Below are 115,343 nucleotides of genomic sequence, written 5' to 3'. Positions count from 1 at the left end.
TTCCGGCCCAGGAGTGTTACCCATGCTTCGCACTCGCCAACTCGCCGGCGCCATCGCCGCCACGTTGCTGTTCAGCAGCGCCGCCGTCGCCACCGACTTCAGTCAAGTCATCGTGTTTGGCGACAGCCTCAGTGACAACGGCAATATTTCGCTCGCCACGGCGCCCGGTATCCAGCCGCCCTTGCGCTTCACCACCAATCCGGGCCACGTGGCGATCGAATACATCGCCAGCCAGCTGGGCCAGACACTCAGCCCCTCGCTGACCGGCGGCTCCGACTACGCCTGGGGCGGCGCCGGTGTACTCACCAACTCACCCGGCACGCCGGCGGTGGTGCCTACCCTGACCAGCCAGGTCAATGCCTATCTCGCCGGCGGCAAGGTCAACGGCAGCGCGCTGTATTCGATCTGGGGTGGTGCCAACGACATCTTCTATGCCGCCACCTCGGCCGGTGCCGCCGCCACGGCGCAGCAGCTGATCACTCAGAACGTCGCAGCGCAGATCGCGCAGTTGCAGGCCGCTGGATACAGCGCTGCCCAGATCCAGGCGCTCACCCCGCAGATCACCCAGCAGGTGACGGCGGCGGTGACCCAGCAGGTGCAGGCAGCTGCCGGCGTCTCCTCCCTGATGACCGCCGATCAGGCGCAGGCAGCCGTCGGCGCCGCCGCGCAGCAGGAGGTCAAGTTGATCGGTCAGCTGCAGAGCGCCGGGGCGAAGAACATCCTGGTCTTCAACCTGCCCAATATCGGACTGACGCCGGAAGCCACCGAGCAGGGCGCTTCTGCCGCCGCATCACTGACCGGCCTCAGCCTGATCTACAACGGCCAGCTCAATAACGGTCTGGGCCAACTGGGCAAGGGCATCATCCCGATCAACGCCTATGCGCTGCTGTCCGAAGCGATCGCCAATCCGCAGGCCTTCGGTTTCACCAATGCCACCACACCGGCGTGTGGCGTCGGCTCCAGCTCGGTGCAGTGCGGACCGCAGGGTTCGGGCCTGCCGTACACCTACGCGCCCGGCACGAACCTGAGCTACGTGTTTGCCGATGGCGTGCATCCGACCACCGGCGCCGACATGATGCTCACCCAGTACGTGCTGTCGGTGATCCAGGCCCCGGCACAGATTTCGCTGCTCGGCGAGACGGCGCTGACGGACAGCACCGCGCAGACGCATGCCATCCGCAAGCAGATGCTGGCGGACAGCACCGGCGCCGAGACCCGTACGTTCGTCAATATCGATTACGGCGATCAGCGTTTCGATGCGAACAACGGCTCACCCAAGACCAACAGCAACAATTTCAACTTGACGCTGGGTGCGGATATACACGCCACCGACCACGTCTCTGCGGGCGTCGCATTCGGTGTCAGTCAGAACAATGCCGATTTTTCCGGCGGCGGTGGTTACAAGCTGCAAGACCTGAGCGGACTCGGTTACATCACCTATCAGGCTGGCGGCGGCTACGTCGGCGGTTATGCCAATTTCGGCCACTCCGGATTCACCAATATCCAGCGCGACATCACGCTCGGTGCCATGCAGCGCAGTGAGAGCGGCAAAACCGATGGTTCGCACCTGGGCGGCGGCGCCACGGGTGGCTGGTGGTTTGATTTCGGCAGCTTGCGCACCGGCCCGTTTGCCAACCTCGAGTGGCAGACCATCAAGGTCGACGGTTACAACGAAAGCGGCAACGACAGCACCGCAATGTGGTTCGGGCGGCAGCAGCGCGATGCGTTGATCGGCACCCTCGGCTGGCGCCTGCAGGGCAGTTGGCAGGTTGCCAATCTGTTGCTTTCGCCGTACGCCGAACTGGGCTGGAACCACGACAGCAAAGCTCAGCCAGACTCGGTCAGCGCCGGCCTGAACAGCATGAACGGCACATTCGAGCTGACCGGATTCACCCCCGACAAAAGCTGGGGTACCGCTGATCTTGGCGTGTCCGCCCAGCTCACGCCCAACGTGACCAGCTGGATCGGTTACAGCGGTCGCTTCAGCGACAACAGCCAGAAGTACAACAGCATCAACGCGGGCTTCAAGATCGGTTTCTGACCCGGCGCTGGTCGCTACAACAAAAAGGCCGTCCGCTTGCGCGGACGGCCTTTTCATATCCGTTTTCAGATGACTTACTTGTTCTTGCCGTTCGTGGCCAGGCTGAGAATGTCCTGTGCCTGCTTGTGCAGCTTCGCCGCCGCATCGTCGTCCAGCGTCTGCACGTCATTGCCGACCTCATGCTGCTTCAGCACCAACGTACCGTCATCGCTCCAACCGGCACGGTCGATCGAGCTGGGTTTCGCACCGCTGCTGGCCATGGTCTGCTGCACGATCGCCCACACCTTGCCATCCTTGTAGGCGTAATCGGTGCTGGTGAAGCCCTTGTCGCCATAGTCGACCAGTTCGCGAATGAACTGGATCTGGCCCGCCTGGCGGAACAACTGCCAGCCGCGCGAGGCATTCGCCTCGAGCTTGGTGCCATGCGTGACCTTCATCGCACCCAGCTGTTTCTGATCCGCGGTGAACGCGGCGAGCACCTTCTCGCCCGGCGTCTGCTCGGCTACCAGCTCGATCGCCACGCCAGTATTCTTGCTGCCCTTGGCCAGCACCGGCGCCTGCATCGGCATCACATAGTGACGCTCGCCGTCGGTCAGGGAGACCTGCACGATGTAGAGGTCATCCGGCTTCACTTGGGCCGGATTGAAGGTCAGCTGGAACGGCTGCGGGAACGTTCCTGCCGGAGACGTCTTGCTCGCCAGCGGCGCGGTGCCCGCGGCGGTCGCCGTCACGTCGATCAGGTTGACCACCAGCTGGGCATTGGCCGACGGCTGGCTGGCCCCACGCAACGAAATCGTGCCGCTCACTTCGCTGGGAGCCTTGGTGGACGCTGCCGTACCCGTCGAGGCGGAGGAAGCCGCGCCCTTATCCGTCGGCTGCGACGGGGAAGCAGGATTATTGCAGCCGGCCAAGGCCAGGGCTGCAACCGACATCAGCGACAAAACCGTCTTGCGCATGGGAAAACCTCATCAACGTGAAAGCAAGCACGAAAGCTGTCAGGCGCCTGTGCGCCGCGGCTTTACGCGGGGGAAGCTGTTAAGAATAGCCCAAAAATGCCGTCGCTGAAAAATCAACCCAACCAATGACCTGCCATGCGCAGGCGTACGCAACTTCCTGCACGACCGTCCGCCGTCCGGACTTTTGCTGATCGCCACCGATCAGACCGGCGGCGTCAATCGCGCCGCAGGGCACGATACGCGATATCGCGCCGGCAAAAGGCACCGGCGTAATGGATCTGCTTGACCGCGGCATAGGCCTGCTCGCGGGCCGCCGTGATGTCCCGGCCCAGCGCGCATACCGTCAGCACGCGTCCGCCCGCCGTGACGGCACGACCCTGGCCATCGAGCCGGGTGCCGGCATGGAAGACCTTGGCATCGCTGTGGGTGACTGCATCGAGACCCTCGATCACGTCACCGCTGCGCACCTTGCCCGGGTAACCGCCGGCAGCCATCACCACGCCAATCGCCGGGCGCACGTCCCAACGGGCTTGGGCGTGTGCCAGCCGGCCGTCCAGCGCGGCATCGATCAGTTCGACCAGATCGGACTTCAGCCTCAGCATGATCGGCTGGGTTTCCGGATCACCGAAGCGCACGTTGAACTCGATCACCTTTGGATTGCCCTGCTTGTCGATCATCAGGCCGGCATAGAGGAAACCGATGAACGGCGCACCCTCGCTGGCCATGCCATGCAGGGTCGGTTCGATCACTTGCTCGAGGATGCGCTGTTCGACCTCGGGCGTGACCACCGGAGCCGGCGAATACGCGCCCATGCCGCCGGTGTTGGGACCCAGATCGCCCTCGTCGCGGCGCTTGTGATCCTGGCTCGAGGCCATCGGCAGCGCATGACTGCCGTCGCTCATCACGATGTAGCTGGCCTCCTCGCCATCGAGGAATTCCTCGATCACCACCCGCGCCGAGGCATCGCCGAAACTGTGCGCGCCGAGCATGTCGTGCAACGCCAGCTCGGCATCGGCCAGGGTCAGCGCGACCACCACGCCCTTGCCGGCGGCGAGACCGTCGGCCTTGATCACGATCGGTGCGCCGTGCTGGCGCACATAGGCCAGCGCCGGATTCAACTCGGTGAACACGGCATAGCGCGCGGTTGGGATGTTGTGCCGCTGCAGGAAGTCCTTGGCGAAGGCCTTGGAACCTTCCAGCTGCGCGGCGATCGCGCGCGGACCGAAGATACGCAGACCGGCACCACGGAAACGGTCGACCACGCCGGCCACCAGCGGTACCTCGGGGCCGACCACGGTCAGCCCGATCTTCTCGCGCTTGGCCAGCTGCAGCAGGCCATCGAGATCGTCCATCGCGACATCGACATTACGCACACCCGGTTCATGCGCGGTGCCGGCATTGCCGGGCGCCACGATCACCTCGTCGACCTGCGACGACTGCTTGAGCTTCCACGCCAGCGCGTGTTCGCGCCCGCCGCTGCCGATCACCAGAACCTTCATGCCTGCACTCCGAGTACCACCCATGCGCCAAGCAGCGCAGGCGCGCATTGTAGCGGCAGCACTGGAACAGCATCTGAGCAATGCGCAACCGGTGCTACTGCAACGTTTCAGGCGTGATGCTGCAGCAGCTCCAACAGCGCCGCCCGCGGCAATTTGCCGGTCTCATTGCGCGGCAACGCGGCCACCAGGCGCAACGGACGCGGCAGGAACAGCGGATCGATCGCGCAACGCAGTGCATCAAGGATCGCGTGCTCGTCCAGCTCCGGTGCCACCACCAATGCCGCGATGCGATGCACACCAAGCGCATCGGCGCCATCGAGCTGAAACACCACGCCGTCTTGCACGCCCGGTATCGCCAGCAGGCGGCGATTGAGGTCACCGAGCGAGGCGCGCTTGCCGGCGATCTCCAGCATGTCGGCATGCCGGCCGCGCAGGCGGAAGCGATGCCCACCATCGGACAGGCTGACGATATCGGCCAGAGTAATGGATCCGTCCAGTTGCGGCGCCTCGATCGCGGTGCCGTCCGGTTGCGGATGCAGGGCGACGCCGTCATACAGCAACCAGTCCTCGTCCACGGTGGGACGACGGCTGGCGAAGACACAGGTTTCGGTAGAGCCGAACACTTCCAGCAACGGTGCGCCGAAGCAATGCTCGGCGGCCTGCGCCAGCTCGACCGCCAGCGGCGCGGTAGCCGATACCATCGCCGCGATCGAAGGCAGCTCGATACCGGATTCCACCAGCGCGCGCAGATGCACCGGGGTGGTCACCAGCACGCGCGGCATCGGCATCTCGGCCAGCGCAGCGGCCACGTCGGCCGGGAAGAATGGGCGACCAGCATGCACGCCGACGTCGCCGAGCAGCGGCAGCAGTACCGACATTTCCATGCCGTACATGTGCTGCGGCGGCACCGTGGTGACCACCGTGAACTGTGTTCCGACGATGGCCTGCAACATGCTCAGGTTGCCGAGGTTGCTGGCATGGAAGCTGCGCCAGGTCTTTCCGTTCGCACTGGGTTTGCCGGTGGAGCCGGAGGTGTAGCCGATCGCCACCAGCTGGTCGGCTGGAATCATCGGCCATACCTCATCCGGCACGAGCGCCGGCACTGCTTCGAGCGGTGGCAGCCGGCGGTAGCCGCACGGTGCCGGGTCGAGCGCCTGCTCGCCCAGCGCATAGCTGCCCGGGTGCGCCGCCATCACTTCGTCGACGGCCTGCTGCGCGCGCGAGGATGGCAACAGGTTGGTCTGGCCACGCAGCACGATCGCGCAGAATGCCACCAGAAACGCGTACCGATCCTCGCAGAGGTTCACTGCAGCTGCGGCCGTGGGGAGTTCGGCAGCCACGGCGTGCACATGCGCGAGAAACTGCGCGGCACTCACCGCCTTGCCATCGCGCCATGCCAGCACCCGTGCGGAGTCGATCGCATTCAGCAACGGCAGCCGCTGCGGCGCTTCCCGCTGATAGGTGTCGTAAACGATAGCCACTCGCTGTCTCCCTGACGTTCCGATTCGTTGTACCCGGGGAGCAGCATTGCGCCTGCCGGTGAACGGCGGCGTGAATGTCGAAGTCTGTCGTCCCGCTACGGTTCAGCTGTCGCATGACGACTGCCGACCCGACGCGCCCCTGGACGCTTATGCCCGAATGATAGCGCCCGACAAGGCATCGCGGATCACCGTGGGGCTGGTTTGTCCGCCCAGCGGCGCATCCAGCACGCCATCCAGCGCATCGCCAAAATAATCCACCACGGTCTGCGCCGAACGCGCCGGCAACCGACCATGCGGATTTGCGCTGGTCGAAACCAGCGCGCCACCGAATGTCCGGCACAAGGCGCCAGCGGGTTCATGCGAGGTGACCCGCAGCGCAATGCCGGCATGCTCGCCGGCGACCCATGCCGGCACGGCGGCCGAGCGCGGGAAGATCCAGGTGTGGGGGCCAGGCCAGCTTGAGCGCACCTGCCGCATGATCGCGGCAGGCACGGCCGCAAGGTCGATATAGTGCTCGACCTGCTCGAACGCCGCCGCAATCAGCAGCACGCCCTGGTTTGGCGGACGTTGCTTGAGCGCGAATAACCGCTCGAACGCAACCCGGTCGTGCGGATCGCAGCCGAGCCCGAACACCGCCTCGGTCGGATAGGCCAACACGCCGCCGTCGCGCAGCAACATGGCGGCGCCGTCGAGCTCGGCGGGGGTGAAGCGCCGCAGCACTCAGGCCTCGACTTTCTCTGCCACGGCTTTCTTCGTCGCCGCTTTTTTGGTGGCCGTTTTCTTGGTCGCCGTCTTCTTGGCGGCTTTCTTCTTCGTCGAGGCCTTCTTCACGGCGGTCTTCTTCGCCGCCGGTGCAGCCTTCTTCACAGCCGCTTTCTTGGTCGCCGTCTTCTTCGCAGCGGTCTTCTTGCCGAAGCGGCCCTTGCGCACCGGTGCAGCGGCGAGCAGTTCGAGACACTGCTTCTCGGTCAGCTCCTTCGGCTCCTGCTCCTTCGGAATGCGCGCGTTCTTCTCGCCATCGGTGATGTACGCGCCATAGCGGCCGTTGAGTACCTGCACACCGTTGCCGAAATCGAGGATCAGGCGGTTCGCCAGCATCTCCAGCTTTTCGGCCACGATCTGCAACGCGCGCGGCAGCTCGATCGTGTACGGGTCGTCCTCGGGTTTCATCGAGGCATAGGTGCTGCCCTGTTTCACGAACGGGCCGAAGCGGCCGATCGCCACGCTGACTTCATCGCCGTTTTCCGCCTGGCCAAGCTGGCGCGGCAACTTGAACAGCTCCAGCGCCTCGGCCAGGGTGATCGTGTGCATGCTCTGGCCGGGACGCAGTGAGGCGAAGGTCGGCTTGTCCTCGTCGTCCTTGGTGCCGATCGCGGCATACGGCCCGAACCGGCCCAGCCGCACCGACACCGGCTTGCCGGTTTTCGGGTCGCTGCCGAGTTCGCGCGCGCCGGTGGCCTCGTTGCGATCGACCGACTCGGTTTTCTCGTCCACCTGCTGCTTGAACGGCAGCCAGAAGCGCTCCATCAGCGGCACCCAGGCTTCCTCGCCACGACTGACCGCGTCGAGTTCGTCTTCCATCTTCGCGGTGAAGTCGTAGTCGACGTAGCGGGTGAAATGCGCGGTGAGGAAATTGCTGACCGCGCGGCCGACGTCGCTGGGCTTGAAGCGGCGACTGTCGAGAAAAACGTATTCACGGTTCTGCAGCACCTGGATGATGCTGGCATAGGTCGACGGGCGGCCGATGCCGTGTTCTTCCAGCGCCTTGACCAGGCTCGCCTCGGAATAGCGCGGCGGTGGCTCGGTGAAATGCTGGTCCGCGGCGATTTCGTGCAACGGCACCTGCTCGCCCACTACCATCCGCGGCAGGCGACGGCCTTCGTCGTCGTCCTCTTCGGTTTTCTGGTCTCGACCTTCCTCGTACACAGCGAGAAAGCCCGGATCGATCACGGTGGTGCCGCTGGCACGGAACGATGCGTCGCCGCCGGTCACATCGCGCAATGCAAATTCCACGGAGACGGTATTCAGCGTGGCGTGGATCATCTGGCACGCGACCGTGCGCTTCCAGATCAGCTCGTATAGCTTGCGTTGGTCGTCGTTGAGGAAGGCGGCCACCGCTTTCGGCGTGTACATCGCGGAAGTCGGGCGGATCGCCTCATGCGCTTCCTGCGCGTTCTTCGACTTGGTCTTGTAGACCTGCGGCGCGTCCGGCAGCGCATGGGCGCCGAAATCGCGCACGATCAACTGGCGCAGCTCGGCCAGTGCATCGTCACCGAGCATGGTGGAGTCGGTACGCATGTAGGTGATCAGGCCGACGTTGCCCTCGTCACCGAGCGCCACACCCTCATACAGACCCTGCGCCACTTTCATCGTGCGGCTGGTGGTGAAGCCAAGCTTGCGCGCGGCCTCCTGCTGCAGGGTCGAGGTGGTGAACGGGGCGGCCGGGCGGCGCTTGCGCTCCTTGGAGCCGACGTCGCTGACCGTGAGGCGACCGTGTGCGGCCTGTTTCAGCGCAGCGCGCGCCGCCTGCGCATCGGTCTCGTTGGTGAGGTCAAACTGCTCGAATTTCTTGCCGTTGAGCTTGCTGAGGCGTGCCGTGAAATCGCCATCGGCGTGCTTCAGCTGTGCCTCGATCGTCCAGTATTCGCGCGCCTTGAACGCCTCGATCTCCTCCTCGCGCTCGACGATCATGCGCAATGCCGGTGACTGCACGCGGCCGGCGGACAGTCCACGCTGCACCTTGCGCCACAGCACCGGCGACAGGTTGAAGCCGACCAGGTAGTCCAGTGCGCGCCGTGCCTGCTGCGCGTCGACCAGGTCGTGCGAGAGCTGGCGTGGCGCGGCCACTGCGGCCTTGATCGCCTTCGGCGTGATTTCGGAGAACACCACGCGGTGCAGCTGCTTGCCCTTGGTGAGGCCGCGCTCCTTCAGGATCTCGCTGATGTGCCAGCTGATCGCCTCGCCTTCGCGATCCAAGTCGGTCGCAAGATAGATGTCGTCGGCCAGCTTGGCCGCCTTGGCGATCGCATCGACGTGTTTCTCGTTGCGCTCGATCACCTCGTAAGCCATGGTGAAACCGTGTTCGGTGTCGACCGCGCCCTCCTTCGGCTTCAGGTCACGCACGTGACCGTAGGAGGCAAGGACCTGAAAATCCTTGCCGAGGTATTTGTTGATCGTCTTGGCCTTGGCCGGTGATTCGACGATGAGCAGGTTTTTTGCCATGAAGCTGGATTTCCGAAAGCGAACCACCGGCGCTTGCGGCGCCGGACATATATATAGTTGAAACCATGCCGTGCCAGCGGCTGTCAAGCCCGAACGGCCTTGCGACACGACCTCAGTCATGCCGCGCAAGCGCTCAGGCGGCGGTCGATCCGCTTGGCAAGCGCTGGTAACGATTGCCCGGCAGACTTTCGATCCGGCCCTCCAGCTCCAGTATCAGCAGCATCGAAGACAACGTCGCGGCAGATTGCCCGGTATGTTGCACAAGTTCGTCCAACGTCGCCGATTCATGGCCTATTTTGAGGAATAATTGCCGATATTCGGGATTTTCAAGCTGCTGGAACGAATCATCCATGGAGTCCTTCCCGGTTGACGACTTTGCCGCCTCGCCACCGGCTTCCTCTCCCAACCGGACAGCCAGCTCGGCGCCGAGCATGCGCGCTACCGGCGCCAATGTCTCGATAATCTCGCTGGCACTCTCGACCAGTCGCGCGCCATCACGAATCAACCGGTGGCACCCGCGAGCGAGCGGATTATGGATGGAACCGGGCAACGCGAACACCTCGCGCCCCTGTTCGCCGGCCAGCCGGGCAGTGATCAGCGAGCCGGATTGCAACCCGGCCTCGATCACCAGCGTGCCCAGCGCAAGACCGGCAATCAGCCGATTGCGCCGCGGGAAATGGTCGGCCCGCGCCGGCGTGCCGGGTGGAAACTCGCTGACCAGCGCGCCGTGCGTGGCGATCCGCCGTGCCAGCCCGTGATGCTTGCGCGGATATACCCGGTCCGGCCCCGTACCGATCACCGCCAGTGTCGCCGCACCGGCATCCAGCGCCGCCGCATGCGCCGCACCATCGATACCGTCGGCCATGCCGCTGGTGATCACGAAGCCGGCCTGCGTCAGCGCGCGGGCAAATGCGCGGGCATGCGCCAATCCCGCCGTACTGGCGTTGCGCGCACCGACAATGGCCACTTGCGGATGCAGCAGAAGACTGGCGTCACCCGCCACGAACAACACGGCTGGCGGCTGCGGAATATGTTCCAGTTGCGGCGGAAAATCCGCCTCGGTACAACACAGCAGATGATGGCCTGGCTCGGCCAGCCATGCCAGATCGGCCGCGAGCCGCGCTTCGTCCGGTTGCGCCAGCCATGCCTGTGCCGGTTCTCCCAGCGATGCGGAGTCGCGCCGCAATTGCCCCAGCACCACCAGGATGTCGCCAGCGGCTACGCTTAGCCGTTCGCGCAGGCCGCCGGGGCCCAGCCCCGGCGTCCGCAGGGCAATCAACCACGCGCGCAAATCATCCATGACGTTCATGCACTGCAGTTTAAGCAACACCCGCAAACAGAAACGGCGCGGTGGTGGCCGCGCCGTACTGTAGGAAAGTATCGCTACCGGCTGGCCGGACTATTCCGGTGCGCGCAGACGAGCTCCGATGTGTATCGGCCGTAGACCGTCCATCACCAGGCCGTAGCTGACCCGATCGAAAGTGCGGAACACCATCACATGACCGACGTACTCGTCCGGCAACGTGACCGTCTTGCCCATGCTGCGACGCCAGCTGTTGCTCGCCACGTCGTCGTGGATGGTTTCGCCCGGCTCGTAGATGGAGAACGTCTGGCCGTTGTCGACCCCATCCCTGGCACCAATCGACAGTGCCACCACCTGGCGCGGGCCCGCTGCGTCCATCGCGTCGGCGAACCCAACCACCTTGGCACCGGTCGGCACGGACTTCGGCGGATGTGGGTAGTAGTACGGGTCGTACGGCGTGTCATCGACCGGCATGATGCGGTCGCCACTGCGGATTTCCAGCGTCGAATCGAGCAGCAGCAGGGTTGACGGGTCGCCCATGCGCAGTGTTTCGGCGGTACCAATGACGCTGACCTCGACACCGAGGTCGTCACCCCGGCCGTAATGCCCGTCATTGCGGGTGTTCTCGTCCCATGGCGCATTGACCATCGCCGCATTGCTGTCGAGCTCATGGCCAACCAGATCAGCACTGCCGGGATCGTTCTGATCGAAACCACGGAACACGTGGCTCGGCCGCACGATTGCCCAGCGCTGACCGGGCGCACCCTGCAGGCCGCGCACGTATATGTTCTGGCCGACCGTACCGCGCAGGCGTGCCTCCTCTAGGCCAACCACATACGGCGCCGAGCTGACGGCATTGGAATCCATCACCCGCATGTCCTTGAGGAACATCTTCAGCTCGGCCAGCGGAATCGCCGGCACGGCATCACCTTCACGATGCACGCTCGGCTGCATGCGCAGACGCGGCCCGTTGATGAAAGACAAGTTGAGCACGTCGCCGGGATAGATCAGATGCGGATTGCGCACCTGCGGATTGGCCTGCCAGATCTCCGGCCACAGCCACGGCTTGGACAGGAACTTGGCGGAGATATCCCACAAGGTATCGCCCCGACGTACGGTATAGCTGTCGGGATGATTGGCTCGCAGCTGCGCGCCGGCCGCATAAACGGCCACGGTGACCAGCATGCCGGCCACCAACACGAATAGCTTTCTGATCATTGGTGGGAATCCCCCTTCCCCAGAGCTCGGTCGAGTGTAACCGAATGGTTAACGTGCGCAACAGGTTTCAATTGGCAAAAATCGTCTGCGCTCGGATGTTTGCCGACGTACAATAAGGCACATTCTAGATCGCGTCCGGGGGTGGTTTTTACCAAATCGCCCGCACTTTCGGCGCCGAGGCAAAATCCATGTCGATACTTTCCATCCTTGAATTTCCCGACCCGCGCCTGCGCACTCGCGCCGAGCCGGTGCGCGTGTTCGACACCAAACTGAAACAGTTCGTCGCCGACATGTTCGAAACCATGTACGCCGCCAATGGCGTCGGGCTGGCGGCGACCCAGGTCAACGTGCACCAGCGCGTGCTGGTTGCCGACATGAGCGACGACCGCAAGCATCCGCTGGCGCTGATCAATGCGCAGATCCTCGAAAAGGACGGCTCGCAGGTCTACCAGGAAGGCTGCCTGTCCTTCCCCGGCCTGTACGCCGATGTCACCCGCGCCCTGCAGGTGAAGGTGAAAGCGCAGGATGTGGATGGGAAGGAAATCATCGTCGAGGCCGAGGGCCCGCTGGCGGTATGCATCCAGCACGAGCTGGATCACCTGGACGGCAAGGTGTTCGTCGACTACCTGTCGCCACTGAAGCGCGCCCTGCTGTTGAAGCGGCTGGACAAGCAGCGCAAGCAGGCGGCGAGTGCTTGAATAGTCCAGGCCTGCGGCTGGTCTTCGCCGGCACCCCGGAGTTTTCCGTTCCCTGCCTCGAAGCCTGCCGCGCCAGCGGTGCCGAGGTGGTGGCCGTCTATACCCAGCCCGACCGACCGGCCGGTCGTGGCCGCAAGCTCACCCCGAGCCCGGTCAAGCAGGCCGCGCTGGCTGCCGGCATCGCGGTCGAACAACCCGAGTCGCTGAAGTCCGCCGAGGCTCAACAGACGCTGGCAGCGTATCGACCCGACCTGCTGGTGGTGGTCGCCTACGGCCTGATCCTGCCGCGCAAGGTGTTGGCAATCCCGCGCCTGGGCTGCTGGAACGTGCACGCCAGTCTCCTGCCGCGCTGGCGCGGCGCGGCGCCGATCCAGAGGGCGATTCTTGCCGGCGACAGCGAAAGTGGCATCGACCTGATGCAGATGGAAGCGGGCCTGGATACCGGCCCGCTCCTGCTGGAGCGGCGCACACCGATATCCAGCGAAGATACCGGCGGTTCGCTGCATGATCGTCTGTCCGCGCTGGGTGCTGATGTGCTGGCTGAAGGCCTGCTGCGGACACTGGCCGGTGAGGCGCTGACCGCCACTCCACAGCCAGAGGAAGGTGTGCTGTACGCCCACAAGCTGGACAAGGCCGAAGCGCGACTCGATTTCAGCCGTCCGGCGCTGGAACTGGAACGTCAGGTGCGTGCCTTCGACCCATGGCCGGTCGCCGAAGGCGAGATCGCTGGCGAGCCGTTGCGGATCTGGGCCGCACAGGCAATCGAACGCGATCACCACACCGCGCCGGGCCAAGTGATCGCCGCCGGCCGCGATGGCATCGACCTCGCCTGTGGCCACGGCGCGTTGCGCGTCGTCGCGTTGCAGCGCGCTGGCGGCAAGCGCATCGGCGCGCTCGACTACCTCAACGCGCGCCCCGAGCTGCGCCAGTTCCGATGAAACCAGTTCCAATGAAGCATGTTCCGATGAAATACCCCCGATGAAGACCGATACTCGCGCGCTGGCCGCCAAGGGCCTCGCTGAAATCGCCCTGCGCGGCGCCTCATTGCGCGACGTGATGGAGCGCACGGCGCCGCGTCTGGCCGATCCGCGCGACCGCGCGCTGCTGATGGCCCTGCTCAGCGAAGGTGCACGGTGGTGGCTGCGCTTCGACGCCGCGATCGATGGCCTTCTGGAAAAATCCCTGCGACACAAGGATCCGGCGATCCACGCCCTGCTCGTGCTGGGCCTGGTGCAGCTGGAAATCCTCGAAATGCAGGACTATGCGGCGGTAGCAGCCACCGTCGAGGCGGTGCGCGCACTGCAGCGACCGCAGCTGGCTGGACTGGTGAATGCCGTGCTGCGCCGCTGGCAACGCGAGCGCGAGACCCTGATTGCCCAGCTCGATGCCAAACCGCAGACCCGCCATGCACATCCGGCGTGGCTGGCCGCGGCACTGCAGCGCGACTGGCCCGAACAGGCCGAGGCGGTGATGACCGCCGACAACCGCGAACCTCCGCTGATGCTGCGGGTCAATCGGCAGCGCAGCAACCGCGAGGCACTGATCGGACAACTGCAGACTGCCGGATATGCGACCAGTGCGCATCCCTGGCTGAGCGACGCCCTGGTGTTGCCACACAGCACGGATGTCACCCGCCTGCCCGGTTTCGAGGATGGTCTGTTTGCCGTACAGGATGGCTCCGCGCAGGTGGCTGCGGACCTGGCCGACCTGCGGGATGGATTGCGCGTGCTTGATGCCTGCGCCGCGCCTGGCGGCAAGGCCTGCCATCTGCTGGAACGTGCCAACGTTGACCTGACCGCGCTGGAGTTCGATCCCAAGCGTGCCGAGCGGATCCGTCAGAACCTCATGCGGCTGCGACTGAATGCCAAGCTGGTGATCGGGGACGCCGGTGCAACGGCCGGCTGGTGGAAGGGACAGGCGTTCGATCGCATCCTGATCGATGCGCCGTGCTCGGCCACCGGCGTGTTGCGCCGACGACCGGACGTGCGCCTGCATCGGCGCGAGAGCGACATCGCTGCCATGCACGCGCAGCAACGCCGGATCCTCTCCGCGCTATGGCCGCTGCTGGCTCCAGGCGGACGGCTGGTCTACATCACCTGCTCGGTATTGCGTGCGGAAAATGAGGTGATCGTCAGCGAACTGCTGGCGACCCAGCCGGATGCGCAGGCCGTGGCCTTCACGCTGCCGGTGGGCCACGCCGCGTCCGTGGGCTGGCAGATCCTGCCCGGTGATGGCGACCTCGACGGTATGTATTACGCGGTACTGCAGAAGCGTCCCTGAGCCCACCCCTGGCCCGGCACAGCCCTCGATCATGCCTGCCCAGTGACTTCGGCAGCCGGGCTATGCTTGGCGGCATTGACCACCAGTTGACGAAGAAGAGTCGACCCGTGAAGCCCTGCGTACCTCTGTCCCATGCTCGCCCACTGTGGTTGAACAGTGCACGCCAAGAGCTGCTGCTGTTCGGCGTGTTCGCGCTGCTGCTGCTTGGCCTCGGCATCGGCTTGCGCGATCCGTGGCCCTCCGACGAGCCGCGCTTTGCCCTGGTCGCACACTGGATGGTCGAACATGGCCAGTGGCTGTTCCCGCACCGCGGCCATGAGCTTTATCCGGACAAGCCGCCGGTGTTCATGTGGCTGCAGGCGCTGGCCTACCTGCTCACCGGATCCTGGCGGGTGGCGTTCCTGCTGCCCTCACTGGTCGCCGCACTGGGCTCGCTAGCCCTCGTCTACGACCTCGCCCGGCGGCTGTGGAACCACCGCAGCGCCCTGCTCGCCGCAGCCACGCTGCTGGTGACCATCCACTTCAGCTATCAGATGCGCAACGCGCAGATCGATCCACTGCTGCTGGGCTGGATCACCCTGGCCAACTACGGCCTGCTGCGCCACCTGCTGCTGGGGCCGTCGTGGCGCTGGTTCGCCATCGGTTGTTTCTTCGCCGGCGTAGGCGTGGCGACCAAGGGCGTCGGCGTGCTGGCGCTGCTGATGCTGATTCCCTACCTGTTCGCCCGCCGTGGCCAATGGCGTCAACTGGCACTCCCGCACGGCGGCTGGCGCTGGGTCGGCGGACTGGCGCTGTTCCTAGTGCCGATCCTGGCGTGGTTGCTGCCGATGCTGCTGGTCGCGCGCGCCGACGGCGATCCGCAGCATGCCGAATATGTGCAGAACATCCTGTTCGGGCAGACCGTGCATCGCTACGCGACACCGACCGGGCATATCCATTCACCGTTCTATTTCCTCGGCATCATCGTAGTCGACTGGCTGCCGCTGTCGCTGCTGCTGCCGTGGGCGCTGCCGGCCTGGTGGCGCCGATTGAAACGGCGCGACGCGCGTTTCCTGCTGCCGGTGGGCTGGATCGTGCTGGTCCTGCTGTTCTTCTCGTTCAGCCCGGGCAAGCGCGATGTCTACATCCTGCCGGCGCTGCCGATGACCGCACTGGCACTGGCGCCGTTGCTGCCGGGCCTGTTGCGCAAGCATGGCGTGCGCGTTGCGGTGTTTGCCCTGACTCTGCTGCTGGCGACGGCAATGACCGTCGCCGCGACACTGGCCCTGCATGCGCACCCGAAATGGGCCGCCCAGCTGGAACAAAGCCTGGATCCGCAGATCTGGTGGCTCTTCTTGAGCATCGGACTGGCCGGCCTTGTCATCGTTGCGTTCACGCGGGTGCGCCGCGCACCCCTGGGCTGGTTGCTGTTCGCCTTCATCCTGTGGGGGCTATATGGCCTGTGGGGCTACCCGATGCTCAACGGCGACCGCTCGGCGCGCGACGTGATGCTGCATGCACGAGCCATCGCCGGACCTGATGCGACGCTCGGCCTGCTCGCCTGGAAGGAGCAGAACCTGCTGATGGCGCAGGGACCGGTCGCCGAATTCGGCTTCCTGAAACCCTGGTCGCAGCAGTATGCCGACGCTGTGGCCTGGCTGCAGCAGGATCCGGCGCATCGCTGGATCTTCAGCCTGGACGAGGCAATGGGTTCGTGTGTGGACCGCCATCACGCGATCCATGTCGGCCACGCCAACCGGCGCGACTGGTGGTTGTTCAGGGCCGACGCGGTGATACCCGGCTGCGGGCCGGTGACAAGCGACGCCCAGGACGACGATTCACTCTGACTTCGCAGCACGGCTGCCAGACTTCGTTCACAGTGGCGAGCTTAACCTTTCGGTACAATCTCAGATAACGCACACCATCGCAGCCCTACTGGCCCGGCAGCATGGTCAGAAAGGGAGTTCTCGTATTGGCTAGACAGCTTCATGGCGTGCGCGCAGATCCGGTTTCATGGCGAATCTGGACGCTCTCCGTACTGGTAGCCGCCATGCCGGCCTGCTTCGCCGTGCCTTGGCGCTTCAAGACCTTGCCGATGGCCGTGCTGTTCGTGGTCGGCATCGTCCTGCTGCTCACCCGCCGGGACATCCGCCTCAGCTACCGTGTTGCCTGGTCGGTCGCGGCCGTGTGTGCGCTACGCCTGCTATACGACATCGGCAATTTTCTGGGACACCGGCTCGATTGGATCACGCTCGATCTGCCGGCGCAGACATTGTTGTTCCTGGCAGTCGCGGCCGTATTCGCGCTACCACTGCGCGAGCGTGTGATCGCGATCGGCTTCAGCCTCACCACCCTGCTACTCGGCGTGACCTGCATGGTTCAGCGTTATGCGCAGGCGGTCGACCGACCGGCCGGCCTGAACGGCGGCGACTGGGCGGCGATTGAATTTGCGATGTTCCTGCTGGTGCTGGTACTGCTGTCGATGCTGCAGGCGCTGCGCGCGGGCACGAACCGCGGTGATCGCTGGCTGCATATCGTGGCCGTACTGATCGGTCTGTATGGCGCGGTACTGACCCAGAGCCGCGGTCCCTTGCTGGCTTTCGCCCCGATCTACCTTGGCCTGATGCTGTGGTATGCGATGCGAACGCACCTGTGGCGGCGCATGCTCGTGCTGTTCGCGGTGACTGTGATTGCCATGCTGGCCGTCACCGCCACGCTGCATCGGGAAATGATCAACCGGCTGGCCGATGTACCCCAGGAAATCGCCACCTATGGGCCCGACGACACTTCCGGTGCCGTGCGCGAACGGCTGGAGATGTGGCACACGGCATGGCAGGCGTTCCTCGAACATCCGCTGGCTGGCATCGGCCTGGACCAGTTCGGCGTCTATGTCCGTGCGCAGGCAGCGGTTGGCAACGCCAGTCCGGCGATCGCCAGATACGTGCACCCGCACAGTGAATATTTCGAATCGCTGGCCGCGGGCGGCTTGCCCGCGTTGCTGGCGCTGCTGCTGTTCCTTGGCGTTCCGCTGGGATTTTTTGCCCGGCATGTCAACCATTCGCAGGAGCCGGTCGCTGCATCCGCCGTCGCTGGACTGATGGTGATCGGCATGTACGCTCTATGTGCGTTCAGCGACAATGTGTTTTATCGGGCGATGCCGCAATCGCTGTATCTGTTTCTCGTGTTGGGTCTGGCCGTAAGCATCGGCCGGCAGCTACACCACACATCACCTCGCTGACTGTCGATCTTCCATGGCCCGTATCAATTTGCTCGCTTGGGACAATCAGCGCGGACTCAGCCACGACATCCGGCTGTTGTCCGAAGTGCTGGGCGCGCTCGGCCACCAGGTCCACGTAACCACGCTCGGTCCGCATCGACAGGACGGCCGCTGGAAAAGCGTGCCGATGTACCTGCGCATGCTGTGGCGGTGGCTGCGCAGCGGCGGACGGCAGACGAAACTGTTCGACGTGAATATCGCACTGGAACACGTGCGCCCCTGCTATTTCGGGCTGGCCCGGCTGAATCTGCTGGTGCCGAATCCGGAGTGGTTGTCGCCGCACAGTCAACGTTACCTGCCGCGCTTCGACGCGATCCTGTGCAAGACGCGTTACGCCGTCGACCTGTTCAGCGCACGCGGCTGCCGCGCGATCCACATCGGCTTCCGCAGCACTGACTGCCTGGACCGGAGCGTTCCGCGCCAGGCTGCCTTTCTGCATCTGGCCGGGGCCAGTCGGATGAAGGGAACACAGCGCCTTCTCGCGCTGTGGCGGCGTCATCCGGAATGGCCAAAACTGCTGTTGCTGCAATCGCCAAAGACGGCACTCCCCGCTGCCGAGCCGAGCCCTGCCAATATCGAGCACCGGGTGGGCTATCTGAACGACATCCGTGAAATCCGGCATCTGCAGAACGCGCACCGGTTCCATCTGTGCCTGTCGGAAACCGAAGGCTGGGGCCACTACATCGTCGAGGCGATGAGCTGCGCGGCGGTAGTGGTCACCTGTGACGCGCCGCCGATGAACGAACTGGTTACCGCCGAACGCGGCATGCTGGTGAGTACCGACGGGGCCCTTCCGTTCAACCTGACGACCCGCTATCGGTTCGACGAGGCGGCACTCGAAGCCACCGTCGAGCGCCTGATGCGGATGCCCGAGTCGGCACAGTCCGTGCTCGGCGAGCAGGCACGCACCTGGTTCACATCGAATGAAGCAGCCTTCGCCGCCCGACTGGACACCGCTCTCCGTCAGCTGCTCTGAGTCGCCGCGTGGTCGCGCCGTGCGAGACGGAGATCCACCGGTGCTTCCGCGAATTCGGCCAGATGTTGATCGAGACCAAGCTCGCAACGGATCAACTGGCGCGCCCGCGTATCGTCCACGATCAGGTCGTTCGGATTGCCGACGACGTGCTTGCGGGTGTGATGGTAAAGATGCGTCGCCTGTGCGCTGAAACGAAGATCACGCCGGAGCAGGCCTGCGTGGAAGGCGCGCGCCGCCAGCTCGGTATCTTCGCGGCCCCAGCCGGTCATCGCCTCGTTGAAGCCATTGACGCGCAACAGGTCGTCGCGCCAGAACGCCATGTTGCAGCTCTTGATGCCGCGCCGCTTGGTACCCGGCTTGGCATACCAGCGTGCCAGCGCCGGCAGGCGCAAGGTGTGCCGACGCCGCTCGATGCCGCGACTGAAAAAGCCCGGCATGATCAGCCCCTGCTCCAGCATCCGCCGGGTCAACCCGGCATCGGTCAGTACCCGCGAACCTTGTGCGAAACAGCCGTAACGTGCGAACGCGCGGTGGTCGGCGATGAAGTGCCGTTCGGCCACCATGTCGCCATCAAGCAGGATGATGTAATCGCCCTGCGCGGCGGCGATCGCACGATTGCGCGCACGGCTCATGCGCGCGCCGTCGTCCGGCTGCCACAGATGCACCAACCGCACTGGATAATCCTTCGCCATGCGCTCAAGCAGTTCGCGTGTGGCCGGTTGTGAACCGTCATCGGTAACGATCACCTCGTAGGGCAGCTCACTCTGCGCCACCAGTGCATGCAGCACCATCTCCAGCGCCGCAGGCCAGTTGTAGGTGATCACCGCGACGCTGATACGCATCGCCGCGTCCCCGTTCCTTGCGATGGCAGTCTCAGCCACGCGATTTCCAGCCGCGCCGGAGAATGTTCAAGGCGCGCTCCCATTTGCGCCACGGCGACACCTTCCGCATCATCACCAGCCTGACGTAACGCTTGGTTTCGCTCCACGGCGGTTGCGGCTTGGTCAGGAATTCCAGCTTGCTGAACTCGATGCACTCCGGGCCCATGCCGATCTTGGCGGCGTAGTGCTGGATCAGCGCACTGGAAGTCATCTTGTTGATGTATTCGATCCGAGCCGACTGGTTCGACCACCAGCCGTTCTTGCCGTGGATGCGATAGCGCACGCAGCCGGTCGGCAGGTAGTACTTGTGGGCACCCAGCACGCTGCAGCCGAACACCAGGCAATTGTCGGCCGACAGTCGCCAGGTGCGCTGGAACGACTCGGGCAGATCCAGCGCCTGTCGCGCCCATGACGCACGCATCGACAACGCAGAAGTCGGCGCTCCATACCACTGGGTCAGCACGTAGGTGCTGATCGCGGTATAGCCGAGATCGACCTCGCTGCTGTGAAAACTCATCACCCGGTCCTGCTGGTCGAACAGCTGCAGGTCGGAAAACACGAAATCGATATCCGCGCGCGCGTCATACAGCGCACCGAGGCGGCCCAGATAGCTTGGCTCCCAGCAATCGTCGGAGTCGAGGAAGCTGATCACATCCGCATGCGCTGCGTTCACGCCACGCTGAAACGCACTGAGCTGACCGCCATTGATGCCGCTGATCAGGGTGACGCGCTCGTCCGCGCCATAGCGCTCGCGCAACAGCACGTCCGAGCCATCGGTGGAACCGTCGTCGACCACGATGACCTGCAGCGCCTTGCGGCTCTGCGCCAGCGCACTCTCCACCGCCTCCAGCACGAAATCGCGATAGTTGTAGCTGGTGATGACCACTGCGAACGTCGTCGCCTGCATGCCCGCGCAGCGATCAGAACTGGCCGTCATCGGATCATCCTCAAGTTCTTTCGGCAGCGGCGGCTCTGCCAGAACGTCTTCGCCCACGTTATCACTCATTCGCGCACTCCCCCCGAGAAGGCTGCTGCTTGATATGACAACGTACTCCTTCCGCTAGTTGCCGGCAGCTGATGCCACACCACCATCATATCGAATCCGGCTGGCGTATCCGCCGTCACGGATCATCATCGGCCACGCCACGCGCCAGTAAACGGCAGCGCAAGGCATCCCAGGGGATCGGCTAGAATCCGCCGCATGCCCACCCTCCCGCTGACCCTCGCCGTCATCACCCACAACGAGGCCGAGAACATCGCACGCTGTCTGGACAGCGTGCCGTTCGCGGCCGAAAAACTGGTGGTCGACAGCGGCAGCGACGACGATACGGTGGCGGTCGCACAAGCGCACGGCGCACGGGTGGTGCATCAGGACTGGCTCGGCTTCGGCCCGCAACGCAATTTCGCCACTACGCAATGCGCGTACGACTGGATCCTGGTGCTGGACGCGGATGAATACCTCACGCCGGAACTCGCCGCCGAGTTGCAGGAGCGCCTGACGGAGCTGATGGCCAGCACCGCGCCCGCCGCGTATCTGCGTCGCAGCACGATCTACATGGGTCAGCCGATGCGCTGGTATCGCCCGGCGGTTGGCGAGCGGATGGCGCGGCTATATCACCGTGGCCGCGCGCGCTGGAGCGATGCGCGTGTGCATGAATCGCTGCGCTTCGACGGCATCGCGCCGACACTGCGGGCGCCATTCAACCACGTCAACAACCCGACCTTGCCACACAAGCAGCTGAAAGTTCTGCGCTATGCCGAACTGAAATGCCGCGACTGGCGCGACAAGGGCAAGCCGGTGCGGATGTGGCAGGCGCCGTTCGTGTTTGTGCTGGCCTTCCTCAAGGACTACCTGTTCCGGCTGGCTTTCCTGGATGGCTGGCGCGGCTTCATGATCGCGCAGACCGCGGCCAGCTATGCGCTGTACAAGCGCATGCGCTACTACGAAATGATCAACAATCCGGAGTCGGTGGCGCAGGCGGCCCACATCCTCACCCAGCACGGCATCGATCGCTGATGAACAGCAAAAAACATTATTTGCTGTACGGATCGGAGCGCTACGCGCTGGCAATCCTGCGCCCGTTGCAGGAAGCGATCCGCGCACGCGGCGACGAGGCGGGGTGGTTCTTCGACGGCCCCGGTGCGGAGGATCTGCTCGCCGGCGAGCGCCTGCTCACGGTGGACGAAGTACGCCGCTGGAAGCCGATCGCCGTGATCACCTCCAGCAACGCGGTACCGCACTTCTTTCCCGGCGTGAAGGTCGAGACCTTCCACGGTTTCGATGCCGGCAAGCCGCGGCACATCTATGTCCGTGGCTTCTTCGACCTGTACTGCACCACCGGGCCGCGCGACACCGCCAAGTTCAAGGAAATCGCGGACCGCGTCGGTCACTTCGCGGTGACCGAGACCGGCTTTCCCAAGCTCGATCCCTACATGAAGGAAATCACCGGACCGCTGCCGGATGTGCGCAAGCCGCCGGTGATCCTCTATCACTCGACGTTCTCGCCTTCGTGGAGCGCCGCCGAGACGCTGTATGAGGAAGTGAAACGGCTATCGCGTGACGGTCGCTGGCGCTGGATCGTCACCTTCCACCCGAAGATGAACCCCGAAACCACCGCCAAGTTCAAGGCACTGCAGAACGAATACCTCACCTTTGCCGAGAACGACAACATCCTCGAACTGTTCCCGCAGGTGGACATGATGTGCTCGGACACCTCGTCCGCGCTCAACGAGTTCCTGCTCACCGGCAAGCCGGTGGTGACGTTCAAGAACCGCCGCCCCGGACCGCAACTGATCGACATCGACGAGGCGGCGCAGTTCGAACCGGCGATCGAGCGTGCGCTGGCACGACCGCCGGAGTTGCTCAAGGCGATCCGCGACTATGCCGATGCGATCCACCCGTATCGCGACGGTCGCTCCAGCGAACGCGTGCTGGATGCGATCGATGCGTTCATCGCCAGCGGTGCGAAGAACCGCCGGCGCAAACCGCGCAACCTGTGGCGCAAGCTGAAGATCCGCCGTCGTATCGGTTATTGGGGACCGGCCTGAGCACGCAAGGCGCTGTCATGGCGTTGCCAGTCCGCGGCGCAGGCTAGAATCCCCTCAAATCCGCCAAGAGCGAGCCACGTGTCAATCAGCGCCTATAGTCGTTCCGAACACCTGCGGGCCGTGTGGCCTTGGCTGCCGCTGTGGACCCTGGTGGCCTTGCTGGCGATCTTTTCGCATGGCCCGATGCCGCTGTATTCCACCCGAACGCTGGCGGTGGCGTGGGAGATGTGGACGCACGGTCACTGGCTGGTACCGCATATCAACGGTCAGCCCTACAGCGAAAAGGCCCCATTGCTGTTCTGGCTGATCCATGTCGGCTGGTTCGTATTCGGCGTGAACGATGTCTGGCCGCGCGTGCTCGAAGTGCTGATCGGCGGTACCCAGCTGGTGCTGGTCTCGATGCTGGCGCGGCGGCTGTTTCCAAGCCGGCCATGGATGACCAAGGCAGCGCCATGGATGTTGCTGGCGCTGGGCTACGCCTTCCTGTTCGGCCTGCAGATCATGTACGACGTGTTGCTGGCGGTATGGACGCTGGCCGCGTTGCTGTGCCTGACTCCGAAATTGCATCGGGCCGAGCCACGCTGGCTGCTGTTCGGCTTGTGCATCGGCCTGGGCCTGCTGACCAAGGGCCCGGTGATGTTGCTGCACATCGTGTTCCCGTGGCTGCTCGGGCCATGGTGGAACGACTGGGCGCGCCAGCATCGCGCACGCTGGTATGGCGCTGGCGTGCTGTCGATCCTGCTCGGCGGCGCGATGCTGCTGGCGTGGGCGCTGCCGGCCGGATTCTCCGGCGGCGAGGCGTATCGGCAGCGGCTGTTCTTCACCCAGACCGCCGGGCGCGTGGTCAACAAATTGGCGCAAGGCAAGGATCTGCAGAACCATGCGGAACCGATCTGGTTTTACCTGCTCGGCTTGCCGTTGCTGCTGTTCCCGTTCAGCGGCTGGCCGCGGGTGTGGCTGGCTCTGGCCAGCCTGCGCCGACCGCTGGAACCAGGCCTGCGCTTTGCCTTGTGCTGGCTGCTGCCCAGCCTGATCGTGCTCTCGCTGATCAGCGGCAAGCAGTTGTATTACCCGCTGCCGGAATTCGGCGGCATCGTGTTGTTGATGGCCGGCGCGATCGCGGTGCTGCGCGAACGCCGCCCTGCGCTGGCCGACAATGGCTGGTACGGCACCTGGCCGCTGGGCGTGGGCGGTATCGTGTTCGGGCTGTTGCTGTTTGCGCTGCCACTGCTGGTCGCCGGCAATTATCTGCATGGTGAATGGCCGGATGCCGCCGCGCCCTACAGTCGCTACTTCGGCGCGGTGTTCGTAATACTCGGCGCGTTGCTGCTGCTGCGCGGGCGTGGCGAATTGCGCCGGCTGGCGGTCGCCGGCCTGGTCGGTGTACTCAGCCTCAATACCCTGTTCACGCTGACCCTGTGGTCGCGCTGGGACTTGCACCCGACGGCCCGTTTGCTCGGTGTCGCCGGGCAGGCACAGCACCCGATCGGCTACCTGGGCAACTACGAGGGCGAGTTCCATTTCGAAGGGCGGCTGACCCAGCCGATCAGCGAGCTGTTCGGGGATCAGGCCATGCTGGATTTCGCCCGCAACCACCCGGATGGCCTGATCGTGGAGCACCCGGCGAAACTCGACGCCAGCGCCCTGCGCTATGCCCTGCTGGTGCAGCCGTTCCGCTCGTCGTGGCTGGTGGTATGGCCAGCCGTCTCGCTGGCCGACCTGCGCACGGGCGTCACCCCGCCGGAGCCACCCCAGCCAACCCTGGTCTATCCGGCCGACGCCTGGCGTTACAGCACGCAGCCATGAATGCTCCACTGATCGCCAGCCTGCGCCAGCAGTGCGGCGGTCCGCGCGACGGCGCGCTGCTGCGCTTTTCGCTGGGCAACGCCTTGCTGGGCGACGGTGCGGTCGATGCCGCGATCGATGAACTGCGCCGCGCCCTGGAGTTCGATCCCACCTACTCGGCAGCGTGGAAGCTGCTCGGCAAGGCCTGCCTCGAAGCCGGCCAGATACAGGCCGCCGCCAGCGCGTGGCGCAGCGGCATCGGCGCCGCTGTCCAGCGTGGTGACAAGCAGGCCGAAAAGGAAATGACTGTGTTCCTGCGCCGGCTGGAAAAACCTTAGCCGTAATTGCGCGCGATCCGTAGGAGCGACTTCAGTCGCGATGCTTTTCCTTCATGCCAAAGCGTATCGTGACTGAAGTCGCTCCTACCCATTCTCACGGTCATACGGACTGATCAGGCCATCGGCCGAATAGCGCTTGTACTGCCACTGGTATTGCGCAAAGGCCCACTCGACGCAGTCCTGCACACCCTGGTTCAGCGCGGCGCAGGCGATGGCTGGATCGGCATCGGCCAGCCGCTCCGGCGCCGGGAGTATCTGGATGCGATAACCGGCTCCGCGCGGCAGGCGCTCGGCAAACGCAAACAGGACGGTCGCGCCAGTGCGTGCGGCCAGCCGTGGCAGCAACACCATGGTCAGTGCCTGGCGGCCGAAGAAGGGTGCGAACGCACCTTCGCCGGCACGCGGCTTCTGGTCCGGCAGGATGCCGACCGTGCCACCGGCCGCCAACCGCTTGTACAAGGTGCGCACTCCGGCGCCATCGGCACGCACCTGCTCCGGCGCCAGCGCGCCGCGCACCTTGCGCAGCAGCTGCTCGACCGCAGCGATCCGCGGCGGCCGATACAGAATCGCCATCGGCGTCTTGCGGCACAGCCAGTAATTCAGCAACTCCCAACAGCCCAGGTGTGGCGCCGCGATGATCACGCCCTTGCCGGCAGCGAGCGCCGCATCCAGCAGCGCCTCGCCACGCACTTCGCGCACCAGCGCCAGCGCGCGCTCGGCACCGGTACCCCAGACCTTGACGATCTCGCTGATTGACTTGCCGCTTTCGCTCACCACTTCGCGCAGCAGGGCCGTCTGCGCCGCGTCATCCAGCGACGGCCGCACGATGCGCAGATTAACCGCGGTGTTCTGCACCATGCGCCCACGCTGCCACAGCAGCAATCGGCCCAGGCCGCTGCCTATGGCGTGCAGCGCACGCAGGGGCAGCAGCGCCAGCAGGCGCAGCAGCAGATAGAGGAGGTAGATGTCGGCACGCATCCGCACAGTTTACGGGAGCCTGCCCGCTGCACCGAGATCACGGCAGCAACCGGCTATCTTTCGCCGGCTCCAACTGCACCGTAAGCTAGCCACTTCATCACTTGGCGGCCCGCCATGATTGCCCTGATCCAGCGTGTCCTTTCCGCTCGTGTCGATGTCGGCGAGGCAACCGTCGGCGCGATCGGCCCTGGCCTGCTGGCTTTGGTCGCCGTGCAGCCGGACGACGGCGAGGCGCAAGCCAAGCGCATGCTGGAACGTCTGCTCGGCTATCGCGTGTTCGCCGACGATCACGGCAAGATGAATCGCTCGCTGACCGATACCGGCGGCGGCCTGTTGCTGGTCAGCCAGTTCACCCTCGCGGCGGACACCCGTTCCGGCATGCGCCCCAGTTTCACCTCTGCCGCGCCGCCGGAGCATGGCCGACACTGGTTCGATCGACTGCTGGAACTGGCGCGCATCGCGTATCCGGGGGTGGAAACCGGCCGCTTCGGTGCCCATATGAAGATCCAGCTGGTAAACGATGGCCCGGTAACTTTCTGGCTCGACACCGGTTGAGCAGGCATACACGAACCACCCGCGGCGCGCAGTCAGCAAAAACACTGCAAGGTCGCGATTTGGCGTGATTTTTGCGTGCCCTGTTTGAACTTTTTCTCACTTGAAAACTGGTCAAAAAAGCAGCACATCGCTATAATGTCCGGTTCTTGAACCCCGCGGTGGTCGGTTAATTAATGAACAGCAAAGCTCCCCACGAGCAACAGTCCGAAATCAAGGCGCTTATCTCCAAGGGTCTGGAGCAGGGCTACCTGACCTACGCCGAGATCAACGACCACCTGCCCGACGACATCGTCGATCCGGAGCAGATCGAAGACATCATGGCGGTGCTCAAGGGCGTCGGCATTGAAGTGCACGACGCCGCGCCGGACGCCGACCCGCTGGCCGACAAGGCCGGCAGCAGCACCGACGACGAAGCCGCCGCCGAAGAAGCCGTGGCGCTGCTGTCCGCCGTCGACGCGGAAGTCGGCCGTACCACCGACCCGGTGCGCATGTACATGCGCGAGATGGGCACGGTCGAGCTGCTGACCCGCGAGGGCGAAATCGCCATCGCCAAGCGCATCGAGGAAGGCCTCGGCCAGGTGCAGACCGCGCTGGCCAGCTTCCCGCTGACGATCGAACTGCTGCTCGAGGAATATGACCAACACCTGGACGGCAAGCGCCGCCTCAGCGAAATCCTGGCCGGCTTCCTCGACCTGGAAGAAGCTGCCGACCTCGCCCGCAAGGAAAAGGAAGCCGCCGCGCTGCTGCTGCCGGAACCGGATCCCAGCGACGAGACCGAAGCCGACGACGACGAGACCGCCACCGAGGATGAGGAAGAAGCCGGTCCGACCGGTCCCGACCCGGAAGAGGTCAAGCGCCGCATGGAGCTGCTGCGTGACTACTACGGCAAGTTCCAGAAAGCCGCGCCGAAAGCCGCCAGCATCCTCGACAAGAAGATCGTCAAGCTGCGCGACCAGATGGCCGAGGAGTTCCTCAAGCTCAAGCTGCCGTCCGCGCTGATCGATGGTTTCGTACGCAAGCTGCGCGAAGTGGTCAACGACATCCGTCACCACGAGCGCGTGCTGATGGACATCTTCGTCAAGCAGGTGAAGATGCCGAAAGCCGAGTTCATCAAGACCTTCCCCAGCAACGAGGGCAACCTCGAGTGGGCGGCCGAACTGGGCCGCAAGCGCCAGAAGTGGTCGCCGAACATCAAGACCCACAAGGAAGCGATCGACGCCGAGCAGGAAAAGCTCGCCACCATCGAGCGCAAGCTGTTCCTGCCGCTGATCGACATCAAGGACATCAACCGCGCCATGGCCAGTGGCGAGGCGAAGGCCCGTCGCGCCAAGAAGGAAATGGTCGAGGCGAACCTGCGCCTGGTGATCTCGATCGCCAAGAAGTACACCAACCGCGGCCTGCAGTTCCTCGACCTGATCCAGGAAGGCAACATCGGCCTGATGAAGGCGGTCGACAAGTTCGAATACCGTCGCGGCTACAAGTTCTCGACCTACGCCACCTGGTGGATCCGCCAGGCGATCACCCGCTCGATCGCCGACCAGGCGCGCACCATCCGCATCCCGGTGCACATGATCGAGACGATCAACAAGCTCAACCGCATTTCCCGCCAGATGCTCCAGCAGTTCGGCCGCGAGGCCACGCCGGAAGAACTGGCCAAGGAAATGGAGATGCCCGAGGACAAGATCCGCAAGGTGTTGAAGATCGCCAAGGAACCGATCTCGATGGAGACCCCGATCGGCGACGACGAGGACTCGCATCTGGGTGACTTCATCGAAGACGGCAACGCCAGCTCGCCGGTCGATTCGGCCACCGAGACCGGCCTGATGGAAACCGTGCGCGACGTGCTCGCCGGGCTGACCCCGCGCGAAGCCAAGGTGCTGCGCATGCGCTTCGGCATCGACATGAACACCGATCACACGCTGGAAGAAGTCGGCAAGCAGTTCGACGTCACCCGCGAGCGGATCCGCCAGATCGAAGCCAAAGCACTGCGCAAGCTGCGTCATCCGAGCCGCTCCGAACAGTTGCGTTCGTTCCTCGACGTCGATTGATCCGGGTCACATCGGTATCAACATCAAAGGCCGCAAACGCGGCCTTTGATGTTTTCGGGGATCAACCAGACGGAAAATGTCGTACTGGCCTGCACGTGTGGTTTGGCGGCAATGCTTGGTACCATGTGCACTCGGGCCTATAGCTCAACGGTTAGAGCAGGGGACTCATCGAAAGGTGCCGCCATGCAGGAATGCGTGGACGGGAACGGGATGAATTCAGGGAAACCTCAGCGGCGCACATGCGGCCGGTGGCAACCCTGAGCCAAGCCGGCGGTACACCGCCGGAAGGTGCAGAGACTACCTGAGGGCTTCAGCGCCCTTGATCACAGGCTCGAGCGTCCCGCACCCCACCCGCCACAAGCGGAGGGTGAAGAGATAGTCCGCGCCGGAGGGAAACCTTCGGAATACGCGAATCCCTTGGTTCCAGGTTCGAATCCTGGTGGGCCCATTCCTCAACTTCCACCTTAAGCACTTTTGCGCATTTCATTTAAGTTTGCGCGGTTGCGCAAACTTAAATGAACACCCAAGAAAGTTTGCTCGTCTCCAATACCTTGGCATGGCCCAAATGATCCGGCTTGGTTTCAGATCGAAATGGGATAGCCGGCGTGCACTCTGACAAAAGCTGTCCAGATGGGCTATTAGCAGTTGATCAGCCGGGAACGTATTGGTCAGCGCCGTTCGTCGGCCGCCGACATCGTAGTGGCGCCGAGTTCGATAGCGTGACGTTTCTCGTGAACAGTCAGTTCTGCGCGCTCCGCACCACCGTCTGCGCGGCATTCGTCACTCATTTTCTCGGATGCGTGTGGACTGCTGCCGGCTCCGTGGACACCATGAGAGCGCAAGGCGCTAGGGATTGTTCCCCGGCGAAAACAGCCCCCGTTCACTGCGTAACTCGAACCTGTCCCCCGACCATATGGGAGCACTCTCGATGGATACGACGCCACGAGAGAGCGAATACGTGTAGGTAGGGTGCCCGCGGTACTTAGGGGACCGACACGTGATGCGGTAGGCGTCACCTCCGGGCTGGGCGACGCTTTGGCAGGACAGACCGTGGTACTTCCACTGCTTCATCGGCATGGCTTTCGGAATGACGATCTCCAGCCCGCTAGTCATACAGTAAAAGGCTTCATTACCGCAATCTTCGTAACTAACGCCAAAATCACTATCCATAGAGCCAATGCGTGCGCGCACCTTACGTTGCATATCCACCCAACCTTTCGCGACATCGATGACGATGGCTAGGTTGTTGGGTCCAACGGTCCCATCATAAATATAGCCCCTAGCCTGCTCGACACCGTGCGCCGCCGGGATCAGACCGGAAACCAAGGTGACAACCACTGCGACAAGTGCGACAACGCGTTGCATGGTTTATTTACTCCCATAATAAAGCTTGTCAGCGGCTTCATTGTATTCATCCTGATGGAGGGCGTTCCAGCCCTTCATATTGCCGTAGTAAACATTTTTTAAGGCGCTTTCTTTCGGAAGTGTATGGATCCCTTCATGCACAAAGGTTCGCTCCAGATCGGTCGCGATGTTTGCCGTACCACCGTTACGGTCGGACGTCACCGCATTCTTGAAAATCATGGTCTCTGGCGTGTAGTTAAGGTAGTAATTGCTGGTTGCTGCCAGACCGCCGCCCAGCGTCTGCGCCCGTGCAGAGGCAGATACCGGACCCGTGTCCACTCTGGCGTTGACTAACCCGCTTGCCACATCGCCGGCTCTGGCCTGAAAGGACACACCCTTCACGGTGACCGTTGTCGTGACACCGGGGTGTGAGTTCAGACGGTTGACCGCGTTGGTGTAAGCCTTTTTCACAGCCTGGATCTGTTTGGCGGAAAGCCCTCCTTTGTTACCGTCCAACTGGCAGCTATAGAGCCCTCTCACCGATGGCGTGCAGGTGGTGCCATCGGGGTCGATGTTGAGGATGGGGTTGTCGTTGACGTAGGCGAATCGGTTGAAGTCGAACGGGTTGCCGGCAGTGGGAGTCTTCGGATCGACACTCAGAAAACGCCCCATCGATGGGTCGTAATATCGGTGCTGCATGTAAACCAACGCCGTGTCGGGATCATTCACATGCCCCGTATACCCCGGCCCGCTCGGCGGCATGCCCATCACTTGGGTACCATACGGCGCGTAGTGGTACGTCGCCGTAATGCTGCCACTGGTACTGGCCTCCGCCAACGGCGTGCCCAGCGGATCGGAATACACGCCCCTGCGTCCGCTTGACCAGCGAGAGGCATCCCCAAAAAGAACCCGGCGGCATCCAGCCGCCAGGTAACACACATGGCCAACTTCAATGCTTGAAAGTCAGGGTGCAGGCGGTGCCTTGGCGAAGGCACGCCATGCGATCAGCAGGTTGGTGGCGTTCACCGAACCCAGACCCGAGGCAAAGCTCCAGCCCGGCTGGGCACTGAACGCCTTGTTGGACGGGGTATAGCTGGTGGGGTTGGCGTCGCTGGTGGTGAGGCCGACATTGACCGACAGGGTGTCGAAACCCGTGTTTTGGACAACGAAGGAGTTGTAGTAATAGCAATTCGGCGTCGCGAACGTCTGACTGGCGTACACACCTGTACCCGTCTGACTGATACAGGCGGTGGAAATCGAACCGCGGGTGACATTGTGGAACACGCAGCCACTCGTACCGGTGGCACCATTGTCGGCATTGCAGGTGCTCAGGCTCGCCGAGTTCGGCTGTGACGCGGTGCCGTATTCGTTGGCCGCCAGCGCATACAGCGTCGGTGCTGCATTGCCCTGATCCTGGGGCAGGCCACGCGCCGCCAGACCCTGATCGATCAACGCCTGGATGCCGGCGAACATCGGTGCAGACAGCGACGTGCCGCTGATGAGGCCGACGCTGGCGCCGCTCGGATCCGGATTTGTTGGCGTGCCGGGGCTGAAATCCGGGGTGCACACGTAGCCCGCCGAGCACACCGCCACGAAGGTGTCATTGCCAAACGAGCCAGCGAACAACGCCACGTCAGGAACGTCACGCGACTGGTCCGCTGCCGCGTTGTAGACCTGACTTTGCCAGGTCGGCTTGCGGTCGACCGACGACGGGCCACCGCTGGCGGCTGCGGAGCTTTCCCAGTAGTACTCGTAGTAGGCCAAGGGGGTCAGCAAGGCGGGCGGGTGGAGGTAATAACGCACGGCGTCATTGCAGAAGCCGATCACCTTGGCGTAGCCCAGCGACTTGGCGGCCACACCATTGCCGCACGAATTGTTCCACGGAATCTCCGGTACATAGGAGAGCGCCGAGCCACCGACGACGCTCGGCGTGGCTGCGAAGTACTTGCTGGTGGTGCCATCGATGATGTCGGCCAGGTCGGTACCGCCGACGGCGGTGTCGTTCGGCGAAGTCGCGAGCGCGTTGGCATCGACCGCGGTATTGCCTTGCTGGCCGTTGATCGTGGAGAAGTCGAATATCGAGCCGAAGCTCGGGTTGGAGCCGGAGTCGCCGGTGGCGACGAACACCGAAATACCCTCGACGTCGGCTTGCGCCCACATCTGGTCGATCGCCGTCTTGCTGGCGCTGTCGGTGAAGTATTCGCCATATTGATAGCTGGCACTGATGATGTCGGGACGGCCGCTCGTTTCGTTGACCAGATTGGTCGCCGCGATGAATACACCGCCAAAGAAATTGCTGGTTGCGTAGTAGTAGTTGCCGTTCTCGGCGTAGAAGTCCGAGCAGGAAGCCACCTGAATGTTCGCGCCCGGCGCCATCGCCGTCGACCATTCCGCATCCAGCACGGGTTCGTCATTGTCCAATTGGCCGCCGTATACCACGTCCGGGTCATAGCAATTGGTGGCGCCGCTGCTAGGCGCCGGCTGGAACTGGCTGAAGGTACCGCCGTATTTCGCCAGGTTGAAGGTGCTGACGAAATTGGCCCAGTCCGCCGGCACCATGTCGGAACCTTCGACCACCGCGATGGTGACGCCCTTGCCCGTCACGCCATTGGCGCGGATGGTGGGGATGCCGTACATGGTCGCCAAATCGTTCGGCACCAGGGCACGGAGGGTGCCTTGCGGGTTGGCTCCCGGATAACTCACGCTGATCGCCTGGCCCTTGCCGCCAGCGTTGCTGGAAGCCTTCGGCTGGCTGAGCACCAGGGATTTCCTGGTAGCGTCCCACTTGGCACCCTTGATCGGCGTGCTCATCGGCTGCGGATGGAAGTCATTGAGACCCATCACACCGGCCACCACATCCTTCAACGCCAGTGGAATGCTGATGTCGCCGGCGTTGGCGATGTGCTGTTCCTTGGCGGTGCCGCCGTTGTCGAGGTTGTAGATATTTTCCTGGGTATGGAACGCCGCCCTCAGCTGACCGACGGTGCCGCTGAAATCGATCTGGGTCTTGTTCGGATACACGTTGTTGACGGTGAAGCCCTGCGACTTCAGCCACAACGTGACCGCTGCGACGTCGCTGTCCATCACGCCATAGGCTGCACCGAACTGCTCCGGGGTCAGCCACTGGTGAAAGCTGGACGACTTCGGGTTGTGCTGGTCGGCGATCAGGCTGGTCAGCGCGGCCCGCCGCGCGGCGCTCGGCTTGAGCACCAGCTGCAGGTGGTTCATCTTGAATGAATCAGCCAGTGGCTTGCCCGGTACGGTCGTCTCAACGAACTTGAGGTGCGTCTTCGCCAGCGGGGACACCAGCTGGTTGTTGATCGTCTGGGTGATGCGCGGCGCCTCGCCGGTTGCCGATGCAAAATTGTTCGCTGCTACCGGCTGCGCCAAGGCCGGTGCACCGGCGAGCGCTGCGGCGATGGCGGCGCTGAGAATCAAATGCCCTTGCTTCATGGTGGATATAACCCCTTTGCATAGTTGGTCGAAAAGTTGATGGCGATGGAGCCCGTGGCTTCCATCAACCATCAGCTTGCAAGCGTGGTTTCATTACGGCGCCGGTGGCGGTGCTGCTGGAGCGCCCACGAAGGCACGCCAGGCGATCAGCAGGTTGGTGGCATTCACCGAACCCAGACCGGCCGCAAAGCTCCAGCCCGGCTGGGCACTGAACGCCTTGTTCGACGGGGTATAGCTGGTGGGATTGGCGTCGCTGGTGGTGAGGCCGACATTGACCGTCACCGTATCGGCACTTCCTGCCGTGCCCACGTAAAGGAAGGAGTTGTAGTAATAGCAATTCGGCGTCACGAACGATTGCGCAGCGTACGCACCCGTACCCGTCTGGCTGATACAGGCGCTGGACATCGAACCGCGGGTGACATTGTGGAACACGCAGCCGCTCGTGCCGGTGGCGCCGTTGTTGGCGTTGCAGGTGCTCAGGCTCGCCGCATTCGGTTGCGACGCGGTGCCGTATTCGTTGGCCGCCAGCGCATACAGCGTCGGTGCCGCATTGCCCTGATCCTGGTTCAGACCACGCGCCGCCAGACCCTGATCGATCAACGCCTGGATGCCGGCGAACATCGGTGCGGCCAGCGACGTGCCGCCGGTGAGGCCGACGTCGCTAGGATTCGGATCGGCTGTCGTGCCGGGGGTGAAGTTCGAGCTGCACGCCACGGATGACGCGCAGACGACCACGTAGGTGGCATCGCCAAACGAACCAGCAAACAACGCCACGTCCGGAAGGTCACGCGACTGGTCCGGCGCCGCGTTGTAGACCTGGCGCTGCCAGGTCGGCTTGCGATCGACCGAGGACGGACCACCGCTGCCGCCTTCGGAAGTTTCCCAGGTGGTCTGGTAGTACTGCATCAAGGTGGTCGGCGGAGTCGGCAGATTCTCCAGCCAGGTAGCCATGGCGGCATTGCAGAAACCGATCGCCGACGCGTAGCCCAGCGACGTGGCGGCCACGCCGTTGCCGCACGACTGGTTCCACGGAATCTCCGGCACATAGGACAGTGCCGAGCCGCCCACCACGCTCGGCGTTGCCGCAAAGTACTTGCTGGTGGTGCCATCGAGGATGTCGGCCAGATCGGTACCACCGACGGCGGTGTCGTTCGGCGAGGTCGCAAACGCGTTGGCATCGACCGCCGCGTTGCCCTGCTGGCCGTTGATCAGGCCACCGTTGAAGCTGGGGTTGGAGCCGGAGTCCCCGGTGGACACGAACACCGAAATGCCCTCGGCATCGGCCTGCGCCCACATCAGGTCAATCGCGCTCTTGCTGGCGCTGTCGACAAAGTACTCGCCGTAGCCGTAGCTGGTGCTGATGATGTCGGGACGGCTGCCGTTCGGGGCATTGACCAGGTTGTCCGCCGCGAGATACACGCCACCGAAGGAGTTGCTGGTCGAGTAACCGGAGAAGTCCGCGGTGTAATCCGAGCAGGTGGCGACCCAGATGTTCGCACTCGGTGCGATGGCAGTGGACCACTCAGCATCGAGCACGGTTTCATCGGACTCGCCGAAGAATCTCACCGAAGGATCGGCGCAATTGTTGGGGCCGCTGGGTGGCGCCGGGTTGAACTGGTTGAAAGTACCGCCGAATTTGGCCAGGTTGAAGACGGTGGTGAAATTGGTCCAGTCCGCCGGCACCATGTCCTGGTCTTCGACCACCGCGATGGTGACGCCCTTGCCCGTCACGCCATTGCCGCGAATCGTGTTGATGCCGTACATGGTCGCCAGATCGTTGGGCACCAGGCCGCGGATCGTACCCTGCGGATTATCTCCGTTACCGCTCACGCTGATCGCCTGGCTCTTGCCATTGCCGATGCTGGGAGCCTTCGGCTGGCTGAGTACCAGAGATTTCTTGGTGGCGTCCCACTTGGCAGCCTTGATCGGCTTGTTCATCGGCTTCGGATGGAAATCATTGAGGCCCATCACACCGGCCACCACATCCTTCAACGCCAGCGGAATGCTGATGTCGCCGGCGTTGGCGATGTGCTGTTCCTTGGCGGTGCCGCCGTTGTCGAGGTTGTAGATGTTTTCCTGGGTATGGAACGCCGCCTTCAGCTGACCGACGGTGCCGCTGAAATCGATCTGGGTCTTGTTCGGGTACACGTTGTTGACGGTGAAGCCCTGCGACTTCAGCCACGACGTGACCGCGGCGACGTCGCTGTCGGCCACGCCATAGGAGGCACCGAACTGCTCCGGGCTCAGCCATTTCTGGAAACTCGACGACTTCGGGTTGTGCTGGTCGGCGATCAGGCTGGTCAGGGCCGCCTGCCGCGCAGCGCTCGGCTTGAGCACCAGCTGCAGGTGATTCATCGTGAACGTATCGGCCAGTGACTTGACCGGCGCCGTCGTCTCGACAAACTTGAGGTGGGTCTTCGCCACCGGGGACACCAGCAGGTTGTTGATCGTCTGGGTGATACGCGGCGCCTCGCCGGTACCGGCTGCCGTGACGAGATTGCCTGCAGCCATCGGCTGCGCCAGGACCGGCGCGCCGGCGAGCACCGCTGCGATGGCAGCACTGAGAATGAAATAACCCTGCTTCATGGTGGATACAACCCCGTTGCGTAAGTTGGTCAAAAGTCGATGGCGCACTTGTTGGATCTATCTTGCGAACAGCACCTTGCCTGCACAGCGTTGCCACATCCTGCGGGCGTCTTGCACTGCTAGGGAAATTCAACCCGGAAGGCAAAACATCCATACCTGTTCAATGCATTGCGCACACTCCCCCGGTCCTTGGCGGTATAAACCGCCAAAGAGCGCACGCATACTGAACAAGATCTACGACGGTATCCCTCAGGATATTGCGGCTGTCGGCAAACACTCCCTCGACAATGCTTTGGAAACCATCCTGTCTTGAAGCCGTCTTTTCCCTACCGTCGATTCGAGTATTGACACAGACACCGACGTGCGCAACCGAATGTGCTGATGGATTTCCCACTTTGGTAGATATCTACCAGCCGTTTAGCCGTCTATTTGGATGAATCGCAATAACTTGCGATAGCTTGCCGCAAGGCACGTTCCATCAGACAGCCGATTGCTATACCTGGGCTTGCGGCCTGCCGGTCGGATACATGTCCATGGCTGCATGCCAGCCCAGCTGGAAACGCGTACGTATCCCGTAATGCTTCAAGAGTTCACCGACACGTCGATTGAGCGTCATCGCGGATATGTTCATTTCAGCGGCGATCGCTTTGTCGTTGAGCCCTGCCGCCAGCAAGGGAATCAACTGCTCAGCCGCCTTCGTCAACCGGGAGGAGGGATGACTCACCTCCAGCGTCCCGGAAGTTTCCGTCACGAAGGGCGTTGCCCGCTCCCAGACCAGATCGAAAAGCATGCACATGGCATCAAGCAAGGCAGACGGGCGTACCAGCAAGGCAGCGCCGCCCATATTGTCGGAATGTAAATTGATGAGGCCCAGGCGCCGATCGACCACAAGCATCTTGAACGGAAGCACGGCGCATGTTCTGGCCTCTTCGCCCATTTCTATCGAGTGCCGCAAACTCTCGATCGCACCCGGTATCTCAAGAAAGCTGGCATCGGATACAACTTTTGCTTGCGTGCCTGGCAGCACCGGTTCCGAATCGCGCGGAAAATAAAGCGGGGCCCGTTGGAAACCAATAATTTCGTGCTTGACCGCCTTGAACAAGCGATCAACAACCTGGGCGAGTACGGCACCGCTGTTGATGACTTCCACAACCTGCTCACGTTCTTCCGCGTCCACGTTCAGCTTGGCCCGGCTCTTGAGTTTCGGTATGGCGAGTCGTGCCTTTTCAAGCCCGGACTGGCGTTGGTTGATCAGCGCTTCGACAGCGACTTCCGGTGGAACGGCGATATAGCGCGGCGGCCGTTCGGGCGAGTGGGATGCCAGTCCATAGGATTCAATAGCGTCAAGCAACCACTGCGCTTTGTTCGGTGGCAGGCCGAGCGCGGCTGCCACGTCTTCCATCGTCGCCGTATGCTGCTCCAGGACAATGCCATAGGCGCGCTCTTCCAGTTCACTGACGCCAAGAGCCTCCAGCGATCTCGTCCAGGTCGGAGATGGCAACGCGATCTGTTCCTGCGTCGGCACCTCAGCCATGCCCTTGGCGCCGGCGCCCTTTGCGACTTTTCGATGCTCGCCCGGATCGACCCCCTCAGCCAGCATCAAACGCGCCGCGTCACGCTTCCCGCGAGCCTCCTTCACCCCGATTTCCGGAAAAGTCCCCAGCGACAGGCGCTTCTCTTTGCCACCGTAACGGTATTTCAGCCGCCAAAGCTTGCTACCCGCTGGGGATACCTCCACATACAAACCACCGCCGTCGTAGAGACGCTGGGGTTTCTCGGCCGCCTTGGCCATACGTATTGCGGCGTGGGTCAGAGGCATGTTGTTTCACACCACCATTTCGTATGCTTTCGATGCCCCCAAGCATGCCCCGTCCGAGATCAATTGCCAATCTCGCTAAGCAGCGTCTGCCTTGAGAGATAGCCTGACCTCTTTCCCGCGCGGGCTTCAGAACGACCGGTCTCCCGGCACCGGCTCGGGTACATTCCGGATACGCACAGGAATGACATCGGGATGTATCAGACCCTTTTGCGGTTTATGGTCATGGAATGGGATGGCAAGCCAGTTGCGTGCTGCGAACAGAACTGCATCCCATTCGTTTTCGCAGCTGCCGCTCTGCCTTAAGCACTTCGTAAGCGGATCACCGGATAATCCACCCGGTAGGCGCAGCGCCTTCATGCCGATCATGGCGTGACACGGTCGAATCGAAGGAGTCCGTTCGTGCATATCATCCTGGTGGAAGACGATCCCCAGCTTGGCGCCGCCATCCAGCGCGCACTGGAGCGTCTTGCCTATACGGTGAGCTGGCTGCGCGATGGTCGCGAAGCGCTGATCGCACTGCGTGACCAGACGGCCGACCTCGTGTTGCTGGATCTGGGCCTGCCCGGCAAGGATGGCCTGGACGTGCTGCTCGAGGCGCGGCGTTCCCACGTGAAGACACCAGTGATCGTGATGACGGCGCGTGATGCGCTGGAAGCCCGTGTGCGTGGCCTGGATGCCGGTGCCGACGACTACCTGATCAAGCCGTTCCACCTCGACGAACTGGGTGCGCGCATTCGTTCGCTGACCCGACGTGCACACGGCCTGGCCGCGAACCGCATCGAGGTCGGCGCGCTGAGCATCGATCTGGGCACATCTGAAGTTGCCTTTCGTGGTGAGCGTATCGAACTGACCCGGCGCGAGTTCTCCCTGCTGCAGATCCTGATGGAGCGCGCCGGCCGGCTGGTGCGCCGCGAGAGCCTGGAGAATTCGTTGTACGGTATCGACAACATAGTCGGCAGCAGCGCGCTGGAAGTGCTGGTGCACACGCTGCGCCGCAAGCTGAGTTTCGACACGATCCAGACCGTACGGGGGTTCGGCTACATGATTCCAAGGGAGCCGAAGTGAGACTTGCCAGCCTGCATGCCAGGCTGCGCTGGCTGATCATCGTTGTGCTTGCTGCGGTCTTGCTGCCGTTGGGCGTGATGAGCTTCCGTCGGACCATTGCCGAGGTGGACGAACTATCCGACGGGCGCCTGGCGCAGTCGGCCCGCACGCTGCAGGTGTTGATCGAGCATGCCGGCATGCATGCCATCCGTGAGCATGATGCCGAAGGCATCCAGGTACCGATCGAGGCGACCTATCCCAGACCGATGAAAGCACGCGGTCATACGCATGAGTCCGAGGTTGGTTTTCAGATCTTCGATCACTCAGGGCAAGTGCTGCTGGCGACCGCGAACCTGGCGTCGTTGCCGCCACCGGCAGCCAGCGATGCGAATTTCCAGGATGTGCAACAGGGCGGTTACAGCTGGCGCGTATTCACGCTGCACGATATCGCCGACGACATCGTGATTCGTACCGGCGAGCGCTATGACAGCCGCCACGAGATCACCCACTCCATGTGGCTGGAGCACAGCCTGCCGTTGCTGATCGGCCTGCCGCTGCTTGCCCTGCTGGTGGGTTGGGCCGTGCGGCGCGGCCTGCGTCCGCTCGAATCATTGACACGGGCCTTGTCCGCACGGGAGCCGGGTAGCCGCGAGCCGGTGGTATTGCCTGATGCGCCACTGGAACTGCAACCGGTGCTGACCGCGCTGAACGGACAGTTCGTGCGCATGGAGGATGCGCTGGAACGCGAACGCCGCTTCAGTGCGGATGTGGCGCATGAGCTGCGCACGCCGCTCGCCTCAGCCATGATCAATCTGGAAAGCGCGATGACGACGACCGATCCGGTCGAGGCAAACGCGACGCTGGCGAACGCCCAGCATGGTGTAGCGGCACTGGCCCGGCGCATCGAGCAGCTATTGGCGCTGGCCCGGCTGGAGTCGGGTGCGGCGTCAGCTCAGCGCGCGAACGTCGATCTGGTCGCCATCGCCATGGACGTGGTCGAGGAACTGGCGCCGGTGATTGCCGAGAGTGGCGTGGAGCTCAGCGTGGCGCGACATGCGTCGCAAGTGATCATCCAGGGTTACGAGGCAGCCATCGCAGCCCTGCTGCGCAACCTGCTGGAAAACGCCTTGCGCCATGTGCCCGCGGGCGGCCAGGTTCAGCTGTCGATTGATCGGGGTGAGCACGACGCGCTGGTGGACGTCATCGACGATGGCCCCGGCATTCCAGCGGAGCGCCGCGCCAGCGTGTTCGCCCGCTTCCATCGCGAAGCGGGCGGACGTGGCGACGGCTACGGGCTGGGCCTGTCGATCGTGCAGCGTGCGGCGCAGTTGCACGGCGCCACGATCGAGTTGCTCGATTCGCCTTACGGCCAGGGCTTGCGGGTACACGTGGCGATCCCGCTGTCGTCGAAAGCCGCTGCCCGCGACGACAGCGACTTGATCACACCGGCTCAGTGACGTCCGACGGTCAGAATGCTGAAGCTGTCCGGCTCGATCGTCGGCCGGCCGTTGGCCTGCTTGGTGGCACCCAGACGTGCTGCAGAGAGATACAGCATGTGCTGCTTCGGATCTAGCGCGAGCGTGCGCGCGCTGGTCTGCGTGGGAATCGTGGCTGCCACGCTGAAGTGATCCGGATCGTTCTCATGCACCGCGGTGATCGTGCCGCTCTCGCCATTGGAGCTGTAGATCATCGCCTCGGCCGCATCGAACACCACCGCATCCGGGCCATCGCCGATCGCGACGGTCGCCACCTGATGACCGCTCGTGGCATCGGTGATCGCCATCGTGCGGTTGTCGCATACCGAGAACAGGCGGTGATGCGTGGTGTCGATGGCCAAGCCGCTTGGCGATTCGCACGGCGCCAGCGGCCAGGTATGCAGCACCTTGTTGCTGGTCGTGTCGATCTGCACCAGCTCGGACTTGTCCTCGATATTCGCGTAGACGTGGCCCGCACCATCGGATACCGCGAACTCCGGCTTGCCGGGCAGCGCGATGGTGCCGATCACGGCATTCCTGGCCGGGTCGATCACGCTGGCCGTGCCACTCTTGCCGTTGAAGGTGAACACGTGATGCGAGGCGCCGTCATAGACGATCGCATCGGGCTTCTCGCCAGTGCCGGTGATCGTCGCGACGGTTTTCAACGAGCCCAGATCGAACACGGTTACCGACGCGCTCTTGCCATTGCTGGTATAGCCGCGCTGCAGATCGGGCGCGATCGCAATGCCGTGCACACCCTGGGTGTCGGCGATCGTGCCGACCTGTTTATCCTGATCGACATCGATCACCAGCACGCGATCGCCACGACTCACGAAGAGATGACGGTGCTGCGCATCGAAACTCAAATAATCCCAGCCACCCTCTCCAGTCAGCGGCAGCCGCGAAAGCACCTGATAGGCCGGCGCCGGCGTATCCGCCAGGGCCACGTGCGGAAGGCACGCCAGCGCGAGCAGCGCCGGGATAAAACTGCTTAAGCGTAGTTGCATGGTGACACCTCGAATGAGCGGGGAAAGTGGGGAGCTCGCCACTGCAGAATGCCGGTGCAGGCTTATGCATGCCTTAGCCGACTTTTTCTGTATCGCGACGCCGCAACAACGAATACAACACCGGCATCACCAGCAGCACCAACGGCACCTGCACCAGCAGCCCGGCGATGATCGCCACGGCCAGCGGCTGCTGCATCTGTGAACCTTCACCGAGTGCAAGCGCCAGCGGCAGCAAGGTGAGGATCGCCGCCAGCGTGGACATCAGGATCGGTCGCGTGCGGTGCTGGCCAGCCGCACGCAGGGCATCGTGCAACGGCGCCTCGGCAGCGGCCTGCTCGAGTTCGGAGAAATAGAAGATCGCCACTTCGGTGACGATGCCGACGATCATCGTCATGCCCATCATCGCCGAGATGTTGAGCTCGATGCCGGTCAGCCACAGCCCGGCGAAGACTGCCGGGATCGCCAGCAACGGCATCGCCAGGATCGCCAACGCCACGCGGAAACTCTCGTACAGGAACAGCAGCAGGGTGAATACCAGCGCGATCGCCGCCAGCATCACGATGGTCAGGCCGCGGAACGCCTGCTGCTGTTGCTGGTACAGGCCGCCAAGCTGGACGAACATGCCTTTCGGCAGCAGGCCCGGCTGGGCGAGTACTTTCTTGATGTCGACGATGGTGGCGCCGAGGCTGCGCCCGCTGATCAGGCCGGTGACGGCGTCCATCCGCTTGAGATTGTCGCGGGTGATTTCCGGTTGGCCCTGCACCTGCTGCAGCGTGGCCACGCGCGACAGCGGCAGCAAGTGACCATCGCCTGCGCGTATCGGCAGCGCGGCAACCTGTTCCAGTCGCTGGTAATAATTCTCCGGCAGCCGAACGCGTACACCGACCACCTTGCCGCCTTCCGGCAACTGGGCGGCCACCGTACCATCGATCGCTGCCGCGACCTGATCGGTGACACTGGTCGGATCGAGTCCTTCCAGCGCAGCCCTGGCCGGATCGACCTGCACAGTCAATGCATCACCGGCCGGGTTGATGCCGTCGCGCACGCCCACCACACCGGTAATCTTGCCGATCGCGTCGGCGACCTTGCCGGCAGTCGCCGCCAGCTCCGCGGGATCATCGCTGTACAGCTGGATCTCGATCGGCTGCGGCACCGCCACCAGATCGCCGATCAGATCCTCCATCAACTGCGACAACTCGATGTCCAGCCCCGGCACTTTCTGCTCGACTTCGGTGCGCACCTGCGTCATCACTTCTTCGGTCGAGGGACGTGAGCCGTTTTTCAGGCGCACGAAGAAGTCGCCCTGATTCGCCTCGGTGAGGCCGCCGCCCAGCTGCAGGCCGGTACGTCGCGAGTAGGTGTCGATATTCGGGTTCGCGCGGATAATCGTCTCGACCTGCCGCAGCAAGCGGTCGGTTTCCTCCAGCGAAGTGCCGGGCTTGGACAGGTAATCGAGAATGAAACCGCCCTCGTCCATCTGCGGCATGAAACCGGTGCCGACGCGGGTAAAGGCAATCCCGCCGACCAGCAGCAGCGGCAGCACCAGCAACAACACCAGCAACGGCCGATGCAGCCAGCGCTGCAGCACGTTCTGATAGCGCTCCATCATGCTCTTGGCAAAACGACCTTGCGGGTGTTCGACCGAATGGCGCTTGTCCAGAAAGCGCTCGGCCAGCAACGGTACCGCGATCCAGGTCAGCAGATACGAAATGATCAGCGCACTGGCCATGGTCAGCGACAGCGCCTTGAAGAACGCGCCAGTGACGCCGGTCAGGAACGCCAGCGGCAGGAAGATCACCACGGTAGCGGCACTGGAACCGGTCAATGGCCGGGTGAACTCCCACGCGGCGCCGGCGATACGTTCGTGTACTTCACCTTCGCCCTGATTGAGCCGGCGCATGATGTGCTCGAGCATCACGATGACGTCGTCGATGATCAGGCCGACCGCTGCGGCCATGCCGCCCAGCGTCATCATGTTGAAGCTCATGCCCAGTACGGACAGCAGCAGCACGGTGATCGCCAGCACCGCCGGCACCACGATCAGCGCGACCAGGATCACCCGCGTATTGCGCAGGAACACGAACAGCACCAGCCCAGCCAGCACGATGCCGATCAGGATCGCGTCGCGCACGCTGCTGGCCGCACCGGTCACCAGCTGGGTCTGGTCGTACCAGTTGGCGATCTGTACGCCGACCGGCATCTGCGGCGCGTAGTCGGCCAGTCGCTGTTTCACCTCGTTGGCGATCTGTACGCTGTTGCCATCAGGCTGCTGATAGATCTGCAGAAGCACCGCGTTCTGGCCATCCGCGTTGACGCGAATCCACTGCGGCACATGATCGAGACTCACCGCCGCCACATCAGCCAGCCGCACCACCCCGGCGGGGCCGGCACGAACCACGACGTCGCGCAATGCCGCGACGGTGCTCGGCTGGTTGTTCGCCAGCAGCAGGTACAGCTTGTAGTGATCGGAAACGCGGCCCATCGCCTGGATCGTGGCCGCATGGCTGACCGCGCCGGTGACATCGCCAAGGCTCAGGTTCAACGCACGCAGCTTGCCGGGATCGACATCGGCATGGAACTCGGCCACCTCGCCACCTTGCACCTCGACCTGGGCCACGCCATTGATGCCGCTCAGCAGCGGGCGCAGCTGATATTCGGCCAGGTCATGCAAGGCACCCGGCGACTGCGTATGCGAACGCAGGCTGTAGGCCAGCACCGGAAAGGTGGTCGGGTCCATTCGCCGAGTGGACAACTGGGTGCCGGCAGGCAGCTGCGGCAGGATCTGTCCGGCCGCCGCATTGACCTCCTGCAGCGCCGCGCTCATGTCCGCGCCCCAGTCGAATGTCACCGCGACATCGGCGCTGCCGCGACCGGTGGTGGAACGCACGTCGCGCACGCCGTGCACGCGCCGGATCGCCTCCTCCACCGGCGTGGTCACCTCGATCGCCATCTGGTCGGCCGGACGATCGCCCGCATCCAGGGTCAGCTGCACGCGCGGGAATGCCACGTTCGGAAACAGCGCCACCGGCATCAGCAACGCGCTGGCGAGTCCGCCGATCGTCAGCATCAGGAGGAGAAACAACAGCGAACGACGATGCCGCTGCATCCATGCGGTGATGCTCACTGGGCGGACTCCCGCACCGCATCGCCGTCATTGAGTTCGTAGGCGCCGAGAACGACCACTTTGGCCTGCGCATCGAGCGCACCCTGCACGCCGACGGTATCGCCGTCCGGACTGCGCAGTTTCACCGCGATACGTTTGGCATGGCCATGCTCGACCTGGAACAGATAGTCGCCGTGCCCGTCATGCAGCACCGCGGCACGCGGGACGGCCCATGCGCTGAAATCGGCCGTGCGGATCTGCGCATCGACGGCACTACCGGCCAGCAGCGTCGCACTGGCTTCGGCGGGAAGCTCGACCTGGGCACTCAGCAGATGACTCTGCGGGTCAACCGACTGTCCGATCATCCGCAGCGTGCCGACAAACCCGGTCGCGTCATACACATTGCGCAGTTGCACCGGCATGCCCGCATGCAGTTTCGCCGCATCCTCCGGCTGCACGCCGAGCTGGGCGACCAGTGCATGCGCGGGCGTGAAACCGAACAACGGGGCATTCGCCGCAAGGCGATCGCCCAGCCCCACGCTGAGCGTCGTGACCACACCATCGGCGGGAGCCGTGACGGCTTCCTCGGCTGAACCGCCGCCAAGCGCGTGCTGCGCATCGAGTGCCGTCTTGGCATCAGCCAGCGCCTGGCGCGCGGCGGCCAGTTGCGACTGCGTGGCCAGCCGTTGCGCAGCCAGTTGTTCGGTGCGCTTGAGCTCGCCATTGGCCAGGGTCAGCGCACTCTGCGCCTGTTGATAGGTGTTTCTTGCCGCCGGATCGGGAGTAACCGTCAACAGCGGCTGACCGCGTCTGACGGTCTGCCCGGCAGCCACGTTCACGGCAATCACCTGGCCGCCATGCGCGAGACTGATCGTGCGGGCGTGCTGCGGATCGCCGGTCGCGCTGCCCCAGGCCTCGACGGTGTCGTGGAAGGTTTGCTGCACTGGCGTCGCCGTTGTCACCGCGACCTGGCCAGCCGGAGCGGCAGCGTCATCATCACTCGCGGCACCATGGCTGCAGCCTGCCAGCAGCCCAACCAGCAACAGCGCGCACAGATTCGGCAAAGGGACGGTACGGTTCATGGCATGGCTGCTTTGACGGAGACAGGATGGGCGGTGGCGAGGTCGGTATTGCCGAGCAGGGCTTCCAGCGCAATCGCCCGGGTGGCCTGTTGCTGTTGCAGGTCGAGCAGGTCGAGGTCCGTACCCAGCGCATTGCCGCGGATGGCCAGGTACGTCGGCCAGTCCAGCAGGCGCTGCTGCCACGCCGTTTCGGCGGCACGCCGGGCCGCGTCCAGCTGCTGCGCGTGAGCGGCCAGTGTCACCCGTTGCTGCGTCAGCGTGGCGAGATCGGCGACGAGCCGCTGCATGTCGCTGCGGGTATCCAGCACACGTGCTTCGTAGTCGTCCTTCAACTGCTGCCGGGTAGCCTTCTCGATCGCGATGTTGCCGCGGTTGCGGTCGAACAGCGGCAACGTGATGCCGATGCTGAAGCCGCGGGTGGACACGTCGGTGGTATCGCGCGCGGTAGTGAAGCCGATGTTCAGCGCCGGAAACTGGGCGAGTATGGCCGCGCGCAGCTTCGCCTCCTGCGATTGATAACCGGCCTGCAGCGCGAGCAGATCGGGCCGCCGCCGCGGCAGGTCGGCCAATGCCTGCTGCACTTGCTCCGGCGTCGGGCTGGCCCGATACGGCGCGCCAACCAGATCGAGCGGCGCGCTCGGCGCCAGCCCGAGCAGCACATGCAGATCTGTTTCCGCCTGATGCAGCGCGATCGCCGAGTCGGCCAGACGCTTGCGCACATCCGCGCCGGCATTGAAGCCGACGCTGGCACCGTCGTAAGTGAGATTGCCGGCACGCAGGGCCTTGTGGATGGCGGGTTCGAGCGGTGCCAGCGCCGCCTGCTCGATGCGAAGACGCACCTGCTGCGCACGCAGGGTCTGTACCTGATCGAACAGCAATCGGGCCTGTGCCACGCTTTGCCATTCCGCCCACAACAAGGCGAGATTCACCTGCTCGGCCTGGCTGCGCGCAGCCGCGCGACGCGAGGATCGCGTCAGCAGCGCGGTGACGTCTTCGCTGAGACCGAGGTTGTACGCGCTGCTCAGGCCCGGGCCGGGATGAGTGAGATAGTCCTTGCCGAAACTCAGTTGCGGGTCGGGCAGCAGGCCGGCGGAAAACGCCTGCGCGCGGGCGATGCCGAGCTCGTCGCGCTTGACCTTCAAGGCCGGGCTGTTGACCACCGCCAGCATCGCCACTTCGGTCACATCGAGCCCATCCGATGGATCGAAACGATGCTCCGGCAGCGCCAATGCCGGCATCGGTGCTACCGGCGCCGTTAGCTGCATCACGCTGGCTGCACCCTCGCCGGCACCGAGCGACGCCGGCGCATACGTGGCGCAAGCAGACAGCAGCGCGACGGCCATGCCGATCAATACCCTGAGCGGATGAGGGACTGGCGACGTCACAGGAAAGCGATATCGCAACACGATGAGTACGCGTCGTAGGCATTTGGCATGGCGCATGCCCTCATTCTGGCTCGCGTGGCTTAGTTCTTTCTTAAGGATGATCCGACCCGATGGACACAGGCAACGCTGCAGATCACGGATGCATGCCTACCACATGCAGCGAGAGGGTGATGTACGCGCCAGCGCGGTCACGCGCCGTCCTGCGTCAGGGTACGCTGGCTTGGCAGCGCCTTCGCTCATGCGGCGAGTGGCTCAGACGTGTCGACCCAGCCAATCGCCCAGCTGCATCAGCACCTGGCTGCGCCCCGGCTCGGCCTCGTTGAACAGCTCGTGATAAAGCGTGGAAAAATAACGCGTGGTCAGCTGCCGGGTCGGCACCGCAACCTTCGCGAATGCGCGGCTGCCGGAGGGGTCGACCAGTTCGTCGCTGTCGGCCACCAGCAGCAGGGTCGGCACCGACAAGCTGGCGGCATCGGCGATGCACGTCGCACCACTCTGGAAAATGAAGTCGGCCAGTCGTGGCGTGATCGAGCCTGTGCGCAGCGGGTCGGCATGGTAGGCCAGCGCCACTTGCGGGTCGTGCGACAGCTTGTGGAACTTCAAGCTGCTGCGTAGCGGCAGTCGCGGCGCGACGCGGTTCAACACCCGCGCCAGTCGCACCAGCCATGCCGGCTCCCAGCTGCGCAGCGCGGGCGATGACAGCACCAGCGCCGGCGGTGTGACGCGGCCATCCAGCACGGTCCGCGCCGCGACCAGGCCGCCCATACTGTGACCGAGCAGCAATGGTGCGTGCGGCAGGCCGTTGGCGTAGTCGTGATAGACCGTGGCCAGATCCTCCAGCAGATCGTCGGCATGACGCAGCGCGCCGCGCTGACCCGGGGTCTGCCCATGGCCGCGCTGGTCATAGCTGCGCACCGCGTAGCCGCGCTGGTTGAACCATTCTGCAAGTCGTTGATAGCGACCGCTGTGTTCGCCCAGCCCATGCACGATCAGCACCGCAGCGCGCGCTTTCGCCTTGGGCCAGTCGCGCAGAAACAGTTGCTGGCCATCGGCCATCGTCAGCCACGTCGCTGCAACCCCGCCATGCGTATCGAGGCTCTGCGGAGACGATTGCACCGTTTGTTCCACCCTGTCCTCCTATGCGGACGTGTCAATGTTCGTCGACATGCAGGCTCTTCATCAGGATGTCGAGCTTGGCTTTCATGGCGTCCTGCGACTGTGCTCCTTCAACCTGGTAATTGACGTAATAGCGTACCGATGACTGCGCATCCGCTGGTGTCCCAACGACACCCGTGATCTTCATCACGTCGTTCTCGCTGCGCGCAATGCCGTCATACGGATGCTGGCGCTGCACGATCTTGTTCCACTCGCTCTTGTAACTGTCGTCGAGATCATCGGACGGCGCGACACCGCGTGCGATATTGATCGAATCCGGATCATGGGCATTTGCAGCCATCCATGCGTCGCCGACGTCCCACACCACCTTGCCGTGGTCGTTGAAGTAGGTGAAGCCCAGGGTCAACATGCTGTCCGGCTCGATCTTCTGCAGTTCCGGCGTGAAGGCCAGATGCATCCGCTTCGAGGTGTAGCCGAAGCGATGGCCGTAGTCGATATCGATCCTGATGTCCTTGAACGCCGTCGGCAGCAACGCCGTGTTCTTCAGGTAATCCTTCCACTGCGCCAACGTGCCGTCATAGGTGGCAAAGAAGAAATCTGTCAGTGCCTGCATGTTGATCAGGCAGTCGTGCTGCTGGCTTGCCGCCGAAAAGCGCATCATGACCTGGTAACCATCCGGCACCGGCAGCGCGAAGGTCATCACCAGGATGTTTTCATACGACACCGGCCAGACCCTGACCTGCCAGCGCCGCTGCCAGGCATCGGTGTAGACCGTGTCCATGGTCGGCTTGCCCAGCGAGGTGATCTTGACGCTCTCGGAACCGATCCGGCGATTGAGGAAGCCGACCTTCGCCAGCATGTCCATCAGTCGGGTCGGGTCACCATACAGCTGGCTGGCGGATACATTGTCGGGCTTGCGCACATGGAACAGGAGGTTTCGCCCTGCGGCGCCGCCGGGTGTCACATAGCCGTTGTCGGACAGCTTGGTGTTTTCGCCGGATTTCTTCGACAAGGCCCAGGTACCGTTGCTTTCACGGGCAATCAGCGCCGGAAAATCGCCCATCGACGGCATGCCGTGCAGCAACTGGTTGGAGCCGGTACCGTGCGGGAACAGCTTGTCCTGCTCCTTGGCCAGCAGCGTCTTGAGCTGACCGTCGACATAGCCATCGAAGCGCTTTTGATACGTGGCACTGAACTCGGTGAAGCTCAGCGGCAGCGCAAACGAGGTCTTGAAGATGTTGCTCAGGGTCGTGTCGAATACATCGAACTGGTACGGAATCCGCTGATCGATCACCGCCAGATGATCCGGCGCGTCCAGCACCATGCTGATCGGCAGCGCGTAGTTCAGGTTTTCATTCGCCGACTTCATCAACACGATGCCGATGACCTTGCCGTCCTGGTCCAGCAGCGGGCCACCGCTGTTGCCGGGTGAGGCGGCCGCCGAGAAGCGCATCCACTTCCAGCGACCGTCCTGGTCCTCCGGCGTATCGGAGGTGTACAGGCCGTCACGGATCACCACACCCGTACCCAGCGCATTGCCAACGGCGTAGACCACCCCGTTCAAGGCTGGCTTGGTATCGACATCCAGCGCCGCCGCCGTCGGCGGCGGCGTGGCCAGCGAGAACACCACGAAATCCTGCTGCAGCGAATACTTCTCGATCTTGCCGATCGCGTAGACATGACCGCTGGCATCACGCAGGGCTGGTTCGCCCCACAGGCCGCCAATGCCGACCTGCAGCACGTGCGCCGCCGTGACGTAACGGTTGTTGCCCAGCGCGAAGGCCGTGCCGATCGAGTAGTACTTGTCGTTGCGCTCCTGGAACGGCAACAGCTCCATCGGCAACGGCTTGGCGTAGGTCAGCGGATCATTGACCGGCTTGGCTGCGACCACCTCGAACGTGGCCGCCTGGATCTTCGGCAACACGGCCGGATCGAGGCTGGCGGCATGGGCAACACCGCCGCACAGTACAAGGCCCAATAGGCAGCCCAACGCCAGCGCCCGTGAGCCGGCTTTGCGCAGAATCATTTCCAGTACGTGCATGAGCGTCCTTCGCATGAAAGGCGTCGCCGGATTCCCCGACGGGGCCCCTGACCTGCGACGGCCGAGCGTGAATATTGACATGCCGCAACGGCGCTTGCACCGCCACCTGCGGCGGATGCCATGATCGATTGCAGGATCTGAGAAAAGCCCCATATATGATCCGGTGACCTCTTCCCTGCCGCAGCGCGGATAACCACCGATGCGCCTGGCCCCCAATCCCCTGGACGCTTTCCACCCGGCCGTCGCCGGCTGGTTTCGCCACAGCTTCGCCGCACCCACCGCGGCGCAGGCCGCGGCATGGCCGCCGATCCGCGCCGGCCGGCACACCCTGGTCGCCGCGCCGACCGGCTCGGGCAAGACGCTGACCGCGTTCCTCGCGGCGATCGACGCGCTGGTACGTGAAGGCGTGGCGCATGGCGGCGTGCTGGCGAACGCCACCACGGTGGTCTACGTGTCGCCGCTGAAAGCATTGTCGAACGACATCCATATCAACCTGGAAGCACCGCTGGAGGGCATCCGCGCCGAGCTGGAGAAGCTCGGCCTGCCCGACGTGGCGATCCGTACCGCGGTGCGCACCGGCGACACGCCACAGGTGGAGCGCAACCTGTTGCGCAAGCAGCCGCCGCATATCCTGGTGACCACGCCGGAATCGCTGTACGTACTGCTCGGCTCGGACTCCGGCCGCGCAATGCTGGCCGGCACGCGCACGGTGATCGTCGACGAGATCCATGCGATCGCCGGCAGCAAGCGCGGTTCGCATCTGGCACTTTCATTGGAGCGGCTGGAGTCGCTGTGCCAGCGGCGTTTGCTGCGGATCGGCTTGTCGGCGACGCAGAAACCCATCGAAACGGTCGCCGACTTTCTGGTCGGCGCTCCATCACCTTCTCCCCCAAGTGAAATAAGAACCGGGGGAGAGGAGACGAACGCGAGAAGCGACGTCGCCATCATAAATACGGGCCACACCCGTGCACGCGACCTCGCGATCGAAGTACCGCCGGTACCACTCGAGGCGGTGATGTCGAACGACTGCTGGGAACTGGTCTATGACCGGCTCGCCCAGCTGGCGCAGGCGCATCGCACCACTCTGGTCTTCGTCAATACGCGGCGGATGGCCGAACGCGCGGCGCGGCACCTGTCCGAGCGGCTGGGCAAGGAATCCGTCGCCGCGCATCACGGTAGCCTCGCGAAAGAACTGCGGCTGGATGCCGAGCAACGGCTCAAGCGCGGCGAACTGTCGGTGCTGGTGGCCACCGCGTCGCTCGAGCTGGGCATCGACATCGGCGACGTCGACCTGGTTTGCCAGCTCGGCTCGCCGCGTTCGATCGCTGCCTTCCTGCAACGGGCCGGCCGCTCCGGCCACAGTATCGGCGGCACGCCGAAGGCTCGATTGTTTCCGGCCACCCGCGACGATCTTATCGAATGCACCGCGCTGCTTGACTGCGTGCGTCGCGGCGAGCTCGATGCGCTGATCCTTCCGCCGCAGCCACTCGACGTGCTGGCCCAGCAGATCGTCGCCGAAGTCGCCTGCCAGGAATGGGACGAGGATGCGCTGTACGACCTGGTGCGCCGCGCGCATCCGTATCGCGAGCTGGCTCGCGCCGATTTCGACGCCGTGGTGCGCATGCTGGCCGAAGGTTTCACTACCCGCCGCGGTGCGCGCGCCGCGTACATCCACCGCGACGCCGTGCATCGCCAGCTGCGTGCACGTCGCGGTGCACGGCTGACCGCGCTGACTTCCGGCGGCACCATTCCCGATACCGCCGACTACAAAGTGGTGCTGGAGCCGCAGGCGATCATCGTGGGCACCGTGAACGAGGATTTCGCGGTCGAGAGCATGGCTGGCGACATCTTCCAGCTCGGCAACACCAGTTATCGCATCCAGCGCGTCGAGCGCGACCGGTTGCGAGTGGAAGATGCGCACGGCGCGCCGCCGAGCATTCCGTTCTGGCTGGGCGAAGCACCGGGGCGCAGCAAGGAATTGTCGTTCGGCGTATCGCGGCTGCGTGACGAAATTTCCGAGCAGCTGGATGCCGGTGGCGTGCCAGCTGCGATGAAATGGCTCTCCGATCAGCTCGGCTTGAACGAAGCCGCTGCGCAGCAGCTGGCCGACTATCTGGCCCGCGCGAAGGCCGCGCTCGGCATATTGCCGACCCAGCACACGCTGGTGCTGGAACGCTTCTTCGACGAATCCGGTGGCACCCAGCTGGTGATCCACACGCCGTGGGGCAGCCGCATCAATCGCGCGTGGGGCCTTGCGCTGCGCAAGCGCTTCTGCCGCCAGTTCAACTTCGAGCTGCAGGCGGCGGCGACCGAGGATGCGATCGTGCTGTCGCTGTCGACCAGCCACAGCTTCCCACTGGAGGAAGTCGCGCACTACCTGCATTCGAACACCGCCGAGCACGTGCTGATCCAGGCCCTGCTGGATGCCCCGCTGTTCCCCGCACGCTGGCGCTGGAACGCGGTGACGGCACTGGCGCTGCCGCGCTTCACCGGCGGCAAGAAGACGCCGCCGCCGTTGCAGCGCATGAAGAGTGAGGACCTGCTCGCCGCCGTGTTCCCCGACCAGGTCGCCTGCCTGGAAAACATCGTGGGCGAGCGCGAGGTGCCGGATCATCCACTGGTCAACCAGACCATGCACGACTGCCTGCGCGAAGCGATGGACGTGGATGGCCTGCTACAGGTCCTGCGTGGCCTGGAGAACGGCGAAATCGGTGTGATCGCGCGCGACCTCACCGGGCCGAGCCCGCTCGCCGCCGAAGTCTTGAACGCCGCACCGTACGCCTTCCTCGACGACGCGCCGCTGGAAGAACGCCGCACCCAGGCCGTGCAAACGCGTCGCTGGAATGAAGGTGAGAGCGCCGACGATCTGGGCCGGCTCGATCCGGAGGCGATCGCCGCCGTGCGCGACGAGGCGTGGCCGCAAGTGCGCGATGCGGACGAGATGCACGAGGCGCTGACGTTGCTGGGTTTCGTGACAGCCACTGAGGCCGCCGCCGGCTCTGGCTGGGGCCAACGACTGCAGGCACTGGCCCGGAGCAGCCGAACAACTCTGCTCACCATCGAAACTGTAGGAGCGGCTTCAGCCGCGACGCGATCGCCGGTCGCGGCTGAAGCCGCTCCTACAACAGAAAGACAGATCTGGACATCGGCCGAGAAGTTGCCGCTGTGGCAGACCGTGCATCCTTCCGCGTCGATGCAACCGCCGATCACCGCTCCCGTCGAATACGCCGCGCAGACTTGGGCGCGCGAGGATGCCTTGCTGGAACTGGTACGCCATCGTCTCGGCGGGCTCGGCCCGGTCACCGTGGCGACACTGGCGGGATCGCTGGCAGTCGAAGCAGGCGACATCGAACACGCCCTGCTTCGCCTGCAGTCCGAAGGCTATGTGATGCAGGGTCGCTTCACCACCAACACGACCGCGACGGAATGGTGCGAGCGGCATCTGCTGGCGCGCATCCACCGCTATACGCTCGGCCGGCTGCGCCGCGAAATCGAGCCAGTCAGCCGGCGTGAGCTGATGCGCTTCCTGTTCGATTGGCAGCACGTGTCGGCGACGACCCGACTGCGTGGGCCGGATGCATTGAGCGCCACGCTGGCGCAGCTGGAAGGCTTCGAGGCGGCCGCTGGTGCGTGGGAAACGGAAATCCTGCCGGCGCGCATCGACGATTATTCGATCAGCTGGCTGGATGAACTGTGCCGCGCTGGCCGGATCAGCTGGGGCCGCCTGCGTGCCGGCAGTGGTGGTGGCGGGCCGTTGCGCAGCACACCGATCGTGCTGTTGCCACGCCGCAGCATGAATGCCTGGACGTCCATCGCGGCGGACGAGAACGGCCAGGACATTCTGCTGTCGTCACGCGCCCAGGCAGTCGCCGAAACACTGCGCGAGCAGGGGGCGCTGTTCTTCGATGAGCTGCTCGGCGTCACCCACCTGCTGCGTACCGAACTGGAGGACGCGCTGGGCGAACTGGTTGCCGCCGGCCGCGTCAGCGCGGACAGCTTCGCCGGCCTGCGCGCGCTGCTGCTGCCGGCGGCCAAGCGCGATGGCGGTCGGCATCGGCGCCTGCGTAGGCACCTGCTCAACGGCATCGAAGATGCGGGACGCTGGTCGTTGACGCGCAGCACGACGAAGATCGCCTCGCCCCTACCCTCTCCTGCCCGCAAAGGAGGGGCCAAGCCAGATCCCGAGGCGATCGAGCATATCGCGCGCACCCTGCTGCGCCGCTACGGTGTGGTGTTCTGGAAACTGCTGGAGCGCGAGGCGCCGTGGCTGCCGTCGTGGCGCGAACTGCTGCGCGTGTATCACCGGCTGGAGGCACGCGGGGAGATTCGCGGCGGCCGCTTTGTCGAAGGCCTGGTCGGCGAGCAGTTCGCGCTGCCCGAAGCGATTGCACCGCTGCGCGCGGTGCGTCAACGTGCAGACGACGGCGAGCTGGTCTGCCTCAGCGGCTGCGATCCATTGAACCTGGTTGGCACCGTGCTGGTCGGCGACAAGGTGCCGGCGCTGGCCGGTTCGCGCGTGCTGTATCGCGATGGCGTGGCGATTGCGGCCCTGGTTGGCGGCAAGCTCGTGCCGCTGATCGAATTGTCCGGCGCCGAAACCCAGACCGCGAAACACGCACTGCTGCGGCATCCGCCGTCACTGCCCGATACGCTGACTGCAGCGCGCTGAAACAAGGACTGATCCGATGGGCTGTCTCCCCATGCTGCTGTTGTTTCCATTGGGCTTCGGCGTGGGCTATTTGATCGCCGGTCAGAACGGTGCGATGTGGGGCGCCGGCATCGGCTTCGTGCTCGGCCTGCTGGCGATGGCCCTGTTCATCAAGGCACTGCGCGGCCGGCGCTGACGACCTCAAAGCTTGAGATGGATATGCCGCCGGTCCAACGCGTAGACGATCAGCCACCACACCGCCACGAACACCAGCGCAAACGCCAGTGAGGGGATATCGGGCCCGAACAGCGGCGTCATCCAGTTCGCGAACAGGTGACGGTACAGCGATGCCAATCCCAACCCGGGCAGCAGGATCTGCATCAGTTCCGAGCCGGCATAGGCGGCGATCGCATTGACGCCGAAACGCCGCCCGAGTGCCGGCCAGCCACACCGATCAATCATCCAGTGGAATGCCAGCAGTGTCAGCGCAGCCCAGCCCGCGCACCACAGCACGAACGAGGGCGTCCACAGGTTCTTGTTGAGCGGCAGCCACAGCGACCACAGCGCACCGAGCAACAGCGACAGCACACCGGCGATCAACAACCACTTGAGTTTTTCCTGGCGCAACCAGCAGCCCGCGCGCAGTCCGAGCAAGGTGCTGGCCAGCGCCGGCAGCGTGCTGAGCAGGCCTTCCGGATCGTGGCCGCGACCCGTGGCTGGATCGAGCAGGTAGACGAAGCGACCGAACACCGCACTGTCGGTGCGGCTGACGATATTCGCCCATGGCTCCAGCGAACCGCCGGCCAGCAGCAGGCCCCAGTAACCGAACAACAGCAGCGCGATCGCGAGCCATTGCGTGCGCGGCTTCGTGTGGATCGCGAACAGCGCCACGCCGGCGAAGCACAAGCCGATCCGTTGCAGCACACCGGGGAAACGCAGATGCACGCCATGCATCAACAACGCTGCCAGCACGTTGATCGCCACACCCAGTACGAGGATGCGCAGCGCGCGCCACAACGCCGCGCGTGTCAGTGTCAGCGGCGACGAACCCTGCTCCAGCCGCGGCAGGATCGCCAGCGCCACCGACACGCCGACCACGAACAGGAAGAATGGAAACACCAGGTCGGTCGGCGTGCAGCCATTCCATGCCGAATGATCCAGCGGCGCGTAGACATGACTCCAGTCGCCGGGATCGTTGACCAGCAGCATCGCCGCCACGGTGCAGCCGCGCAGCGCATCGAGCGAAGCGAGCCGCGGCGGCGCTGCGTTCACAGCTTCGTAGTGCCCGGCATCAGTGTCACCCGATCCAGCGCATACAACGGACCGTCGATCGGCGCGGTATAGATCAGGCACAGCGCATGCTCGCCCTGCTGCGCGGGCAGCGCCGCATCGAGCGTGAAGCGGCGCGCACTGTGCGCCGGATCGGGCAGCGGCAAGCTGGCCAATACCGAACCATCGCATTGATCCTGATGCACCACCAGCTCGCCGAACGGCGTGCTGTGCGGGCGTGACACCACCAGTTTCTGCTCATGCGCCAGCGCATAGTTGCGCTCGATTCGTACCGCCTCGACATGGATCGACGCGACACCCTGCATTGGCGTAGACGGATACAGCTGGCAGCTGTTGAACACGTTGATGCTGTACACCGGCGCCAGCGAAGTGGCATCGGGCATTGGCTGCACGCGCAGGCGGAAATCGCTGCCCGGACAATTCGGCATCTCGTTGCCGGCGAGGCTGAGCAGACTGGCCCGATCGAACACGCGCTCACGTGACGCAGCCAGCTCGACACCGTCGGTGGCAAATGCCGCCGCGCGCACCGTCAGCGGCAACTTCACCGCGAACGGCGCCTTGTACACCGGTGCGTTCCGGTCAGGCGCGCGGCCGTCCAGCGTGTAATGCAGTTCACCGTAGCCGGCCTGATTGGACAGCGTGACTTGCGTCGTACCGCTGGTCAGAGCGGCACTCCGATCTATCTTGATGTCCGGCGCGAACGCACTGTCGGCATAGCCGATGTGCTGCGCGCGATAGCGCGCGAACTGCGCCGGCAGCCGGTCGAGGAAACCGTTCCAGTCGCGCGATGCGGCCGGCGACCAGTCCACTTCACTCAACGCATCCAGCCGCGGGAACACCGCATGCTCGACATGCTGCATCGTCGGCATGTGCTCGGTCCACACGTTCGCCTGCGCGCCCAGCACATGGCTGGCCTGCGCTGCATCGAGATCCGTCGGCACCGGCTCGAACGCGTATATGTGGGCCAGACTCTGCGCGGGAATGCGCCCGGCCGTCTCGTCGGCGTTATCGCTTTGCAGCTGATCGAAGTACAGATCCGGTGCCGGCGACAACACCACGTCGTGTCCCTGCTGCGCGGCCTTGATCGCGCCCTTGCTGCCGCGCCACGACATCACGGTTGCATCGGCCGGCACGCCGCCGTCGAGAATCTCGTCCCAGCCCACCAGCTGCCGGCCGTGCGCGGCCAGGTACTGGCCGATGCGATCGATGAACCAGCCCTGCAGCGCATCCTCGTCCTTCAGCCCCAGCGCATGCATCTTCGCCTGCACCGCAGGCGAGGCTTGCCACTGATCCTTGATCGCCTCATCGCCGCCGACGTGGATGTACTTCGACGGGAATAGCGCCATCACTTCATCAAGCACGTGGTCGATGAACTCGAAGCTGCCGTCGTCCACGTTGTACAGGTAGGGATTGACGCCCCAGTCGACCGATACCGGTGGACGCTTGCCGGTCACGCCGAGCTGCGGGTACGCCGCCACCGCGGCCTGCGCATGACCGGGCATGTCGATCTCCGGTACTACCGTGATATGGCGCGCGGCGGCATAGGCAACGATCTGGCGGATCTGCTCTTGCGTATAGAAACCGCCATAGCGCAATGGCTCGCCGTCGTGTCCCGCATCCGGCGGCGTGCGCCATGCGCCAACACGAGTGAGTTCGGGGTAGCGCTTGATCTGGATGCGCCAGCCCTGGTCGTCGGTGAGATGCCAATGAAACACGTTGAGCTTGTGCTGGGCCATCTGATCCAGCAATCGCTCGATCTCGGCGACCGATTGGAAATGTCGCGCAGAGTCCAGCATCAGCCCGCGCCAGGCAAAGCGCGGCTGATCGCGGATATGCAGCGCCGGCACCTGCACCGGGCCACGTTTGGCGTCCGGCGTCATCAATTGCCACAGGGTGATGGCGCCGTAGAACAGGCCGGCATCGTCCCGCGCGCGGAGGTGCAGGCCATCGGGCGTGACGTCGATCGCATAGCCTTCCGCGTGCGCCACCGGCGCGTCGGCTTCGCGCGACAACATGATGGCACCGCGCGACGGCGCCGCGCGCACCTTCACTTTCAGATGCAGCCCGCGCGTGCGAGTCAGCAAGTCGGCGAGGTACTGCGCGGTCTGCCGCGTGGCGGCATCATGCGCGGGCACCACGATCGTCGTGCCGTCGGCGACCGGGAACGCGCCGCTGGCGACCTCGATTTGTGCCGGCATCGGCAGCAACGGCGGCGTGGCCGCATGGGCCGCACCCAGCAGGGCGACGATGCTGAAGACGAAACCGGCGATTTTCATCAAGGCTCCCGGATAGAAAAGTGTGCGTTGGAAAATGGGAAATGGGCGGCCGCATGCGGCTACTGTGGTCCGGACATGTCACGCTCAAAGATGGTTGCGCGCGCCCTGCTTCAGCTGTTCGATGCATTCGGGGGTCAATGGACCGAGCACACCGCGGCGTTGCTCGGGAATGTGTGCGAGGGATTCCTCGTCGCCGAACACGTAATAATCCAGCAGGTTGCGCCAGTGGGCCCGCTCCGCCGGCGGCAGCGCCCGGAACGCAAGCAGGCAGTGGTACAGCGCGGCCTTGGCGTGGCCGGTATGGTAACCATCGGCGTCCAGCGGACTCCACCAATAGTTCACCAGCGCGTTGAGATCTTGCAGCGACTCCACGTTGTGCCACCACAGCGGCGGCATGTAGAGCGCGTCGCCCGGGTGCAATTCGGCAACTTGCGCCACCGCGAGCGCCTGCTGCAGGCGCGGGAAACGTGGATCGTGCGGTCGGTCCAGCCGGGCCATGCTGATCGCGGCGCCGGTCGGCGCGTAGTCCAGCGGGCCGATGTAGAGGTTCGGCAACTGATCCGGCGGGAACAGCGTGAAGCGGCGTACACCGCACACCACGCAAGCGATGTTGTGCATGGAATCGAAATGCGTGGGCGTGGTGACCCGGTTGCCGATCCAGATGCGCGGCTCCACACCGGGCAGCAACGGCAGCGCGTGTTCCGCCAGGAACCCCGGCAGGCATTCGCGGATGCGTGCGCTCTGGATCACCATGCCGGGCGCATCGTCGCGCCGGCTGTACTTGGCCAGCCGCTGCAGGCCGAGCGTCACCGGCACCTTGAAATGCTGGTAGCTGAAACCATCCAGTTCGGGCGCGTAGCCGATCATGCCGTCGGCCTCCGGCGCCACCATCAGGGTGCTGACGTCGCTGCCGTTGTCCAGTTCCGCCAGGCGCTGCGCGAACGCCGTATCCGATTGCAGGGCGAGCTTCACGATCGGCCAGTCGCGCACCAGGCCACGAATCACCAGCGGCCGATCGTGCCCGACCAGATCATCCAGACTGAATGGCCGGCCGTCGACAGGACGGTATTCCTCGATCGCGGCAGGCACGGGCGTCGCGCCGGCAGGTTCACTCATGATTTTTCCTCCGCCTCTGTCCGGGGTCGCCCAGCGATTATTGCCAACTTCGCCGCGCCGGGCCGCCCTTCATGGTGCGCCAATCTGCTTCCACCTGTGGGCATTCAAACAAAACTGCGATGCCGGCGGGGCCGACATCGCAGTGGGTAACGAGCTTGGCTGCTTTCCTCACGCTCCCTCCGGCAGCTTCCGCCGGGAAAAAGCGGACCTGGCAAAGGTGCCAGGTCCTTGGGGAAGAACACGGCTCAGAGCTTGAAGTTCACGGTCAGGTAGTACTGGCGACCGTTCGTGTAGAACGCTTCCGGCACCTTGCCGAAACCGAGACCGGCCTGGGAGCCGACGACGTAGTAGCGCAGCGTCGGGTTGTTGAGGTTCATCGCGTCGAACGAGAAGCTCACGTGGTCGTTAAGCGTGTAGCCGGCCGAGAATGACAGGTAGCCCGCGCCCGCCTGGTAGTACGGCAGCAAGGGCATGGTGTTGCCGAGCGAGCCGGTCGTCACCGGCATCATGCCGTCGTAGAACGAGGAGCGGTACGTGTAATTGATGCGTGCGTTCCACTGCTTGTTCTCGAAGAAGGCGGACAGGTTGGCCGTATTCTTCGAAGTACCGAACAGTGGACGGTTGCCCGCGGATACACCGGTGCCCTGCGTGCCGTCGGCGTTGTAGAGGTACGTGCCGCCGGACGAATGGCCGTTGCTGTAGGTATAGTTGACCGACGTGCCGAAGTGCTCGCCGATCGGCTGCACCCAGTTCAGCTCCACGCCCTTCAGGTTGCCATTGACGTTGACCGGGATGCTGACCAGGTAATTGCTGTAGACCGGCGTGTGGGAGGGGTTGGGGTAGGTGGTGCTGCCGCCGTAGGTCAGGTAGTTGTTGAGATAGGTTCCGGTGGTGGTGCCGTAGTCGTAGTAGTTGTTCAGATCCATCGCGTACACGCTGGCCGACAGCAGACCACGCTCCGAGTAGTACCACTCCAGCGATGCATCGAAGTTGGTCGAAAGGATCGGCTTCAACCGTGGATTCGGACCGCTGCCGGAACCCTCGCCGGTTGGACTCTGCGGGTCACTCAGCGACAGGAAGCCCGCCAGCTGGCCGTAGTCCTGACGCGTCAGCGTCTGCGAGGCGGCGAAGCGTGCCAGCAGGCTGCCATCGTCGTTCAAGTTGAACTTGAGATTGAAGCTGGGCAGCAGCTTGCCGTAGTGATGGCTGTAGTAGTTCCAGTACCAGCCGGAGGGATAGAACGCCGAAGGCGGTGTGCCCTGGGCGTAACTGGCTTCCTGGATCGTCGGGCTGGTGTAACCGATGTCCTCGGTGGTGCCGACGTAGCGCACGCCGGCATTGCCACTCCAGCGGTCGCCGGCGAAATTGACCTGCATATAGGCGGCGTCGTTCTTCTCCGACATCGAGTAAATGTCATTCGGATAGAAGCGCGAGGTTCCCGGATCGTTGGTCACCTTGCGGTTCGCATACACCGCGTTCAGTGCCGCCAGCTGTGCGGGCGTCCAGTACCAGATGCCGCCCGGCATCTGACCCACGCCGAGATCGCCGGCGAAGCTGCCGGGATAGTTGCTGCTGCTGGCGGGCCAGATGGTGGCGTTCGGAGAGGTCGATATGTCGGTGGCAAAGTTGGGGCCCTGGGCAATCGCCGTCGGGCTGTCGTGCGTGTGCTTGGCGTAACGTGCGCCGAACTGCAGCGAGGACAGCGGGCCGGCATCGTCGAAGTCGAACTCGCCGTCGGCCTGGAACCAGTGCTCCTTGTCGATGACGTGAACGTCCTGATCGCCGAAGATCCAGTCGAGACCGACGGTGGCCGGGTTGTAGACACTGTTGTTGCCGCCCAGCGTCCAGTTCAGCGGCTTGCCGAGGCCATTCATCGAGTAGCTGGCACCCTGGCCGTAGCCGGTATCCATCTCCATGACGTCCTGAGTCGGCGTGTTGCCGGTGCCGCGGGTGTAGCCGCCCTGGAACTTGAAGTTGAGGTCCTGAGTGGCCTTCCAGTCCGCGTCCAGCGTGACGTACGCGCTGGATTCGCTCTCGCCCGGACGCGAGATCATGTCGTAGATGCCCTGCGACACGCCTTCCTGGCCTTGCGCCACCGCGCTGGTGAGCACGTTGCCGTCGAGGGTGTAGCTGGAGAGCGTGTCACCTGGCAACTTGTCGCGCAGGCGCAGCATGTAGTTGCGGTTGTAGTCGGTGGCGTCCATCTTGGAATAGAAGCCATCGAGGTTGAAGGTGAGGTTGTCCAGCGGCTTCCACTCGAGGTCGATCGCGCCGCCCTTGCGCTTGCGCTCCTGAGTGAACAGCGCAGCGCCGGGCAGGTTGGGATAAAACACGCCGGTGCTGGCGCTGCCGGGCCGGGCCGGGCCGAGGCCTAGCTGGGTTGCCAGTGCCGAACCGGTCGGAATGTACGAATAGCCGAGCATTTCCTGGCCATCACGCTGCAGGTCGCGGTCTTCATAGAAGCCCTGCAGCATCACGCCGAACGTGCTGTCGCTGTTCTTCCAGTTGACCAACCCGCTGAACTGCGGCTTGCTGTCGCCTGGCAAGTCGGAATACACCCCGCCGACGCTGGCCTCGGCGGAAAACTGCTTGCCGAATTCCAGCGGCTTGCGGGTGATGATGTCGATCGAACCGGCGGCGCCGCCTTCCAGCAGGCTGGCCTCGGAACCCTTGTGCACCACCACCTGGCTGACGATTTCCGACGGGAACATCGCGTAGCTGACGCTGCGGCTGCCGCCGCCGCCGGTGATGAACCAGTCGCCTGAGGCGACCGTATGGCCGTTGAGCGTGGTCAGGGTGAGCGAGGGCGCGCTGCCGCGAATGCTGGCGCGATCGGCCTCGTCGAAGCCGCCTTCGGCGCCGGCCGCGTCGGAGATGTTCACGCCCGGCAACTGCGCGATGGTGTCAGCCACGTTCTTGGCGGGCAGCTTGCCGATATCTACGGCGGACACCACCTCGATGTGCGAGACGGAATCTTTCTTGGTGTCGAGCGACAACTGCTGGCTGGCGCGGATGCCGGTGACCATGACCGTGCTTAGCGTCTTGGCATCCTTGGCCTTTGCCTTGGTCTCGTTCTGCTGGGTCTGGCTGGTGCTGTCCTGACCGTTGTCCTGCGCATAGAGCGCGCCGGTCGCGCACAGGCTGGTGATGATGCTGGCAGCGAGTAGTGTCTTGCGGTAATTCATGATGTCCTCCCCTCAGAGGTAGCTCGAATCAAGACCGGCATGGCACGGTCGTGGACTGTTGTGGTGGTTGGCTTGGCGCCGTGTCACTGGATAGGGTTCATCTCTCATCCCTCCCGCTTATCCAGAAACCAGCCTGCGGCGCCAATGACACCAAGCTGGCCGTGCTCGATCAGTCGTACCGGAACCTGTTGCAGATAGGCGCGCATCACGCCCTTGTTGAAATAGCGCGCAGCAAACGTGCTGCTCAGCAGGAAGGGCTGGATCTGCGGCAGGATGCCGCCGGCCAGATAGACTCCGCCGCGCGCGCCGTACAGCAGCACCAGATCGCCGACGAAGCTGCCGAGCAGGCCGCAGAAAACTTCCAGCGCCTCCACCGCGGCGGCATCGTTGCCGGCCAGCGCGGCACCGGTGATCTCGGCCGGCGTCAGCAGATGGGCGGGACTGACGCGCAGTTCGCACAGCACGCGATAAAGCTGGAGCAGGCCCGGCCCGGACAGCGCATCCTCGAACGACACATAGGGACGCTCGCGCGCCAGCACGCGCAGGATTTCGATCTCGCGTTCGTTGCCGGGCGCCAGTGAAATCTGCCCCGCCTCGGTGGCCAGTACCTGGGCCCGCGGCTGACCCGGCAACAACACCGCCGAACCAAGCCCGGTACCGGGTCCCATCACCAGTACCGGCCCGCTGATGGCCGGCTGCGTGGCATCGATGATCGAGCGTGTCTCGCCCGCCTCGATGAACTGGGTGGCGTAGGCGACCGCCTCGAAATCGTTGATCACCGCCAGCCGCTGGATACCGAGACCATCACGGATCTCGCGGATCGACACCGGCCACGGCAGGTTCTCGTTGACGATCGCGTCGTCCAGCACATAGCCGGCGCACGCCACCGCGCAATGGCGCAGGTTGCCGCGCGCGGCCGCATGCGGCGTGCCGGCCAGCTGCCCGACAAAATCCTGCAGCATCGCGGTGAGGCCCGACCAGTCGGCGCAGCTGTAGCGGTGATAGTGCAGCACGCTGACTGGACGGCGGCCGTTGGCGCTGCCAACGACCAGGCCGATGCGCGCATGCGTGCCACCGACATCAGCGGCCAGAAATGGCTCTGCTGAAGCCGGCTCGCCGGAAATCGACGCGCCCATCCGGGCCGTCGTCGACGGCGATGCTGCATGACGCTGGTTGGCGACGTCTCCCACTCCGTCCTCTCCCCGTAACCGGCACTGCCCTGATCCATGCAGCGACAGATCGCTACTGACCGGGCATTGGCCTGATTCCGGCGGAGTCTGTTCTCAAAATGACAACGTTGTCAACTGAGTCAGTTGAAAATTCCCGGACATTCGATATGGCGTCGCAACATAGCTGTCACGACACTTCAAGAGATCACCTTAACTGTCCGCATAAATGGCTCTAAACGGCGAATCACAGAAGCTCATCGCAATACATGACAACATGCTGCAGCACCGCAAAAGCGATCTGACATGGCCGTCTTTACGGCCCGACCCAGGCTGCATGCAGCTCACCTTGGCGTGATGCGGATTGACAACGTTGCACTTTTTGGCGAATAAGGAGACATTCCAGGCTGTCCGGTCATTCGACCGCTGTCAGCGCGGCTGATCTTCGGGGGAGAGAACACATGGCAACAACGCTGGCGCCGGCGCCGACCGACCGCTCGAATATCGGGCCGATGATGATCATCGGCGTGCTGTTTTTCATCTTCGGCTTTGTCACCTGGCTCAACGGGCCATTGATCACCTTCGTCAAGCTCGCTTTTCAGGTGCAGGACGCCTATGCGTTCCTGGTGCCGTTCGCGTTCTACATTTCCTACTTCGTGTTCTCGCTGCCCGCATCGATGGTCTTGCGCCGCACCGGCATGAAGAAAGGCATGGCATTGGGCCTGTTCGTGATGGCGATCGGCGCGATGATGTTCGGTCAGTTCGCCACCATGCGCGTGTTTTTCGGGGCGCTGGCGGGCTTGTTCGTGATCGGCGCCGGCTTGTCGTTGCTGCAGACCGCCTCCAATCCGTACATCAGCATCCTGGGGCCGATCGACAGCGCCGCACAGCGCATCGCCTTCATGGGCATCTGCAACAAGTTCGCCGGCATCCTGGCGCCGCTGCTGATCGGCGCGTTGGTGTTGCACGGTATCGGTGATCTCGACCAGCAGGTGAAGGCAGCCGACCCGGCGACGCGCACCATGCTGCTCGACACTTTCGCCGCCAAGATCCACCTGCCCTACATGATCATGGCCGGCGCACTGGTGCTGCTGGCGATCTGGGTGGTGCGCTCCTCGCTGCCCGAGATCAAGCCGGCCGGCGCCAACGACGAACGCGCCATCGGCCACAGCGGACGCAGCATCTTCAGCTTCCCGCACCTGTGGCTGGGCGTGCTGTGCCTGTTCCTGTACGTGGGTGTGGAAGTGATGGCGGGCGACGCGATCGGCACCTACGGCCAGGGTTTCGGGCTGCCGCTGGACCAGACCAAGTTCTTCACCGCATTCACACTGGGCGCAATGCTGCTGGGCTACGTCGTGGGCCTTCTGGTGATCCCGCGCTTCGTCTCGCAACAGCGCTATCTGGCGGTGTCGGCGTTGCTCGGCGTGCTGTTCACGCTCGGCGCCTATGTCACCCACGGCTACGCCTCGGTGATGTTCGTCGCCGCACTGGGCTTCGCCAACGCGATGATGTGGCCGGCCATCTTTCCACTGGCGATCAAGGGGCTCGGCCGACACACCGAGGCTGCTTCTGCGCTGTTGATCATGGGCATCGTGGGCGGCGCGCTGATTCCGCAGGTGTTCGTGCACCTGAAGGAGCACATCGATTTCCAGCTCGCGTTCGCGCTGCTGATGCTGCCGTGCTACCTGTACATCCTGTACTACGGCATGCGCGGTCACCGGGTCGGCCAGGAACATGCCGGGTAAATTGAGTCGCGTATTCGCTGCGGTCATGGCCATACGCTAGGATGCACGAGGCGCTGCTGGCGCCCCTTATTTTCGATGCAAGAGGTTCGCGGGTGCGCAGTGCCACCATCAAGGATGTCGCAGAACGGGCAGGCGTCTCGCTGAAGACGGTGTCGCGGGTCATCAACAATGAACCGTCGGTGCATGCGCGCACGCGCGCGAAGGTGCAGCGCGAAATCGACGCGCTGGGCTACCAGCCCGACCCTTCCGCGCGCAGCCTGCGCAGCACCCGTGCCTATGCCCTGGCGCTGGTCTACGACAATCCCAACGCGCACTACATCATCAATCTGCAACGCGGCGTGCTGTCGGTGTGCCGCAGCAGCGGCTTTGGCCTGCAGATTCATCCCTGCGACTCGTCTTCACCGCGGCTGGCCGACGAGTTGTGCGAACTGGTGCGCCGTTCGCGGCTGGCCGGACTGGTGCTGGCGCCACCGATGTCCGAACAACCGGAGCTGATCCGCACGCTGAGCGAAGCGAAGATCCCGTTCATGCGGATCATCTCGGCGCGCAAGGATCCGCAGGATGGTTATCCCTGTGTGTACGTGGATGACCGCGATGCGGCCTACGCGATCACCGAACACCTGATCCAGCTCGGCCACCAGCGCATCGGTTTCCTGTGGGGCGGCCACGAGCATCGCTCCAGCCAGGAGCGTTACCAGGGTTACGAGGATGCGTTGAAGGACTATGGCATCACGCTCGATCGCAAGCTGATCGTGCCTGGCGACTACACCTTCGACGATGGTTTCCGCGGCGCACGCAAGCTGCTCGCGCTGAAGGACCGGCCCACCGCGATCTTCGGCTGCAATGACGAAATTGCCGCCGGCGTGCTGGCGGCGGCGCATTCCGACGGCATCAACGTGCCGTACGACCTGTCGATCGCCGGCTTCGAGGACAGCCCGTTCTCCAAGCAGTCATGGCCGGCACTGACCACCGCGCGGCAGGCTACCGAGGAGATCGCGCGGCATGCAGCACAACGATTGATCGACGACCTGCAGCGTGACGCCAACGGCGAACCGGTCAACAGCACCAACGAGGGCTTCAGCCCCGAGCTGGTGGTGCGCGGCTCGACCGCACCGCGGCATACCGCACCGGCCAAGCGCTGAGCGTCCGAGCGGCTCGAACAACCAACTTTCCTGCCGTCATCCCGGCGCAGGCCGTGATCGCTTGCTGCTGTTGGTTTCGCCGCTGCAAAGAGAGGGCCAGCTTCGCTGCTTTAGAGCGGCGACCAGCTTCGCTGTGGTGAAGCGATTCCGGCCTGCGCCGGAATGACGAAAAAGTAGGGCTTGGCAAGTCTGAAGAGTCGACAAAGTGGGCTATCCAAACAGCCTCAATGCCTCACGTTGTCGGTCTGCTCGATGAAGCGGGCCACGTTGTCATGCAACTGCTTCAAGGACGCTTCGTGCGCATACACCATGTGGCCGGATGGATACCACGAATAGCTGATATTGCTCTCGAGGCTGGCCGGGATCGGCAGGTGATGCATCTCGTAGTCGGCCGCGAAGAACGGCGTGGCCAGATCGTAATAGCCACCGTTCAAGTAGACCTTGAGATTGGGATTGGTCTTCATTGCGGTGGCCAGGTCCGGCATCACGTTGGTCGAGGACTGCAGCGCCTCACCCTGCACACCCGGCGCCTTGTGCGCGAAATCCCAATGATCGATATCGGCAAACTCGCGATACTGCTGGCCGTCGCCGAACTTCAGGTCACGCCGCACGTAGTCGTTGAACGCGGCGATATAGGCCGAGCTGATCGCCGAGGACTGCGGGTCGTAGTCGGACTCCTTGCTCAGCGGATCGATCGACGGCCCCGCAAAGCGGCTGTCCAGCCGGCCGGTCGTGGTGTCTTCGCCCGTCTGCAGCTCGTGCTCGAACATGCCGCCACTGACGCGCAGGTTCGCCTTCAGCAGGTAGGCCACCGAAAGACCGGTGTACTGATGCAGTTTCTCCGCCACCGCCTGCTTCTGCGCATCGCTGAGCCGCGAGCCCGCCATCAGCGCCTGCGTGTAATCGCCCAGCGCATACTGCTTCACCTCCTCGAGGAACGGCTCCAGTGCCGCCGGCTGCGACGGCAGCTTGTGGTGGTAGAACGCGGTGGCAGCGAAGGTCGGCAAGGCCAGTTCGTACGGCAGGTCGATGCCCGGATTGAATTCGGGGCCATCGATGCTGGTGTCGAAATTGAGGATCTGCGAGAGCAGGATCACGCCATTCAGATCGACACTGTTCTCGTTCTCCAGGATGTTCGCCAGCACCGCCGAGCGGGTGGTGCCGTAGCTTTCGCCGAACAGGTATTTCGGCGAATTCCAGCGTCCGTACTTCGACAGGAACTGGGTGATGAACTGGGCGAACGCGTGGCCGTCGCCATCAACGCCGTAGATCGCCTTGCGCCGGTCCTTCATCTGCTCGTCGCGCTTGGACTTGTCGGCATCGTCTGCGATCAGCCGGCTGAAGCCAGCGCCTGGCGCATCGATGAAGACCACGTCGGACGCATCGAGCAGGCTGTAGTCGTTGTTGACGAGGCCGTACGGCGCCGCCGGCGTATGCGTATCGTCGGCGGTCACCACCCGCTTCGGCCCGAACGCGCCCATGTGCAGCCAGACCGTGGCCGAGCCGGGGCCGCCGTTGTAGATGAAGGTGACCGGCCGCTTGGTGGCTTCGGCGCCTTTCTTGAAATAGGCGACGTAAAACATGCTCACCTGCGGCTCGTTCTCCTTGTCGCCGCTGCCGTGCAGCACCAACGTGCCGGCCACCGCCTTGTAGTCGATGCGATGGCCTTCCACCGACACCGATCCCTCGCTGTTCGATGATTGCGGCTGCAACAGCGCGGCATCGGGCTTCGCCTCGGGCTTGTCCTTGCCGTCCTTCTTGTCGGATGCGGCGATCGCAACAGTGCTGAGCAGCAGGGCGGCAAGAGCCGCGGCAACGGGAAGTTTGCGCATGGACGGGTACATCCTCAGCTGGCAGAGGCGTAGTCCGCCCCGGATTGGCCTGCAGCATAGGCACCGATGCAACCGGCTTTCATCTCCCAGAAGTCACTGCCCTCACGCGAAGGCGATCAAACCGATCGCCAGCAGCGCCAGCAGTACGCCACCGAGGTTGAGCCGGCTCAGCCGCTCGCGAAAGATCAATGTGCCGACCAGCGCTCCGAGTGCCACCACGCCGATGTTCATGCTGGCAAACACCAGCGCAGGATGTTGCGGCAACGCGCGATGACCGCGCAGGTAGAACAGGATGTTGCCGAAGTTGGCCAGCCCCAGCGCCACGCCACCCAACGCGCTGCGCATGGTGAAGCGGATGCGCCCTTGCAGGCGGCGCCACAGCTGCAGCGCGAACGCGACCAGCAGCGCCAGCGCGAACATCGCCTGCAGCGACGTGCCCAGCGGCACGCCGACCAGCGCCACACGCTTGAACAGGATATCGATCGTGCCGAAACCGCCCAGCACCAACAGCGGATACAGCCAGCTCGCGCTGCCGCCGTCGGTATGACCGTGTTCGTTGCGCCAGACCATGCACAGCAGGGCGAGCAGTCCCAGCACGATGCCTGCCGCCTTGAGTCCGCTGAGCTGTTCGCCGAACAACAGGAATGCCGCCAGCAACGAGAGCAACAGCGACAGCCGCTGCGCCGCATCGCTGCGCACGATGCCAGCATGGCGTACCGACGCGCCAAGCGCGAGAAAGATCGTCGGCAGCAGTACGCCCAGCCCCACCAGCGCCAGCCATGGCGTTGCCGGCCCGCGCAGGGTCGCCAGCGACGGCTGCAGCAATAGCGCAGTGAGCGCGCTTGCCACCACGTAGTTCCAGGCGATCGCCTGACCCACATCGATCTCGAAACGACGCGCCAGCTTCAGCAGCACCGATACCAGCACGCTGCAGACGACACTCAACAATATGTAGATCACCCCGTCACTCCCGTCATGCGGCGGTCAACCGCGCAGATTCCTGACCAGCATGAACACGCCGACGGCGACGATCGCCAGCGCGAAGACCACGTGCAACGTGCCACGGGTTTTCGCCAGCCGATGTGCGCCCATCGCGCCGAGCCAGCCGCCAAGGATACCGCCAGCGATGAACCCAATCGCAGCGCGCCAGTCGACCAGACCGGAGGCGGCATAGTTGAGCGCGGTGGTGGTGGCAAATGCACCCACCGAAAACAGCGAGGTGCCGATCGCCTCAATGATCGCCATGCCGCTGGCGAACATCAGTCCGGGCACGATCAAAAAGCCGCCGCCGATGCCGAAAAATCCGGACAGGCTGCCCGCGCCAAAACCCACCGCGCCCAGTCGCGAGAACATGTGTGGCAGTGGATAGCGATCTCCGCCGCCGCCGCGTCGGCCGCGCAACATCAGCGCGGCGACCACCAGCATCAGCACGGCAAACAGCACCAGCAGGCGCTGGCCATCGACCAGCTTGCCAAGGGTCGAACCGACGAACGCGCCAACCACTCCGGTCGCGGCGAACATGAAGGCCGCCCTCCAGCGCACGTGGCCGGCGCGCGCATGCGGGATCAGGTTCGCGAACGCGTTCACTGCGACCGCCACCGCGCTGGTGCCGATCGCCAGATGCGGATCGCGCACGCCCACCACGTACAGCAGCAGCGGCGTGGCCAGGATCGAGCCGCCGCCACCGATCAAGGCCAGCGAGAAGCCGACCAGCGAGCCGCAGGCGACCGCAAGCAAATCCTGCAATGCAGGCAACATGATCATGCAGTAGTCCCCTCGCTGGAAGAAGCCCGGCCGGGCCTCCGATCAAAACCGTTCGATGTGTGCCGTCATCCACTTTTCGCGCGCGCTGCGTAACGGTCGTGCTGCACTTGCAGACGCGGACGCAAGCCATCCAGATCGTAGCCAGCCGCGGCGGCGATCCGCACAATATCCTCCACCGACTGGCTGCGCGATGCCTGCAGCGACCACAACATCGTGGAACGTGTGCCGGTGCGACAGAATGCCAGCACCGGTGGCGGCATTGTCGCCAGCGTCTGTGCAAACGCATCCACATCGGCATCGATGATTTGGCCCGACACCACCGGCACGTGCCGATAAGCCAAGCTGTACCGTGCCGCCGCCGCGGCCAGTTCGGCGCTGGCGGGCTGATCGTCGGCCTCGCCGTCGGGCCGGTTGTTGATGACGCTGCGAAATCCCAGCTCGGCCAACGCGGCCATATCATCCGCGCCGATCTGCGCGTCAACGCTGATGCTGTTGGTGAGTGATTTCGGGTGCATGCGGACGACTCCTGTGGCCAATGCCGTTGAACGCGAGGGCAACGCCTTCAAAGCGTATCGAGCGGAATTTTCAGGTAGCGGATGCCATTGTCTTCGGCCGCTGGCAACTGGCCAGCGCGCATGTTCACCTGCACCGCCGGCAACATCAATGCCGGCATCGACAACGTCGCATCGCGGCTGATGCGCATCTGCACGAAAGCATCCTCGCCGATGCCTTCATGCACATGAATGTTGTCGCGACGCTGCGCACCGACCGTGGTTTCGTTTGCATAGTGGTCGCGTCCGTGCGCCTTGTAGTCGTGGCACAGATAGATGCGCGTGCTGTCCGGCCACGCAAAAATCTTCTGGATCGAGCGGTACAACGTGCGCGCATCGCCGCCCGGGAAATCGCAGCGCGCGGTGCCGTAGTCGGGCATGAACAGCGTGTCGCCGACGAAGGCCGCATCGCCGACCACATGAGTCATGCATGCCGGCGTATGTCCCGGCGTATGCCATGCGCACGCTTCAAGCGTACCGATTCGATAGCGCTCGCCGTCGCGAAACAGATGGTCGAACTGGCTGCCGTCGCGGGCAAAACCGCCGCCAGCATTGAACAGTTGGCCGAAAGTTTGCTGCACCTCGCAGATGTGCTCACCGATGCCGAGCTTGCCGCCCAATGCAGCCTGCACATAGGGCGCGGCGGAGAGATGGTCGGCATGCACATGCGTGTCGATCACCCAGTCCAGCGTCAGCCCTTGCGCACGGACGAATGCGATCAGTGCATCGGCGGCATCGTGGCGCGTGCGCCCGGCGCTGGCGTCGTAATCGAGCACGCTGTCGAACACCGCGGCACGCAGACTCGCCGGATCCCACGCGACATAACTCCACGTGTGGCTGGCTTCGTCGAAGAAGGCCTTGACTGCAGGCTGATGCATGAGCGATTCCCGTATGACGATGGATCAGCCGTTGCCTGAAAGCATCCAACTCACCGCCGCATAACGCGACAGGTGTCCTGTCGGCCGTGGCGCGCAGGAACAGATGCAGACGCTTGTCCGAATGGCAGTTGCCTCGAATCCATGCACCGGAAACTGCAACCACCAGTATCCGGCAGCGGCAGTCTCATCACGACCTCAGTTGCCACTGGGCGCTGCGCCAAGCAGATGCCCGTTGACTTGGGTACCGTACAGCGAGTCCGGTGTGTCGTGGTACTTCGCCCGCGTCTCGGCGAGATTGCCGGTGTAGCGTGGATCCTGCGGCCGCTCGTGCGCATCCATGAACATCGCCACGTCCCACGCATCCTGGTCGCTCAGCGTGCCACCACGACTGAGCGGCATGTTCGCCTTGATGAAGGCCGCGGCGTTGCCCAGCTCGTGCATGCCGGCGCCCCAGTTGAACGACTGCGCGCCCCACAGCGGCGGGAACACGTTGCGGCCGGCGACCTGCTGGCCCTGCCCGTCGGCGCCGTGGCACAGCGCGCAGTTCGCCGCGTAGACCTTCTCGCCGCGCGCATAATCCGCCGGCTGCGGCGGCTTGAAATCCTGCTTGGGATAACCGGCACCCTGCAACTTGACGCCGACGGGCGCACCCTTGGCCATCCACCACGCATAGGTTTCCAGCGCCACCATCTCCGCGCTGTCCAGCGGTGGTGCCTTGCCGTTCATGCTGTAGCGAAAACAGCCCTGCAGGCGCTCGCCGAACGTGTTCACGTGGCCGTTCTTCTTGCGGTATTGCGGGTACATGCCATAGGCGCCCCATAGCGGGGCCGAGTCGGCCAGCCGACCCGCATCCAGATGGCAGTTGCTGCAGCTCAGTCCGTTGCCGACATACGCTTTGGCGTGCTGCGGCGTGTCCACAAAAATGTCGCGGCCCTGGCGGATCACGTCGCCCAGCGGCCCTGTGGGGATCTGCGCTTCCCCGGGTGGCGTGAACGTCGTCGACGCACTGGCTAGTGGCGTCCTGGCCGTCGCATGCGCCGTCGCAGCGGGCGCTGCTGGCGACGGACTGGTGGTCGAACTGACCGGTGGCTTCTGTGTACAGGCACTCAACGCGCCTATCGCGATGACGCCCACCCAGCACATCGTCAGCTTCATGGCGTGACTCCATTCGCGGCCAGCGGTTGTGCAGCAAACCAGTCGGCCACCGCGCGAATATCCTGTGTGCTTAGCGCACTCGACAGATGCTGCATCAGCTGCAGCGGATCGTTGTGCCGGGTGCCCTGCTGCCACGCCTTGAGCTGGGCGACGATATACGCGGCCGGTTGTCCGGCCAACGGCGGGAAATGCGCACCCACGCCGACGCCGGCGGGGCCGTGGCATTGCTCGCATGCAGGAACGTTGTTGCCCCAACGACCGCGTGTGGCGAGCACGGCGCCGACGTTGTTCGCCGCCGGCATCGCTGCAGCCGGTTTCAGCAGCACATCGGGAACCGGCAGCTTGTTGTAGTACATCGCCAGCGCCGCGCGCTCGTCTTCGCTGAGCGCCGTCGCGGTGGCCTGCATCACCGGACTGGCGCGCGTGCCGCTGGCAAAATCGTCCAGCTGCTTCTGCAGATAGGACGCATCGAGTCCGGCCAGCCGCGGGTTGCCGGCGCTGGCCTGACCGCCGCCATCGGCGCCGTGACAGGCCATGCATGGCGCCGCGCCGTTGCCGTTGCCTTGCATCGTGATCGCCGCCGCATCGACGGCATGCGCGTCGCCCATCGACAGCGCGGTGACGACGAGCAGGCCGAGGCCAAGCAACCGTGTTCGTGAATGGCAGCGACGCATCATGTCCTTCCTCAGTGCGCCGGCAGAAAGCCGTATTTGCGATATACCGCCTGCGCCGCCGGGCTCTGCATGAAGGCCAGGAAATCCTTCGCGGCCTGTTCGTGCGGCGCGTCCTTCATGCGTGCGGCGGTATAGGTGGCCGTGACATTCTGGCTCGCCGGAATCGTCACCGTCTCGACCGGGAAATGCATGATCTGCTGCTGGAAATACGCCTCGGTCGACCATACCGGCGCCGCATCGGACTCATCCTGCAGCACGCGCAGCGGCGACTGGCGGTGATGGATGCGGGTGAGGAAGGTACTGCCGTCCTTCACCTTGCTGTCCATGATGGTGTGGTCGAGCGCGTCGCCGCCAGCCTTGCGATAGCTCGCCTCGATCTGCTTCGCGATACCTTCCCATGCCGGGTTCGGCATGCTCACGCGCACATCGCTACGACCAAGATCAGTCAACCCGGCGATGTGCTTCGGATTGCCCTTCGCCACCAGGATCGCCAGCGGATTGCGTGCGTAGTCGTAGCTGTCGGCGAACCAGTTGTGCTGCTTCTGCTGCCCGGCGATCGCATCCTTGCCGGCTGTATAGATGTCCGGTTTCAGCGTGATGCGCAGGTTGCCCATCACCAGCGTGCCGCTCTCGATCTGCCTGGCCAGGATGCCCGGCGGCAGCGTCTCGGCGTAGATCCGCTGGTATTGCGGATGCGCCTGCTTGAATGCCTCCAGCAGGTCATGCACCACCATGAACTGGTTGCCAGCGAAGAACAGCACCAACTGCGGATCGACGATGTCGCCGTGCAGGTCGGCGATCGCATCCACCGGCGGCACGCTGAACTGCAGGCCCGCTGGCGGCGGGTTCCACGGCGGCAGGAAGTCGGTCCGGTCGGTCGCACTGGCGCCGAATGTGGCCGCCAGCAGCAGACCCAAAACGTAATGACGCATCGTTCAACTCCCCGAAAGCGTAAAGATCACAACGGCATCAGGGCATAACCCTGTTGCTCCAGCACAGTGACCGTGGTCAGCGCGGACAGCGCCAGCGTGACGTGCGAATCGACCCAGTCGTACTGGAACTGATGTTCGGCGACGGCCTGGCCGCATACCGCGATATCGACGCCCGCCTTGCGCAGCTGCTCGATCAGCGGCAGGTTCGGATTGTCGATGCCATGCAGCTTCTGGTACTGCGCATTGTTCAGCACGATCGGCGTCGCTCCACCGGAGGCGATCGCCACGAATTTCAGGTGGTCGAGCGGCACGCCGGCACTCACATACAGATTCACCGCGCGCGCCACGTGATCCAGTGACGGGCTCACCTGATCGGGCTTGTCGCCCGCCTTGCTCAGGCTGAACACCACTTTGTAGGTGGCGTTGCGATCCGGCTGGTAAGCCGCTTGCGGCAGCGCATGGATCTTGCCGGCACCGGTGATGGTGGGCGTCTGCCAGAAACCGTCGCTGGCGAATGCCGCCGCAGGCAGCAGGCTGAGGGCAAGCAGGATCGAGACGAAGGGACGGAACATGGCGACCTCGCGGGATGAGTGTTCACGCATGCTATGTCCGGCTTGTCCGATAAGCCAATGGAGTTTTAGTGATCGTGACGATAAAGACGGCTTATATCCAGGCGTGGTCGTGGTCAGGCTGGCAACGGCCGGCCTGCGAAATAACGCGCCGGCGGCTGGCCGAAATTGCGCCGGAACATCGCCACGAAAGCGCTGACGCTGACGTAGCCCAGCGCATCGGCGACCGCAGCCACCGGGGTGCCTTCGGCCAGCTGCTGCAGTCCTCGGCTGAGCCGTGCCTGCTGTCGCCATTGCGCGAAGCTCAGCGCGGTTTCGGCGCGGAACAGCCGGCTGAGGCTACGCGCGGACAGGCCGGCCCAGGTCGCCCAGTCATCCAGGCCGCGATTGTCGTGCGGTTGTTCGAGCACTGCCTGCGCGATGCGCAACAAGCGACGGTCATGCGGCATCGGAAGATAGAGCGGTTCGTGCGGCGCGCGGCGCATCTCGTCCAGCAGCACCGACATCACGCGTTCCTGCTCGTCGCTCAGGCGGTCGTGCCATGCCCACGAACTGGCACGACGCACGAGCGCGCGGGTCAGCTCACTGACCCCGATCACGCAGGGATGATCGGGTAGACCGTGGTCGATCGCGGGGGTGATGAACACGCCCCAGCCGCTCATCGCCCCACTGATGGTGACCGTGTGCGACTCGCCCGGTGGCATCCAGCCGGCACGATGCGGCGGCAACAGCCAGGAACCATGCCGGGTATGCACCTGGACCAGACCGCTTTCGATGCAGAAGAACTGCCCGCGTAAATGATGATGCCAGCCGTAGCTGTGGGTGCCTTCGCCATATTCGCTGGCGGCCTCGTCACCCAGCCAGTAGGCGATCAGGGCGGGGCCATCGATCCGCTCGATAAGCTCGTAGACGTGCTGCTTGGATACCGACATGGCCGGTTCTCGACATATATTGACCAAATAACGTTACCAGACTGCCACATGACTTGCCTAAGCTGTTACGCATCCGGTCGACGCCTGACTGGAACCTCCCTGCCGCTGCCGCCGCTCGCGGTTTCCTCGTCCAGCCGTGATGCCCTCTCCGTCACGCCGCGCCCCGTTCATGCGTCCTTGCTGCACACGCCTGCGCATTGCCACGTCACGAACCCAGGATGATCCGATGTCCACGACCCAGCTGCTTTCCATGAAGTCCAAACTGGCGCCATCCCCGCTGGAAACCTTTGTCGCCTGTGCCCACCAGATGCTCGACCCCGCCACGCCCGAGCCAGTGCGCCGGGCGATGGAGCCACGGCTGCTGGCGCAATTGCCGGCGTTGCGCGCACTGGGAGTATTCGAGCTGTTCGAGTTGCGTAATCCGGCCATGCGTACGTGGCTGGCTGACGAACTGGGTGGCCATGGGGCTGATTTCCAGCAGACCCAGCCAGTCTTTTTGCTGTAACAAACATGAACTGCCATATATTTGCCTTGACAAATATACTTTTGGCAATAGAATGCCCGCATGAAGCAGAACACCCCTCTATCCGACAGCAACGAATCCCATGCGCCGAGCCTGGGCATGCTGATCACCATGGTGCGCTCCGAGATCGTGCGCGCGATCGAGGCCGAACTTGCCAGCCAGGGCCTGGACCTCAGCTTTACCCAGTACCTGATCCTGAAGAAGTCCCAGCAGCTGGGTGCGGTGTCGGCCACGGAACTGGCCCGCGCCGTCGAGCTGGATGGTGGTGCGATGACCCGCCAGCTGGATCAGCTGGAGCGCAAGGGCTATCTGCGTCGCTCACCGCACGCACAGGATCGCCGTGCACTGCGCATCGAACTGACTGATGCGGGCCGCACGGTATGGCAGAACACCGCCTCCGTTTGCAGCCAGCGCGTGATGAATGCGGCCCAGCGCTCGCTGGACGACACCGAACAAGCGCAGCTGTACGAATACCTGGAGCGCGTGCTGCACGCGCTCCGCGACAAAAACTGACCCCTCATCTTTTTTACCGGACCTCAATCCATGCGTCTGCATCTTCTTGCGGCAGCTACCGCACTGACTCTCGCGTTGGCCGGCTGTGCCAGCAGCGGCGGCCTGCGCCCGGACGGCAGCGCGCTCGACCCGTCTTCGCTGAAGGCCGAGCGCAGCCTCGCCGGAGTCAACCTCTCGCCGGCCGCATGGCCGAGCAGTGACTGGTGGAGCGGGCTCGGCGATCCGCAACTCGATGCGCTGATGACCGAAGCGCTGCACGACAATCCGGGCCTCGGCGTCGCCGATGCCCGCGCTCGCGCCGCGCAAGCCGAAGCCGGCATCGCCGATGCCGCGCGCGGACCCAGCGTCGACGCCAGCGGCAGTGTTTCCGGGGCGCGGCTGCCCACCACGCTGCTGCCGGCGAAGGATGGTGGCGGTCATTTCGAGCTGGCCAAGTACGCTTACGTCAGCTTCAAGTGGGGCCTGGACCTGTGGGGCGGCAAGCGCGCCGCGTGGCAGGCGGCACTCGGCGCATCACGCGCCGCCGAAATCGAGGCACGCGCCGCGCGCATCGAACTGTCCGGCAATGTCGCCCGCGCCTATGCACAACTTGGCTATGCCTTTGCCCAGCAGGATCTGGCCACCGGCGAACTGCGGCGCGCGAACGAGGCACGCGAGCTGACCCATCAGCGCGTCGCCGCCGGCATCGACAACCAGATCCAGCTCAAACAGAGTGACGGCGAAGTGGCCAGCGCCGAACAACAGCTGTCGCTCGCCACGCGGGCGATCGACGCGTCGCGTTCGTCGCTGGCGGTACTGCTGGGCAAGGGCCCGGACCGCGGGCTGGAGATCGCCCGGCCACAGGTGTTGAAACCGGCCGAGCTGGCCGTGCCGACCAACCTGCCGCTGGACCTGCTCGGTCACCGTGCCGACCTGGTCGCCGCGCGCTGGCGGGTCGAGGCTTCGGCCAAGGACATCAAGGCGGCGAAGACCGAATTCCTGCCGAACATCAGCATCGGCGCGATGGCCGGCGTGATCGCCCTGGGTGGCGGCAATCCGCTTGAGCTGCCCGCGCGTTTCTACCAGCTGGGACCGTCGATCAGCCTGCCGATTTTCGACGGTGGCCGCCTGCGCGCGAATCTTTCCGGCAAGGATGCGCAATACGACCTCGCCGTGGCGCAGTACAACCAGACCCTGGTCGGCGCGATCAACCAGGTCGCGGACGATCTGTCCGCACTGCAGTCGCTGCAGCAGCAGATCGCCGCGCAGCAACGCGCGCAGGATGCCGCCAACGGCGCCTGGCAACTGGCCGAGCAACGCTACAAGGCCGGTATTGGCAGCTACCTGGAAGCACTCAGCGTGCGCCAGCAACTGCTGATCGCCAATCGCGGCATGGCGGCGCTGCAGGCGCAACAGGTCGATCTTTCGGTGCAACTGATTCAAGCCCTCGGTGGCGGCTTCCAGCCGCAAGCCGATGCGCCCACTCCCCCTTCCAACCCTTCACGTTCCTGAGGCAGCCCCATGTCCAGCCAGACTCCAACCACGGCCGAGAACACGGCCGCTGCAACACCGAATACAGCAACTCCAGTGCCGAAGAAAAACCCGCGCGGCTTCATGTTGCGCCTGGTCGTCGTGATCGTGGTGCTCGCCGTCATCGGCTGGGCGCTGTGGTATTTCCTTGACGGCCGCTGGTACGAGGGCACCGACGATGCCTACGTCAACGGCAACGTGGTGCAGATCACCCCTCAGGTGCCCGGCACCGTGGTCAGCATCGGCGCCGATGATGGCGACCTCGTGCATGCCGGCGACGTGCTGGTGCAGCTCGATCCCAGCGACGCCGACGTGGCGCTGGCCGAGGCAAAGGCGAACCTCGCCAACACCGTGCGCAAGGTGCGCGGCCTGTACTCCAACGTCAATGGCGCCCAAGCCGATGTGGCCGTGCGCAAGACCGCGGTGGACAAGGCGCGCGCCGACTACAACCGCCGCGTCGCGCTGGCCAAGTCAGGTGCGATCTCCACCGAGGAACTGGCGCACGCCAGCGATGCGCTGACCACCGCCGAGAGCGGCCTGATCGCATCGCAGCAGCAGTACCAGACCAGCAAGGTGCTGGTCGATGACACCGTGGTTGCCTCGCATCCGGACGTGCAGGCCGCCGCCGCGAAATTGCGTGCCGCGTTCCTCGACGATGTGCGTGCCACCCTGATCGCGCCGGTGGACGGCTATGTGGCCAAGCGCTCGGTGCAGGTCGGCCAGCGCGTGCAGCCGGGCGCACCGCTGATGGCGGTGGTGCCACTGCATGGTGTGTGGATCGACGCAAACTTCAAGGAGACACAGCTCACCGACATGCGCATCGGCCAGCCGGTGGAGATCAAATCCGATGTCTACGGCAGCGCGGTGAAATACAAGGGCAAGGTGCAGAGCCTCGGCGTCGGCACCGGCAGCGCGTTCTCGCTGCTGCCGGCGCAGAACGCCACCGGTAACTGGATCAAGATCGTGCAGCGCATCCCGGTGCGCATCGTGTTCGACGACCCCACTCAGCTCGACAAGCACCCGCTGCGCCTGGGCATGTCGGTCAACGTGGACGTCAGCCTGCACGACAAGAGCGGGCCGACGCTGGCGCAGCAATCACCGACCCAGCCGGCTTTCAGCACCGACGTGTACAAGCAGCAACTGGTCAAGGCCGATGAGGCGATCACGCAGATCATCCACGCCAACATGGCTGGCGGGAAATAGGCAGCACTTGTCGCACACCCTGTGGGAGCGACTTCAGTCGCGAGATACGAAGCCATCGCGGCTGAAGCCGCTCCCACAAAACCTTTATTGACAGATCCCGATGACCGCCCAATTCCGCCCACCCAATCTGGCACTCAGCACGATCGGTCTGTCGCTGGCGACCTTCATGCAGGTGCTGGACACCACGATCGCCAATGTGTCGCTGCCGACGATCGCCGGCAACCTCGGCGTCAGCAACAACCAGAGCACCTGGGTGATCACCTCGTTCGCGGTGAGCATGGCGATCTCGCTGCCGCTGACCGGCTTTCTCACCCGCCGCTTCGGCGAGGTGAAGCTGTTCGTCTGGTCCACCCTGCTGTTCGCACTGACTTCTTTTCTGTGCGGCATCTCGCAGAGCATGGGCATGCTGATCGTGTTTCGCGCACTGCAGGGCGCGGTGGCCGGACCGATGTATCCGATCACGCAAAGCCTTCTCATAAGTATCTATCCACCGGCCAAGCGCGGCATGGCGCTGGCGTTGCTGGCGATGGTGACGGTGGTGGCGCCGATCGCCGGCCCGATCCTCGGCGGCCTGATCACCGACAATTATTCGTGGCCGTGGATCTTCTTCATCAACGTGCCGATTGGCATCTTCGCCAGCATGGTGGTGGCGAACCAGCTGCGCGGAAAGGTCGAGAAAACCGAACGCCCGAAGATCGACTACGTCGGCCTGATCACCCTGATCATCGGCGTCGGCGCACTGCAGATCGTGCTGGACAAGGGCAATGACGAAGACTGGTTCAACTCCACCTTCATCATCGTCACCAGCATCATCTCGGCGATCAACATCGCGATCTTCCTGATCTGGGAGCTGACCGACAAGGATCCGATCGTCAATCTGAAGCTGTTCCGCCACCGCAATTTCACCGCCGGCACGATTGCCCTGGTGCTCGCCTATGCGGCGTTCTTCGCGATCGGTCTGCTGGTGCCGCTATGGCTGCAGCGCAATCTCGGCTACACCTCGACCTGGGCCGGTTACGCCACCGCGCCGCTGGGCGTGATCCCGGTGCTGCTGACCTTCTTCGTCGGCAAGTACGCCGCCCGCATCGACCTGCGCATGCTGGCCTCGGTGGCGTTCGTGGTGATGGGCGTGACCTGCTTCATGCGCTCGGACTTCTTCATCGGCATCGACTTCTATCACGTGGCGATGGTGCAGCTGCTCCAGGGCCTGGGCGTGGCGTTGTTCTTCATGCCGATCCTGACCATCCTGCTGTCGGACCTGCAGCAGAACGAGATCGCCGCCGGCTCCGGCCTGGCCACCTTCCTGCGCACGCTCGGCGGCAGCTTTTCCGCCTCGCTCACCACCTTGCTGTGGGAGCGCCGCGCGGTGAGCCATCACGAACAACTGGCCGAACACATCACCGCCTACAGCCCGACCACGCAGGCAGCGATGACCCAGCTTGGCCACGGCGATACGCAGGTCGGTGGCAGCATCATCAACGACATGATCACCCAGCAGGGTTACCAGATCTCGTTCAACGAGGTGTTCCACGCGCTGGGCTGGGTCTTCATCGGGCTGGTGTTCGTGATCTGGCTGGCCAAACCACCGTTTGGCGCGAAAGCGGGGCCTGCCGCCGGCGGTCACTGAGCCAGCCGGGCAAGCGCTACAACCGAGCCATATCTGCAAGAAAGCCCCGGCATACCTGCCGGGGCTTTCACGTTTGACGCCAACTTATCGAACGGTGGCAGCCACCGGCTGCAAGGTGGGGCTATCCAGATCGAGCGCGGTCGATCGCAGCAGCACCGCCTGCGGATGCGCCTTGCGGATTGCGTCGCCGAACTGCGCAGCGTCACCGACCACCACTACCTTGCTGCCATTTGCATCCAGGTGCCTATGTGCATACCCCTCGATCTGCTTCGGCGTGACCGCCTGCACCTGCGCGATGTACTTGCCAATCTGGTCCAGCTTCACCCCGTAGACCGCCAGCTCGCCGACCTGCTCGGCCAGTCCGGCGGTGGTCTCCAGACTGCGGCCGTAGCTGCCGATCAGAGTTGCCTTGCGTGCGGCCAGTTCCTGTGCATCCACCTTCGTCGTGCCGAGGCGCTTGAACTCGCCCAGCATCAGCTCGACCACCTGCGGCGCCGACGGGTTCTTGGTCTGCGCCGCGGCCAGCCACATGCCGGCATCGCCGAGCGACTGCAGCCGGCTGCTGGCGCCATAGGACAGTCCGCGCTTGATGCGGATCTCCTCGTTCAACCGTGCCGAATACGAACCGCCCAGCACCGCATTGGCCACCGTGCCGACGTAGTAGTCGGCATCGTTGCGCGGTGGCGCGGCATGCGCGGCGACCACGCCGGCCTGGCCGGCACCGTGCTGATCGATCAGCAGGATCGTCGGCATGGGGCTGGCACTCATGCCCGCCGGGCGCACCGGCAGCGGCGTGGCCGGCTTCTGCCAGTCGCCGAAACTGCTCTGCGCCAGCTGCTGCGCCTGCGCCGGCGTGATGTCGCCGGTAAGTACCAGGATCGCGTTGTCGGGTCGATACAGCCAATCGTGCAGATGCTGCACATCCGTGCGGGTGATCCGCGCGATCGAGGCCGGCGTGCCGCTGCGCGAATGGCCATAGGCACCATCGCCGAACACGCCACGACTGGCCGCCAGCGAAGCCAGCGCAGTCGGCCGGCTCAGCATCAGGTGCAGGTCATCGACCGCCTGCGCCTGCGCGCGCTTGAGTTCATCCGCAGCGAAATCCGGCTGGCGCACCACCTCGGCCAGCAGGCTCAAGGCCTGTGGCAGCTTAGGCGTGGTCACGGTGATGCCCACCGCGCTTTCATCCCAGCCCGCGGCGGCATTCAACGAACCACCCAGCGTTTCGGCGGCGGCGGCGATCTGCGGCGCCGTCTTGCCGCCGGCGCCCTTGCTCAGCAGGTTCGCGGTGAGGTCGGCCAGGCCGGCCAGCTGCGGCGGATCCATCTCGCCGCCACTGCGCAGCACCAGTTGTGCAGTGACCAGCGGCAGGCCGGCACGACGCACGCTGATCACCCGCAGCCCGTTCGCCAGTATCTGCATCGACGGCGTCGGCACGGTCAGCTTCGGCGCCGGACCCGGCGCCGGTGGTGTGGTCGGGAAACCCTGATCGGCGACCACGGCTGGCGGGGTCGCCAGCACGATGCCGGCGGTCACCAGCGCAGCCGTAAAGACGGCCAGACGAAATACGTTCCTGCAGCGACAGGTCATGTCATGGCTATTCATTTCGCTGCTCCCTTGTCTGCTGCCGGCGCAGCCTTGGCAGCCTGCGGCAGGTAATCGATGGTGACGCTGTGCGCGCCGGTCACGTATTTCTGCAACACGCGATGCACGTCTTCCTCGGTGACCTTCTGCAACGCGGCCAGGTCAGTGTTGGCGTGTTCCGCGCCGCCATCGATCAGGCTTGCCTGCCCCAGCGCGAAGGCGATACCCTGCGCGGTTTGCCGCTGCTTGAGTTCAGCGGTCAGCAGCTGTGTTTTCACCTTGTCGAGTTCGGCCGCGGCAATCGGCTGGGTCGCCAGCCAGATGATTTCCTCGTTCAACAATTTCTCCGCCTCGGCCGGCTGGTGCCCGCTGGCGAGGATCGCGTCCACCGTGAACAGGCCCGGGCCGACCCGGCCATCGGCATCGGCGCCGATCTGCTGGGCGACCTGATGGCGATACACCAGCGACTGGTACAGCCGCGACGAATCGCCCTGCGACAGCAGGGCGGCAGCGACCTGCAGCGGAATGATGTCGGCGCTGTCGGCCGCTGGCGGGATCAGCCAGGTGATCGCCACCGCGGGCAGCGGCGCGGTCTCGCTGCTGACGGTATAGCGCAGGTTCTTCTTGCGCGGCGGCTCCTGCACGGTGACCTGGGGCACCGGCGTGGCCGGTTTCGCGATTCCGCTGAAGTACTGGTCGACCCAGGCGTCGAGCTGCTTCGGATCGTAGTCGCCGGCGACGATCAGGGTCGCGTTGTCCGGCCGGTAGAAGGTGCTGTGGAAATCGATCACGTTCTGCAGCGAGGCCGCTTCCAGCTCCTCGATGCTGCCGATGGTCGGACGCTTGTACGGATGCACCGTGTACGAGTGCGGGTCGATCGCGTTGAACAGCTTGCCGTACGGATTGGCCAGCACGCTCTGGCGATATTCCTCCTCCACCACCGCGCGCTCGGACTTGAAGTTCGGCTCGTCCACGTTGAGGTTGGACAAGCGCTCGGCCTCGGCCCACAGCAAGGTCTGCAGGTAGTTGCTCGGCACGATCTCGAAATAGTTGGTGACGTCATCGCCGGTGGACGCGTTGTTGGCACCGCCGACGTCCTCGGTCAGCCGGTCGAACTGCTCGGCGTGCATGTGCTTGGTACTCTTGAACATCAGATGCTCGAACAGGTGCGCGAAGCCGGAGCGCCCCTGCGGATCGTCCTTCGAGCCGACGTGGTACCACATCTGCACCGCCACGTTCGGGCTGGCGTGATCCTCCACGCTGATCACCTGCAGGCCATTCGGCAAGGTGCGCTGGTGGTACTGGATCGGTGGAATGCTCAGCTCGGCCGCGGCTGCGGGCGGTGACACTGCCGCCGCGGCAAACAAGGTAAGTGAGGCCAGCAACATGGCCGGGCGCAGACGCTTGGTCATCCCTTCAATCCCTTCGGGTGAAAGGCCAACCATAGCAAGCCGACGAAGCAGCATGCCCATGACTTCTGGGCCACGGCGCACATATTTTACCCGGATGTTATTGACACTCCATTTAATCCGGGTATAAATAAGTCACTTGTTGCACCGGATCAAAAACGCATGCCTTACCGTGACAGCCCCGTTTGCAGTGCCTTCATCGGTAACCGCCTGATTGCCGAGGGCGCGTTGCCCGATGTGATACGCGCAGCGAAGCAGGCGCTTGACGCCGGTGCGCGTGACTCCCTGCTGATTTTCGATGACCGCGACAGCCGCCAGATCGAAGTGGATTTTCGCGGCACCGAGCATCAGGTACTGGCGCGCCTGCCGCAGGTTGAGGCCGTGCCGGAACCAGCCGCACGCGGCCCGGGCCGACCGAAGCTGGGCGTGGTTCCACGTGAGGTCACCTTGCTGCCGCGTCACTGGGACTGGCTTGGCCAGCAGCCGGGCGGAGCTTCGGCGGTGCTGCGGCGACTGGTCGAACAGGCCTTGCGTGGCCATGGTGCAAAAGACCGTGCACGGCACGCGATGGAAGCCGTCGACCGCTTCATGCTCGCGATGACCGGTGATTTTTCCGGTCACGAGGAGGCATCGCGGGCGTTCTACCGGCGCGACCGCGAACGTTTCATCACGCTGACCGAACCGTGGCCCGTCGATGTGCGCGATCATCTGCGCCGGCTGGCCGCGGACGCGTGGGATGAGGCGGGTGCCAGCTGACTTCCGTCGCAGCGACCGTGGCATCGCTTTCAAACTCATTCCATCATCGCGGCAGCGTGCAGACTGCCGATCAAGGACCTCCCGATGCAGCCTACTCCGCGCAGCTCGCTGTTCGCCAACCACAACTTCACCCTGCTGTTCGGCGGCAGCACGATCTCGGCGATCGGCGACCAGTTCACCCTGGTGGCGTTGCCGTGGCTGGTGCTGAAGCTCACCGGCGATCCGGCCGCACTCGGCCTGGTGCTGGCCACGATGGCGCTGCCGCGCGCCGCTTTCATGCTGATCGGCGGCGCGGTGGTGGACCGGATGTCGCCGCGGCGGGTGCTTCTCGGTGCGCGCGCGATCAATGCGCTGCTGGTCAGCCTGCTCGCCGTGCTGGTACTGGCCGGGGCGATCCAGATGTGGATGATCTACGCGATCGCGCTGGGCATCGGCCTGTCCACCGCGTTCGCCTATCCGGCGGGTTCGGCGATCCTGCCGCAACTGATCGAGCCGCAGCAGCTGCAACCGGCCAACGCGCTGTTCATGGGCATGCGCCAGCTGAGCATGATCATCGGCCCGGTGATCGCCGGGTTGCTGATCAACGCCGGTGCACACGCCGACCATGCCAAGGGCGTGGCCGACTCCTCCGGCCTCGGACTCGCCTTCGGCATCGACGCGGTGAGCTTCCTGTTCTCGCTCGGCTCGCTGATGCTGGTGCGCATCCACAGCGACCATCACCCGAAGGCACCGGTCGGCAGCGTGCTGGCCAACGTCGCCAGCGGCATCCGCAACATCTGGGCCGATCTGCCGCTGCGTGCGTTCATCCTCTACGCCGCGGTGATCTCGGTGTTTGTCGGCGGCCCGATCCAGGTCGGGCTGCCGGTGCTGGCCGATACCCGGCTGGATCTGGGCGCCGCGTCGCTGGGCATCCTGATGACCGCGAATGGCGGCGGCATGTTGCTCGGCAGTTTCCTTTCCGGCGTCGCCGGCAAGCTGGTGCGTGGCCGACTCGGCCTGATGGTGCTGGGTATCGACAGCCTCGCCGGGCTGGCGCTGGCCACGATGGCGCTGGTGCACACAACGTTCGCCGGCGCCGCGCTGCTGGCCTGCACCGGTGTACTCGGCGGCATCGCGCAGATCGCCATCGTCAGCTGGATCCAGCGCCGCGTGGCGCCGGAGATGATGGGCCGCACGATGAGCGTGCTGATGTTCACCTTCATGGGCCTCGGCCCGCTATCGGCCGCAATCGCCGGCAGTCTCCTGAAAGTGATCTCGCTGCCCGCACTGTTCGTGGGCGCGGGCGTGGTGCTGACCACGATCGCGCTCTGCTGTATGACCAGTCCGGCGCTGCGCAGCATTGGGGCGACGAAGCCAACGGCCGCCGAGGCGACCTGAAGCACACTGGCTCTGTGTCGTCAGTACTGGCCTCGCGCCACGCTACTTTGGCAGCGCCGGCATCTGCTGTTGCTGCACACGCTGGCGCTGGATTTCGGCGCGCAGCTGTTTGCGCTTCGCCTTGCGTTCGCGGCGGTCGTGCTGCCACAGGTAGATCGCCGGGGTGCTGAGCAGGGTCAGCAGCTGCGACACGAACAGGCCGCCGAGGATGGCGATGCCGAGCGGCTGGCGCATCTCCGAGCCGTAGCCGAAACCGACCGCCAGCGGCAGCGCGGCGCCCATCGCCACCAGGGTGGTCATGGTGATCGGACGGAAGCGCACCAGCGCCGCTTCGCGGATTGCCTCCGGCGGCGTACGTCCGTGTTCGCGTTCGGCGACCAGCGCAAAGTCGACCATCAGGATCGCGTTCTTCTTGACGATGCCGATCAGCATCAGCACCGCGATCACCGACATCAGGGTGAGCTGGGTATGCGTGACCAGCATCGCGAGGAACGCGCCCATGCCCGCCGCCGGCAAGGTGGAGAGGATCGTCATCGGATGGATCAGGCTCTCGTAGAGGATGCCGAGCACCACGTACATCACCAGGATCACCGCCAGCAGCATGATCAGCGCGTTGCTCAAGGCCTCGACCAGGTTCTGGTTGTCGCCGGTGTATTTCTGCTGCACGCCGGGCGGCAGCTGCGCGGCAAAGATCGCCTGGTCGACCAGCTTCAGGCCGTCCGCCTGGGTGACGCCCTTGTCGAGGTTGTAGTTGAGCGAAGACGATTCGAGCTGGTTGAAGTGGCTGATGCTGACCGGTGAAATACCCGGCTGGATCCGCGCCAGCGCGGACAACGGAATCATCTTGCCGAGCGCGTTGCGCACATAGGTATTGAGCAGGGTGGTCGGGCTCAGCGATTCGGCGCTGTCGGCGGTGAGTACCACCTGGTACTGGTTGATGTCCGAGTAGATCGTCGAGATCTGGTTCTGGCCGAACGCGTTGTACAACGCCGAATCGACCTGGCCGATGCCCACGTTCAGCCGTGCGGCGACATCGCGATCCACCTGCAGCATCTGCTGCTTGCCGATGCTGTCGAAGCTGGTGGTGACGTCGCGGAACTGCTTCATCCCGCGCATGACCCGCGCCAGATGCAGGGTGGGTGCCTGCAACAGGGTGCCGTCATTGCTGCTGAGCTGGAACGAATACTGGCCCTTGCCGCTGCCGCCGGGACCGCCGCCGCTGATGAATTGCACGGCGGTCAGCGAGACGTCGAGGTCGGTCACCGTCTTGTAGTACTTGTCCAGCCGGTCGACCACTTCCTGCGCCGAGTCATGCCGGTCACCCGGCTTGTCGCCGAGCGGCTTGAGGTCGACGAACAGCACGGACTGGTTGCCGACCGCACCGCCGTTGCTGTCGCCGCCACCGAGAATGGTGGAGACGTCGAGCACCGCCGGATCGGCCTGCAATACCGCCGCCATCGCCCGCGTGCGTGTGGCCAGCAGTTCGGGCGAGATATTCGCATCGGCGGTGATCTGCGCCTGCAGCAGGCCGGTGTCCTCCTTCGGCATCAGGCCGCCGCCGGCCACCTTGGCCACCAACACCGCCAGCAGCACGGTCAGCACCAACAGGATCGGCGGTTGCCAACGCATGATGCGGCGGTGATGCATGGCCCAGTCCAGGCCGCGTTCGTAGATGCGCAGCATGCCGTTGTCGAAACGCTCGGCCATGCGCTCCAGCCGGCCCGGCGAGCGAGAACCCACCGGCGGCTCGTGCATCAGCCAGCTGCCGCACAGTGCCGGCGTGAGCGTGAGCGAGACCAGCGCGGAGATAACGATGGTCGCGATCAGGGTCACCGCGAACTCGCGCATCAGGGTAGTGAAGATGTTGTTGCCGAACACCATCGGACCGAACACTGCGATCAGCGACAGCGTGATCGAGATCACCGTGAAGCCGATTTCCCTGACCCCGGTGAGTGCGGCCTGCAGCGGTGCCATGCCGCGCTCCATGTGGCGCACGATGTTCTCGATCACCACGATCGCGTCATCCACCACGAAACCCACGCACAGCACCAGCGCCACCAGCGAAAAGATGTTGAGCGTGAAGCCGAGCATCCACATCAACACGAACGCGCCGGCCAGCGACAGCGGCACGCTGAACATCGCGATCACAGTCGGCCGCAGGCGACGCAGGAACACCAACATCACCAGCGCCACCATCACGATGCTCATCAGCAGCGCCACTTCGACTTCGTGCAGCGCGGATTCGGTGGTCGGGGTGAGGTCGAAGATCGGGGTGATCTGCACGTCGGCCGGCAGCAGGTTGTGGAATCCCGGCAACGCGGCGCGGATCGCCTCGACGGTGGCCACCGCATTCGCTTCCGGCCGCTTGCTGATCTGCATCGTCACCGCGCGGGTGCCGTTGAACCATGCCGCCGCGTACTGATCCTGCTGCCCGCTGGTGATCGTGGCCACGTCGGACAGCCGCACCGGAATGTCGTTGTGGCTGGCGATCACCAGCGAAGCGAAGTCCTGTGCGGTCTGCAGCGAATCGTTCGCGGTCACCGTCATCTGCGAGACGCCGTTGCTCAGCGTGCCCTGCGGCGAAGTGACGTTCGCCGCGCGCAATGTGTTCGCCACATCGTTCGCGGTGATCCCCTTGCTGGCCAGCAGCGAAGTATTCAGTGCAATCCGCACCGCATGCGGCGCACCACCGGAAACCGTCACCTGCGCCACGCCAGGGATCTGCGCCACCGCCGGTTTCAGCAAGGTGTCGGTGAGGTCGTACAACTTGTCCGGCGGCAGGCTGGTGGAGGTCAGCGAGACCAGCAGCACCGGGATCTGCGAGGTGTCGAACTTGATGTAGCCCGGCGGGCTGGGCATGCCCGACGGCAGGTCGGCCGAGGCGGCATTGATCGCCGCCTGCACGTCGAGCGCGGCCTTGTCGGCATTGCGACTCATGTCGAACAGGATCTGGATCTGCGCACTGCCCTCGCCGGCGCTGGAGAACATCTGCTTGATCCCGGGGATGCGCCCGAGGTGCCGCTCCAGCGGCGCCATCACCGTGGTCGCCATGGTCTGCGCACTGGCGCCGGGCATCTGCGCAAACACCGCCACGCCGGGAAACTGGATCGACGGGAACGCAGCCACGCCCAGCAGCAGGTACGCCCACACCCCGGCCAGCATCAGGCCGATGGCCAGCAGGGAGGTGCCGGCGGGGCGGCGGATCAGCGGTGCAAAGATGTTCATGGCGCTTCCATGGCCCGCAAGCATCGCGGCGAGCAGCCGCCATCGGACCGGCTCGCGGCGGGAGACAGCATAGCGGCAATGACTGGCAGCCCGATCATGCCGACTTTATGCCAGTCATCGTGTCCTGGCGTATGTGCCTGAAGTCCACTTTCGCCCTTCTCCCCGGCGATCCATCGTGCCCAGGCTCAGGTGGCCGTCTGCAACTTCAGCCGGCGCTTCTCCGCACGCCGCTCATGCCGCGCGGCCTTGCGAATCTTGCGGTCGTAATTCCACAGATAGATCGCCGGCGTGCTGAGCAGGGTCAGCAGCTGCGACACCAGCAGGCCGCCGACGATCGCGATGCCGAGCGGCTGGCGCATCTCCGAACCGATGCCGAAACCGATCGCCAGCGGCAGCGCCGCGCCCATCGCCACCAGGGTGGTCATGGTGATCGGACGGAAGCGCACCAGCGCCGCCTCGCGGATCGCCTCGGGCGCGGACAGGCCGCGTTCGCGTTGCGCGACCAGCGCGAAGTCGACCATCAGGATCGCGTTCTTCTTGACGATGCCGATCAGCATCAGGATCGCGATGATCGCCATCAGCGAGAGCTGCGTCTGCGTCACCAGCATCGCCAGGAACGCACCGGCACCGGCCGCCGGCAGGGTGGAAAGAATCGTCAGCGGATGGCCGAGGCTCTCGTAGAGGATGCCAAGCACGATGTACATCGCGACGATCGAACCGAGCAGCAGAACCATGCCGTTGGACTGCGCCTGCTGCAGGCGCTGGTTCTGGCCGGTGTAGTCGATCCTGACGCCGGCCGGCAACCCGGCGGCGAAGGCGGCCTGCTCGACCAGCTTGATGCCGCGATCCTGTGGCACGTCCTTGGCCAGGTTGTAGGTGATCGTCGCCGCTTCCAGCTGGTTGTGATGGCGGATGCGCAGCGGGCTGATGTTCGGTTCGATATGCGCCAGCGCGGACAGCGGAATCATCTGGCCCTGGGCGTTACGCACGCGGACATTCAGCAGCCCCTGCGGGCTGACGCTCTGTGCCGCGCCGGCGGTGAGCACCACCGCGTACTGATTGATGTCGGAATAGATCGTCGACACCTGGCGCTGGCCGAACGAGTTGTACAGCGCCGTATCCACATCGCCCATGCTGACATGCAGGCGGCTGGCCGCCTCGCGATCCACCTGCAACAGTTGCTGCTTGCCAACCTGGTCGAAGTTGCTGCCGACGTCGCGGAATTCCTTGATCGTGCGCATCTGGCGCACCATCTGCAGCGCCCATGGCTGCAGGTCGCCGCCATTGCTGCTGACCAGCTGGAATTCGTACTGGCCGCCGTTGTCGCCGCTGCCGCCGCCGCCCAGGAACTGCGCGGCGCTGACCGAGACTTTCACGTCGGGCAGCTTGTCGTACTGCTTGGTCAGCCGCTCCACCACCAGCTTGATGTTTTCGGGGCGCTCGCCTGGGCCACTGCCGCGCGGCTTCAGGTCGACGAACATCTGCGCGCTGTTGCCCACCGCGCCGCCGGCGTTGTTGCCGCCGAGCATGGTCAGCTGATCGAGCACCGCCGGATCGGCCAGCATGATCTTCATCACCGCCTGCGTGCGCGCGGTCAGTTGCTCCGGTGAGATGTTGGCATCGGCACGGATGTCGACCTGCAGCTGGCCAGTGTCCTCATCCGGCATGAAGTTGCCGCCGGCCGTCTTCACCACCGCCCAGCCAAGCAGACCGGTAAGCAGCAGCAGGGTCAGCGGCTGCCAGCGCATGATCCGCCGATGCCGCATCGCCCAGTCCAGCCCGCGTTCGTACAGGCGCAGCATGCCGCGATCGAAACGTTCCACCGCGAGTTCGAGCCTGCCCGGCGGCGGCCGGTTTGCCGACTCGTGCTTGAGCAGATGGGCGCACAGTGCCGGCGTGAGCGTCAGCGAGACCAGCGCCGAGATCACTACCGCCGCGGTCAGCGTCACCGAGAACTCGCGCAGCAGCATCACCAGCATGTTGTTGCCGAACAGCAGCGGCGCGAACACCGCCACCAGCGACAGCGTGATAGAGATCACCGTGAAGCCGATCTCGCCGACGCCGGTCAGCGAGGCCTGCATCGGCGTCTCGCCGCGCTCCATGTGACGCACGATGTTCTCGATCACCACGATCGCATCGTCCACCACGAAACCGATGCACAGCACCAGCGCCACCAGCGACAAGGTGTTGAGGGTGTAACCCAGCGTCCACATCACCACGAAGGCACCGGCCAGCGACAACGGCACGCTCAAGGTGGCGATCAGGGTGGGACGCAGCCGGCGCAGGAACACCAGCATCACCAGCACCACCATCGCGATCGAGATCAGCAGCGACACCTCGACCTCGTGCAACGCCGACTTGGTGGTCTGAGTGAGGTCGAACACTGGCGCGATGGTGACGTTCGACGGCAGCGACGCGCGCAGCTGCGGCAACCGGGCACGGATCGCCTCCACCGTGGCCACCGCATTCGCCTCCGGCCGCCGGGTGATCTGCAGGCCGACGGTGTGCTCTTCGTTGAACCACGCCGCCTGATACTCGTCCTGCTCGCCGCTGTAGACCTTGGCGACATCCGACAAGCGCACCGGCGTGCCGTTCTTCACCGAGATCAGCAGTCGGGCGAATTCGGCCGGATCCTGCATGCCGTCGCTGGCGGTCACCGTCATCTGCGTGTGGCCGTCGCTCAACACACCCTGCGGCGAGGTGACATTGGCGGCGCGCAAGGCATTGGCGACGTCGTTCGAGGTAAGTCCCTTCGCCGCCAGCGCATTGGCGTCCAGTTCGATGCGCACCGCATGCGGGGTGCCACCGAACACCTGCACCTGGGCCACGCCATCGATCTGCGCCACCGCCGGCTTGAGCAAGGTGTCGGCAAGGTCGTACAGCTTGTCCTGCGGCAGCCCGGTCGAGGTCATCGTGATGAACAGGATCGGGATCTGCGAAGTATCGAACTTGAAGAATTGCGGCGGCGACGGCATGCCCGACGGCAGGTCGACCGCGGCAGCATTGATCGCCGCCTGCACGTCGCGCGCCGCGCTGTCCGCGGTGCGCGAGAAGTTGAAGCGCACACTCACCGAGGCGGCGCCCTCGCTGGCGTTGCCGTACATCTCGTCGATCCCGGGAATCTGGCCCAGGTGGCGTTCCAGCGGCGCCAGCACGGTGTTGGCCATGGTCTGCGCACTGGCGCCCGGCTGATTGGCCACGACATAGACGCCGGGGAAATCCAGCGACGGCAACGCCGCCACGCCAAGCAACAGATAGGCGCAGATGCCGCCCAGCACGAGGCCCACCGCAAGCAGCGAGGTACCGGCCGGTCGGCGGATCAGGGGGGCAAAGATATTCATGGCGCTTCCGTGGCGCGCCAGCGTAACGGCGAGTTGTGGCCGACGAATCGTCGTGCCGGGTACAGCCTGCTGGCGACAGCGCGGAATGGTAGCTCGATCATGCCGGCTTTATGCCTGCAATCGCGCCACAGTGTATGTGCCTGAAGTCCACACCCTGCCGGAAGGCAGGGGGCTCGCAGGAACCATAACGGTGCGATCTTGTGTAGGAGCGCCTTCAGCCGCGATGCTCTTGGCCGCATGTGCCGAAAAGCATCGCGGCTGAAGCCGCTCCTACATTCCCGCAATGGTATGGAACCTCAGCGCGTTGCCGGGCTGTAACGCAGGGTCAGATACCAGGTACGCCCGGGCTGGTTGAAGTAGTACACGGTCTCGTACTCGTGATCGAACGCATTGGCCAGCTTCGCCTCGACCTGCCAGTCCGCGGTGAAGTGCCAGCTGGCACGCAGCGCCAGCGTGCTGTAGCCGCCGAGGCGGTGCTGGTTGGCGGCATCGTCGTAACTCTTGCCGGCGGCGTACCAGGTGGTGCCGACGCCGAAGTCGCCGAAGCGACGGTCGATGTCGATACGCGCAGTGCGCTCCGGACGACGCGGCAACAGGTTGCCGCTGTTGGCATCGGCAGCGCCGCCGTCGTCCTTCGGCTGCTGCAGGGTCAGATAACCCTGTACCTGCCAGCCATCCAGGTTCGCGCCGAGCTGGCCTTCCAGGCCGCGGATGCGCGCCTTGCTGACGTTGAACGGCACGTAGTTCTGGTTGGGGTCGAGCAGAATCAGGTCGTCGATGTCGGTCTGGTAGGCATTCAAGGCCCAGTTCCAGATGCCGAGTTTCTGATTCAGGCCCAGCTCGCCGCTGCGCGACTTCTCCGGCTTGAGATCGGGGTTGGCCGACGGCGTGCCGAAAAACGGCGGGTAGTACAGGTCGTTGAAGGTCGGCGCATGGAACGCCGTGCCGTAGCTGGCCATCAGGCGCAGGTCGTGATCGAAGTTGTAGCCCCAGGCCAGCGCGCCGGTATCGTGGCCACCGTACTGCGAGCTGTCGTCATGCCGCGCGGACGCCTGCAATTCGCTGCGGCCGAACGTGCCCTGATACTGCACATAGGTGCCGGTGTCGTTGCGGTTGTCGGCCAGGTAGCCGGTGCTGCTGTCGACATGCTCCTGCTGGTAGTCCACGCCGACCGTCAGCAGCTGGTTCGAGGCGAGCGCAATGTCGTTCTGCCACGAGTACTGGTTGCGCCGCGAGTTGTAAAAACCGGTCTGCGCGAACGGGTAGTAGGTGCCGTAATAGGTGCCCTGGTAATAGGTGGTGGCGAGGTCCTTGCTCTGCCCCGCATTCAGCGTGACCTTCCATGCCTCCAGCGGCGAGAAGCTCAACCGCACGCCCGCCACGCGCTGCTCGTTGACGGCGTCGTTGCCGCCGTACGGGCTACCGGCATATTCCACGTCGTTCTTGCTGCGCAGCCAGGTGAAGGCCAGCTCGGTGCCGTTGTCCCAGCGGTAGCCGGCGTTGGCCGAACCGTTCCAGTTGCGGTAGGCGTCATCGCGCAGATCGTCGACGAAGCAGCCGGCACCGTTGCCGCCGTTGGCTTCCGCCGCGCCGAACTTGCAGCCGGGGAAGCCGCTGGTGTATTCACCGCCCAGGCTGAGGTTGTACCAGGCGTGCGCATCGCCGCCGGACAGACCGGCCTCGCTGCCGAACAGGCCATTGCTGCCGGCGGTCATGCTCAGCGACGGCGTGATGCCGCCGTCAGCCTGGCCATGCCGGGTGAAGATCTGGATCACGCCGCCGATCGCATCGGCGCCGTACAGGCTCGAACGCGGGCCGCGCACGATCTCGATGCGCTCGATCTGCTCCACCGGGATCTGCTCCAGCGAGGCAAGTCCCGCGGTCACCGAACCGATCCGCACGCCGTCGATCAGCACCAGCGTATGGGTGGAATTGGTACCGCGCAGGAACAACGAGCTCTGCTGGCCGAGGCCGCCGCTCTGGGTGAAGCTCACGCCCGGCAGGCCGGTCAGCAGGTCGATCACTGACACCGGCTGCAACCGTTCGATGTCGGCGCGAGTGATCACGGTGACCGACGACAGCGCATCGTCGACAGTGATCGCGGTGCGCGTGGCGGTGACGATCACCGGATCCAGTGCCGTCGTGTCGTTCTGATCGGCTGCATGGGCAGCCATCGTGCAGCTCAGGAGTGCCGCTGCCAGCAAGGTCTTCTTCAAGGTCGTTCCTCGGCCGCGCACCCGCGCACGGCTCATGAGTTCATTGAGCTGGCAGCGGGTGCGGAAAAGACGGAACAACGGGCAGGCCGAAACGCCACGCACGTGGTTCGGCCTCGCCCACCGCGAGCCACCAGGAATCGTTCCGGCCGGTCTCCGGGCTCGCGAGTGACGTGCGGTGATCCGCATGTCCCGAACGGCGCCTTCCCGTGCTCAAGCACAGTGGCATCCGCCGTTCGTGAATCTCGCTTACCGTTGCGGGGGCAGCGCCGGCCTTGCAGTGTTGTCGAACACCACGCACCGGCTTCCCGTTTCATCCCTTGGGCATGACGCCCGCGGGACACCTGAACCGGCACACTTTAGCTTCGGACGGCTATTTGGGCAATGCGCGCTATCGAAATGGCCTCGTCGAGCGACTGTAGGAGCGACTTCAGTCGCGATGCTCTTGGCGGTGTGTGCGGAAAAGCATCGCGACTGAAGTCGCTCCTACACACGCCCGCGGGTGGATCAGGCCACCCCGCCGATCCAGCTCTGCTGCACCTGATAGCCATCATCCAACACCACCAGATCAGCCTGATAGCCGGCGGCGATGCGGCCGTGGCTGGCGCCGAGGCCGAGGAACTCGGCGGGATAGGTGCTGGCCATGCGCACCGCCTCGTCCAGCGGCAGACCGAGCATCTCCACGGCATTGCGCACCGCGCCGGCCATGTCCAGCGCGGAGCCGGCCAGCACACCTTGCGCGGTCTGGCAGATGCCGTCCTTCGCGGTGATGGTTTCGCCGTTGAGCACGAAATCAGGATGCTCCGCACCCACCGGCGGCATCGCGTCGGTGACCAACAGCATCTTGCCGCGGGCTTTCGCGGCGATCGCCACGCGCAGGCTGGCCGGATGTACGTGATGACCGTCGACGATCAAGCCGCACCAACTGTCGATATCTTCCAGCGCCGCACCGACCACGCCCGGTTCGCGGCTGCCAAACGGCGTCATCGCGTTGAACAGGTGGGTGAAGCCGCGCACGCCGCCGTCGAGTGCAGCCTGCGTGGTCGCGTAGTCGGCCGCGGTATGACCCGCGCAGACGATCACCCCGGCCGCAGCCAGTGCGCCGATGCTGGCCAACGGCACCCGCTCGGGCGCCAGCGTGAGCAGGCGCACGCCGCGATGCGGCGCGCACAGCAGCGCCAGTTCCTCGCTGCCGGGCGTGTGGAAAAATTTTGGGTCGTGCACACCCTTGCGTGCCGGCGCCAGATACGGCCCTTCCAGATGGATGCCGAGTACACCCGGCACGCCTTCGGCCAGCGCCTGCTCCACCGCGGCGAGTGCGGCGCGCATCACATCCACGCTGTCGCTGACCAGGGTCGGCAGGAAACCGGTCGTACCGTAGCGCCGGTGCGCCGCACCGATGCGGCGGATCGTCTCCACCGTTGGCGCGTCGTTGAACAGCACGCCGCCACCGCCATTCACCTGCGTGTCGATGAAGCCCGGCAACAGCATCGCACCCTGCAGGTCGTGCTGCTGCGCATGGCGCACGCGCAAATCGGCCGGTGGCAACAGGTCGACGATGCGATCGCCGTCGAGCAAGACGGCGATGTTGTTGCGCCAGCCACCGGGGGTGAGTACACGAGCGTTGACGAGGGCAAGAGTCATGGCGAATTCCGCGATGCGCGAAGAATTGTAGGAGCGACTTCAGTCGCGATGCTCTTTGTAGGCCAGATGCGGGAAAAGCATCGCGACTGAAGTCGCTCCTACAGGCGCTCCTACACGGGTTTCAGACCGTTTCGGTCACCTTGTTGAGATGTGGCGGTACGTCGGGATTGAAGCCGCGGCGCAAGGCCAGTTCGCTCACCGCGCGATAGAAGCTCTGGATGATCAGCAATGGCGTGCACAGCGCCGGCAGCCCGCCGATCACCGGCAGCGCACCCGCTCCGTCCAGGCCGGGCGCAGCCACGAAGACCTGCGCACCACGGCCGCGGAATTCGCGCGCCACCGCCAGCGTGCTGTCCAGCGTGTCGTCGTCCTGCGCGAAGCACAGCACCGGAAAGTGCGGACCGACCAGGGCCATCGGGCCGTGTTTCACTTCGGCCGCGCTGAACGCCTCGGCGTGCAGGCCGCAGGTTTCCTTGAACTTCAGTGCGGCTTCCTGTGCGATGCCGAAACCGAAGCCGCGACCGACCACGAACAGGTTATGCGCGTCGACCAGGCCTTCGCTCAACGCCGACCAGTCGGCATCCCAACCTGCGCGCAAGGCATCGGGCAGCACGCGCAAGGCGGCATCCAATTCGTCATCGCCACGCCAGCGCGCACACAGATGCAGCACGGCAGCCAGCGCGGCGATGTAACTCTTGGTCGCCGCCACGCTGCGTTCCGGTCCGGCGTGCAGCGGGATCACCGTATCGGCAATCGCTGCCAGCGGCGAATCCTCCACGTTGACCATGGCCACCACATGCGCGCCGGCAATTTTGGCCGCCTGGGCATTGCGCACCAGGTCGGGGCTCTTGCCCGACTGCGAGATCGCGATGAACAACGCACCTTGCCAGCGCTGCTCGGCCGCATAGACCGAGGTGACCGACGGTGAGGCCGAGGCGGTGACGATCCCCAGCTGGGTCTCGAAGACGTATTTCGCATACGCCGCGGCATGATCGGAACTGCCACGCGCGCACGTGACGATGAAGCGCGGCGGATGCGCACGCAGCGATTGCGCCAGCGCCGTCACCACGCTGTCGTTGGCTACGAACTGGCGCGCGACCACGTCGGCCGCCTCGTGCGCTTCGCGGTACATCAGGGTGTCGCGGGCATGTGTGTTCAAGCTGGCCTCAGTCGGTTTGCAGTTCGGCGACGAAGTCGTAGATGTCGCCGCGATACCAGGAACAGGTGAACTCGACCACGCGGCCGTCGTCCAGGAAGCTGCGCCGTTCGATGTTCAATCCCGCACTGCCCGCCGCCACGTGCAGCAGGCGCGCCTGTTGCGCATTCAGCGACACCGCGCGCAAGCGCTGCAGCGCACGGCGCGGACGGCAGTTGAGATGTTCCAGCGCCTCGTACAGCGAGTCGCGCACCAGCATCGGATCGGGCAGCACGCTGGCCGGTACCACGCTGCGTTCGATCGCCAACGGTTCGTCCTGGCCGTAACGCACGCGATGCAGGCGCACCACCAGCGAACCGGGCGACAGGTTCAGCGCCATCGATTCTTCCGGGGTCACTTCGCCGATGCCGCGCTCGAAGAATTCCGAACGCGGCGACAGGCCACGCTCGCGCAGATCCTCGGTGAAACTGGTCAACCGCGACATCGGCTTGACGATGCGTTCGGCGATGAAGGTGCCGGCGCCATGCCGCTGGGTCAGCAGGCCTTCCTCGACCAGACCGGCGATCGCCTTGCGCACGGTCACCCGCGACAGCTTCAGTGCCTGCGACAGGTCGCGTTCGCTGGGCAGCGCCTGGCCCGGTTCGATGTCGCGATGCTCGACCACGTTGCGGATCGCCCGGCGCAGGCGCAGATACGCCAGCGGCTGATGCGTGGCCGGGTCGTGGCAGATCCGGCGGTATTCGTTGGCCAGTGCGGTTTCCATACCAGCAAAGATACCAATAGCAAACCACTAACCGCAAGCCCATCATCGTAAACAGGCAATCCACGAAGCCATTCGTTGTTACAGCCCGTTTTCATGAATTCGTATGCATAGCGGTAGCTGATCTGGTATTTCACTGGTACGATCGTCCGCACCCCGGGCAAGACGCGCCGTCAGGCCCTCTGCCCGCCATCCGGCATCGAGTCGAGGTGACTGCGTGACTGCTTCTTCCCAATTGGTCGAACCGTTCGACCTGGTGATCTTCGGCGGCACCGGCGATCTCGCCGTGCGCAAACTGCTGCCGGCCCTGTTCCATCGCTTTCTCGACGGCCAGCTCCCCGCCAGCAGCCGGATTGTCGGCATCGCCCGCGAGGCGCTGGACGATGCCGGTTACCGTGTGCTGTTGCGTGACGCGCTGGTCAGCATCTGCGACGCGGCAAAGCTCGATGTGTTCCTGCAGCAGGTGTTCTACCGGCCGCTGGATGCGCGCAAGGACGAGGGCTGGGACGATTTCGCCACTTTCATCGGTGCGCAGCCGGAACATGTGCGCGTGTTCTATCTCTCGACTTCACCGGAACTGTTCGTCGACATCTGCAACCGGCTCGGTCATTACGGACTCAACCAGGGCAAGTCGCGCGTGGTGCTGGAAAAGCCGATCGGCCGCGATCTCGACAGCGCGAACCAGATCAACGACGCGGTCGGCAAGGTCTTCAGCGAATCGCAGACCTTCCGCATCGATCACTACCTCGGCAAGGAGACGGTGCAGAACCTGCTGGTGCTGCGCTTCGGCAACGCGCTGTTCGAGCCACTGTGGAACGCCGGGCATATCGACCACGTGCAGATCACCGTCGGCGAAACGCTCGGCGTCGGTCATCGCGGTGCCTACTACGACCGTGCCGGCGCGCTGCGCGACATGGTGCAGAACCACATGCTGCAGCTGCTGTGCATGGTGGCGATGGAGCCGCCGTCGTCACTGGCGCCGGATGCGGTGCGCGACGAGAAACTGAAGGTGCTGCACTCGCTGAAACCCATTGACGACAGCAATGCCGCCCAGCTCACCGTGCGCGGCCAGTACCGCGCCGGCGTGGCCGAGGGCGCCAGCGTGCCGGGTTATCCGGACGAGCTGGGCAACACCAAGTCCAATACCGAAACCTTCGTCGCATTGAAGGCGGAAATCGCCAACTGGCGCTGGGCCGGCGTGCCGTTCTACCTGCGCACCGGCAAGCGATTGCCGAGCCGGGTGTCGGAAATCGTGGTCACCTTCAAGCCGGTGCCGCATTCGATCTTCAACGCCGATGCCGGCACGCTGAAGCAGAACCGGCTGGTGCTGCGGCTGCAGCCGGACGAGGGCGTGAAGCTGTGGCTGACCATCAAGCATCCCGGCCCCGGCGGCCTGCGCCTGCGCCATGTGCCGCTGGACATGAGCTTCGCCGAGGCATTCGGCGTGCAGCAACCGGATGCGTACGAGCGCCTGCTGCTTGACGTGGTACGCGGCAATCCCACCCTGTTCATGCGCCGCGACGAAGTGGAAGCGGCATGGCGCTGGGCCGGCCCGATCCTGGCCGCCTGGTCCGCCAGTGGCGAAGCGCCGCGGCCGTACGCCGCTGGCAGCTGGGGACCGAGCGCAGCAGTGGCCTTGATCGAGCGCGATGGCCGCACCTGGAACGAAGACAGTGAATAAGCAGCACTTACGCTCACTTCACCCGGCGATACCGTTGCCTGCCGCAGACTTGACCTTCCTTTCCCAATGAGACGCGTGGCCGCTTTCGTTGATTGGCGGCCAGCCCGGCACTCTTCATGACCACTCCATTGAACGTCACCACCCTCAGCTTCACCGATGGCCACGCACAGGCGGTGGCACTGGCCGAACAGGTCGCCGCGCGCCTGCGTGCCGCGCTGGCCGAGCGCGGCCATGCGCTGCTTGCCGTTTCCGGCGGCAGCACGCCCAAAGATTTTTTCGCTTGCTTGTCGCACGAATCGCTGGACTGGGCGAACGTGCAGATCACTCTGGTCGACGAACGCTGGGTGCCGGACAGCGACGAGCGCTCCAATGCCGGGCTGGTGAAGTCGCTGCTGTTGAAGCATGCCGCCAGCGCAGCACAGTTCGTGCCGCTGTATACCGGCGCGCCCACGCCGGAAGAAGGATTGGCCGCCGCCAACGAACGGATCGACGCGCTGCCGTTGCCGTTCGATGCGGTGGTGCTGGGCATGGGCGACGATGGCCATACCGCCTCGTTCTTTCCCGGCGGCGATCATCTGGCCGAGGCGCTGAATCTCGAAGGCCGCGCCCGCGTGTTGCCGATGCAAGCGCCCGGCGCCGGCGAACCGCGCATCACGCTCACCCTGCCCACGCTGCTCCACACCCGCGCGCTGTACCTGCTGATTGCCGGCGAGAAGAAGGCCGATCTACTCGCCGATGTCCGGCTCGGCCTGGACGCGGCGAAGAGCTATCCGATACGCGCCGTGCTGATCCAGCAACGCGTGCCGGTGACGGTGTACTGGTGCCCGTGAAACCCGTAACGGGCATCTCATACCCAATTCTGTAGGAGCGGCTTCAGCCGCGATGCTGTTCAAAATCACGTTGGCTGACCAGGAGCATCGCGGCTGAAGCCGCTCCTACACAACCATTGACCTGCTGGAATCCGCCATGAGCACGTTGCATCCCGTCGTCGCCGAAGTCACCGAACGCCTGCGCGAGCGCAGCCGCGAGACGCGCGCGGCCTACCTCAAGCGGATCGACGCCGTCGACCGTGGCGGCCCGCAACGCGAGCACCTGTCCTGCGGCAACCTCGCGCACGGCTTCGCCGCCTGCGGCAGTACCGACAAGGAGGCCCTGCGCAACGGCCGCTGCGCCAACCTCGCGATCATCACCGCCTACAACGACATGCTGTCCGCGCATCAGCCGTACGAGCGCTATCCCGCGCTGATCCGCCAGATCGCCCGCGACGCCGGCTTCACTGCCCAGGTCGCCGGCGGCGTGCCGGCGATGTGCGATGGCGTCACCCAGGGCCAGCCCGGCATGCAGCTGTCGCTGTTCTCGCGCGACCTGATCGCGATGGCCACCGCGGTGTCGCTGTCGCACGACATGTTCGACGGTGCGCTGTACCTGGGCATCTGCGACAAGATCGTGCCGGGCCTGCTGATCGGCGCGCTGAGCTTCGGCCACCTGCCCGGCGCCTTCGTGCCGAGCGGCCCGATGCCCAGCGGCATTCCCAACGAACAGAAATCGAAAGTGCGCCAGGCCTGGGCCGACGGCAAGGCGAGCAAGGCCGAGCTGCTCGAAGTCGAGGCCGCGTCGTATCATGCCCCCGGCACATGCACGTTCTACGGCACCGCGAACTCCAACCAGATGCTGATGGAGATCATGGGCCTGCACCTGCCCGGCGCCAGCTTTACCGCGCCGGACACGCCGCTGCGCGACGCGCTCACCGCCGAGGTGGTGCGCCGGGTCAACGCGCTCAGCGCGCTGGGCGAAAGCTACCTGCCGATCGGTCACATCATCGACGAGCGCGCGATCATCAATGGCGTGATCGGCCTGCACGCCACCGGCGGCTCCACCAATCACCTGCTGCACCTGGTGGCGATAGCCCACGCGGCCGGCATCCAGTTGCGCTGGGACGATTTCGACGCGCTGTCCGGCGTGATCCCGCTGCTGGCACGCGTGTATCCGAACGGCTATGCCGATGTGAACCAGTTCCATGACGCGGGCGGCATGGCCTTCCTGATCGACCAGCTGCTCAGCGCCGGCCTGCTGCATGCGGACGTGGATACCATCTTCGGCACCGGCATGGACGGCTATGCGCAGATTCCATACCTCGACGATGACGGTGCACTGCACTGGAAACCGGTAGCGAAGCAGAGCGGCAACCGCGGCGTACTGCGTGGCACCGACGAACCGTTCCGCGCCGACGGCGGCCTGCGCATGCTGCAGGGTAATCTCGGCCGCGCGGTGATCAAGGTCTCGTCGGTGCCGGACGACCGGCTGGTGATCGAAGCGCCGGCGATCGTGTTCCAGGATCAGGACGAAGTACCCGCTGCTTTCAAGCGCGGCGAACTCAATCGCGACTTCATCGCGGTGGTGCGCTTCCAGGGTCCACAGGCGAATGGCATGCCCGAGCTGCACAAGCTCACCCCGACGCTGGCGCTGCTGCAGGATCGTGGCCACCGTATCGCGCTGCTCACCGACGGCCGCATGTCCGGCGCGTCCGGTCGGGTGCCGGCGGCGATCCATGTGACACCGGAAGCGGTGGCCGGCGGCAACATCGCGAAGATCCGCAACGGCGACATGATCCGCCTGGATGCCGTTAACGGCCGTCTGGACGTCCTGATGGAACAGCACGAACTGGACGCGCGCCTGCCGCACACCGCCGACCTGTCCGCCCAGCACAGCGGCATGGGCCGCGAACTGTTCGGCCTGTTCCGGCAGGCGGCGGCCACCGCAGATCTTGGTGCCGGTGTCCTCTGACGATCGCCCTTCACCTGTAGGAGCGACTTCAGTCGCGACCGCACTGTTTCGGCTGGCATCAGAGCATCGCGACTGAACTCGCTCCTACACACGCGCCGCCACAATCTTCCACCCGTGAGTGAATCCATGAGCAGCATCGAACTCAAGCAGCAACAGATCGAAACCACGATGCGATTGGCACCGGTGATTCCCGTGGTGGTGATCGATGACGCGCGGCATGCGGTGCCGATGGCGCGCGCGTTGGTCGCCGGTGGCACGCCGGCGATCGAAGTCACCCTGCGCACAGCGGCCGCATTGGAAGCGATCCGCGCAATTGCCGCCGAAGTGGAAGGCGCGGTGATCGGCGTCGGCACCGTGCTCAGCGCGCGCGATCTGAAAGCCGCGCAGCAGGCTGGCGCGCGCTTCGCGGTGTCGCCCGGCGTCTCGCCGTACCTGCTCGATGCCGCCGACGACAGCGAGCTGCCACTGCTGCCCGGGGCCGCCACCGCCAGCGAAGTGATGGCCATGCTCGAGCGCGGTTATCGCCATCTGAAATTCTTTCCGGCGGTACCGGCCGGTGGCCACAAGCTGCTCGGCGCCTGGGCCAGCCCGCTGCCACAGGTCTGCTTCTGCCCCACCGGTGGCATCAGCCTCGCCAGCGCGCCGGATTTCCTCGCGTTGCCCAACGTGATCTGCGTCGGCGGTTCATGGCTGACTCCCGCCAACCTGCTCGCTACCGGCGATTGGGCTGCGATTGAATTGCTCGCACGCGAGGCGGCCGGGTTGCATCGGCCGGCCTGAGTCCGGATACCCGCGAAGAGCCTGTAGGCACGACTGTAGGAGCGACTTCAGTCGCGAAGCTCTTGGCTGCGTTTACCGAAAAGCATCGCGACTGAAGTCGCTCCTACAACTGCTTCGCTCCCAGCCGCGCCATCACTGCCTCCGTGACGCGGGCGCAGCGCTGGCCCATGAACGGAAACGCTTCGCTCATGGTGGCTGCCAGCGTTCCCTGCAATGACGCACGCAGCAGGCGGCGGGCGCGATGCAGGCGGGTTTTCACCGTCTCCGGCTTGATCTCCAGCTGGGTGGCGGTTTCCTCGACCGTGCACTCCTCGATCTCGCGCATCACGTAGACCGTGCGGAACGCTTCCGGCAATTCGTCGATGGCGTGTTCGAGCAGGTGGCGGATCTGTGCGCGGGCAGCGGACACGGCTGGATCCTCATTGCCGAATTTCGATGGGAACTGGATGACCTGGTGGCTATCGTCCGGCGCCGCGTCGAGCTGTTCCAGTCCGACCATGTTGTGGCGCTTGCGCAGCCGGCCGCGCGCCTCGTTCAGCACGATGCTGGTGAGCCAGGTCAGCAGGGTCGAGTCACCGCGGAACGTGTCCAGCTTGTTGTAAGCACGCATATACGATTCCTGCAATACGTCTTCCGCTTCCGAATCCTCGCCAACCACGCTGCGCGCGATGCGGAACAGCCGCTGGTTGCAGCGCTGCATGATGTGCCGGAACGCTTCGCGCTGACCGCCGCGGACCAGCGCCACCAGCGCGTTGTCATCCAGTGCGGCGTAATCGATGGGTACAAGTTTGACGGGCGATGTCATGGTTCTCTCCTTTTACACCTATCGGATGCGGCGGCAGGGCCTGAGGTTCCCGGCAACGGTATACAGAAAACCGGAACCTGGATGCCGCTGTTGCATCCCATGAACGCAGGCAAGGGCGCTGGTCGGTTCCACCGCGACGCTCGCCGCATCCGTTCGTCCACTTCCAAGGAGACACCCATGAACAAGCCGCTGCTCGCCCTCGCCCTCGTTTTTGGCATCGCCACCGTAGCCAGCGTGCAGGCCCAGACCCCGGCCGCCGCTAGCCCGGCACCGGCCATCAACGACGCGCAGATCGCGCACATCGCCTATACCGCCGGCGTGATCGACATCGCCGCCGCCAAGCAGGCATTGCAGAAATCGCACAACAAGGATGTGCGCGCATTCGCCGAGGAAATGGCGCGTGACCATGCCGCAGTCAACGAACAGGCGCTGGCCCTGGTGAAAAAGCTGGGTGTGACGCCGCAGGACAATCCGACCAGCCAGTCGCTGTCGAAGAACGCCGCCGCCGAACTCAAGACATTGGCCGCACTCAAGGGCAGCGCGTTCGACAAGGCCTACGTCGACAACGAAGTGGCGTATCACAAGGCCGTCAACGGCGCGTTGAGAAGCACGCTGATTCCATCGGCGCAGAACGCGGAGCTGAAGTCGTTGCTGGAAACCGGGCTGAAACTGTTCCAGTCGCACCAGGCCCATGCCGAGCATCTCGCGCAAAGCCTGAACTAAGGAATCCTCCATGCTCCGCATGACGATCCTTCTCGCGGGCCTGCTGGCACTGGCCGGTGGTATCGCACCGGCCAGTGCCAGCAGCACGGCGAAACCCCCGGCAACGGCGGCCCATCGCATGCATGTGATCGTGATCGACCAGATGCAGTACGGCCCGATGCCGACCGACGTACGCGCCGGCGACATCATCGAATGGACCAATCACGACATCCTCGAACACAGTGCCACTGCACGCGACGGCCACTTCGACGTCGACCTGAAACCGGGCACCAGCGGGCGCATCACCGCCACCGCGGGCACGTTCGCGTTCTTCTGCAAGTTCCACCCCACCATGACCGGCACCGTGGTGGTCAAGTAACCCGGCAAGGACTCTGAAGCCTGCTTCGGAGGTTGCGTCGCCGTGCCTCACACACGGCGCCGCAACGCTGGTCGATTTGCTCTATCCAATCTGATGTCTAGCCGTCGCTCGATCAATTGCTGACGGCAGCATCCTTCACCGGCTTCACATATGTATTGAACAACTCATCGATCCGCCGGTATTCGTCGTACCACGAATCGGCGTGCACGAAACCGTGGCGCTCCAGCGGATACAGCGAGATCCAGAAATTTTTCTTGTGCAGTTCGATGAAACGCTGGTACAGGCGGATCGAATCGGCCGCCATCACGTTGTCGTCGATCAGGCCATGCTGGATCAGCAGCGGATCCTGCAGCTTGTCGGCGTATTCGATCGGCGAACTGGTCGTGTAGGCCGCGGGATCGAGCTGTGGATCGTTGAGGATGTCGGAGGTGTACTCGTGGTTGTACAGCGTCCAGTCGCTGACCGGACGCAGTGCGGCACCCGCAGCGAATTCACCCGGCGCGCGCAGCAGTGCCATCTCGGTCATGAAGCCGCCGTAGCTGCCGCCATAGATGCCGACACGCTTCGGATCGACGCCGTGGTTCTTCACCAGCCACGCCTTGCCGTCGAGCAGGTCTTCCAGCTCCGGATGACCCATCTTCTCGTAGATCGCGGTGCGCCAGGCGCGACCGTAGCCTTCCGAGGCGCGGTAATCCATGTCGAGCACGACGTAACCCTGCTGCACCAGCAGGTTGTGGAACATCTGCTCGCGGAAGTAATAGGTGGATGACAGCGTGACATTCTGCAGGTAGCCGGCGCCGTGCACGAAGATCACCGCCGGGCGAGATGCGGCGGCGGCCTCGTCGGCCGGACCATAGTATTTCGCGTAGATCACCCCGGCGCCGTGCGAGGAGGGCACCTCGACGATCTTCGGCGCGATCCAGTCATGCGCGGTGTAGGCCGGCTTCATCGTGTTGGTCAGCTCGCGCGCCGCGCCACCGCTGCTCGACTGTACCGTCAGCTGCGCGAACACGTAAGGCGAGGAATGCAGTACGGCGAGCTGGCTGCCGTCCGGCGACAACTTGAAGTCGTCCATGCCCTGGTAGTTGGTGACACGGCTCAACGCACCGCCCTCGACCGGCAGCCGGTAGACATCGTAGCTGTACGGCGCGACCTGGTTGGTACGCACATAGAACCACTTGCCATCGTCGCTGAGCAGCGGGTGGCTGACTTCAAACTTGCCGGAGGTCAATGCCTTTGCGTTGCCATCCAGCGTCTTGGTATAGAGCTGCGAATAGCCGGTTTCCTCGCTCATGTACCACAACGTTCGGTTGTCCTTGAGCCAGCCGAATTCGTTGAAGTTCCAGTTGATCCACGCGTTGTCGGTGAGCCGATGCTGGTTGACCAGCACGTGGCGGCTGAAATCGACATTGGCGATCCAGCGATCCTTGTTGTCGATCGCGCGCAGCTGGATGGCCAGATGACTTCCGTCATCGCTCCATGCGATGCCACCGCCACCGCCATCTTCCGAATTGGCGATGATGCGCACCGCGCGCACTTCAGGTGCCTTCAGTGCCTTCGCCTCATCCTGCTTGCCCGCCTTCTCCAGTGCGGCCACGGACTGCGCACGCAGTGCCTTGAGCGGATCGTCCTTGATACCGGGAAGAGTGTCGGTCTTCAGCGGGTATTGCTGGTGATTCCGCAGGTCCAGCAACAGCAGCGACTGCGGCGTGGGATCGTTGCGCCCGACATAGGTGCGCGCATCCTTCGGCTCGGTATAGCCGCTGTCGGTGACGTAATGGTTGACCTTCGGCGCCTCGCCCTTGGCATGATCCTTCGGCACCGTCACCAGCAGCATCCAGCGGCCGTCCGGCGACAGTTCGGTATCTACCGCGCGGGACTTGTCGCCCAGCCAGAACGGCCGCGGCGCGCGACCCGGATCGGCAGCATCCAGCGCCTTGTCCTCGTCACGCATGGCCTGCTTGTCGGCCTTGATCTCGCGCAGTGTCTTGAACAGCTTGAGCTGCAGCTCGCCCAGGTCATCGGGTTGTTTGGCTTGCGGGTCATTGGAGAAATTCAGCACCGCCACTGGTGCCGCGACACCGCTGCTCAAGTCATAGCTGTACCAGTCGTTGCCGTCACGATATTGCAGGGCGCGATCGTCGGCGGAGAATTGCGGCGAGGATTCCTCCTGCGGCGTGCGCGTCACCTGCTGGCGCCGGCCGCTGGCCAGATCGACCACGAACACATCGCCGTGCAGGATGAACGCCGCATGCCGATGAGTACGATCGAACACCGCCGGGCCGTCGACCTGCGCCATCGCCGCCGGATCCAGTTTCACGCTCTGCCCGCTGGCCGGATCAAGCTTGTACAGATCACGCACCGGGCTGCCGTCGCGCTTCAGCGAGTAATACAGGCTGCGCCCGTCCACGCTCCAGTACGGCGACTCCACTGCCTGCCCGATCCAGTCGGGATTGGCCATGATGGTTTCCAGGTCGAGCGGGGCCGTTGCCGGTACGGTGGCGGCCGCCGCAGGCAGCACACAGAAGGCGATCAGGCTGGCCAGCAACAATCGACGCATGGGAAACATCCTCGGGCAAAAAATCAGCATAACCGAGCCCGGCGGCACGGACGTGGCGTGCATGCCATAAGTCACGGGCGATGCCGCCTGATAGCCACCGTACTGCGTCGTTTACGGTTCCCCTACGCACCCGACATAATGCCTTGGCCGTGGGGAGTGCGGCAGCCATCGGGGGAAGACCATGAACCGCTTGATACGTTGCACTGCCATCGTCGCGTTGATGTTGTGGCTGTCACCCAGCCTGGCAACGCAGACTCGCGAACAGACCTTCACCGTGGGCGCGGATGTCGATGCCCAGGGACAGGTGACGCAGACACAGCCGGAGCCAGGCGCTGCCCCGCAGATCGCCGCCGTGCTGGACGAAGCGATCAAACATTGGCGTTTCGTTCCGACACAGCACGACGGAAAGGCGGCGCCGGCACACACCTTCATCACGGCCAAGCTGGAAGCGCTGCCGGTGACGGATGGCAAGTACAGCTTGCGCATCAGCTATGTCGGTGTAGGACCGAAGTGGAATCGCACGGGCGGCGCGCACTATCCGGACGCTGCCGTTCGTTCAAACGTAAACGGTTTGGTTGTGATCCTCGGTGATTTTCCGCTGGACGGAAGCCCGGTGGTGACAGATACGAGGCACGAGTTCGAGGATGGGTATGGCAAGTTGTTCGCCAAGGCGGCCAAGGATTGGTTCCTGCATACCTCGTATACCCTGGAGACGGTTGATGGCCAGCCAGTGGAAGCCCACGTTCGCACCTACGTGGTATTCGAGTTGGACCAAGTCAACCGTGACAACGGTAGTCCTGCTCCAGATGTGCCGTACTCGCTCAGCCCATCCGAGAAAACGCTTCTGCATCAGGCCGGTTTTACGGATGACGACCTCCGCCCAAACAGCAATCGGCTACTCCTTTCCAGCGTATTGCGGCCGAGCATGGTCGATACGGTGACCCTGCAACCTTGAGCCAATCGTATGCTGCGGTCGGCTGCAGGCGCGGCGACAAATGTGCCGATGGCCTGCCGGTACACTCGACATAATGCAGTCGCCGCGAGGGGCGCGGTCATCCAAGGGGGCATTATGAAAACGATCATGCGCAGCATCGTCATAGCCGGATTGCTGTCGGGCTCGTTGTCCGCGCAAGCTGCGGCTGCACCGAAAGCGTTTAAACACACTTACCAGGTCGGCACCGACGTGAATACCGACGGCCAGATCGTGCAGATCCAGCCCGACCAGGACGTCCCGCCGCCGATTGTTGCCATTCTGGACGAGACCATGAAGCACTGGAGCTTCGTGCCCGTGCAACAGGGTGGCAAAGCCGTGCCAGTCCACAGCTTCATCAGCGCGGAGGTAGAGGCCAGCGAGAACACCGATGGAAAATACGCCATCCGCGTCACCTATTTAGGCGCTGGACCCAAACTGCTTGGGCCCAAAAAAGGCGGGCCTGATAAAAAAACCGGGCCTGACTATCCGGAGCGCGTCTTGCACACGCTGGGGCCTCATGGCGCCGTCGCCGTCTCGCATCTGGACCTGACTGCTGACGGGAAAGTCGTCGTCACCGACATCCAGACGGATCTGGGCGGCGCTCAAAGCGATGCCAACAAGGAACTCTTCGCCGCGGCGTTGAAGCGGTGGTACGAACGAGGCTCAGCCCTGCCTGAAACCGTCGATGGACAACCCATCGCGGCAAAGATGGTTACCGACATGACGATCCAGATAGTGGCAACCATCACCCAGAGAATGGAATTGTCACCTTCCATGGCAGTCGCCTATCCTGCAACCGGTGGCGCTCCCCCTGCGGTCGCCAACGATCTCGACGAAGCCCAGAAGGCGTTTCTCAAACAGTCGGGGTATTCGCTGGACAACGATGGTACAAACTCCCAGAGCGTCCTCAAGCCCAGCATGACTGCGACCGTAGTCATGCAACCCTGAATCCTTGTCGAGTTTTTCATGACCCTGCCCGCCTACGAAATCGAAACCGCCGCTAACTCCCGCTACAGCGTGATCTGGCTGCATGGCCTCGGCGCCGATGGCAACGATTTCGCGCCGATCGTGCCGCAACTGGTGGATCGCGCATGGGGACCGATTCGCTTCGTGTTTCCGCATGCGCCGGTGCGGCCGGTGACGATCAACAACGGCATGTCGATGCGCGCGTGGTACGACATCGCCGCGTTCGATCTCAACGCGCGGCAGGACGAGGCGGGCATGCGCGCGTCGGTCGCTGCGGTGGAAAGCCTGATCGGCCGCGAACATGAGCGCGGCGTGCCAAGCGAGCGGATCGTGCTGGCCGGCTTCTCGCAGGGCGGCGCGATCGCCCTGGCGGCCGGCCTGCAGTATGCGGAAAAGCTGGCCGGCATCATCGCGCTGTCGACCTATCTGCCGACGTATGCGGCACTCGCCAGCGAACGCAGCGCGGCGAACGCCGCCATCCCGATTTTCTGGGGGCACGGCACCGTCGATCCGGTGGTGGTCCTGCAACGCGGTCTCGAGTCGCGCGATGTGCTGCAGTCGCTGGGGTATGCCGTGGAATGGCATAGCTATCTGATGGCACACGCGGTCTGCCCCGAAGAGATCGGCGACCTGCGCCACTGGCTGAGCCAGCGACTGGCGTAACGACGCCCGCGCATACGGCATACTTGCCCGCATGCGCGCATCCACCTCCAGCCGCGGCCCGCGCGGCCGCATCGAGCACAGCCCGCTGCCGGACTTCTGTCGGCTGCCGGCGTTGTTCGCGCTGTTCGTGGTGTGCGCACTGACGATGACGGTGATCTGGCTGGCGCGCGACAGCCGGCGCGACTGGACCGGCTACAGCGTCGGCATGTTGTTCGTCGATTGGCTGGCGCTGGTGATCGGCCTGGCGCTGTGCAAATTGCGCCCGCTGTTGCAGCGGCTGCCCCGTCACATGCCCTACGTCGGCGCGTGGCTGCTGATGCTGTTGATCGTGACAGTCGCCAGCGCACTGGCGCACTGGATGGACGCCACCCTGCAGATGCAGCTGATCGAAAGCAGCACTACGCTCTTCGTGCGTGACAACGTGCTGATCACCGCCCTGCTCGGCGCCGCAATGCTGCGCTACTTCTATGTGCTGGGGCAGTGGCAGGCGCGCCTCGCCGCGGTGACGCGAGCGCAGGTCGAGGCGCTGCAGGCACGTATCCGCCCGCACTTCCTGTTCAACAGCATGAATACGGTGGCCGCACTGATCCGGGTCGATCCGGCCGCCGCCGAACGCACCGTGGAAGACCTGTCCGAACTGTTCCGCGCCGCGCTGGGCCAACACGACACCAGCGACGGCACACTGGGCGAGGAGCTGGCGCTGGTCGAGCGTTACCTGGCGATCGAACAGCTGCGCCTCGGCGCGCGCCTGCACGTGCAACGCGAACTGGATGACCTGCCCGCCGACTTCCCGCTGCCGCGCCTGCTGCTGCAGCCGCTGGTGGAAAACGCGGTACGCCACGGCGTCCAGCCACTGCGCGAAGGTGGCGAAGTGAGCCTGCGCGGACAACGTGACGGCGACGGCATCCGCATCGAGATCAGCAATCCGCTGCCAGACACACCGGCCATAGCCGGCAACGGTCACGGCCTGGACAGCGTGCGCCGGCGCGTGGCCTATCGCTATGGCCCGCAAGCCAGGGTGCAGGCCGGTGCTCAGGGCGATCGCTACGTGGTGGTGCTGCAACTGCCGGGAACCTCCGCCTGATGCGCGCGCTGATCGTCGACGACGAACCGCTGGCACGCGCGCGACTGGCCGCCCTGCTCGGCGAATGCGAAGGCATCGAAATCGTCGGCAGCATCGGCGACGGCGAAGCCGCACTCGGATCACTCGGCGACCTGCAGCCGGACGTGCTGCTGCTCGACATCAACATGCCCGGCCTCAGCGGCACCGCCGTGGCGCAACGACTGGCCGGCCGTACGCGGCCGCAGGTGATCTTCTGCACCGCCTACGAAGCCCACGCGCTGAAGGCGTTCGAACTCGGCGCCGTCGACTACCTGCTCAAACCGGTACGCCTCGAACGCCTTCGCGATGCATTGCAGCGCGCCCAACGTCGCCTCGCCGACACACCACGCGAACCGACCGCCTACCTGCACGGCCGCCTGCGCGGCGAACAAGTGCGCATCGCCCTCGCCGAAGTGATCTGCCTGCTCGCCGACGAGAAATACGTCGTGGTGCAACACCGCCGCGGCGAACTGCTGATCGAGGAATCCCTGCGCCAGCTGGAAGAGGCTTATCCCGATCAACTGATCCGCCTGCACCGCAACTGCCTCGTGCCGCCGCCACGCCTGCTCGGTGTGAAGACCCTCGCCGACGGTCGTGTACTGGCACGACTGGACGGCACCGAACTCAGCCCGGAAATCAGCCGGCGCAATCTGCCGGCGGTGAGGAAGCTGCTGCGGCTCGGGTGAACGCGCGTGATCGCCACATCAGCACACAGCTCAAAACAGCGATGTTTATTACCCCGGATTGTGGGTAATAAGACTTAGCACCTCGATTTGCGTGATATGCAACGAGGCAATTTGGCTATACGCACACATTCCATCACCAGCGAAAGCTTTGTCCAGCACAGATTTGAGTCGCTTGACGGAGCGCCTTCGAATCCTGAACATCCATTGCATATGCCCCGATGTGGGGTCTAATAAGCGTTAGCTGACCATGACACACGCTCTACACACTGCAGGTCTGATCTTCGCTTCGCTGGTCGTGTTTTCAGGATGCGTCAGCGCGGCGCCTTCACCCACGGAGGACATCGCTGTCCTCTCAGCCATCCTTACGAATCGTTGCGAGTATGCGGCGTCACATGCGGGAAAGAAATACGAACTGCTATCGGCGCAGGCGTTGTTCGTAGATCACGTGACATCGAGCAGTAAGCTCGATTCAAGCGCGATGAACTCCCTATTGCTTCGCAACAAGACGGCACATGATCTCCCTACTCTTTCGCTATGTCCTGGCTACAAGTCCGTGCCTCAGGTAGAAATCGAAGCGGCAATGGCAAAAAAGGGCTGGCCTGGCTTCTACAAAGCTTTCCCAAACGCCAGCGGCATTTCGTACCTCAGTCTCCCTGGCTACTCTTTGGATGGCAACGTGGCGATCGTTGAGTTTTCGGGGTCATGCAACCTACGTTGTGGTAGCAGTTTCTTTTGGGTCATGCACAAAGTTGAGGGCAAGTGGACCCTCTATAAGGTGGTTCCCGGATGGATCAGCTAACATTTCGTTCAAGGCGGACGGCTTCGCCGCCGCTTAACTCCAGCGTTAGGCCTCATATGGAAGTTCCCGTGCGCTCAAACGCCTCAATGTTTCTCGCTCACACGGTCGAGCCTACAGTTGCGGAGTTCGAGAAGGCGCCGTACGACATCCGTCGCGGCAGGCTCGCTGCAATTGTCCTGTATCACATGGCGGACCATTTCGCGCTCGACGGTTTCGCAAGCCGCGAGCGCAAGCTCATGGACCAAGAGATCGCGAATGTGCGTACGAGCGTACAAGCCAAGTGTCCGGATTTCGCAATAATCCGAGATGTGGCAGATGCGTCTAAACATGCGAAGTTGGCTTCATCAAAAAAGGTTCCGCGCCAGCTCTCATCGGCAGAGCAATTGTCGGCCACCCCAGGAGTCTTTCAAGCACCGTTCGGCTATGGCGTGTTCGCAGAGGCGGCGGAGGTCATCGTCACGTTGGATGACGGCACCACGCTCTCTTTACTGCCAGCCGTTCGCACAGTCCTTGCTACTTGGAGGTCAATGCTGTGAGTGCGCCTGTTCAAGCCCATCGCCTTAAGATGAGGCCTAACCACTCGTCCAAGCGGACGCGCGAAAAGCCGCGCGCCGCTTAACTCAAGCGTTAGGACGGCAATGGCACTCTTCTCGCGGCTGAATAAAAAGATCGTTCCAATCTACTTGCGCACGCTTGCCTGGCTGCTCCTATTTTGCCTACTCCCCGCAACCGTGTACGGCTACACAGAAAGTATCTGGATGGGCTTCAAGGTCTTCCTTGTCATGGGCGTCATCGCTGCATTGGGACTCCTCTCGGGCTTCTGGGGCGCCATGTTTCCAAAGGGGTCAGGCGGCAGCTAGATTGCCGCCTAACATTTCGTTCAAGGCGGACGGCTTCGCCGCCGCTTAACTCTAGCGTTAGAGCCTTATGTCGCGAGTCCGAATCCCAACTTGGCTTTTCGTCGTCTCCTCCATGGTGCTTGGTGTTGTGGGTGCGCTCATGGTGGTGACGGCGTTTAGTACGGCGTCGCTGCACTTTGGTCATTGTGGCCCGAGTGGCCTTTCGTCACCTGAGCAGTATTGTCGCGGAGCATCCCAACTTCTCATTGCTGGGTATGGCGTTCTGTTCGCTTCTGTGGTGTTTGCAGGTGTTGCCATCTGGCTTCGCGTGGTGCGTCGTGGCAGGCTCTAACTACTCGTTCAAGGCGGACGGCTTCGCCGCCGCTTAACTCCAGCGTTAGACCACTTATGACCCCACGGATCGCCACATCGCTCGCATCGAAATTAGTCGGCCATCGCTGGCACATTCTTGCAGTCACCATCTGCGCGTTGGCAATTTTGCTCGCCATAATTGTCGTTGGGCACAATCCAAGGTTAAACATCTTGTGCTTCGCTGCCATGGGACCTCTTGTACTTCTTCCCTGGGGCCTGTTTTGCGCATGCATGTGGTTTGGGCCTCAGGGAAAGTACCGGCAGCCAAACCCGACGGCGTCCAATTTTGTTCGCATCATTGGCTGGATTTTCGCTGTATTTCTTGGTGTCTACGTCGTCTGCGGCACGATCTTGTGGCCGCTTAGTGTTGCAGCGTGACGGCGTGGTCTAACATCTCGTTCAAGGCGGACGGGATAGTTCCTTCGCTTTAGTGGACACCCTGAACTACCACTTCAGGAGTCCACAAGATGCCCAAGCCAGGCCCGCGAACCACCTATCGTTACACCCATGATTTCAAGGCGACGGCTGTTCGTTTGAGC

86 protein-coding genes and 1 riboswitch are annotated in these 115,343 nt (G+C 64.2%); of the genes, 40 read left to right on the top strand and 46 right to left on the bottom strand.

Annotated elements, in window-relative coordinates; translation table 11 throughout:
- Positions 1–22: 22 nt before the first annotated feature.
- Complete coding sequence (locus B0E48_RS00430; protein WP_077515497.1) at positions 23–2,041, top strand: autotransporter domain-containing protein; 2,019 nt, start codon at positions 23–25, stop codon at positions 2,039–2,041.
- A gap of 74 nt (positions 2,042–2,115) precedes the next feature.
- Here the strand turns inward: B0E48_RS00430 and B0E48_RS00425 are convergent, their stop codons facing one another.
- The 7 genes from B0E48_RS00425 to B0E48_RS00395 all read right to left on the bottom strand — a co-directional run bounded on the left by B0E48_RS00425 (position 2,116) and on the right by B0E48_RS00395 (position 11,720).
- Positions 2,116–2,997, bottom strand: coding sequence for a DUF1481 domain-containing protein (locus tag B0E48_RS00425; RefSeq protein WP_077515496.1), 882 nt, complete (start codon positions 2,995–2,997; stop codon positions 2,116–2,118).
- A 215-nt stretch (positions 2,998–3,212) separates the two neighbouring features.
- A complete protein-coding gene (gene purD / locus B0E48_RS00420) occupies positions 3,213–4,496 on the bottom strand; it encodes a phosphoribosylamine--glycine ligase (protein ID WP_077515495.1) in 1,284 nt (427 codons plus the stop codon).
- Positions 4,497–4,603: 107 nt separating this feature from the next.
- On the bottom strand, positions 4,604–5,977 hold the full coding sequence (locus B0E48_RS00415; protein WP_077515494.1) for an AMP-binding protein: 1,374 nt from the start codon (positions 5,975–5,977) through the stop codon (positions 4,604–4,606).
- A gap of 147 nt (positions 5,978–6,124) precedes the next feature.
- Complete coding sequence (locus B0E48_RS00410) at positions 6,125–6,697, bottom strand: Sua5/YciO/YrdC/YwlC family protein (RefSeq protein WP_077515493.1); 573 nt, start codon at positions 6,695–6,697, stop codon at positions 6,125–6,127.
- Positions 6,698–9,199, bottom strand: a complete 2,502-nt coding sequence (locus B0E48_RS00405; RefSeq protein ID WP_077515492.1) for a DNA topoisomerase I — start codon at positions 9,197–9,199, stop codon at positions 6,698–6,700.
- A gap of 133 nt (positions 9,200–9,332) precedes the next feature.
- Positions 9,333–10,508, bottom strand: coding sequence for a DNA-processing protein DprA (dprA, locus tag B0E48_RS00400; protein WP_077515491.1), 1,176 nt, complete (start codon positions 10,506–10,508; stop codon positions 9,333–9,335).
- Positions 10,509–10,598: 90 nt separating this feature from the next.
- Positions 10,599–11,720 carry a LysM domain-containing protein gene (locus B0E48_RS00395; RefSeq protein ID WP_077515490.1) on the bottom strand — a complete coding sequence of 374 codons (1,122 nt, stop codon included), beginning with the start codon at positions 11,718–11,720 and terminating at the stop codon, positions 10,599–10,601.
- 188 nt (positions 11,721–11,908) lie between these two features.
- Between B0E48_RS00395 and def the strand changes: the two genes are divergently transcribed.
- The 6 genes from def to B0E48_RS00365 all read left to right on the top strand — a co-directional run bounded on the left by def (position 11,909) and on the right by B0E48_RS00365 (position 18,930).
- Positions 11,909–12,418 carry a peptide deformylase gene (gene def / locus B0E48_RS00390; protein WP_077515489.1) on the top strand — a complete coding sequence of 170 codons (510 nt, stop codon included), beginning with the start codon at positions 11,909–11,911 and terminating at the stop codon, positions 12,416–12,418.
- Positions 12,415–13,356, top strand: a complete 942-nt coding sequence (gene fmt / locus B0E48_RS00385) for a methionyl-tRNA formyltransferase (RefSeq protein WP_077515488.1) — start codon at positions 12,415–12,417, stop codon at positions 13,354–13,356. The genes def and fmt overlap by 4 nt, the downstream gene beginning before the upstream one ends.
- A 40-nt stretch (positions 13,357–13,396) precedes the next feature.
- Positions 13,397–14,698: a 16S rRNA (cytosine(967)-C(5))-methyltransferase RsmB gene (gene rsmB, locus B0E48_RS00380; protein WP_077515487.1), complete on the top strand. Its 1,302-nt coding sequence runs from the start codon at positions 13,397–13,399 to the stop codon at positions 14,696–14,698.
- 107 nt (positions 14,699–14,805) lie between these two features.
- A complete protein-coding gene (locus B0E48_RS00375; RefSeq protein WP_077516792.1) occupies positions 14,806–16,524 on the top strand; it encodes a glycosyltransferase family 39 protein in 1,719 nt (572 codons plus the stop codon).
- A gap of 203 nt (positions 16,525–16,727) precedes the next feature.
- Complete coding sequence (locus B0E48_RS00370) at positions 16,728–17,915, top strand: O-antigen ligase family protein (RefSeq protein WP_077515486.1); 1,188 nt, start codon at positions 16,728–16,730, stop codon at positions 17,913–17,915.
- Between the two features lie 13 nt (positions 17,916–17,928).
- Positions 17,929–18,930: a glycosyltransferase gene (locus B0E48_RS00365; RefSeq protein ID WP_077515485.1), complete on the top strand. Its 1,002-nt coding sequence runs from the start codon at positions 17,929–17,931 to the stop codon at positions 18,928–18,930.
- On the opposite strand, the gene B0E48_RS00360 is transcribed toward B0E48_RS00365, so the two are convergent.
- Positions 18,918–19,772, bottom strand: a complete 855-nt coding sequence (locus B0E48_RS00360; RefSeq protein ID WP_077515484.1) for a glycosyltransferase family 2 protein — start codon at positions 19,770–19,772, stop codon at positions 18,918–18,920. The genes B0E48_RS00365 and B0E48_RS00360 overlap by 13 nt on opposite strands.
- A 31-nt stretch (positions 19,773–19,803) precedes the next feature.
- Positions 19,804–20,817 (bottom strand): glycosyltransferase family A protein, encoded by a 1,014-nt coding sequence (locus tag B0E48_RS00355; RefSeq protein WP_254423794.1) that lies wholly within the window; start codon positions 20,815–20,817, stop codon positions 19,804–19,806.
- A 195-nt stretch (positions 20,818–21,012) separates the two neighbouring features.
- On the opposite strand from B0E48_RS00355, the gene B0E48_RS00350 reads away from it, so the two are divergent.
- The 4 genes from B0E48_RS00350 to B0E48_RS00335 all read left to right on the top strand — a co-directional run bounded on the left by B0E48_RS00350 (position 21,013) and on the right by B0E48_RS00335 (position 24,982).
- Positions 21,013–21,828 carry a glycosyltransferase family 2 protein gene (locus tag B0E48_RS00350; RefSeq protein WP_077515483.1) on the top strand — a complete coding sequence of 272 codons (816 nt, stop codon included), beginning with the start codon at positions 21,013–21,015 and terminating at the stop codon, positions 21,826–21,828.
- Positions 21,828–22,859, top strand: coding sequence for a CDP-glycerol glycerophosphotransferase family protein (locus tag B0E48_RS00345; protein WP_077515482.1), 1,032 nt, complete (start codon positions 21,828–21,830; stop codon positions 22,857–22,859). Before B0E48_RS00350 ends, B0E48_RS00345 begins: the two co-directional genes overlap by 1 nt.
- Positions 22,860–22,937: 78 nt before the next feature.
- The gene (locus B0E48_RS00340) at positions 22,938–24,665 is read left to right on the top strand and encodes a glycosyltransferase family 39 protein (RefSeq protein WP_077515481.1); all 1,728 of its coding nucleotides are present in this window, start codon (positions 22,938–22,940) and stop codon (positions 24,663–24,665) included.
- Positions 24,662–24,982: a tetratricopeptide repeat protein gene (locus B0E48_RS00335; RefSeq protein WP_077515480.1), complete on the top strand. Its 321-nt coding sequence runs from the start codon at positions 24,662–24,664 to the stop codon at positions 24,980–24,982. Before B0E48_RS00340 ends, B0E48_RS00335 begins: the two co-directional genes overlap by 4 nt.
- Positions 24,983–25,066: 84 nt before the next feature.
- On the opposite strand, the gene B0E48_RS00330 is transcribed toward B0E48_RS00335, so the two are convergent.
- A complete protein-coding gene (locus B0E48_RS00330) occupies positions 25,067–25,960 on the bottom strand; it encodes a lipid A biosynthesis acyltransferase (RefSeq protein ID WP_077515479.1) in 894 nt (297 codons plus the stop codon).
- A gap of 114 nt (positions 25,961–26,074) precedes the next feature.
- Here B0E48_RS00330 and dtd point away from each other — a divergent pair, with 114 nt between their 5' ends.
- Positions 26,075–26,515 carry a D-aminoacyl-tRNA deacylase gene (gene dtd / locus B0E48_RS00325; protein ID WP_077515478.1) on the top strand — a complete coding sequence of 147 codons (441 nt, stop codon included), beginning with the start codon at positions 26,075–26,077 and terminating at the stop codon, positions 26,513–26,515.
- A gap of 173 nt (positions 26,516–26,688) precedes the next feature.
- Positions 26,689–28,563 carry an RNA polymerase sigma factor RpoD gene (rpoD, locus tag B0E48_RS00320; RefSeq protein WP_077515477.1) on the top strand — a complete coding sequence of 625 codons (1,875 nt, stop codon included), beginning with the start codon at positions 26,689–26,691 and terminating at the stop codon, positions 28,561–28,563.
- Positions 28,564–29,409: 846 nt separating this feature from the next.
- On the opposite strand, the gene B0E48_RS00315 is transcribed toward rpoD, so the two are convergent.
- The 5 genes from B0E48_RS00315 to B0E48_RS00295 form a co-directional block, all read right to left on the bottom strand.
- Positions 29,410–29,928 carry a hypothetical protein gene (locus B0E48_RS00315; protein ID WP_139350106.1) on the bottom strand — a complete coding sequence of 173 codons (519 nt, stop codon included), beginning with the start codon at positions 29,926–29,928 and terminating at the stop codon, positions 29,410–29,412.
- A gap of 3 nt (positions 29,929–29,931) precedes the next feature.
- Positions 29,932–30,771, bottom strand: a complete 840-nt coding sequence (locus B0E48_RS00310; RefSeq protein ID WP_077515475.1) for an RHS repeat-associated core domain-containing protein — start codon at positions 30,769–30,771, stop codon at positions 29,932–29,934.
- 99 nt (positions 30,772–30,870) lie between these two features.
- Positions 30,871–33,360 carry a protease pro-enzyme activation domain-containing protein gene (locus tag B0E48_RS00305; protein ID WP_168170264.1) on the bottom strand — a complete coding sequence of 830 codons (2,490 nt, stop codon included), beginning with the start codon at positions 33,358–33,360 and terminating at the stop codon, positions 30,871–30,873.
- 93 nt (positions 33,361–33,453) lie between these two features.
- On the bottom strand, positions 33,454–35,946 hold the full coding sequence (locus B0E48_RS00300; protein WP_077515473.1) for a protease pro-enzyme activation domain-containing protein: 2,493 nt from the start codon (positions 35,944–35,946) through the stop codon (positions 33,454–33,456).
- A 493-nt stretch (positions 35,947–36,439) separates the two neighbouring features.
- Entirely contained in the window at positions 36,440–37,765 is a 1,326-nt protein-coding gene (locus B0E48_RS00295) for an integrase arm-type DNA-binding domain-containing protein (protein ID WP_077515472.1), read from the bottom strand.
- 399 nt (positions 37,766–38,164) lie between these two features.
- Here B0E48_RS00295 and B0E48_RS00290 point away from each other — a divergent pair, with 399 nt between their 5' ends.
- The gene (locus tag B0E48_RS00290; RefSeq protein WP_077515471.1) at positions 38,165–38,830 is read left to right on the top strand and encodes a response regulator; all 666 of its coding nucleotides are present in this window, start codon (positions 38,165–38,167) and stop codon (positions 38,828–38,830) included.
- A complete protein-coding gene (locus tag B0E48_RS00285) occupies positions 38,827–40,266 on the top strand; it encodes an ATP-binding protein (protein WP_077515470.1) in 1,440 nt (479 codons plus the stop codon). Before B0E48_RS00290 ends, B0E48_RS00285 begins: the two co-directional genes overlap by 4 nt.
- Here the strand turns inward: B0E48_RS00285 and B0E48_RS00280 are convergent.
- From B0E48_RS00280 to B0E48_RS00255, 6 genes are all read right to left on the bottom strand, one after another.
- On the bottom strand, positions 40,260–41,291 hold the full coding sequence (locus B0E48_RS00280) for a YncE family protein (RefSeq protein WP_077515469.1): 1,032 nt from the start codon (positions 41,289–41,291) through the stop codon (positions 40,260–40,262). The genes B0E48_RS00285 and B0E48_RS00280 overlap by 7 nt on opposite strands.
- 73 nt (positions 41,292–41,364) lie before the next feature.
- Positions 41,365–44,415 carry an efflux RND transporter permease subunit gene (locus B0E48_RS00275; RefSeq protein WP_077515468.1) on the bottom strand — a complete coding sequence of 1,017 codons (3,051 nt, stop codon included), beginning with the start codon at positions 44,413–44,415 and terminating at the stop codon, positions 41,365–41,367.
- Positions 44,412–45,476 (bottom strand): efflux RND transporter periplasmic adaptor subunit, encoded by a 1,065-nt coding sequence (locus B0E48_RS00270; RefSeq protein ID WP_077515467.1) that lies wholly within the window; start codon positions 45,474–45,476, stop codon positions 44,412–44,414. Before B0E48_RS00270 ends, B0E48_RS00275 begins: the two co-directional genes overlap by 4 nt.
- Positions 45,473–46,819 carry a TolC family protein gene (locus B0E48_RS00265; RefSeq protein ID WP_254423792.1) on the bottom strand — a complete coding sequence of 449 codons (1,347 nt, stop codon included), beginning with the start codon at positions 46,817–46,819 and terminating at the stop codon, positions 45,473–45,475. Before B0E48_RS00265 ends, B0E48_RS00270 begins: the two co-directional genes overlap by 4 nt.
- A gap of 294 nt (positions 46,820–47,113) precedes the next feature.
- Positions 47,114–47,917, bottom strand: a complete 804-nt coding sequence (locus B0E48_RS00260; protein WP_139350163.1) for an alpha/beta hydrolase — start codon at positions 47,915–47,917, stop codon at positions 47,114–47,116.
- A 94-nt stretch (positions 47,918–48,011) separates the two neighbouring features.
- Entirely contained in the window at positions 48,012–50,003 is a 1,992-nt protein-coding gene (locus B0E48_RS00255; RefSeq protein WP_254423791.1) for a serine protease, read from the bottom strand.
- A gap of 214 nt (positions 50,004–50,217) precedes the next feature.
- On the opposite strand from B0E48_RS00255, the gene B0E48_RS00250 reads away from it, so the two are divergent.
- Entirely contained in the window at positions 50,218–54,687 is a 4,470-nt protein-coding gene (locus tag B0E48_RS00250; protein ID WP_077515464.1) for a DEAD/DEAH box helicase, read from the top strand.
- A 16-nt stretch (positions 54,688–54,703) separates the two neighbouring features.
- On the top strand, positions 54,704–54,862 hold the full coding sequence (locus B0E48_RS17710) for a hypothetical protein (RefSeq protein ID WP_168170263.1): 159 nt from the start codon (positions 54,704–54,706) through the stop codon (positions 54,860–54,862).
- Positions 54,863–54,867: 5 nt separating this feature from the next.
- On the opposite strand, the gene B0E48_RS00245 is transcribed toward B0E48_RS17710, so the two are convergent.
- The 5 genes from B0E48_RS00245 to glk all read right to left on the bottom strand — a co-directional run bounded on the left by B0E48_RS00245 (position 54,868) and on the right by glk (position 63,723).
- On the bottom strand, positions 54,868–55,938 hold the full coding sequence (locus tag B0E48_RS00245) for a DUF5009 domain-containing protein (RefSeq protein WP_139350105.1): 1,071 nt from the start codon (positions 55,936–55,938) through the stop codon (positions 54,868–54,870).
- Complete coding sequence (locus B0E48_RS00240; protein ID WP_077515463.1) at positions 55,935–58,232, bottom strand: family 20 glycosylhydrolase; 2,298 nt, start codon at positions 58,230–58,232, stop codon at positions 55,935–55,937. The genes B0E48_RS00245 and B0E48_RS00240 overlap by 4 nt, the downstream gene beginning before the upstream one ends.
- A gap of 84 nt (positions 58,233–58,316) precedes the next feature.
- The gene (locus tag B0E48_RS00235; RefSeq protein WP_077515462.1) at positions 58,317–59,348 is read right to left on the bottom strand and encodes a cupin-like domain-containing protein; all 1,032 of its coding nucleotides are present in this window, start codon (positions 59,346–59,348) and stop codon (positions 58,317–58,319) included.
- Positions 59,349–59,593: 245 nt separating this feature from the next.
- Positions 59,594–62,533, bottom strand: coding sequence for a TonB-dependent receptor (locus B0E48_RS00230; RefSeq protein WP_077515461.1), 2,940 nt, complete (start codon positions 62,531–62,533; stop codon positions 59,594–59,596).
- Positions 62,534–62,637: 104 nt separating this feature from the next.
- Entirely contained in the window at positions 62,638–63,723 is a 1,086-nt protein-coding gene (gene glk, locus B0E48_RS00225) for a glucokinase (RefSeq protein WP_077515460.1), read from the bottom strand.
- A 437-nt stretch (positions 63,724–64,160) separates the two neighbouring features.
- Here glk and B0E48_RS00220 point away from each other — a divergent pair, with 437 nt between their 5' ends.
- Both B0E48_RS00220 and B0E48_RS00215 read left to right on the top strand, forming a co-directional pair.
- Positions 64,161–65,444, top strand: coding sequence for a sugar MFS transporter (locus tag B0E48_RS00220; RefSeq protein WP_077515459.1), 1,284 nt, complete (start codon positions 64,161–64,163; stop codon positions 65,442–65,444).
- Between the two features lie 92 nt (positions 65,445–65,536).
- Positions 65,537–66,586: a LacI family DNA-binding transcriptional regulator gene (locus B0E48_RS00215; RefSeq protein ID WP_077516785.1), complete on the top strand. Its 1,050-nt coding sequence runs from the start codon at positions 65,537–65,539 to the stop codon at positions 66,584–66,586.
- Between the two features lie 224 nt (positions 66,587–66,810).
- Here B0E48_RS00215 and B0E48_RS00210 read toward each other — a convergent pair whose 3' ends face one another.
- The 10 genes from B0E48_RS00210 to B0E48_RS00165 all read right to left on the bottom strand — a co-directional run bounded on the left by B0E48_RS00210 (position 66,811) and on the right by B0E48_RS00165 (position 75,873).
- A complete protein-coding gene (locus tag B0E48_RS00210) occupies positions 66,811–68,418 on the bottom strand; it encodes a peptidase S10 (RefSeq protein ID WP_077516784.1) in 1,608 nt (535 codons plus the stop codon).
- 102 nt (positions 68,419–68,520) lie between these two features.
- Positions 68,521–69,378 carry a hypothetical protein gene (locus B0E48_RS00205; RefSeq protein ID WP_077515458.1) on the bottom strand — a complete coding sequence of 286 codons (858 nt, stop codon included), beginning with the start codon at positions 69,376–69,378 and terminating at the stop codon, positions 68,521–68,523.
- Between the two features lie 24 nt (positions 69,379–69,402).
- Positions 69,403–70,182, bottom strand: coding sequence for a sulfite exporter TauE/SafE family protein (locus B0E48_RS00200; RefSeq protein WP_254423790.1), 780 nt, complete (start codon positions 70,180–70,182; stop codon positions 69,403–69,405).
- Between the two features lie 65 nt (positions 70,183–70,247).
- A complete protein-coding gene (locus B0E48_RS00195; RefSeq protein WP_077515457.1) occupies positions 70,248–70,697 on the bottom strand; it encodes a TIGR01244 family sulfur transferase in 450 nt (149 codons plus the stop codon).
- A 47-nt stretch (positions 70,698–70,744) separates the two neighbouring features.
- A complete protein-coding gene (locus B0E48_RS00190) occupies positions 70,745–71,611 on the bottom strand; it encodes an MBL fold metallo-hydrolase (RefSeq protein WP_077515456.1) in 867 nt (288 codons plus the stop codon).
- Between the two features lie 195 nt (positions 71,612–71,806).
- Positions 71,807–72,766: a c-type cytochrome gene (locus B0E48_RS00185; RefSeq protein ID WP_077515455.1), complete on the bottom strand. Its 960-nt coding sequence runs from the start codon at positions 72,764–72,766 to the stop codon at positions 71,807–71,809.
- Complete coding sequence (locus B0E48_RS00180) at positions 72,763–73,443, bottom strand: c-type cytochrome (protein WP_254423789.1); 681 nt, start codon at positions 73,441–73,443, stop codon at positions 72,763–72,765. Before B0E48_RS00180 ends, B0E48_RS00185 begins: the two co-directional genes overlap by 4 nt.
- A gap of 8 nt (positions 73,444–73,451) precedes the next feature.
- Positions 73,452–74,372: a substrate-binding domain-containing protein gene (locus B0E48_RS00175; protein WP_077515454.1), complete on the bottom strand. Its 921-nt coding sequence runs from the start codon at positions 74,370–74,372 to the stop codon at positions 73,452–73,454.
- A 26-nt stretch (positions 74,373–74,398) separates the two neighbouring features.
- Positions 74,399–74,974, bottom strand: a complete 576-nt coding sequence (locus tag B0E48_RS00170) for a DsrE family protein (RefSeq protein ID WP_254423788.1) — start codon at positions 74,972–74,974, stop codon at positions 74,399–74,401.
- Positions 74,975–75,057: 83 nt separating this feature from the next.
- Entirely contained in the window at positions 75,058–75,873 is an 816-nt protein-coding gene (locus B0E48_RS00165; RefSeq protein ID WP_077515452.1) for a helix-turn-helix transcriptional regulator, read from the bottom strand.
- Between the two features lie 250 nt (positions 75,874–76,123).
- Between B0E48_RS00165 and B0E48_RS00160 the strand changes: the two genes are divergently transcribed.
- From B0E48_RS00160 to B0E48_RS00140, 5 genes are all read left to right on the top strand, one after another.
- Positions 76,124–76,378, top strand: a complete 255-nt coding sequence (locus B0E48_RS00160; protein ID WP_254423865.1) for a hypothetical protein — start codon at positions 76,124–76,126, stop codon at positions 76,376–76,378.
- 60 nt (positions 76,379–76,438) lie between these two features.
- Positions 76,439–76,909 (top strand): MarR family transcriptional regulator, encoded by a 471-nt coding sequence (locus B0E48_RS00155; protein WP_139350104.1) that lies wholly within the window; start codon positions 76,439–76,441, stop codon positions 76,907–76,909.
- 30 nt (positions 76,910–76,939) lie between these two features.
- Positions 76,940–78,400, top strand: coding sequence for an efflux transporter outer membrane subunit (locus B0E48_RS00150; RefSeq protein WP_077515450.1), 1,461 nt, complete (start codon positions 76,940–76,942; stop codon positions 78,398–78,400).
- A 9-nt stretch (positions 78,401–78,409) separates the two neighbouring features.
- Entirely contained in the window at positions 78,410–79,621 is a 1,212-nt protein-coding gene (locus tag B0E48_RS00145; protein ID WP_077515449.1) for an HlyD family efflux transporter periplasmic adaptor subunit, read from the top strand.
- 100 nt (positions 79,622–79,721) lie between these two features.
- Entirely contained in the window at positions 79,722–81,248 is a 1,527-nt protein-coding gene (locus B0E48_RS00140; RefSeq protein WP_077515448.1) for a DHA2 family efflux MFS transporter permease subunit, read from the top strand.
- An 84-nt stretch (positions 81,249–81,332) separates the two neighbouring features.
- Here B0E48_RS00140 and B0E48_RS00135 read toward each other — a convergent pair whose 3' ends face one another.
- Both B0E48_RS00135 and B0E48_RS00130 read right to left on the bottom strand, forming a co-directional pair.
- Complete coding sequence (locus B0E48_RS00135) at positions 81,333–82,853, bottom strand: pitrilysin family protein (protein WP_254423787.1); 1,521 nt, start codon at positions 82,851–82,853, stop codon at positions 81,333–81,335.
- Positions 82,850–84,244, bottom strand: a complete 1,395-nt coding sequence (locus tag B0E48_RS00130) for a pitrilysin family protein (protein ID WP_077515446.1) — start codon at positions 84,242–84,244, stop codon at positions 82,850–82,852. Before B0E48_RS00130 ends, B0E48_RS00135 begins: the two co-directional genes overlap by 4 nt.
- 159 nt (positions 84,245–84,403) lie before the next feature.
- On the opposite strand from B0E48_RS00130, the gene B0E48_RS00125 reads away from it, so the two are divergent.
- Together B0E48_RS00125 and B0E48_RS00120 are read left to right on the top strand one after the other, a co-directional pair.
- Positions 84,404–84,997 carry a DUF2239 family protein gene (locus tag B0E48_RS00125; protein WP_077515445.1) on the top strand — a complete coding sequence of 198 codons (594 nt, stop codon included), beginning with the start codon at positions 84,404–84,406 and terminating at the stop codon, positions 84,995–84,997.
- Between the two features lie 84 nt (positions 84,998–85,081).
- Positions 85,082–86,374, top strand: coding sequence for an MFS transporter (locus B0E48_RS00120; RefSeq protein WP_077515444.1), 1,293 nt, complete (start codon positions 85,082–85,084; stop codon positions 86,372–86,374).
- A gap of 42 nt (positions 86,375–86,416) precedes the next feature.
- Here the strand turns inward: B0E48_RS00120 and B0E48_RS00115 are convergent, their stop codons facing one another.
- The 6 genes from B0E48_RS00115 to B0E48_RS00090 all read right to left on the bottom strand — a co-directional run bounded on the left by B0E48_RS00115 (position 86,417) and on the right by B0E48_RS00090 (position 98,716).
- On the bottom strand, positions 86,417–89,599 hold the full coding sequence (locus B0E48_RS00115) for an efflux RND transporter permease subunit (RefSeq protein ID WP_077515443.1): 3,183 nt from the start codon (positions 89,597–89,599) through the stop codon (positions 86,417–86,419).
- A 185-nt stretch (positions 89,600–89,784) separates the two neighbouring features.
- Positions 89,785–92,940: an efflux RND transporter permease subunit gene (locus B0E48_RS00110; protein ID WP_077515442.1), complete on the bottom strand. Its 3,156-nt coding sequence runs from the start codon at positions 92,938–92,940 to the stop codon at positions 89,785–89,787.
- Between the two features lie 296 nt (positions 92,941–93,236).
- Positions 93,237–95,156: a TonB-dependent vitamin B12 receptor gene (gene btuB / locus B0E48_RS00105; RefSeq protein ID WP_077516776.1), complete on the bottom strand. Its 1,920-nt coding sequence runs from the start codon at positions 95,154–95,156 to the stop codon at positions 93,237–93,239.
- A gap of 126 nt (positions 95,157–95,282) precedes the next feature.
- Positions 95,283–95,516, bottom strand: a riboswitch (cobalamin riboswitch).
- A gap of 144 nt (positions 95,517–95,660) precedes the next feature.
- Positions 95,661–96,797, bottom strand: a complete 1,137-nt coding sequence (nagA, locus tag B0E48_RS00100; RefSeq protein WP_077515441.1) for an N-acetylglucosamine-6-phosphate deacetylase — start codon at positions 96,795–96,797, stop codon at positions 95,661–95,663.
- Positions 96,798–96,918: 121 nt separating this feature from the next.
- Positions 96,919–97,929: an SIS domain-containing protein gene (locus B0E48_RS00095; RefSeq protein ID WP_077515440.1), complete on the bottom strand. Its 1,011-nt coding sequence runs from the start codon at positions 97,927–97,929 to the stop codon at positions 96,919–96,921.
- 34 nt (positions 97,930–97,963) lie between these two features.
- Complete coding sequence (locus B0E48_RS00090; RefSeq protein ID WP_077440796.1) at positions 97,964–98,716, bottom strand: GntR family transcriptional regulator; 753 nt, start codon at positions 98,714–98,716, stop codon at positions 97,964–97,966.
- Between the two features lie 214 nt (positions 98,717–98,930).
- On the opposite strand from B0E48_RS00090, the gene zwf reads away from it, so the two are divergent.
- From zwf to eda, 4 genes are all read left to right on the top strand, one after another.
- Positions 98,931–100,394 (top strand): glucose-6-phosphate dehydrogenase, encoded by a 1,464-nt coding sequence (gene zwf / locus B0E48_RS00085; RefSeq protein WP_077515439.1) that lies wholly within the window; start codon positions 98,931–98,933, stop codon positions 100,392–100,394.
- A gap of 116 nt (positions 100,395–100,510) precedes the next feature.
- A complete protein-coding gene (gene pgl / locus B0E48_RS00080) occupies positions 100,511–101,224 on the top strand; it encodes a 6-phosphogluconolactonase (RefSeq protein ID WP_077516775.1) in 714 nt (237 codons plus the stop codon).
- A gap of 136 nt (positions 101,225–101,360) precedes the next feature.
- The gene (gene edd, locus B0E48_RS00075; protein WP_077515438.1) at positions 101,361–103,178 is read left to right on the top strand and encodes a phosphogluconate dehydratase; all 1,818 of its coding nucleotides are present in this window, start codon (positions 101,361–101,363) and stop codon (positions 103,176–103,178) included.
- A 126-nt stretch (positions 103,179–103,304) separates the two neighbouring features.
- On the top strand, positions 103,305–103,958 hold the full coding sequence (gene eda / locus B0E48_RS00070) for a bifunctional 4-hydroxy-2-oxoglutarate aldolase/2-dehydro-3-deoxy-phosphogluconate aldolase (protein WP_077515437.1): 654 nt from the start codon (positions 103,305–103,307) through the stop codon (positions 103,956–103,958).
- A 103-nt stretch (positions 103,959–104,061) separates the two neighbouring features.
- Here eda and B0E48_RS00065 read toward each other — a convergent pair whose 3' ends face one another.
- Entirely contained in the window at positions 104,062–104,763 is a 702-nt protein-coding gene (locus B0E48_RS00065; RefSeq protein ID WP_077515436.1) for an RNA polymerase sigma factor, read from the bottom strand.
- A gap of 177 nt (positions 104,764–104,940) precedes the next feature.
- On the opposite strand from B0E48_RS00065, the gene B0E48_RS00060 reads away from it, so the two are divergent.
- Positions 104,941–105,486: a DUF4142 domain-containing protein gene (locus B0E48_RS00060; protein WP_077516773.1), complete on the top strand. Its 546-nt coding sequence runs from the start codon at positions 104,941–104,943 to the stop codon at positions 105,484–105,486.
- A 10-nt stretch (positions 105,487–105,496) separates the two neighbouring features.
- Entirely contained in the window at positions 105,497–105,844 is a 348-nt protein-coding gene (locus B0E48_RS00055; RefSeq protein WP_077515435.1) for a cupredoxin domain-containing protein, read from the top strand.
- 112 nt (positions 105,845–105,956) lie between these two features.
- On the opposite strand, the gene B0E48_RS00050 is transcribed toward B0E48_RS00055, so the two are convergent.
- Positions 105,957–108,404, bottom strand: a complete 2,448-nt coding sequence (locus B0E48_RS00050) for a prolyl oligopeptidase family serine peptidase (protein ID WP_077516771.1) — start codon at positions 108,402–108,404, stop codon at positions 105,957–105,959.
- 181 nt (positions 108,405–108,585) lie between these two features.
- On the opposite strand from B0E48_RS00050, the gene B0E48_RS00045 reads away from it, so the two are divergent.
- The 8 genes from B0E48_RS00045 to B0E48_RS00010 all read left to right on the top strand — a co-directional run bounded on the left by B0E48_RS00045 (position 108,586) and on the right by B0E48_RS00010 (position 114,453).
- A complete protein-coding gene (locus B0E48_RS00045; RefSeq protein ID WP_077515434.1) occupies positions 108,586–109,359 on the top strand; it encodes a hypothetical protein in 774 nt (257 codons plus the stop codon).
- A gap of 114 nt (positions 109,360–109,473) precedes the next feature.
- The gene (locus tag B0E48_RS00040; protein ID WP_077515433.1) at positions 109,474–110,325 is read left to right on the top strand and encodes a hypothetical protein; all 852 of its coding nucleotides are present in this window, start codon (positions 109,474–109,476) and stop codon (positions 110,323–110,325) included.
- 18 nt (positions 110,326–110,343) lie between these two features.
- Positions 110,344–111,006 (top strand): carboxylesterase, encoded by a 663-nt coding sequence (locus tag B0E48_RS00035; RefSeq protein WP_077515432.1) that lies wholly within the window; start codon positions 110,344–110,346, stop codon positions 111,004–111,006.
- Between the two features lie 31 nt (positions 111,007–111,037).
- Positions 111,038–112,090, top strand: coding sequence for a histidine kinase (locus B0E48_RS00030; protein ID WP_077515431.1), 1,053 nt, complete (start codon positions 111,038–111,040; stop codon positions 112,088–112,090).
- On the top strand, positions 112,090–112,794 hold the full coding sequence (locus B0E48_RS00025) for a LytTR family DNA-binding domain-containing protein (protein WP_077515430.1): 705 nt from the start codon (positions 112,090–112,092) through the stop codon (positions 112,792–112,794). Before B0E48_RS00030 ends, B0E48_RS00025 begins: the two co-directional genes overlap by 1 nt.
- Before the next feature lie 247 nt (positions 112,795–113,041).
- On the top strand, positions 113,042–113,593 hold the full coding sequence (locus tag B0E48_RS00020) for a hypothetical protein (protein ID WP_077515429.1): 552 nt from the start codon (positions 113,042–113,044) through the stop codon (positions 113,591–113,593).
- A 68-nt stretch (positions 113,594–113,661) separates the two neighbouring features.
- Entirely contained in the window at positions 113,662–114,129 is a 468-nt protein-coding gene (locus B0E48_RS00015; RefSeq protein ID WP_254423786.1) for a hypothetical protein, read from the top strand.
- A 102-nt stretch (positions 114,130–114,231) separates the two neighbouring features.
- Positions 114,232–114,453, top strand: a complete 222-nt coding sequence (locus B0E48_RS00010; protein WP_077515428.1) for a hypothetical protein — start codon at positions 114,232–114,234, stop codon at positions 114,451–114,453.
- The last annotated feature ends 890 nt before the right edge of the window (positions 114,454–115,343 follow it).

This window comes from Rhodanobacter sp. C03 (assembly GCF_002001175.1).
Classification (GTDB): domain Bacteria; phylum Pseudomonadota; class Gammaproteobacteria; order Xanthomonadales; family Rhodanobacteraceae; genus Rhodanobacter.
This window is presented reverse-complemented; position numbering and strand designations above follow the sequence as displayed.

Excerpts from the sequence above, each read along its gene's own strand:
- B0E48_RS00430 (WP_077515497.1), top strand. The coding sequence starts at position 23 with ATGCTTCGCACTCGCCAACTCGCCGGCGCCATCGCCGCCACGTTGCTG.
- B0E48_RS00425 (WP_077515496.1), bottom strand. The coding sequence starts at position 2,997 with ATGCGCAAGACGGTTTTGTCGCTGATGTCGGTTGCAGCCCTGGCCTTG.
- purD (WP_077515495.1), bottom strand. The coding sequence starts at position 4,496 with ATGAAGGTTCTGGTGATCGGCAGCGGCGGGCGCGAACACGCGCTGGCG.
- B0E48_RS00405 (WP_077515492.1), bottom strand. The coding sequence starts at position 9,199 with ATGGCAAAAAACCTGCTCATCGTCGAATCACCGGCCAAGGCCAAGACG.
- dprA (WP_077515491.1), bottom strand. The coding sequence starts at position 10,508 with ATGAACGTCATGGATGATTTGCGCGCGTGGTTGATTGCCCTGCGGACG.
- B0E48_RS00395 (WP_077515490.1), bottom strand. The coding sequence starts at position 11,720 with ATGATCAGAAAGCTATTCGTGTTGGTGGCCGGCATGCTGGTCACCGTG.
- def (WP_077515489.1), top strand. The coding sequence starts at position 11,909 with ATGTCGATACTTTCCATCCTTGAATTTCCCGACCCGCGCCTGCGCACT.
- rsmB (WP_077515487.1), top strand. The coding sequence starts at position 13,397 with ATGAAGACCGATACTCGCGCGCTGGCCGCCAAGGGCCTCGCTGAAATC.
- B0E48_RS00370 (WP_077515486.1), top strand. The coding sequence starts at position 16,728 with ATGCCGGCCTGCTTCGCCGTGCCTTGGCGCTTCAAGACCTTGCCGATG.
- B0E48_RS00365 (WP_077515485.1), top strand. The coding sequence starts at position 17,929 with ATGGCCCGTATCAATTTGCTCGCTTGGGACAATCAGCGCGGACTCAGC.
- B0E48_RS00360 (WP_077515484.1), bottom strand. The coding sequence starts at position 19,772 with ATGCGTATCAGCGTCGCGGTGATCACCTACAACTGGCCTGCGGCGCTG.
- B0E48_RS00355 (WP_254423794.1), bottom strand. The coding sequence starts at position 20,817 with ATGAGTGATAACGTGGGCGAAGACGTTCTGGCAGAGCCGCCGCTGCCG.
- B0E48_RS00350 (WP_077515483.1), top strand. The coding sequence starts at position 21,013 with ATGCCCACCCTCCCGCTGACCCTCGCCGTCATCACCCACAACGAGGCC.
- B0E48_RS00345 (WP_077515482.1), top strand. The coding sequence starts at position 21,828 with ATGAACAGCAAAAAACATTATTTGCTGTACGGATCGGAGCGCTACGCG.
- B0E48_RS00335 (WP_077515480.1), top strand. The coding sequence starts at position 24,662 with ATGAATGCTCCACTGATCGCCAGCCTGCGCCAGCAGTGCGGCGGTCCG.
- B0E48_RS00330 (WP_077515479.1), bottom strand. The coding sequence starts at position 25,960 with ATGCGTGCCGACATCTACCTCCTCTATCTGCTGCTGCGCCTGCTGGCG.
- dtd (WP_077515478.1), top strand. The coding sequence starts at position 26,075 with ATGATTGCCCTGATCCAGCGTGTCCTTTCCGCTCGTGTCGATGTCGGC.
- rpoD (WP_077515477.1), top strand. The coding sequence starts at position 26,689 with ATGAACAGCAAAGCTCCCCACGAGCAACAGTCCGAAATCAAGGCGCTT.
- B0E48_RS00315 (WP_139350106.1), bottom strand. The coding sequence starts at position 29,928 with ATGCAACGCGTTGTCGCACTTGTCGCAGTGGTTGTCACCTTGGTTTCC.
- B0E48_RS00305 (WP_168170264.1), bottom strand. The coding sequence starts at position 33,360 with ATGAAGCAAGGGCATTTGATTCTCAGCGCCGCCATCGCCGCAGCGCTC.
- B0E48_RS00300 (WP_077515473.1), bottom strand. The coding sequence starts at position 35,946 with ATGAAGCAGGGTTATTTCATTCTCAGTGCTGCCATCGCAGCGGTGCTC.
- B0E48_RS00295 (WP_077515472.1), bottom strand. The coding sequence starts at position 37,765 with ATGCCTCTGACCCACGCCGCAATACGTATGGCCAAGGCGGCCGAGAAA.
- B0E48_RS00280 (WP_077515469.1), bottom strand. The coding sequence starts at position 41,291 with ATGCAACTACGCTTAAGCAGTTTTATCCCGGCGCTGCTCGCGCTGGCG.
- B0E48_RS00270 (WP_077515467.1), bottom strand. The coding sequence starts at position 45,476 with ATGAACCGTACCGTCCCTTTGCCGAATCTGTGCGCGCTGTTGCTGGTT.
- B0E48_RS00265 (WP_254423792.1), bottom strand. The coding sequence starts at position 46,819 with ATGGCCGTCGCGCTGCTGTCTGCTTGCGCCACGTATGCGCCGGCGTCG.
- B0E48_RS00260 (WP_139350163.1), bottom strand. The coding sequence starts at position 47,917 with ATGGCCGATGGCCAGCAACTGTTTCTGCGCGACTGGCCCAAGGCGAAA.
- B0E48_RS00255 (WP_254423791.1), bottom strand. The coding sequence starts at position 50,003 with ATGATTCTGCGCAAAGCCGGCTCACGGGCGCTGGCGTTGGGCTGCCTA.
- B0E48_RS00250 (WP_077515464.1), top strand. The coding sequence starts at position 50,218 with ATGCGCCTGGCCCCCAATCCCCTGGACGCTTTCCACCCGGCCGTCGCC.
- B0E48_RS17710 (WP_168170263.1), top strand. The coding sequence starts at position 54,704 with ATGGGCTGTCTCCCCATGCTGCTGTTGTTTCCATTGGGCTTCGGCGTG.
- B0E48_RS00240 (WP_077515463.1), bottom strand. The coding sequence starts at position 58,232 with ATGAAAATCGCCGGTTTCGTCTTCAGCATCGTCGCCCTGCTGGGTGCG.
- B0E48_RS00235 (WP_077515462.1), bottom strand. The coding sequence starts at position 59,348 with ATGAGTGAACCTGCCGGCGCGACGCCCGTGCCTGCCGCGATCGAGGAA.
- B0E48_RS00230 (WP_077515461.1), bottom strand. The coding sequence starts at position 62,533 with ATGAATTACCGCAAGACACTACTCGCTGCCAGCATCATCACCAGCCTG.
- B0E48_RS00220 (WP_077515459.1), top strand. The coding sequence starts at position 64,161 with ATGGCAACAACGCTGGCGCCGGCGCCGACCGACCGCTCGAATATCGGG.
- B0E48_RS00210 (WP_077516784.1), bottom strand. The coding sequence starts at position 68,418 with ATGCGCAAACTTCCCGTTGCCGCGGCTCTTGCCGCCCTGCTGCTCAGC.
- B0E48_RS00200 (WP_254423790.1), bottom strand. The coding sequence starts at position 70,182 with ATGATCATGTTGCCTGCATTGCAGGATTTGCTTGCGGTCGCCTGCGGC.
- B0E48_RS00195 (WP_077515457.1), bottom strand. The coding sequence starts at position 70,697 with ATGCACCCGAAATCACTCACCAACAGCATCAGCGTTGACGCGCAGATC.
- B0E48_RS00190 (WP_077515456.1), bottom strand. The coding sequence starts at position 71,611 with ATGCATCAGCCTGCAGTCAAGGCCTTCTTCGACGAAGCCAGCCACACG.
- B0E48_RS00185 (WP_077515455.1), bottom strand. The coding sequence starts at position 72,766 with ATGAAGCTGACGATGTGCTGGGTGGGCGTCATCGCGATAGGCGCGTTG.
- B0E48_RS00180 (WP_254423789.1), bottom strand. The coding sequence starts at position 73,443 with ATGATGCGTCGCTGCCATTCACGAACACGGTTGCTTGGCCTCGGCCTG.
- B0E48_RS00175 (WP_077515454.1), bottom strand. The coding sequence starts at position 74,372 with ATGCGTCATTACGTTTTGGGTCTGCTGCTGGCGGCCACATTCGGCGCC.
- B0E48_RS00170 (WP_254423788.1), bottom strand. The coding sequence starts at position 74,974 with ATGCGTGAACACTCATCCCGCGAGGTCGCCATGTTCCGTCCCTTCGTC.
- B0E48_RS00165 (WP_077515452.1), bottom strand. The coding sequence starts at position 75,873 with ATGTCGGTATCCAAGCAGCACGTCTACGAGCTTATCGAGCGGATCGAT.
- B0E48_RS00160 (WP_254423865.1), top strand. The coding sequence starts at position 76,124 with ATGAAGTCCAAACTGGCGCCATCCCCGCTGGAAACCTTTGTCGCCTGT.
- B0E48_RS00155 (WP_139350104.1), top strand. The coding sequence starts at position 76,439 with ATGAAGCAGAACACCCCTCTATCCGACAGCAACGAATCCCATGCGCCG.
- B0E48_RS00150 (WP_077515450.1), top strand. The coding sequence starts at position 76,940 with ATGCGTCTGCATCTTCTTGCGGCAGCTACCGCACTGACTCTCGCGTTG.
- B0E48_RS00145 (WP_077515449.1), top strand. The coding sequence starts at position 78,410 with ATGTCCAGCCAGACTCCAACCACGGCCGAGAACACGGCCGCTGCAACA.
- B0E48_RS00140 (WP_077515448.1), top strand. The coding sequence starts at position 79,722 with ATGACCGCCCAATTCCGCCCACCCAATCTGGCACTCAGCACGATCGGT.
- B0E48_RS00135 (WP_254423787.1), bottom strand. The coding sequence starts at position 82,853 with ATGAATAGCCATGACATGACCTGTCGCTGCAGGAACGTATTTCGTCTG.
- B0E48_RS00130 (WP_077515446.1), bottom strand. The coding sequence starts at position 84,244 with ATGACCAAGCGTCTGCGCCCGGCCATGTTGCTGGCCTCACTTACCTTG.
- B0E48_RS00125 (WP_077515445.1), top strand. The coding sequence starts at position 84,404 with ATGCCTTACCGTGACAGCCCCGTTTGCAGTGCCTTCATCGGTAACCGC.
- B0E48_RS00120 (WP_077515444.1), top strand. The coding sequence starts at position 85,082 with ATGCAGCCTACTCCGCGCAGCTCGCTGTTCGCCAACCACAACTTCACC.
- B0E48_RS00115 (WP_077515443.1), bottom strand. The coding sequence starts at position 89,599 with ATGAACATCTTTGCACCGCTGATCCGCCGCCCCGCCGGCACCTCCCTG.
- B0E48_RS00110 (WP_077515442.1), bottom strand. The coding sequence starts at position 92,940 with ATGAATATCTTTGCCCCCCTGATCCGCCGACCGGCCGGTACCTCGCTG.
- nagA (WP_077515441.1), bottom strand. The coding sequence starts at position 96,797 with ATGACTCTTGCCCTCGTCAACGCTCGTGTACTCACCCCCGGTGGCTGG.
- B0E48_RS00095 (WP_077515440.1), bottom strand. The coding sequence starts at position 97,929 with ATGTACCGCGAAGCGCACGAGGCGGCCGACGTGGTCGCGCGCCAGTTC.
- B0E48_RS00090 (WP_077440796.1), bottom strand. The coding sequence starts at position 98,716 with ATGGAAACCGCACTGGCCAACGAATACCGCCGGATCTGCCACGACCCG.
- pgl (WP_077516775.1), top strand. The coding sequence starts at position 100,511 with ATGACCACTCCATTGAACGTCACCACCCTCAGCTTCACCGATGGCCAC.
- edd (WP_077515438.1), top strand. The coding sequence starts at position 101,361 with ATGAGCACGTTGCATCCCGTCGTCGCCGAAGTCACCGAACGCCTGCGC.
- eda (WP_077515437.1), top strand. The coding sequence starts at position 103,305 with ATGAGCAGCATCGAACTCAAGCAGCAACAGATCGAAACCACGATGCGA.
- B0E48_RS00065 (WP_077515436.1), bottom strand. The coding sequence starts at position 104,763 with ATGACATCGCCCGTCAAACTTGTACCCATCGATTACGCCGCACTGGAT.
- B0E48_RS00060 (WP_077516773.1), top strand. The coding sequence starts at position 104,941 with ATGAACAAGCCGCTGCTCGCCCTCGCCCTCGTTTTTGGCATCGCCACC.
- B0E48_RS00055 (WP_077515435.1), top strand. The coding sequence starts at position 105,497 with ATGCTCCGCATGACGATCCTTCTCGCGGGCCTGCTGGCACTGGCCGGT.
- B0E48_RS00050 (WP_077516771.1), bottom strand. The coding sequence starts at position 108,404 with ATGCGTCGATTGTTGCTGGCCAGCCTGATCGCCTTCTGTGTGCTGCCT.
- B0E48_RS00045 (WP_077515434.1), top strand. The coding sequence starts at position 108,586 with ATGAACCGCTTGATACGTTGCACTGCCATCGTCGCGTTGATGTTGTGG.
- B0E48_RS00040 (WP_077515433.1), top strand. The coding sequence starts at position 109,474 with ATGAAAACGATCATGCGCAGCATCGTCATAGCCGGATTGCTGTCGGGC.
- B0E48_RS00035 (WP_077515432.1), top strand. The coding sequence starts at position 110,344 with ATGACCCTGCCCGCCTACGAAATCGAAACCGCCGCTAACTCCCGCTAC.
- B0E48_RS00030 (WP_077515431.1), top strand. The coding sequence starts at position 111,038 with ATGCGCGCATCCACCTCCAGCCGCGGCCCGCGCGGCCGCATCGAGCAC.
- B0E48_RS00025 (WP_077515430.1), top strand. The coding sequence starts at position 112,090 with ATGCGCGCGCTGATCGTCGACGACGAACCGCTGGCACGCGCGCGACTG.
- B0E48_RS00020 (WP_077515429.1), top strand. The coding sequence starts at position 113,042 with ATGACACACGCTCTACACACTGCAGGTCTGATCTTCGCTTCGCTGGTC.
- B0E48_RS00010 (WP_077515428.1), top strand. The coding sequence starts at position 114,232 with ATGGCACTCTTCTCGCGGCTGAATAAAAAGATCGTTCCAATCTACTTG.